Below are 109,651 nucleotides of genomic sequence, written 5' to 3'. Positions count from 1 at the left end.
CCGGCGGAGCGCGCCGAACGGGTGGACCTGCCGGCGCGGCAGTTCCGCGGTGGAGTTCGCCCTCGTGGCACCCGTGCTGTTCCTGCTCTTCGCCGGGATCGCGGTGTTCGGGATCTGCCTCGGCGCCGCCCACAACCTCCGCCAGATCGCCGCCGAGGCGGCCCGCGCCTCCGTGGCCGGCGTCACGGATGCCGAGCGCGCGAATCTCGCCCAGTCCATGGTGAACCGGAGCCTGAGCGCCGGCGCGATGTTCCGGCCGGGCAGCATCGTCGTGCAGGTCGGGCCGGATCCCAGCGACGCGACGGTGTACACGGTCACCGTCACCCTCGACGCCAACACGCTCGGCATCAACGCCTTCGCGCGCCTGCTGCCGATGCTCCCGACCGTGCTGCGCAGCACCGTCAGCGTCCGGAAGGGCGGCCTGTGATCGGCCGGGGCGGGCGCCTGCGCCGCTTCGGGGCCGCGCGCGGCGGCAACGTCGCGATCCTGGTGGCGCTCGGCAGCGCGATGCTGATGGGGGCGGGCGCGGTCGGGATCGATCTCGGCCTGGTCTTCCAGGCGCGGCGCAAGGCGCAGGGGGCGGTGGACATCGCCGCCATGCTGGCGGCCGTCGATCCGAGCCACGCCGACACGGTCGCCCGCCGCTCCCTCGGCGACAACGGCTACGGCGCGGCGACCGCCACGGTCGCGCCCGGCAGCTACGACGCGAGCACCAAGGGCGTCGCCCCGGGCGGCCGGTTCAGCGCCGGCGGCAGCCCGGCGAACGCGGTGCGGGTCGGCCTCGCGACCTCGGTCCCGGTGACCTTCGGCCGGGCGATCGGCCTGCCCGCCGCGGTGCCGCTGCGGGTGACCGGCACCGCCGCGAGCGCGCAATTCGCCGCCTTCACGATCGGGTCCGGCACGCTGAAGCTCGACGGCGGCATCGCCAACGCCCTGCTCGGCGCGCTGCTCGGCGCCAAGCTGTCGCTCAGCGTCAGCGACTACGATGCCCTGGCCAGCGCCCGCGTCGACGGGCTGCGCGTCCTCGACGCCCTCGGGGCGAGCCTCAACATGCAGGCCGCGAACTACACCGACATCGTTCAGGCGAATGCCAGCGTCGGTCAGATGCTGATGGCGCTCCGGGTCGCCGCGGCGGACAACGGCAGCGCGGTGTCGGCCCTGTCGGGGATCCTCAACGCCCTGCCGAATGCCGGAAACCTCGTCGCGATCGGCCAGGTGGACGGGCTCGGCGACGCCGCCGCGCTGGCGCCGCCGCGGGGCTTCGCCGGCCCCTCGCTCAACGTGCTGAACCTGCTGGGCGCGGCCGCCTCCCTGGCGAACGGCCAGAATCAGGTGGCGATCGATCTCGGAGCCACGGTGCCCGGCCTGCTCTCGACCCGCCTGACCCTGGCGATCGGAGAGCGCAAGCGCAGCTCCGGCTGGGTCCGGCCGGGCAGCCGGAACGCCACCGTGCAGACGGCGCAGACCCGGCTGCTGATCGAGACCACCGTCACGGCGCTCGGGCTCGGAACCATCACCCTGCCGGTCTACGCGGAGGTGGCACCGGCGCAGGCGACCCTGCGGTCGCTCAGCTGCGCCGGGTCCGGCGGACGCAAGGTCACCCTCGACGCGCAGACGGGACTGGCGACGCTGGCGATCGCGCAGGTGCCGCGCACCGCCATCAACGGGGGCAGCGCGAGCCCCGACCTGTCGCAGCCCGCGCCCCTGGTCACGGTGCTCGGGATCACCGTCTCCGGGCGCGCCCTGGCGACGCTCGGCAGCGGGTCGCAGACCCTCGTGTTCTCGGACGCGGACATCGCCAACCACACGGTTCGCACGGTCGCCTCGGGCAACCTGACCCAGTCGCTCACCGGCAGCCTGCTGCGCAATCTCGTGCTGAGCGTCGGCGACGTCGGCGTGCCGCCGCTGATCCAGTCGACCCTGACGACCGCCCTGGGCACCGTGACGCCGGGTGTCGACCTCGTGCTCGACACCGTCCTGCGCAGCCTCGGCCTGCGTCTGGGCTACGCCGACCTCGAGGTCGACGGCACCCTCTGCAACCAGGCCGTGCTGGTGCAGTGAGCCGGGCCGGACGGCCCGGCAGAGCCCCGACAGGACGCGGCAGCCCCGCTCAGTGGCCGCCGCGGCGCGCACCGGTCGTGGAGGCCTTGGCGATGCGCCGTCCGAGGTGCAGCAGCAGCATGTCGATCAGGAGTTGAAGCTCGGAATCCGCCACCCCCTCCAGGGCGTCGCGGCATTCGAGAGCGCGGTCGACCGCCTGGGTGAGCGCGTCCGCGGGCTCGGGCATCGCGCGTGTCGCCGACGGCTCGTCGGTCACGTCGATGATGACACCGTGCCCGAGGCGCCGGCTCGACGCGCCCGGCGGGATCCGGCCGCGATCGAGGATCCGGCGGACCTGCCCCGAGGGCGACAGCGTCCGGTACTCGGCCACGAATAGGCCGCCGCGCTCGCGCAGAGCCTTGAACTGCCGCACCACGGCCGGCCGATCCTCGGGATGGACGCAGGCCTTGGCGACCGAGAGCGGGAGGGGGCGCCCGGCGAGCCCGGCATCCCCGGCCAGCACCTCGGCGGCGCCGGCATCGAGGACGCACCGCTCGGCGCGCGGCGACCACGACCACGCGCCGATGATCCCGGAGGCGTCGAGGGCGGCCGAGAGGTCGACCGGCCGAGGGCGGGGGCCCTGGATTGCGTCGGCCATCATGGGCGAACTCCGGTTCCAGCGCGCACCGTGCCCGCCTTCGTCGGAGATATACAACCGCTGATGGAATTAATGAGCAGTTAACTCAACTCGATAGCCCGTGAAGCATCAACGGCATTCCCCTGCGCGGACGGCGGAATCCAGATCGTCGGGCCGCCGGGCCGCGCCGATCGGGGCCGGGATCGACCCGCTCAGGTTGCAATCGCGGTCGCGCCTCAGCCGAGCTGCGTGAGCAGCGTGAAGGCGCCGAAAATCAGGACCGCCCCCACCGAGGCGGCGAGCAGGATGAGCGCCGCGCGCGATTCCCGCATCTCCGGTGACATGGCGCCCTCCCTTCGCGGCCCGCGTTGGCTCGCGGGCGAGTTCCGTCAGGATTCGCACCGGCCGGCCGCGCTGTCGACGGCCGGACGGGCTCGCGCGGCGACATCGCCCGCCATCCGGAAAGTCCCGGAGGGCGGGGACGGCGCCCGGCGTCAGGCCGCGGTGCGGCGCTCGACCATCCGCGCCAGGAAGGCGCTGCCGATCGGGATGATCGAGTCGTCGAAGTTGTAGCCGGCATTGTGCAGGCCGGGCCCCGGATTGGCGCCGAGCCAGACATAGGCGCCGGGGACCGCCATGGTCATGTCGGCGAAGTCCTCGCTGCCCATCTTGGGCACGACGTTCGACTCGACCTTGTCGGCGCCCAGGAGCTCGGTGGCGACCTCCGTGGCGGCGGCCGCCTGCGCGGGGGCGTTCTCCAGGACGGAGAACACGTCCTGCAGGTCGACCGTGACCTCGGCGCCGTAGGCGGCGCCGAAGCCGGCCGCCAGCTCGCGCATGCGGGTTCCGGCGAGCGCCCGGATCTCCTTGTCGAAGGTGCGGATCGTGCCGGCGAGATGGGCCGTCTCGGGGATCACGTTGTAGGCGGAGCCCGCCTCGATCCGGGTGATCGACAGGACGATGGACTTCAGCGGGTCGGCGTTGCGCGACACGATCGACTGGAGCGCCTGGGCGAGGCCGGTGGCGATGATGATCGGGTCGACGCCCCGGTGCGGCTGGGCGGCGTGGATGCCCTTGCCGCGGATGTGGATGTCGAAGAAGTCCGCCGCCGCCATGATCGGCCCCGGCCGCAGCTTGATCATGCCGTGGCCGCCGCCGGGCTGGTTGTGCAGGCCGTAGATCTCGTCGCAGGGGAAGCGCTCGAACAGGCCGTCCTTCAGCATGGCCCGGGCGCCGCCACGGCCCTCCTCGGCCGGCTGGAACACGAACACCGCGGTGCCGTCGAAATCGCGGGTCTCGGCGAGGTAGCGCGCCGCCCCCAGCAGCATCGTGGTGTGCCCGTCATGGCCGCAGGCGTGCATCTTGCCCGCGTAGGTCGAGCGATAGGGGAGGTTGGTCTCCTCCTCGATGGGCAGGGCGTCCATGTCGGCGCGCAGGCCGATGCGCTTTCCGTTGTCGGTGCGGCCCTTGAGCAGCCCGACCACGCCGGTGCCGCCGACGCCGCGATGGACCTCGCAGCCGAGCTTCTCCAGCATGTCGGCCACGATGCCGGCGGTGCGCACCTCCTCGAAGCCGAGCTCCGGATGGGCGTGCAGGTCGCGGCGCAGGGCCGTCAGCTCGTCGGCGTAGGTCTTGATGCGGTCGATCGGGCTCATGACTCGGAACTCTCGGGGGGGGAGGTGTTGGGGGACGAGGCGTCGGGGGGCGTCGCGCAGGCGTCGCCCGCGTCCGCGCGCCGGAACGGCGTCAGCGTGTCGAGAACGTCGACCGCCTCGGCGACGTGGGCGCGCTCCCGCTGCAAGTAATCGGCCACCGCGCGGCGCAGCGCCGGGTCGGCGATGTCGTGGGCCGAGTGCATCAGGACCGGCCGGTAGCCGCGGGCGAGCTTGTGCTCGCCCTGGGCACCCGCCTCGACCCGCTTCAGGCCCCGGGCAATCGCGAAGTCGATCGCCTGATAGTAGCAGATCTCGAAATGCAGGAAGGGGTGGTCCTCGATGCAGCCCCAGTTGCGCCCGTAGAGCGCGGTATCGCCGATGAGGTTGATCGCCCCCGCGATGTAGGCGTCCCCGCGCTTCGCCATCACGAGGAGCACCCGGTCGGCCATGCGCTCGGACAGGAGCGAGAAGAACCGGCGGTTGAGGTAGGGCCGCCCCCACTTCCGCGAGCCCGTGTCCATGTAGAAGGCGTAGAACGCGTCCCAGTGGGCCTCGGTGATGGCCGCGCCGGTCAGGTGCTCCACGGTGATGCCCGGCGCCAGGGCGTCGCGGCGCTCCTTGCGGATGGTCTTGCGCTTGCGCGAGGCGAGGGCGGACAGGAAGTCGTCGAAGGTCGCGTAGCCGTCGTTCTGCCAGTGGAACTGCTGGTCGGTGCGCTGCAGGAAGCCGGCCGCGCCGGCCCGCTCCCACTCCGGCTCGCGCATGAAGGTGACGTGGATCGAGGAGGCCTTGGTCTCGCCCCGCAGGGCCCGCAGGCCCGCGACGAGGCCGGCCGTGGCCTCGTCGGGATCGGCCCCCGGCGCGATCAGGAAGCGCGGCCCGGTCACCGGCGTGAACGGCACGCTGACCTGGAGCTTGGGGTAGTAGGCGCCGCCGGCCCGCTCGTAGGCGTCGGCCCAGCCGTGGTCGAAGACGTACTCGCCCTGGCTGTGCGATTTCAGGTAGCAGGGCGCGACGCCGAGGCGGACGCCGTCGCGCTCGACCGAGACGTGGAGCGGCAGCCAGCCGGTCCTGCGCGAGACGCAGCCCGAATCCTCCAGCGCCGACAGGAAAGCGTGCGAGAGGAAGGGGTTGTGGGTCTCGTCGCCCGCCGCCAGGGTCTCGGGCGAGAAGGCGCAGGCATCCCATTCCGCCGCGCCGATCTCCTTCAATCCGGGAAGCGCCCGCACGGTCAGTGCGGCGGTCTCCGGCGTCGGCCCGGGTGCTTGCTTCATGGGCCGGACTCTAGCTCCTGACCGGCCGGGGGCAAGCGGGCGGATGCGCGCGGCGACCATGGCAGCGTTGTCAGACGGCCGCCGACGTCACCCGCCCCGCGCTTTCGCGCGGCCTCCAGGACGGCGCGCGGCGACGCGCGCGCGCTCCGAACCGGACGGCGCCGTCGCGGCCCGCGCTCACTCGCCGAGGCGGCCGACGCACGACACGTCGTCCGCCTTGCAGTCGAGGTATCCCTTCAGGACCTTGATCCGCGCGTCGGTCAGCCCCTTCAGGCAGCCGTTGTACTCCATCGCGTAGGCCGAGCCCCCGTCGAGGCCCATGGTCTCGAGGAAGCAGGTCGCGTCCCGGTACGACAGCCAGGCCTTCTGGGCGCCCCGCAGGGCGTCCTTCGTCTTCGGGCCGATCTTCTTCATCAGCTGCCCGTAGACGGCGTTCAGCGCCGTGTCGGCGGCCCGGTAATCGGCAGCCGCGCAAGCGTTGAGATCCGCCTGGGTCGTGCCCGCGCACGGGTCGGCCGCCGAAGCGGGCGCCGGGGAGAGCAGGGTCGCGGCGAGGGCGAGGCCCCCGCAGAGCCGCGCGAATCGGGCGCGCGCGTCACTCGAAGCGGTCATGGCGATCTTGGTCGGACAGAATCGGACAGGGCGTAGGAAAATTCACGGGACGAAGCCCTCGAACACCATCTGGTCCGCGTGCGCGGCCGCGCGGGCGCGCTGCTCCGCATTCCGGACCGTCCAGGTCATGACGGGGATCTGACCGAGCAGTCGGCAGAGGTAGGTCGGGGCGCAGGGCAGGTCGTCCACCCGCCAGGACAGGAAGTCGGGCCGCGTCTCGGCGAGGTGCAGCAGGTCGGAGAGGGACCGGCGGAGCGAGGGCGTCAGGGCCGCGTAGACCGGGTCGTCCTGCGTCGTCTCCGCCACGATGCCCCGCGGGATCGCGGCGGGGCAGAGGTCGCGCAGGGCCGCGACCACCTGCGGGTCGAAGGATTTCAGCGCCACCGGCCCGTCATAGGCGGCGGCCACTTCGGCGGTGCGGGTCGCGAGCCGCAGGTCGCCGTCGTAGCGGGACTTCACCTCGATCACCACCGGCACCGCCCCGGCCACCGCCGCCAGGAAGGCCGGCAGCGTCGGGATCGTCTCCGCGGACCCGGCGACGGCGAGCGTCCCGAGTTCGGCGGCCGACCGGTCGGCCAGAGCCGCACTCGCCCCGGTCAGGCGCCCGAGCGCGGCGTCGTGGAAGACCATCGCCTCGCCGTCGGCGCTGAGCTGGACGTCGCACTCGATGGCGAAGCCGCCCGCGACGGCCGCCCGGGCCGCCGCCAGCGTGTTCTCCGGCCGGCCCGCCGCGCGGTCGTGCAGGCCGCGATGGGCGATCGGCCGCGCGGTGAGCCAGTCGGGGGCGGCCACCGTCAGCGGACCTCGAACATCGCCTCGACCTCGACGGCGGCGTCGAGGGGCAGCTCGGCCACGCCGACGGTGGAGCGCGCGTGGCGCCCGCGGTCGGCGAGGAGCTCGACCATCAGGTCGGAGGCGCCGTTCATCACCCCGGCCACGGCCGAGAAGCCCGGCGCCGCGTTGATGAAGCCGCCGAGCCGCACGCACTGGACCACCGCGCGGTCGAGGTCGCCCACCGCGGCCTCGAGCTGGGCGAGCACGTTGAGGGCGCAGAGGCGCGCGGCCGCCTTGCCGGCCTCGGCCGAGACGTTGCCGCCGACCTTGCCCTTGTGCTCGGCCGCGATGGCGCCGTCCGCGCCGAAGCAGACCTGGCCGGAGATCACCACGAGGTTGCCGGCGCGCACGAACGGCACGTAGTTGGCGACCGGCGCCGCCGCCTTCGGCAGCGTCAGGCCCAGCGCCGCCAGGCGTTCCTTGATCGAGCTCATCGGGTTCTCCCTGGTTCCTGCGAATCCGCGGGAGCAGGAGCACGGCCGCCCCCCGCGGCGCAAGGGCCGCCGCCGCGAAGGCCGGGATCGCGGCCCCGCGATTCTCCGGTGATCCGGGACGGGCCCGCCGCAGATTCGCCGTCAGGATCGGCTCTATCGGTGCCGCGCGCAGGGCTGCCCGTCGGGCCCGCCGGGCACTGAAACGTTGACAGGCGCCGGCTCTTTCATAGTAATCGCGCGCGTGCCGCCCAGGACTGAGGCGGCACTTTCATTTGGAGCCGGCTCAACGCTCGCTCCGGGATCCTGCGTGAAACGGAGATGGGACCCGTGACGTCAGCCCTTCTGCCGACCTACGTCCGCGCGCCGCTCGCTTTCGAGCGCGGCGAGGGCGCCTGGCTCGTGACGGAGGGTGGGGAGCGATATCTCGACTTCGGCGCCGGCATCGCGGTGAACGGCCTCGGCCACGCGCACCCGCACCTCGTCGGCGCGCTGACCGAGCAGGCGGGTAAGATCTGGCACACCTCGAACCTGTTCCAGATCCCGGGCGGCGAGCGCCTCGGGCAGCGCCTCGTCGACGCGACCTTCGCGGACGTGGTGTTCTTCTGCAACTCGGGCGCGGAGGCGAACGAGGCGGCGATCAAGATCGCCCGCAAGTACCACGCGGCCGGCGGGCAGCCGGAGCGCTACCGGATCGTCACCTTCGCGGGCGCCTTCCACGGGCGGACGCTGGCGACGCTCGCGGCCGGCGGCCAGCAGAAGTACATCGAGGGTTTCGGTCCGAAGGTCGAGGGCTTCGACCAGGTCCCGGCCGGCGACTGGGCCGCGCTGGAGGCGGTGATCGGGCCGGAGACGGCGGCGCTGATGATCGAGCCGATCCAGGGCGAGGGCGGCGTGCGGGAGATCCCCCACGCGGACCTGCGCCGGCTGCGCGAGATCTGCGACGCCAACGGCCTCCTGCTGATCATGGACGAGGTCCAGACCGGCGTCGGCCGCACCGGGCGGCTGTTCGCGCACGAATGGTCCGGCATCACCCCGGACATAATGAGCGTCGCCAAGGGCATCGGCGGCGGCTTCCCGCTGGGCGCCTGCCTCGCGACCCGCGAGGCCGCGCGCGGCATGACCGCCGGCACGCACGGCACCACCTTCGGCGGCAACCCGCTCGCCATGGCGGTGGGCAACGCCGTGCTGGACGTCGTGCTGGAGGAGGGCTTCCTCGCGCGCGTCGCCCGCTCCGGCCTGCTGCTCAAGCAGAAGCTCGCGGCCCTGCGCGACCGCCACCCGCACGTCATCCAGGAGATCCGCGGCGAGGGGCTGATGCTCGGCCTCAAGCTCGGCGTGCCGAACACCGACTTCGCCGCCGCCGCGCGGGACGCGCATCTGCTGGTGATCCCGGCGGGCGACAACATCGTCCGCCTGCTGCCGCCGCTGACCATCGGCGAGGCCGAGATCGACGAGGCGGTCCGCCGCCTGGACGCGGCGGCGTCCGGCTTCGAGGCCGTGCGCGGCGCGGCCGAGTAGGATCGATCCGCGCGATTGAGAACACCGCCCCCCGGACCCCGGAGGGCGGCCCGAAGCATTTCCGGGCGCGGTCGATCCCGCCGCGCGTGACGGAGATGCCCCTGCCAGGAGGTAGAGTGCGGTTCATGATCAGGTGATCGGTGAGCAGACTCTAGTGATTGTGACGCGATGAAAGCCCAGATTGACGGCCGGGCACAGGCCCCGGCCAGGCACCTGAACGGTGCCGGCCCTCGTCATTTCCTCGACCTCAAGGATTTCTCCGGTGCGGAGCTGCGCCGGGTCCTCGATGCCAGCGCCGCCATCAAGGCGCGCCGCCGCAAGGGCGAGCTGGCGGCCGAGCGCCCGCTCACCGGCAAGACCCTCGCTATGGTGTTCGACCGGCCCTCGACCCGCACCCGTGTCTCCTTCGACGTGGCGATGCGCGAACTCGGCGGCGAGACCCTGATGCTCACCGGCTCCGAGATGCAGCTCGGCCGCGGCGAGACCATCGGCGACACCGCGCAGGTGCTCTCGCGCTTCGTCGACGCGATCATGATCCGTATCCTCGACCACGGTCAGATGCTGGAGCTGGCCGAGTACGCCACCGTCCCGGTGATCAACGCCCTGACCAAGGTCTCCCACCCGTGCCAGATCATGGCCGACGTGCTGACCTTCGAGGAGCATCGCGGGCCGATCCGCGGCCGCAAGGTCGCGTGGTCGGGCGATTCGAACAACGTGCTGGCGAGCTGGGTCCACGCCGCCGCCCGGTTCGACTTCACGCTCAACGTCGCGAGCCCGCCGGAGCTCGCGCCGCCGCCGGCGCTCCTCGCCTGGGCGCAGCAGGAGGGCGCCGACGTCCACGTCACCACCGACGCCTTCGCGGCCGTCGACGGCGTCGATGCCGTGGTCACCGATTGCTGGGTGTCCATGGGCGACGACGACGAGGCGCACCGCCACAACCTGCTCAGCCCCTATCAGGTCAACGACAAGCTGATGGCGGCGGCGAATCCGGGCGCGATCTTCATGCACTGCCTCCCGGCTCATCGCGGCGAGGAGGTGACGGCCGAGGTGATGGACGGCCCGCGCTCCGTGGTGTTCGACGAGGCCGAGAACCGCCTGCACGCGCAGAAGGGCATCCTGGCCTGGTGCCTCGGCGCCAGCGGGCTCTGATCCCGCACTCATACTGTCCGGCCTCGCGCTCGCGGGGTCGGCGCACCATATAGGCGTGAGCGGGCGGCCCGTGCTGCCCGTCTCCCCATCACGGCCGCCGGAAGGCGGCATCCCGGCGACGAACGGAGCGCGCTGCGCCGCCGCTCCCGCTCCGGGCTGGACGGGGTGAGGGATCCGATCGCTCCGCCAAGGTCATCGCCTCACGCCGCCCGGCCCCCGGGAGGACGGATCCCCGCTTTGCCGGCACGCGCCGCCGGACGCATCGATCGGAGAGGGCATGACCTCAGGAACGCAGTCGCACCCCCAGTCGCCATCCCAGCCGCAGGCCCCGAATGCCGGCAACGGCCATGCCGGCGCCGACGACGCCGTGCTGCCCTTCGCCGTCGAGGCGCTGGACGTGCGCGGCCGCGTCGTCCGCCTCGGCCCGGCCGTCGACACAATCCTGCGCCGCCACGGCTACCCGGACCCGGTGGCGCGCCTGCTCGGCGAGGCCGCGGCGCTGACGGTGCTGCTCGGCTCCTCCCTCAAGTTCGAGGGCCGGTTCCAGCTCCAGACCAAGACGGACGGTCCGGTCGCGATGATCGTGGTCGATTTCGAGGCCCCGGACCGGCTGCGCGCCACCGCGCGGTTCGAGCCGGAGCGGGTCGCGGCCCTCGGGACCGGCCCGCTCAAGGATGCCGAGCTGATCGGCACCGGGCATCTCGCCATGACCATCGACCAGGGCACCGCCGCGAGCCGCTACCAGGGCGTCGTCGCCCTCGAGGGCCAGAGCCTGGAGGAGGCCGCGCACCAGTATTTCCGCCAGTCGGAGCAGATCCCGACGCAGGTGCGCCTCGCCGTGGCCGAGGCCGTGGAGGAGGGGGCCGGGCGCTGGCGGGCCGGAGGGCTGCTCGTGCAGTTCCTGCCCCAGTCGGTGGATCGGGCGCGCCTCGCCGACCTGCCCCCGGGCGATATCCCGGAGGGGCACGCGCACCTCTCGGGGGAGGCGCCGGAGGACGATGCCTGGGTCGAGGCCCGCTCGCTGGTCGCGACCATCGAGGATCACGAGCTGGTCGACCCGAACGTGTCGAGCGAGCGGCTGCTCTACCGGCTGTTCCACGAGAGCGGGGTGCGGGTGTTCGACCGCCAGCCGGTTCAGGAGACCTGCCGCTGCTCGCGGGAGCGCGTGATGGGCATGATCCGCTCGTTCACGCCGCAGGAGCGGCACGAGATGGTGGCGGATGACGGGCGCATCGTCATCACCTGCGAGTTCTGCTCCCGGCGCTACGACCTCGATCCCCAGGAGGTCGAGGCCGAGATCGCCGGACAGCCCGGCCAGTAGAGCGCAGGACAGCGGGCCTGCGGACCAGCATGCCCGCGTCTACGGCCAAGCTTTTCCGCGCGAAACGCACGAAGATCGGTATTCGTTGCGTAAATTTTTGATCCCTCCAGGCTGAACCGTTTCGCGACCTTTGACGTTGCGTCGCAGATTCAACATTGGAGGGTACGCCATGCGGAAATTATCGATCGGATTGGCCGCGCTGCTGATCAGCACCTCGGCCTACGCCCAGCAGGGTGGCGCCGATCGCGGCGCCGGGATGGGCGGTCGCGGCGGTCAGGGTAACGCCGAGTCCGGCATGAAGGCCGGCGGCGGCGAGCGCGGCGGCATGCAGGGCGGCGCCCAGGGTGGCATGCAGGGTGACATGAAGGGCGGCCGCCAGGCGGCGTCCGAGCGCTCCGGTGCCGAGGCAGGCCGGTCCGCGCAGGGCCGCGAGGCCGGCGGCGAGGGCCGCACGGGTCAGGATCGCATGGCTCAGGACAAGGACCGGGCCGGCACCGAGCGGGGCGACCGCCGCGGTGATCGCGCCGACCGCGACGAGCGCGGGGATCGCGACGGCGCGCGTGCCGATCGCGGTGACCGTCGCGGTGACCGCCGCGCCGACCGCGCCGATTTCCGGGGCCGGACCGACGTGAGCCGGACGGATGTCCGGTCCGAGCGGGTCGAGGGCGGCTTCCGCCGCGAGGGCCGCTACGTGTTCATCGGCGGCCGCCGGGTCGTGTACGGCTCGCCGGAGTATCGCCGCCTGATCGTCACCGAGAATCGCGGCCCGCGCGCGCGTTACGTCGTGATCCGCGGCCAGCGCGTGCTCTACGGTTCGCCCGAGTACCGCCGCTTGGTCAGCGTCCGCGAGACCGGCCCGCGCGAGCGCTACGTCGTCATCCGCGGCCAGCGCGTGGTGTACGGCTCCCCCGAGTACCGCCGCCTCGTCTCCGTCCAGGAGGACCGCTTCGTGACGATCCGCGGCCAGCGGGTGCGCTACGGCTCCGCCGAGTACCGGCGCCTGAGCGGCGGCGGTGCGGTCAGCGCGAGCTTCCGCTCCGAGCAGCGCGCCGGCGCGCGCTTCGACAACCGCGGCGAGCGCGACGGCATCCGCAACGCGTCGCGGAACGAGGGCCGCAACGAAGGCCGGATGGACCGGAACGACCGCGGCCAGGATCGGGGGATGGACAAGGCCTCCCGTCAGCAGGAAGGCAAGAACGACGGTATGCGCAACAGCGACATGCGCGGCGGTCAGCAGGACGGCATCCGCAACGCGTCCGATCGCGGCGGCCAGCAGGGCGGAATGAAGTCCGGCGCCGAGGGCGGCCGGACGGGCGGCGCGGAGCGCGGCGGCATGAGCGGCGGCAGCGCGGGCGGCAACGGCGCCATGGGCGGCGCCCAAGGTGCCGGCCGGGCCGGCGGCCAGACGGGCGGTGCCGGCCGCAACTGAGCGGCGTGAGCGCGGGGGCGGGGCCGACGGGCTCCGCCCCCGCGTCGTTTCAAGCTCGTCCGTCGCCCGTCGGCGGCGGACGAGACCCGGTTCAGACCTTCAGGACGGGCTCGGCGATGTCGCCGCCTCCGCCGCGGGCCCTCAGGTAGTCCGGCTGGAACAGGCACATCCGCACGGCGTCGCGGTAGCGCCCGTTCACGAAGAACTCGTCCTTCAGCACGCCCTCGGGGTGGAAGCCGCAGCGCTCGTAGATCCGCACGGCCCGGGCGTTGTCCCGGTCGACGTGCAGGTAGAGCTTGTGGATGTTGAGCACGCTGAACGCGTAATCCATGGCGATCCGGGTGGCCTGCCACGCGTAGCCGCGGCCCTGGAAGCTCGGGTGGATCGCGATCTGGAACTCGCAGCGCCGGTGCAGGTGGTTGATCTCGACGAGCTCGATCAGCCCGGCCGGCTCCCCGCTCGGATCGGCCACGATGAAGCGCCGCTCGGTCTGGTTGTGGATGTTGCGCTCGTAGAGCTGCTGCAGTTCGGCGAAGGACTCGTAGGCCTCCTCGAACCAGTAGCGCATGATGCTGTCGTTGTTGTTGAGCTGGTGGACGAAGCGCAGGTCCTCCCGCTCCAGCGGACGCAGCTTGATGGTGATACCGGTCGCCGCATTCATGACGCACTGGCCTCGATCAGCTCGCGCAGGAAGTGCTCACCCTGGCCCAGGGCATCCAGGGTGATGAACTCGTCGGGCTGGTGCGCCTGGGCGATGTCGCCGGGGCCGCAGACCACCGTCGGGAGACCGGCCGCCTGGAAGCGCCCGGCCTCGGTGGCGTAGGGGACCGCGACGGTGTGGTTGCGTCCGGCGAGGCGCAGGCAGAGGCGCTCGGCCGCCGAGCCCGGCTCCGGGGCGAGGCCGGGGATGTCGACCTCCTCCAGCGTCTCGATCCGCCCGAACGCGCCGTAGCGGTTGAGGCGCTCGCGGGTGACCCGCTCGACCTCGGCCGCGAAGAGCCGCGGGATCTCGGCCGGGTCGAGATCCGGCAGGCCGCGATACTCCCAGAGGAAGCGGCACTCCTTGGCGAGGATGTTGCGGGCGGTGCCGCCCTGGATCGTCCCGACATGGACCGTGGTCGAGGCCGGGTCGAACCGCCCGGACGGGTCGCCGCGCTCGATCATCAGGTCGGCGATCCGGTTGAGGCCGGCGACGAGGTCGCAGGCGGCCGATACGGCGTTCGCGCCGAGGGCGGGGCGGGCGGAATGGGCCTCGTGGCCGTGGACCGTGGTGAGGCAGGTGACGATGCTCTTGTGGGCGTCCGCCACCTCCATGCCGGTGGGCTCGCCGACGATCACCGCGGCCGGTCGGGGCAGGCCGTCGCCGAACCGCGCGATCCCATCCATCGAGCCGAGGCAGGTCGTCTCCTCGTCGTAGGAGAGCAGGATGTGGATCGGCCGCTTCAGACCGGCGGCGAGCATGTCGGGCACGAGCGCCAGGGCCAGCGCGTCGAAGCCCTTCATGTCGACCGCGCCCCGTCCGTAGGCCCGGCCGTCGGCGACGCGCAGGGTGAACGGGTCGCCGGTCCAGGCTTGGCCCGCCACCGGCACCACGTCGGTGTGGCCGGACAGGATGGTGCCGCCGTCGACCATCGGGCCGACCGTGGCGAGGATGGCGGCCTTGTCGCCCGCCGCGTTCGGGAGGCGCAGGTACGGGACGTCCCAGCCGTCGAGATAGGCGCAGACGGCGTCGATCAGGGCGAGGTTGGACTTGTCGCTCTCCGTGTCGAAGGACACGAGGCGGGCGAGCATGTCGAGCGGGCTCAGCCGCTCGCCGGTCGCGGACATGGATTCCTCCGGGGCGAGGCCCCGGGCCGGGACCTCAGTGCAGGCTGCGGCGGACGTGCGGGCTGTCGAGGGAGAAGGCGGGGATCTCGGCCTCGAAGCTCTCGCCGGCCACCGTCGCCATGGTGTAGCTGCCGGCCATCAACCCGTCGGGCGTGTTGAGCGGACAGCCGCTGGTGTAGCAGAAGGACTCGCCCGGCTCCAGCACCGGCTGCTTGCCGACCACACCGGTGCCGCGCACTTCCTGGCAGGCCCCGTGGCCGTCGATGATCCGCCAGTGGCGCGAGCGCAGCTGGACCTGCTCGCTGCCGTTGTTCACGATCTCGACCGTGTAGGCGAAGAAGTACCGGCTCTCGGTCGGCGAGGACTCCTCCTCGACGAAACGAGACTGGACCGTCACACTTATTCCCCGCGTCTCGGCCTTGTACATCGCCCTATTTGGCCCTTCTTCGGACGGTACGACTCGCGGAAGCCGAATGGAACGCGCTTCCCGGCCGGTGGTAGTGGGCGGCGGAATCGCCGTCAATTGCGGCGGACTACCTCGCGCGGCGCGGCGGGCCGCCGGTCGCGGCGCCGGCCTCACGAGGCCTCCGGACGCGGTTAAGCCCGCGTTAGCGGGTCCCGGCGGACAACGCTGCTCGGCGTGACGCGGACCGGCCGGGGCGCGCGAGGGAGTCAGGGGCGCGATGAACGCGGGCGCAGCCACGGGAGCCGCCGAGACGAGCGCGGACGGCCGATCCGGCATCCTGCCGGCCCAGGCGATCGCCGCCCTCGCGCGGGCGGGCGGCATCCGGAATGCGAGCCCCTTCGCGGCCGATCAGATCCAGCCCGCGAGCCTCGACCTGCGCCTGGGCGCCAGGGCCTACCGGGTGCGGACGAGCTTCCTGCCCGGCTCGGGACGGACGGTCCAGGCCTGCGTCGACCGGCTGTCGCTGCACGCCGTCGACCTGCGCCCGGGCGCCGTCCTGGAGACGGGCTGCGTCTACATCGCGGAGCTTCAGGAGAGCCTAGCCCTGCCGGCCGATCTCGCGGCGGCCGCGAACCCGAAGAGCTCGACCGGGCGCATCGACGTCTTCACCCGCGTCATCACCGACCGGGGCGAGGCCTTCGACCAGGTCGAGCCCGGCTACGACGGGCCGCTCTACGCGGAGATCTCGCCGCGCACCTTCCCGGTCCTCGTGCGCAGCGGCTCGCGGCTGTCGCAGATCCGCTTCCGCCGCGGGGCGCCGCGGCTGACCGAGGCCGAGCTCGGCCTGCTGCACGCCCGCTCGGCCCTGGTCGACGCCGGCAGCCCGTCCTTCCAGGGCGGCGTGGCGGTCTCGGTCGACCTCGCCGGCTTCGACGGCCTCGTCGGCTACCGGGCGAAGCGCCACACCGGCCTCGTCGACGTCGACGCCCCCGGTCGCCACCGGGCGGCGGATTTCTGGGAACCCCTCGCCGCCGACGGATCGGGCAGCCTGATCCTCGATCCCGGCCAGTTCTACATCCTGGCCTCCAAGGAGGCGGTGCAGGTCCCGCCGGACCACGCCGCCGAGATGGTGCCGTTCGATCCCCTCGTGGGCGAGTTCCGCGTCCACTACGCGGGCTTCTTCGACCCGGGCTTCGGCTATGCCGGGGCCGGCGGGGCGGGCGCGCGGGCCGTGCTGGAGGTCCGCTCCCGCGACGTGCCCTTCCTTCTGGAGGACGGGCAGATCGTCGGCCGCCTCGTCTACGAGCGGATGCTCGACCTGCCGGAGACGCTCTACGGGGCGGGGGCCGGCTCGAACTACCAGGCCCAGGGGCTCAAGCTCTCGAAGCACTTCGCCCTGTAGTCCGGCCCGGACGCGCCGACGGGAGCATCGATCGCATGGACGCCGTGGACCGGAAGATCCTCGATCTCCTCCAGCAGGACGCGACGCTCCCGGTGGCCGAACTCGCCGAGCAGGTCGGCATCAGCGCGGCGCCGTGCTGGCGGCGGGTGAAGAAGCTGGAGGCGTCCGGGGTGATCCGCCGCCGGGTCGCCCTGGTGGACCGCCGCAAGGTCAACGTCCCCACCACGGTGTTCGTGGCCGTGAAGGCACCGCGCCACGCCGCAGACTGGTCGGACGCGTTCCGGCGGGTGGTCGCCGGCTTCCCGGAGATCGTCGAGGCGTGGCGCCTGACCGGCGAGATCGACTACCTGCTGCGGATCGTGGTGCCCGATATCGAGGCCTACGACGCGGTCTACCAGCGCCTCATCGCCAAGCTCGACTTCTCGAACCTGTCCTCCTCCATCGCCATGGAGGAGATGAAGTACACGACTGCCGTCCCGACGATCTACGTGGCGTGACGCGGCCGCGCCGCGGCGGGGCTCAGCCCGCCGCCACCGCGTAGGTCCGGTGGATCGACGAGTCCTGCGCCCGGTGGTCGTAGCCGTAGACGTGGATCGAGACGGCCGCCTCCGGCCCGTCATTGGCGATCCGGTGCAGGTTCGGCCCCGTGGGCATCATGCAGGCGACGAAGCCGGGCATGCGGACGGCGTCCATGGTCGCCACCGCGTGGGTCTCGCTGATCGGACGGTACCACGTCTCCCGCAGGCTGCCGCGCAGCAGGCCGAAGCAGCACGAGCAGTGGTGGTCGTGGACCGGCGTGACCGTGCCGGGCGCCCAGACCATCGCCCAGACGCTGATCGCCTCGGTGCCGAACAGGAGGTTCCGGCTCAGGCCGGGCCCCCGGCCGACCAGCCGCGACGGGTCGAGCAGATCCGGCTGGGCCAGCAGGCGCACCAGGGTCGCCCGGGCCGAGGCCAGATAGGCCTCCGGCGAGCGGCTCGCGGAGCGCGCGAGGTTCGCCAGCATCGCCTCGACGTCGGTCGGGGTGGTGGTCTGCGGCATCGGCAGGTCTCCTTCGGTGCCCTTTCACGAGGCTGCACGAAGGATACCCAGAGGCTGGCGATGACGGGTTGCGTTCTCGAACGTCATCACGTGCGACGTGGCAATGCCATTGCCCGGTGACGCCCGAGTAGGAAATGGTGTTGCGCGCGCCCGATCATTCCCGCGCGGCTGACGCCGGCGCGGCGGGTTCAGCCGGCCGCGGCCTCGTCGAGCAGCCACGCCACGGCGCCCGCGCTGGTTACGCGGCCGGCCGGCAGGGTCTCGCCGGCGGCCAGCCGGGCCAGCGGGACCCGCTTGCCGGCCCCGGTGACGAGGAACAGCACGTGCCGGGAGGACGCGAGCGCCGGCAGCGTCAGGCTGATCCGCGGAACGAACGGCTCCAGGCCGGCCTCGGGCACGGCGACGACGAGCCGCCGGGTCTCGTCGACGGCGGGCTTGCCGGGAAACAGCGAGGCGGTGTGCCCGTCCTCACCGAGGCCGAGGAGCACGAGGTCGAACAGCGGGCGGGCCGGATCGAGGCGCTCGGCCCCGTAGAAGTCGAGGAGCGTCCGCTCGTAGGCGCGGGCGCCCGCCTCCGGACCCTCGTCCGAGGGGATGAAGTGGAGATGCGTCGGCGGGATCTGGGAACCGTGCCCGAAGGCCTCCCGAACCATCCGGACATTGCTGCGCGGATCGTCCCACGGCACGGCGCGGTCATCGCCGAAGAACCAGTGGATCCGCTCCCACGGCACCCGGGCCGCGTAGTCCGGCCCGGCGAGCAGGCCGTACAGCACCTTGGGCGTCGAGCCGCCCGAGAGGCAGAGCGCGATCCGGTCGGACCGGCTCTCGCCGCAGGCCACGATGATCCGCTCGGCCGCCTCGCGGGCAACCGCCTCCGGATCCTTCAGGACGTGGGTTCCGACGGGAAGGCTCATGGGTTCGGGCCCTGCGGCTTCGGGGGTCGGACAGGTCGGCCTGCGGGCGTCCCGCTCAGCCCTTCGGCTCCTGGTGGCCGCCGAAGCCCTTGCGCATCGCCGAGAGCAGCTTGTCGGCGTAGCTCGCGTGCTCGCGGGAGCGGAAGCGGCGGTAGAGCGCGGCGGAGAGCACCGTCGCCGGGACGCCCTCCTCGACGGCGGCGTTGATGGTCCAGCGGCCCTCGCCCGAATCCTCGACGTAGCCGGAGAAGTCGGTGAGCTGCTCGTCGCCCGCGAGTGCCTGGGCGGTCAGGTCGAGCAGCCAGGACGAGACGACGCTGCCGCGGCGCCAGACCTCGGCGATGTCGCCCATGTTGAGATCGAAGCGGCGCTCGGCCGGCAGGTCGGACGCGTTGGCGTGGCGGAGGATGTCGAAGCCCTCCGCGTAGGCCTGCATCAGGCCGTACTCGATGCCGTTATGGACCATCTTGACGAAGTGGCCGGCGCCGGTCGGGCCCGCGTGAATGTAGCCCTGCTCGGCGCGGGGGTCGCGCCCCTCGCGGTTCGGCGTCTTCGGGATGTCGCCGATGCCGGGCGCCAGGGTCTTGAAGATCGGGTCGAGGCGGTCGACGGCTTCCTTGTCCCCGCCGATCATCATGCAGTAGCCGCGCTCCAGGCCCCAGACGCCGCCCGAAGTGCCGACATCCACGTAGTGCAGGCCCTTCTCCTTCAGGGCGGCCCCGCGGCGGACATCGTCGCCGTAGAAGGAGTTGCCGCCGTCGATGATGCAGTCGTCCGCCTGCATCAGCCCCGAGAGCGCCTGGACGGTCTGCTCGGTGATCGCCCCGGCCGGCAGCATCACCCAGGCCGCGCGCGGCACCTCGAGCTTCGAGACCAGGTCCTCCAGGCTCGACGCGCCGACCGCACCGGCCTCGACCAGGGCGGCGACGGCCGCCGGATTCTGGTCGAACACCACGGCTGTGTGCCCGTCGCGCAGGAGACGCCGGACGATGTTGCCGCCCATCCGGCCGAGGCCGATCATGCCGAGTTGCATTGCTGCCCTTCCTTACCGATTGCCCCCGCGCGGCGAGGGTCAGGCCCCTACGGCTTCACCGACGTCACAGGCGATCCGCCGCGGCGGACCGGCGGCGGGCCGGGAAGCCCCCCGCCGGCGGTCCGGGACGGCTAGACGACAGCCATCTTCAGCGCCGCCGCGACCCGCACGAGGCCGGCCTTCGTGTCGCCGCCCTTGAGGTGGACGCGCAGCGCCCGCCGGCCGCGCTCGGCGAGGACGGCGAAGTCGCCCCGCGCCTGCGCCGCGACGACGGTGCTGAACCCGAGCTTCCGGCCCGGGATCGGCAGGTCCTCCGCAGCGTCCGCGGTGATCTGCAGGAACACGCCGGTGTCCGGGCCGCCCTTGTAGGCCTGGCCGGTCGAGTGGAGGAACCGCGGCCCGAACTCCAGGCAGGTCGCGACCTTGCGGGCGTCGCGCACGGCGATCCGCGGCTCCTGCAGGATCGCGGCGGCCTCGGCGTCGCGCGGGACGTAGGCCAGGAGCCCCAGGTAATCGCCGTCCTTCAGGCGGCCGATCTGCGCCTTCATCGCGGCCTCGAGCCCCTCGGCGGCCGGCTTGAGGGCGTCGGCGTTCCGCGGATCGGCGTAGAGCGCGACCCAGTCGTCCTCGTAGAGCGGCGTCTCGGCGGGGAGGGCGCCCTTCGCCTCGGCCTCGGCGAACAGCTTCTTCGTCTCGACCTTGCTGGCCTCGACGTCGGGCTGGTCGAACGGGTTGATCCCGATCACCGCGCCGGCCACCGCGGTCGCCATCTCCAGACGGTAGAATTCCTGCGGCAGCTGCTCGATCGAGTCGAGGGTGATGCGGGCGATCGGGTGGCCGTCCCGCTCCAGGGCGCGCAGGGCCTCGTCCTGCGCGGCCTCGGCGTTGCCGTCGAGGCGCAGGTAGACGAAGAACCGGTCGTGGCCGTAGACGGCGGGAACGCCGACCGGCTCGCCGTCCACCGGCACGAGGCCCTTGCCCTGCTTGCCGGTCGATTCCGCGATCAGCTGCTCGGCCCAGGCGCCGAAGCTCGCGATCGCCGGGGAGGCGACGATCGTTACCTTGTCGCGGCCGGCGAGCGCCGCGGCGCCGATGGCCGTGCCCAGCAGGACGCCCGGGTTCACGGCCGGCGGCACGGCCGGGCCGCAGGAGCGGACCATGATGCGGGCGGTCTCGAGGAGCGCCTTCACGTCGAGGCCCATGGCGGCGGCCGGCACGAGGCCGAAGGCCGAGAGCACCGAGTAGCGCCCGCCGATCTGCTTCACGCCGTAGAAGATCTTTTTGAACCCATCCGCCTTCGCGGCGCGCTCCATGTCGGAGCCCGGATCGGTCACGGCCACGAAGTGGTCGCCGGCCTTCTCGCCGAGCACGTCCTTGGCGCGGGCCAGGAAGTAGTCGCGGAAGACGTTCGGCTCCAGGGTCGAGCCGGACTTGGACGCGACGATGAACAGCGTCTTGGCCAGGTCGATGCTCGCCTCCAGGGCGCGCACCTGATCCGGGTGGGTCGAGTCGAGGATCTGGAGCTTCGGGAACCCCTCGCGCTGGCCGTAGGTCAGGCTCAGGACCTCCGGGCCGAGGCTCGACCCGCCCATGCCGAGCACGACCGCGTCGGTGAAGCCCTGCGCCTTCACCCAGTCGGAGAAGGCGGCGTAGTCGGCGGCCTTCTCGAGCTCTTCCTCGACGATGTGCAGCCAGCCGAGCCAGTTCGCCTCGTCGTGGCCGGACCAGACCGAGGCGTCGCCCGCCCAGAGCCGGCGGATCGACCCGCTGGCGCGCCAGGATTCGACGGCCTTCTTGGCCTCGGCCGCCAGGGTGTCGTCCATGGCGAGGCTCTGCCCGTCCAGACGGTGCCCCAGCAGCGCGACGCGCTTGCCGGCGACGGCGCCCAGCAGGTTGTCGGCGGCGTCGATGAAGAGCTGCACGCCCTCCTTCACCAGCTGCTCGGCCACCGCCTCGATGTCGATCCCGGCCCGGGCGAGGCGGTTCATCACCGCCTCGGCGCCGGGCACGTCCTCCTCGATCGTGGCCCGCACCACGCCGTGGTCGCGGAACGCGTCCATGGTGGCCGGCGGCATCGTGTTGACGGTGTTCGGTCCGATCAGCTCCTCGACGTAGAGGACGTCGGAATAGGCCTTGTTCTTCACGCCCGTGGAGGCCCAGAGCAGCCGCTGCGCCTTGGCGCCCTTCTCGGCCAGGGCGGTCCACTTGGATTCGGCGAAGATCGTCTTGTAGCGCTGGTAGGCGAGCTTGGCGTTGGCGATCGCCACCTTGCCCTTCAGCTGCTCGAGGGCGAACTTCTCGTCCGGATCGTTGGCCTGCGCGATCTTCTCGTCGAGGAGCTTGTCGACCAGGACGTCGATGCGGCTGATGAAGAAGCTCGCCACGCTGGCGATCCGCGAGACGTCGTGGCCGGCCTTCGCGCGCGCGTCGAGACCGTCGATGAAGGCGCGCGCCACGGCCTCGTAGGCCTCCTGCGAGAACAGCAGGGTGACGTTGATCGAGATGCCCTCGCTCGTCAGCTGCCGGATCGCCGGGATCCCCTCCGGGGTGGCCGGCACCTTGACCATCAGGTTGTCGCGGGAGACCGCCTTGTGCAGGCGGCGCGCCTCGGCCAGCGTCGCCTCGGTGTCGAGGGCGAGGTAGGGCGAGACCTCCAGGCTGACGTAGCCGTCGGCGCCGTCGCTCGCCTCGTAGACCGGGCGGAGCACGTCGGCGGCCGCCTGGATGTCGGCGATGGCGAGCCCCTCGTAGAGGTCGATGACGCGGCTGTCGCCGGTCGCCTGCACGGCCTTCAGGCTGTCGTCGTACTCGTCCGAGTGGCCGATCGCCTTCTCGAAGATCGACGGGTTGGAGGTGACGCCCCGCAGGCCGTCGCGCTCCACGAGCTGCTTCAGCTCGCCCTTCTCGATGAATCCGCGGGCCACGAAGTCGAGCCAGACCGCTTGATCCTGTTCGTCGTGCAGGGCCTTGAGCGCGTTCATGTCGGTTCCTCGCCTCGCGTACCGCGTACTCTCGCCCGAACGCACCCTCCCGCCCGGACCGGGCGGGAGAGCAGGCCCCCGGGCTACTTCTTGTGCTTGGCCACCTGCGCCTTCGCGGCGTCCAGGACCTTCTCGGGGGTAAAACCGAACTTGGTCTGGAGATCCTTGATCGGCGCCGAGGCGCCGAAGGTGTGCATGCCGATGATCGCGCCCTCGGAACCGGCGTAGCGGTCCCAGCCGATGACGCTGCCCTGCTCGACGGCCACCCGGGCCTTGACGGCGGGGGGCAGCACCGAGTCGCGGTAGGCCTCGTCCTGGCGCTCGAACAGGTCCCAGGACGGCATCGACACGACCCGGGCCTTCACCCCCTCGGCCTTCAGGGCCTCGTAGGCACCGACGCAGAGCTGCACCTCGGAGCCCGAGGCGAGCAGGATCACGTCGGGCGTGCCCTCGCTGTCGGCCAGCACGTAGCCGCCCTTGGCGGTGCCGGAGGCGGCCCCGTACTTCGCGCGGTCGAGGGTCGGCAGCGGCTGGCGCGAGAGGGCGAGAACCGCCGGCTGGTTCTTCAGCGTGAAGATCACCCGGTAGGCCTCGGCGACCTCGTTGGCGTCGGCCGGGCGCAGGGTCACGAGGCCCGGGATGCAGCGCAGCGACAGGAGCTGCTCCACCGGCTGGTGGGTCGGCCCGTCCTCGCCCACGCCGATCGAGTCGTGGGTGAAGATGTGGAAGACCGGCAGCTCCATGAGCGAGGCGAGCCGGATCGGCGGGCGCATGTAGTCGGCGAAGACCAGGAAGGTCGCGCCGTAGGCCCGCAGCCCGGAGAGGCCGAGCCCGTTCACGATCGAGCCCATGGCGTGCTCGCGGACGCCGAAATGCAGGTTGCGGCCGCCCGGCGAGAACGGGCCGAACGAGCCCGCGCCCTCGAAGGTCAGGTTCGACTTGTTGGACGGCGCCAGATCGGCCGAGCCGCCGAGCAGGAACGGCACGTGCTGGGCGATGGCGTTCAGCACCTTGCCGGAGGATTCGCGGGTGGCGAGGCCCTTGGCGTCCGGCTCGAAGACGGGGATGTCCTTGTCCCAGCCCTCCGGCAGGCGGCCTTCCAGGAAGGCGTTCAGGTCCTCGGCGTGGGCGGCGTCCGCCTCCTTCGCCTTGGCGAGCAGGCCCTGCCACGAATCGTAGAGGCCGGCGCCGCGCTTGCCGATGCCGTTGCGGAAGTTCTCCTGCACGCCGTCCGGCACGAGGAACTGCGCGTCCTCCGGCCATCCGTAGGCGCGCTTGGCGCCCTTCACCTCGTCCTCGCCGAGCGCGTCCGAGTGGGCCTTGGAGGTGCCCTGCTTCTTCGGGGCGCCGTAGCCGATCACCGACTTGACGATGATGAGCGTCGGGCGGTCGTTGGTGGCCAGGAAGGTCTCGATCGAGCCCGCCAGCGCGTGCACGTCGTTGGCGTCGGCGACGCGCAGCACCTGCCAGCCGTAGGCCAGGAAGCGGGTCGCGACCTCCTCGCCGAAGGCCAGCTCCGTGTGGCCCTCGATGGTGACGGTGTTGTCGTCGTAGATCCAGCAGAGGTTGGCGAGCCGCAGGTGGCCGGCGAGCGAGGCGGCCTCGGAGGCGACGCCCTCCATCAGGTCGCCGTCCGAGCAGACGGCGTAGACGTTGTAGTCGAACAGCGGCAGGTTCGGCCGGTTCAGGTGCTGGCCGAGGAAGCGGCTGCCCATGGCCATGCCGACCGAGTTGGCGACGCCCTGGCCGAGCGGGCCCGTGGTGGTCTCGACGCCGGTGGTGAAGTGGTATTCCGGGTGGCCCGGGGTCCGGCTGTCGAGCTGCCGGAACTTCTTGATGTCCTCCAGCGACACCGCCGGGGCATTGCCGCCGTCGCTCTCGGCGACGCCCGCGAGGTGCAGCAGCCCGTAGAGCAGCATCGAGGCGTGGCCGCAGGACAGCACGAACCGGTCGCGGTTCGGCCAGTGCGGGTGCGCCGGGTCGTAGCGCAGGTAGCGGTTCCACAGCGTGTAGGCGACCGGCGCCAGCGCCATGGGCGCGCCGGCATGGCCCGAATTGGCCTTCTGCACCGCGTCGATCGCGAGCGTCCGGATCGTGTTGATGCTGAGCGTATCGATCTCAGCGAGGGCCGCCTTGGCGGGAGTGTCAGCACCGCTCATGATGTCGCGTCTTCCAGTTCGCCTCGCGCGGTCCGCTTCGCGGCTTCGCGCTGCCGTAGGACGGCGGGAGGAGCTCCGTTGGCCTTACCACCCTGCCGATCCGCCGGCCCTTCGCCGCGCGTATAGCTGAGGAGCGTGTTGACGAGGGCGACGTGGGTGAACGCCTGAGGGAAGTTACCCACAAGACGCTTGGCTTGCACGTCGTATTCCTCGCTGACGAGGCCGAGATCGGTGCAGATGCCGATCAGGCGCTCGATCAGTGCCCCGGCCTCGTCGCGCCGCCCCAGGCCGATGAGGTTGTCCACGTACCAGAAGGTGCAGGGCAGGAAAGCCCCCTCGGAGCCGGTCAGCCCGTCGGTGGTCTGGCCCTCGGTCTCGTAGCGGAGGATGAAGCCGTCCCGCATCAGCCCCTTGCCGATCGCCTCCACGGTGCCGACCACCCGGGGATCGTCCTGCGGGAGGAAGCCCGTATGGGCGATGAGCAGGAGGCTCGCGTCCAGGGCCTTCGCGCCGTAGGACTGGACGAAGCTGTTGAGAGCGGGATCGAAGCCCTTCTCGCAGACTTCGGCGTGGATCTCGTCCTTGACGGCGCGCCAGCGCTCGGCCTGCTCCTGCGTGGCGCCGTTCTCGTGCATCTCGTGCATGCGCAGCGCCCGGTCGAACGCCACCCAGGCCATGACCTTCGAGTGCGTGAAGTGGCGACGCCCGCCGCGCACCTCCCAGATCCCCTCGTCGGGCTCGCGCCACGCGGTCTCCAGGTGGTTCAGGATCGCGAGGCCGACCCGCAGGCCGTCCTTGCTCACCGGCAGGCCGCGGGCATGGGCCTGGTAGAGCGCGTCGAACAGCTCGCCGTAGACGTCGAGCTGGAACTGGCTGGCGGCGGCGTTGCCGATGCGGACGGGCCGCGAGTTCTCGTAGCCCGGCAGCCAGTCCAGCTCGATCTCGGGCAGCAGCCGCTCGCCGGCGATGCCGTAGAGGATGTGCGCCTGCTCGGGATTGCCCGCCACGGCCCGCAGCAGCCAGCCCAGCCAGTCGCGCGCCTCGTCGATGTAGCCGCCGTCCATCAGGGCGATCAGCGTCAGGGTCGAGTCGCGCAGCCAGCAGAACCGGTAATCCCAGTTCCGGATCCCGCCGAGCCCCTCCGGCAGGGAGGCCGTGGGCGCCGCCACGATGCCGCCGGTGGGCTCGTAGATCAGCGCCTTGAGGGTCAGGAGGGAGCGCTGGAGCATCCGGTCCCAGCCCGTGCCGCCGGCGCAGCGCGACGACCATTCGCGCCAGTGCTGGTCGGTGGCCTCGAGGACCTTGCGCGGCTCGATCGGGGGCGGGTCCTCCTCGTGGGAGGGACCGTAGCTCAGGACGAACCGGTGCTTGTCACCGGCATGGACGGTGAACTCGGACACCGTCGTCTGCGCGTCCGATCCCTTGAGATGGACGTCGGTGCGCAGCACGACCTTGTGAGGGCCCGAGACGGCGCGCAGGTCGCCCAGCTCCGAGCGGGAGACCCAGGGCACGGCCGAGCCGTAATCGAACCGGACCGCCATCTCCATCCGCATGGCGACGCGCCCGTGCACGCCCTCGACGAGCCGCACCAGATGGGACCCGTCGCCGACCGGCATGAAATCCGTGACCAGGACCTCGCCCTGCCGCGTGGTGTGGCGGGTTTCCAGCACGAGGCTGCCCGGCCGGTAGGACCAGCGCGTCTCGACGTGCTCGGCCTCGGGGAAGATCTTCCAGAAGCCGTGCGCCTCGGTTCCCAGGAGGCTGGTGAACAGGGCGGCCGCGTCGAAGCGCGGCCAGCACAACCAGTCGACGCTGCCCTGACGGCTGATCAGCGCCGCGCTCCGGCAATCCCCGACGAGCGCGTAATCCTCGATGCGTGCAGCCATCCGGCCCCGGCCCCGGTCCGCGGCCGGCAGTCCGGGCCGTCCGCTGCGACGCACCTAGGACGTCCGGTCACGAGATCCAGAGGTCGGGGTGCCCGCTGCCCGACGCGGTCAGCGCAGGCAGTCGGCCACCGCCAGGGCCACCGTGCCCTGGACCGCCCTCGCGCTGCTGCGCACGAGATTCGCCGCGTCGCCGACGGCCCGCGCGGCCGGAACCAGGGTCTCCACCACCGAGGCCGCGAAGGGCATGGCCTGCGACGGGAGCAGGGCGTCCTCGGCCTCATCGGCCGCCCCGCGGGCGGGCGCCATGGGATCGGTGTTGCTGCGGGGCGTCTCGGGGCAGCGCCGGCCGGGGCAGGCGCGCCGGCCCGCGGCCGCGACGTGGGCGTTCGCCCGTGCGGCCACGGCCGGACGGGCGGGCAGGGACCCCGTCCGCGCGATCACGGCGTCGAGCGGGTACTGCTCGGCGAACGCGATCACGGCGGGCGGGCGGCCCGGCGCCGCGACGGCGGCGATCGGCGCGAAATCCGTGGGTCCGGGAGCGGCGGACACGCCCGCTTCGACCCGGGCGCCGGGCTGTCCGGGCTTCGAGGTCGGGCAGTAGAGCGAGGCCACGCCCAGGATTGCCACGACGGCCAGCGTCGGCAGGAAGGGCATGGACACGCGGCCGTGGGCGGCGGCCGTCAGGGCGGGCTGATCTGGCCTGCGCATCCGAATCACCGATCTCCTTGACCGCCGCGAGGCCTGTACAGTGCGGCCAGCATTGCGGCGGAAGCTGGACCGTTTCTTTGCGCAGCGGTTACTGGTGCCGCAAGGTGGGATTCCGCGGAAACGGGCGCCGCGGGCCCAGCACGGGCACGGGCCTTGCTTAGCTCGCGGCGGCCCGCGCCGGGCCGGCCTCGAGAAGAAGACCCGCCCCGTACCGGGCCACGATGACTGAAACCAATCTCACCGTCGCCGTGATCGACCCGAGCCGCGCCCGCGCGGCCATCCTGGAAGAGGGCCTGCGCGCCGCCGGGATCGGGCGCGTGGTCGTGATTCCCGACACCGCCGACCTCATGGAGCGCGTCGCCGCGCTCAAGCCCGACGTGGTGGTGATCCATCTGGAGAGCCCGAGCCGGGACATCCTGGAGCAGATGTCGGGTGTCTCCCGGCAGGTCGAGCGGCCCGTGGCGATGTTCGTCGACCGCTCGGACTCGACCATGATGCAGGCCGCCGTCGATGCCGGGATCTCCGCCTACGTGGTGGACGGGCTGCGGGCGGAACGGATCAAGTCGATCCTCGACATCGCGATCCTGCGCTTCAACGCCTTCGCGCGCCTCCAGCGCGAGCTGACGGAGGCGCGGGGCGAACTCGCCGACCGCAAGCTGATCGAGCGGGCGAAGGGCATCCTGATGACCATGAAGGGCCTCTCCGAGGACGAGGCGTACAAGCAGCTGCGCCGCAAGGCCATGAACGAGAAGCGCAAGATCGCCGACATCGCCCGGGCGATCGTCACCACCGCGGACCTGCTCGGATGAGGCTCCAGCTCGGCTACGTTCCGCTCTGCGACGCGGCGCCCCTGATCGCGGCCCACGAACTCGGCTTCGCCCGGGCCGAGGGGCTCGACCTCGACCTCACCGCCGAGCCCTCGTGGGCGACGCTGCGCGACCGGCTGGCGCTGGGCCATCTCGACGGCGCGCACATGCTGGCGCCGCTGGCGCTGGCGAGCCGGCTCGCCCTGTCGGGGCCGCCCTCAGACCTGATCGTGCCGCTCCAGCTCAGCACCGACGGCAACGCCGTCACGCTGTCCAACACCCTCTGGGCCGCGATGGACCCGGCCAGCGAGGCCCTGGCGGATGTCGCCCGCGCCTTCGCGGGCGTGGCGGAGGCCCGGCACCGCGCCGGCAGCCCGCTGACCCTCGGCACGGTGCATCCCTTCTCGTGCCACAGCTACCAAGTGCGGCTGTTCGCCGAGGCCGGCGGCCTCGACGCGGCGGCGTTCCGCACCGTCGTGGTCCCGCCGCAGCACTGCGTGGAGGCGCTGGCGCGCGGCCTGGTCGACGGGTTCTGCGCGGGCGCGCCCTGGAACGACGTGGCGGTCGCGGCCGGCCACGGGCGTGTGGCGGTCCACGGCAGCGCCCTCGCGCCGAACGCGCCCGAGAAGGTGCTGGCCGTCTCCGCGCGGCTCGACGGCGCGATCCTGCCGCTGGTGCGGGCGGTCGCCCGGGCCGGACGCTGGTGCGCGGATCCGGAGAACCGGACCGAACTGATCCATCGCCTCGCCCGCCGGACCTATCTCGACCTCGATCCCGCCCTGGTCGGCCGGGCCTTCGGCGATCCGGACCCGTCCGCCGGGCCCGGCACGCGCATCCGCTTCGGCGCGGCGGTCGAGGAGCCGCGCGCCGCGCAGGCCCGGTGGCTGCTGGAGCAGATGCGGGCGTCGCAGCAGGTGCCCGCGCAGTTCGACATCGCGGCGGCGATCGCGACCATCTACAGGGCGGATCTGTACCGGGCGGCGATCGCGAATCTCTGACGATGGCGACACTTCGCGCGGTTCGTCATCGGCGCGCGGAATCGCGGCGAACAGCGGCGGAACGCGGGGCACGCTCGCCCGTTGTGCTTGAGCCATGCCCGGATGCCGCAAACTCGAAACTGGATCGTTGATCTCGCATCCGCGCGGGCGGGTCGAGCTTCGACGCTACGTCACGCGGGGCGGCCGCGTGCCCCGCGCCTGCAACGACAACCGTCGGGCGGGATCGCACCACGCCTGGTACTGGGTCCTGGCCGCCGGCGCGATGCCGACGCTGGGGCTCCTGGCGATGCTGTCGACACTCCTGTAACGGACCGCGACGTCGAGATGGGCGCGTTCCAGGCGCCGGCATTGCGCGCCTGCGATTCTACAACTCGAGAATCGGTGCGACTCGCGGCGATATCGTCGCGAGAACTTACGTAATACGTTCATCATAATCCGAAGCTGCGCGTTGCCGGTCAGCTCATCGGGGCCGACGCGGCGATCGCGTGCGCGCGGTAGCCCCCCGTCGACGCGCCTCCGGAAATTTCCCGACCTTTCTGTCGTTGCCGGAAAGCCCGGTCCGCCCGTGATCGCTTTTGCGACGGGTCGCACAGTTTTTGTGCAGTGCCGAAGCCGCCGCTCAGACGGCCGAAACGTCCCGGCCGCCCCACCGATCCTGCGGGTCCGCGCGGCGCCCGCGGGCCGCGCGGCGTCTGGCACGGAACCTGCAAACCTCCCCCCGTCCGTCAACGGCGACGGACAGCGCCGTCAGCGAGGCCGCTGATCCGGTTCTCCCTGGGGCTGAAGCCTGCCGGGAGACGACCGGCAGCGGCTTTTTCGTGGGCGGTCCGCCAACGACCCTGCACTCGAGGTTCCAGACGCGATCGAGCGATGGCGACATCCCCCATGGACACACGCGGACACGACGCGGGCGCCGGGAACGGCCCGCCGCGCGAGAGGCTGGTCGTCGTCGGCAACGGCATGGCCTCGCTGCGCTTCCTGGAGCGGCTGACCGAGGCCGCGCCCGGCCGCTACGACATCACCTGCATCGGGGCCGAGCCCACGGCCGCCTACAACCGGGTCCTGCTCTCTTCGCTGCTCGGCGGCGAGGTCGACGAGGCGGCCTGCGCCTTCCGGGGCCTCGACTGGTACGCGGATCACGGCATCCGCCTGATCACCGGCGCGCCGGCGACGCGGATCGACCGGGAGAACGGGCTCGTCATCGTGGGCGCGACCCACGTCCTGCCCTTCGACAGGCTGGTCCTCGCGGTCGGCTCCCTGCCGATCCGCCTGCCGAAGCCCGGCATGGACCTTCCGGGCGTCATCACCTTCCGCGACCTCGCCGACGTGGCGGCGATCCGCCGTGCAGCCGTGCAGCACGCGAAGGCGATCGTCATCGGCGGCGGCCTCCTGGGCCTCGAGGCGGCGGTCGGGCTCGCGCGCCTCGGCGTCGAGACCACGCTGCTCCACGTCATGGACCGGCTGATGGAGCGCCAGCTCGATCACCACGCCGCTGGGCTGGTGAAGCGCGCCATGGAGGCGCGGGGCGTGCGCGTCATCCTCAAGGCCGACACCGCCCGGATCGAGGGCGCGTCCCGGGTCGAGCGCCTCGTGCTGGCGGACGGCACCGCGCTCCCGGCCGACCTCATCGTGATGTCGGTGGGCGTGCGCCCCTCGGTGGCGCTGGCGCAGGAAGCGGGGCTGGCGATCGGCCGGGGCATCACGGTCGACGACCGGATGACCACCTCGGACCCGCGGATCTTCGCGCTGGGCGAGTGCGCCGAGCACCGCGGCCAGATCTACGGTTTGGTCGAGCCCGCCTACGAGCACGCCGACACGCTCGCCCGCCACCTCTCGGGCGAGCCGGCCGAGTACCGGGGCACGGCCCTGTCCACGAGCCTGAAGGTTTCGGGCCTGCCGGTCTTCTCGGCCGGGATCGTGGACACGCCCGACGACGCGGAGGCGATCGTGCTCTCCGACCCCGGCGCCGGCCTCTACCGCAAGCTGCTGGTGCGCGGCGGCCGGCTGATCGGCGCGGTGTTCGTCGGCGACATCGCCGAGCAGGGCGCCTGCAAGGGGCTGATCCGCTCCGGCGACCCGATCGAGAACGTGGACGACTTGATGTTCGGGCGCCCCGCGCCCGAGCCCCTGGCTGCTTGAGGAGGCGCGGATGTCCGAGACCACCACCCAGACCGCCGCGGGCGCGTTCGAGGCCGAGCAGAAGCGCTACCTCGAGGGCTTCGCCTCCGGCATCGCCGCCGTCCGCCTGACCGGCGGCCTCGCCGCGGGCGGGGCGGGGGCGGCCGCGCCGCCGGCCGAGCCGACGGGCCCGGACGCGATCCACATCAAGGCGCAGGACCGGACCGTCAAGGACGGCGGCAAGCTCTGCGACCAGGAGAAATGGAAGCGCGCCGAGAACCCGTTCGACGGCCACAACCGCCTCATCCAGGAGGCCGCCTCCGGCAAGCAGCCGAAGCCCGAGGACAATTTCCGCTGGCGCTACCACGGGATGTTCTGGGTGGCGCCGAACCAGGTCTCGTATATGTGCCGGCTGCGGATCCCGAACGGGATCCTGCACCACTGGCAGTTCGCCGGCATCGCCGACCTCGCCGACCAGCACGGCGGCGGCTACGTCCACGTGACCACCCGGGCGAACCTGCAGGTGCGGGAGATCGATCCCGAGCACGCCCAGCCCTTCCTCGACGGGCTCACCGATATCGGCCTCACGGCCCGGGGGGCGGGCGCCGACAACATCCGCAACGTCACCGGCTCCTCGACCGCCGGCATCGACGCCCAGGAGCTTCTGGACACGCGCCCGCTCGCCAAGTCCTGGCACAACTGGATCCTGAACGACCGCTCGCTCTACGGCCTGCCGCGCAAGTTCAACGTCGCCTTCGACGGCAGCGGCGTGATGCCGACCCTGGAGGAGACCAACGACATCGGCTTCCAGGCCGTGGAAGTGCTGGACGGCGCCGCCGTGCCGCCCGGCATCTACATGCGCCTCGTGCTCGGCGGCATCTCGGGCCACCGGGACCTCGCCCGCGATACCGGCATCGTGCTGAAGCCCGAGGACTGCAACGCCGTCGCCGACGCGATCATCCGGGTGTTCATCGAGAACGGCGACCGGACGAACCGCAACAAGAGCCGGATGAAGTACGTCCTCGACGCCTGGGGATTCGACAAGTACCTCGCGGCCGTCGAGGACAAGCTCGGCCGCAAGCTCGACCGGGTCGCGCCGGAGCAGGTCGCGCCGCGGAAGGCCACCGACCGGTTCGCCCATGTCGGCGTCCACGCCCAGAAACAGCCCGGCCTCAACTGGATCGGCGTGGTCCTGCCGGTCGGCAAGATGACCAGCGATCAGGTCCGGGCACTGGCCAAGATCGCCGCCGAGTGCGGCGACGGCCAGATCCGCCTCACCGTCTGGCAGAACTTCATCTTCTCCGGGGTTCCGGACGCGAAGGTCGCCGAGGTTGAGCAGCGGGTGCTCGATCTCGGCCTCACCACCAAGGCGGCGGGCATCCGCTCCGGTCTCGTGGCCTGCACGGGGGCGAAGGGCTGCAAGTTCGCGGCCTCCGACACCAAGGGCCACGCGCTGATCATCGCCGACCACGTCGAGACGGCCCTGCCGAACCTCGACGTGCCGGTGAACGTCCATCTCACCGGCTGCCACCACAGCTGCGCCCAGCACTACATCGGCGATATCGGGCTGATCGGCGCCAAGGTCGTCGTCTCGGAGGAGGGCGACACCGTCGAGGGCTACGACGTCGTGGTCGGCGGCGGTTTCGCCGAGAACCCGAAGATCGGCACCGAGATCTGGAAGGCCGTGAAGGCCGAGGATGCGCCCGCCCGTGTCGAGGCGCTGCTGCGCGCCTACCTCGCCCTCCGCCAGGGCCCCGAGGAGAGCTTCCAGGCCTTCACCAGCCGCACCGGCGCGGAGGCGCTCCGCGACGCCGCCGAGGACCAGCCCGCCCTGAAGGCCGCCGCATGACCCAGCACGTCTCGCCCCCCCTCGTCCTGATCCCCGAGACCGCGCCCTTCAACGAGGACCAGCGCGCCTGGCTCTCGGGCTACTTCGCGGCCCTGCTCGGCCCCGCCGTCGCGGGCGCGACGGCGCTCGCGCCCGGCGAGGGCCCCGCCACGGGGCCGAAACTCGCCGACAACGACGATGCCCCCTGGCACGACCCGTCCGTGCCGATCGCCGACCGGATGGCGATGGCCAAGGACCGGCCCGAACCGCAGAAGCTGATGGCCGCCATGGCCCAGCAGGATTGCGGCCAGTGCGGCTACAACTGCGCCGACTACGCCAACGCCATCTTCCTCAAGAACGAGGCGCGCCTGAACCTTTGCCAGCCCGGCGGCAAAGAGACCCTGCGCATGCTCAAGAAGCTGGACGAGGAGTTCGGCGCCGCCGGCGGCGCCCCGGCGGCGCCGAAGGCGGAGGACGACGTCCCGAAGGCGGCGGCCGATCTCGGCCCGCTCGGCTACTGCCGCGAGAACCCGGTCGAGGCGCTGTTCCTGTCCCGTCGACGCCTCAACGATCCGGGCGGCGAGAAGGAGACGTGGCACATCGAGATCGGGCTCGACGGCACGCCGATCCAGTACGAGGTCGGCGACTCGCTGGGCCTGTTCCCCGCCAACGCCCCCGCACTGGTGGATGCCGTGATCGCGGAACTCGGCGCCCGGCCCGAGCGGGTGATCGGGGAAAGGACCCTGCGCGAGCACCTGCTGATCAACTACGCGCTCGGCGCGGCGCCCGACAATCTGTACCAGCTCCTGTCGCTGCTCACCTCCGGGGCGGCGCGCAAGAAGGCGCAGGCGCTCGCCTCCGGCGAGGATCCGGACGGCGACGCCGCCTATCTCGACGTGCTCGGCGCGCTCCACAAGTTCCCGGGCGCGCGGCCCGACGCCGAGGTCTTCCTGGAGGCCTTGGACGAGTTGCAGCCGCGGCTCTACTCGATCTCGTCCTCGCCCAAGATGGATGTCGGCCGCGTGTCGCTGACCGTGGACGCGGTGCGCTACAACCACCGCTCGCGGCTGCGGCTGGGCGTGGCCTCGACGCACCTCGGTGAGCGCCTTCCGGAGCAGACCCGGGTGAAGGTCTACCTCCAGAAGGCGCACGGCTTCGGCCTGCCGGCCGACCTGTCGAAGGACGTGATCATGTGCGGCCCAGGCACCGGCATCGCGCCGTTCCGGGCCTTCCTGCGCGAGCGCGCCGCCACGCGGGCGCCGGGCCGCAACTGGCTGTTCTACGGCCACCAGCGGCAGGCCTCGGACTTCTTCTACAAGGACGAGCTGAACAGCCTGAAGGACGACAAGGTGCTCACCCGCCTGTCCCTGGCTTGGTCGCGGGACGGGACGGAGAAGACCTACGTCCAGGACCGGATGCGCGAGAACGGCGCCGAGCTGTGGAAGTGGCTCGAGGGCGGCGCGCATTTCTACGTCTGCGGCGACGCCAAGCGCATGGCCAAGGACGTCGAGCGGGCGATCATCGACGTGGCGGCGCAGTTCGGCGGCAAGAGCCCCGAGGACGCGGTGGCCTATCTCGCCGCGCTCAAGAAGGCCGGGCGGTATCAGGCCGACGTGTACTGAACCGCAACTTGCTCTCCTCCCCTGGCGACCCCGGGCTTGCCCGGGATCGCTCGAGCTTGTGGGGAGGAGCCGGAGGTGGGGGTGGCGCAGGACGGGGCTCGGGCGGTGCCTTCTGCACCACCCCCACCCCTAACCCCTCCCCACAGGGGGGAGGGGAACGGCGGCGCGAAGCTTGCTCCCGCTCAGGACGACCCTGCGAGGATTCAGCCATGACCCAGCCAGTGGCGGCGCCGACGGTGCGGACCACCTGCCCCTATTGCGGGGTCGGGTGCGGCGTGCTCGCGACCCCGGACGGGCAGGGCGGCGCCACCATCGCGGGCGATTCCGAGCACCCGGCCAATTTCGGCCGCCTGTGCTCGAAGGGCTCGGCGCTGGGCGAGACCCTGTCGCTCGAGAACCGCCTGCTCCACCCGCAGGTCGACGGCGCCCAGGTCTCGTGGGATGCCGCGCTCGACACGGTCGCGGGCAAGCTCCGCGCGGTGGCGGACGAGCACGGGCCGGACGCGATCGCCTTCTACCTCTCGGGCCAGCTCCTCACCGAGGATTACTACGTCGCCAACAAGCTCGCGAAGGGCTTCATCGGCACGCCGCACGTGGACACCAACTCGCGCCTCTGCATGTCGAGCGCGGTCGCGGCCCACCGCCGGGCCTTCGGCTCCGACACGGTCCCGGGCTGCTACGAGGATCTCGACGAGGCCGACCTGATCGTGCTGGTCGGCTCCAACACCGCGTGGTGCCACCCGGTCCTGTTCCGCCGCATGGCCGACGCCAAGGAGCGCCGCGGCACCAAGTTCGTGGTCATCGACCCGCGCCGGACCCAGACCGCGCAGGAATGCGACCTGTTCCTCGGCATCCGGCCGGGCACCGACACCGCCCTGTTCTCGGGCCTGCTGGTCTACCTGTCGGACAACGGTTTCCGCGACCGCGCCTTCATCGATTCCCACACGGCAGGCCTCGACGGCGCCCTCGACCGCGCCCGCCAGATCGCGCCGGACCTCGCGGCTGTCGCCGCCGTCACCGGCGTGACCGAGGCCGACATCGCGGCCTTCTACGCCCTGTTCGCCGGCACCCGCCGGGTGGTCACGGCCTTCTCGCAGGGGGTGAACCAGTCGGCGCAGGGGACCGACAAGGGCAACAGCATCATCAACTGCCACCTCGTCACCGGCCGGATCGGCGAGACCGGGATGGGGCCGTTCTCGCTGACCGGCCAGCCGAACGCCATGGGCGGGCGCGAGGTCGGGGGGCTCGCCAACATGCTGGCCGCCCACATGCACTTCACCCCCGAGGAGGTGGACCGGGTGCGCCGCTACTGGGGCGCCCCGCGGATCATCACCGGCGAGGGCATGAAGGCGGTGGCGCTGTTCGAGGCCATCGGCCGGGGCAAGATCAAGGCGCTGTGGGTGATGGGCACCAACCCGCTGGTCTCGATGCCGCGGGCCGACGCGATCCGGGACTCGCTCGCCGGCCTCGACCTCTACGTGGTGTCCGAGGCGGTGGCGGATTCCGACACCGCGCGGGGGCGGGCCAAGACCACCGTGCTTCTCCCCGCCCAGGCCTGGGGCGAGAAGGACGGCACGGTCACCAATTCCGAGCGCCGGATCTCGCGCCAGCGCCGCTTCCTCGCGAGCCCCGGCGAGGCCCGGCCGGACTGGGCGGCGCTGGCGGATGTCGGGCGCCGCCTCGGCCACGGGCGGGCCTTCGCGTTCGATTCCGCCGCCGCGATCTTCCGCGAGCATGCCGGGCTCTCGGCCTACGAGAACAACGGCACCCGCGATTTCGACCTCGGCGCGCTCGCGGACATCGGCGACGCCGCCTACGAGGCGGCCCTGCCGGTGCAGTGGCCGATCCCGAAGCGCTCCGGCTTCCGGGGCGCCCCCCAGGGGAAGGCGAGGCTGTTCGGCGACGGCCGGTTCTACACCTTCGACCGGCGCGCCCGCTTCGTCGCGGTGCAGCCGCCGGCCCTCGCGCTCGCGGCCTCTACGGCGTTCCCGCTCATGCTCAACACCGGCCGGGTCCGCGACCACTGGCACACGATGACGCGCACCGGGAAGAGCCAGCGGCTCTCCGCGCACCGGGCCGTGCCGTTCGTCGAGGTCCATCCGGACGACGCGGCGGCCCACGGCCTCGCGGAGGGCGACATCGCCCGGCTCACGACCGCGCACGGCGCGGCCGAGCTGGAGGTGACGGTCACCGACACGGTGGTGCCGGGCAGCCTGTTCATGCCGATGCACTGGGGCGGCGCCTTCGCGTCGCGGGCCCGGGTCGGCGCGCTGGTGCGGGGCATGACCGACCCGGTCTCGGGTCAGCCCGAGCTCAAGGCGACCCCCGCGGCGGTCGAGTCCGTCGGCTACCGCGCCCGCGGCTTCCTGCTGACGCGCCGACAGGTGGCGCTGCCCGAGGGCTGGTGGTGGGCGCGCGCCGCGATCACCGGCGGCTGGGGCGCGCAGTTCGCCACCGCCGACAGCTCCCGCGCCGTGGCGCTGATGGTGCGCGGGCTGATCCAGAGCGAGGCGCTGCCGGGCGGCGAGCTGGCGGAATATGCCGACCACGCCCGCGATCGCTACCGCTGCGCGGTCTACGACGGCGACCGCCTCGTCGCCTGCCTCGCCTACGCCCCCGCCGCCGAGCGGCCGGACTGGGAGGCCGCCAAGGTCCTGTTCGCCGCCGAGGCGCCCGACGCCGCCGAGCGGCGGGCGCTGCTCTCGGGCCGCGCGGCGACCGCCTCGGCGGGTCCGGTGGTCTGCGCCTGTCACGGCGTCGGCGCGGACATTATCGCCGCGACCATCGCCGGAGGCGCCGGCTCCGCGGAGGCGGTGGGCGCCGCCTGCAAGGCCGGGACGAATTGCGGCTCGTGCATACCGGAGATCCGCAAGATGCTGGCCGGGCAGACCGCATGCGCCGCGTGATTTTCTGATACACTCGCCGGCGAGGATGGATCGGCTTCTCCTGTCAGATCACCTCATCCTGAGGTGCCCGCGTCAGCGGTCCTCGAAGAAGAGCTCCAGGGATCGCGGCCGACTGGAGCCTCCTTCGAGGCCTCCGCTCCGGTACCCGAGGATGAGGGGGCAGTCGGGACCGGCCGGATCAGGACGATTCAGGACAGGCCCGTGACCGAGACCCCCCTGCGCGCAGCCCGCGCCCCCCGCGAGACCAAGGCTGCCGGCCTGGAGCCGCTGGCGGTGCTGCCCGTCTTCGTCCCCCTGCGCGGCAAGCGGGTGGTGCTCGCCGGCTCGTCCGGCGGCGCTCCCTGGAAGGTGAAGGTGCTGGCCGCCGCCGGCGCCCATGTCGACGTCTACGCGCCCGAGCCCGGCGAGGAGCTGCGCGCCGTGCCGGGCGAGATCGTCGACGGGCAGGTGGTCCTGCACGAACGCCCCTGGAGCCCGGACGATCTCTGGGGCGCGGCCTTCTGCATCGGCGCGATGGAGGACGAGGCCGAGTGCGTCGCCTTCGTGGCGGCCGCCCGCGGCGCCGGCGCCATCGTCAACGCGGTGGACCGGCCACACCTCTGCGACGTGAAGTTCGGCGCCATCGTCAACCGCTCGCCGCTCGTGGTCGGCATCTCGACCGAGGGCGCGGCCCCGGTCTTCGGGCAGACCGTGCGCGCCCGGATCGAGGCGATGCTGCCCCGCGGGTTCAGTCGCTGGGTCGCGGCCGCCCGCGACTGGCGCGACGGCGTCACGGCCCGCTTCCACGGCTTCGCCGACCGGCGGTTCTTCTGGGAGCGCTTCACCGACCGGGCCTTCGCGGAGCCCGACCGGGCGCCGTCGGACCGGGATCTCGCCGAGCTGCTCGGCGAGACCGAGACCGCTCCGAAGGGCGGCGCCGTGACGCTGGTCGGGGCCGGCCCCGGCGACGCGGAGCTGCTCACGCTCAAGGCGCTGCGGGCGCTGCGCAACGCCGACGTCATCCTCTACGACGACCTCGTCGCACCCGAGATCCTGGACTACGCCCGCCGCGAGGCCCGCACCATGCTGGTGGGCAAGACCGGCCACGGCCCGTCCTGCCGCCAGGACGACATCAACGCGCTGATGGTGCAGCTCGCCCGCTCCGGCAAGCAGGTGGTGCGGTTGAAATCCGGCGACCCGCTGGTCTTCGGCCGGGCCGGCGAGGAGATCGAGGCCTGCCGGGCCGCCGGCATCCCGGTGACCGTGGTGCCGGGCGTCTCGGCCGCGCAGGGTGCGGCGGCGTCCCTCGGCCTGTCCCTGACCCATCGCGACGCCGCGCGCCGGCTCCAGTTCGTCACCGGCCACGACCGCCGCGGGGCGCTGCCGGACGACCTGAACTGGGGCGCTCTCGCCGATCCGAGCGTCACCACGATCGTCTACATGCCGAAGCGGACCCTGCGGGCCTTGCTGGCGCGCGCCGTGGAGGAGGGGCTGGCGCCCACGACGCCGGCGCTGCTGGTGTTCAACGCCACCCGCCCGAACCAGCAGGCCCTGCGCGGCACGGCCGCCGACCTCGCCGACCGGGTCGAGGCGGCGGGCCTCGACGGGCCGGCGCTGCTGATGGTGGGCGAGGCCTTCTCGGAGATGCGTGGCGCGCTGCCGGCCCAGGCGGAGCAGGCCCGCGTCGCGGTCTGAGGCCGATGACGCGGGCGCGGCGGGGGAGCTGCAGATCAGCGGCTCCGGCGCGTCCGGCTGATCCGGATCAGGTCTCGCCGGCCACGAAGGCGCGCATCAGGTAGTTGGCAATCGCCATGGGCGGCGGCGCCAGGATCCCCTCGGGATGCGTTCCCGCCAGCAAGGCCGCGACGTCGGCCCGGCTGAACCAGCGCGCATCCTCCAGCTCGCTGGGATCGGTCACGATAACCTCGTCGAGCGCCTCGGCGGCGCAGCCCATCATCAGCGACGACGGGAACGGCCAGGGCTGCGACGTCCGGTAGGTGACGGCGCCGACGCGGATCTGCGTCTCCTCGAACACCTCGCGGCGCACCGCGTCCTCGATCGTCTCGCCGGGCTCCAGGAAGCCCGCGAGGCAGGAATACATGTGCGGGCGGAAATGCGGACCCCGGCCGAGCAGGCAGGTGTCGCCCCGGCGCACCAGCATGATCACCACCGGATCGACCCGGGGGAAATGGTGGGCGCTGCAACTCGGGCATTCCCGGCGGAAGCCGCCGGCCTTCGAGACGGTGGCGGTGCCGCAATTGGCGCAGAAACCGTGGCGGGCGTGCCAGTCGAGCATGGACTTGGCCACGGCGAGCAGGCCGAGCTCCTCGGCCTCCACGGCGGAGTCGGTGGCGATCGACCTCAGGTCGAGGGTACGGGTCGGCCCCTCGGAGAAGCGCTCCGCGGCCTCGGCCGGCGCGGCGGCGGCGAAGACGGGCTGCCCGTCCCGGTGCCCGAGGAAGATGCGCGTCCCGCCCGCGAGGTCCGCCGCCTCCGCGACCGCGATCAGCGCGGTCTCCCCGCGTAGCACGATCCGGTCGCCGCAGATCAGCACGAGGCGGGCCTCGGGCGTGTCGAAGGCGGGCACCGCCTCCTCGGGCTGCTCGGCCGAGTGCCGGTCGAGGCGGTTTCGGACGAAGCCGAGGGTGTCGCGGGGATCGGTCATGCGAGGGTCAGGCCGCGGAGAAGAGGGCGCCGGCGCGCTCGAGGAGCTGGGCGCGGGCGTGGGGCGGGTAGGGCTTGCGGGTCTCGAACCCCCAGACCGGCCCCGGCCAGGCGGGATCCGACCGGAAGCGGCCGACCACGTGGACGTGGAGCTGCGACACCACGTTGCCCAGGGCGCCGACATTCACCTTGTCGGGCTTGGATAGGGCCTGCATCACCCCCGTGGTGAGGCGGATCTCCTTCCAGAGCGCCGCGGCATCGGTCTCGGAGAGGTCGGTGATCTCGGTGAGGTTCGGGCGGCGCGGCACTAGGATCAGCCACGGGAACCGGGCATCGTCCATCAGCAGCACGCGGCACAGGGCGAGGTCGCCCACTTCGGCGGTGTCAGCCGACAGGCGCGGGTCGAGGGTGAAGGCGGGCTCGGTCATCGCCGACCGGTGTAGCGCAGCTTCCGCGTCGGCGCGCGGGTTTGCTGCGCCGTCGGTGACGCAGCGGCCCGATCGGCTCAGAGACCCGGCACGACGCCCTGGCGGCCCACCGCGATCGTCCCCGCCATCAGCCCGCCGTCCTCGTCCGGGCGCGCGAAGATCGTCACGGCGGCGCCCCGCTGGAGCATCGCCTTCTCACCAGGCGAGAACTGCGTCACCGGCGTGTCGTCGGGGATCGCGAAGGACGATTGGCCGCCGTTATAGGCGAGGGTCAGACGCATCGGCGCGCCCCGCTGCACGTCGGCCACCCAGCCGGCGGTGAGGCGCGCGCCCTGCGCGGTGTCCCAGGTCTGGCTGCCGGCCTCGAACCCGCGCTCGGACGGAGAGTACAGGGTCACGGCGGTCGCCTGCCGCGGCTCGGAATCGGACGCACCGAGGACGCTGACGTAGCTCTCCGGCTTGATCGCCCGCAGGCTGGCGCCGTTCACCGCGTAGATGCGGGTCCGGGGGCCCATCCGCACGGCCAGGGTGCTGCCGCTGGTGCGGCGGATCTCCACGCGCTCCGAATCGGCCTGGACCACGGTGCCGCGGAACCGGACGGTCGCCGGCTCAGCGCGTGCGGCGGGGATGGTCGCGATCGCCAGAAGGCCGGCGAGGAAGAGACGTCTGACGGGGCTCTTCACGGGGCTCCTTTCCGAGCGTGTGGACAATGGGCGTGCCGTCCGGCCGCGGGACCCGAACGCTGGTCACCGGGCAGGGTTCCCGGCGCCGAAGGACATGCGGTGCCGCAATCCGTCGGCCGGGCTCGCGGAGCGCTCAATGCGCCATCAGCACCGGCATGTCGGCGTGGGCGAGAACGTGGCTGGTGACGCCGCCGAAGATCATCTGGCGCAGGCGGCTCTGGGTGTAGGCGCCCTTGATGAGAAGATCGCAGCCGAACGCCTTCGCCTCCGCCAGAAAGGTCTCGCCGGGCACGCGCCGGCCGGCCGGCAGGGCCCGGTGCGACGCGTCCACACCCTCGCAGGCCAGGGCCTGGGCGAGATCCTGCGCGGTCGGGCCCGGCACCATGCCGCCCTCGACGCTGAGCACGAGCACCCGCTCGGCCCGCCGCAGGAACGGCATCGCGAAAGCCACCGCCCGGGCGGTCTCGGTCGACCCGTTCCAGGCGATGACCACGGCGTCACCGAGGCTGGCCGGTGCCGTAGGCGGCGCCAGCAGGATCGGGCGGCCGCTCTCGAACAGGGCCGTCTCGAACGTGGTCATGCGCGGGGCGTTGTCGGTGGTGCCGGGACGCCCGACCACCGTTGCCGAGAACAGCCGCGCGTACTGCCCGAGGAACGCGTCGCCGGTGGGGACGTCCTGTCGCCAGCGGTAGCGCGGTCCGGCATCCGGCACCCGGTCCGGTATGCAGAGCCCGTCGCGGGCGTGCCGCGGGATGCCGGCGCCGTCCATGAAGGCCACGAAGCGGCCGCCCGCCTCCTCGGCCTCGGCCCGGTCGGCCTCCTCGTCGCGCAGCCACGTCATGCCGCCGACCATGTCGACCGGCACGTACTCGGCCAGCGCCGGGCGCAGAGACACGCCCTCGATCAGACTGCCGAAGCGCGTGGCCGCCAGCCGGGTCGTCTCGAAGACGGAGGGCAGGGCGTCGTGCATCGCGACGGGAACGAGCAGGGTCTTCATGCTGGCCTTCTCCTCGGGCAGGCGAGGCTAATCCTCCCGGCCGCGCGGTGGAACCGGGGCCGGCACGGCGCGCACACGGTTTTGCGGCGCGCCCGGATCGAGCCGCCTCCGGAGGGCCCGGGTCAGGGGCCGCTCGACGAGGCGGTGGACCACGAGCGCGGCCGCGGCGCTGCCCGCGAGCATCAGCGCCATGCCGGCCCAGGGATGCAGGGCGGGGGCAAGGCCGAGCCGGAGCAGCGCCTCGCGCACGAGGCGCAGCGCGAACGGGTGCACGAGGTAGAGGGCGTAGGACGCGTCGCCGAGCGCGACGAGCCCGCGCACGGGGGACGGCAGCCGCGCGACCGCGGCCGCGTCGCGGGGTGGCCCGAGGGCGGCCGCCACCAGCAGGACGGCCGGCCCGCCGACGAGGAGCGGGCGCAGGAACCCGTCGGCCTCGCCGAGACCCGCGAGCACCCGCGCGGCCAGGATCAGCCCCAGCACGCCCAGCACCGCGAGCCCGACCCGCAGGGGGAGGGCCGGCCGGAACCCCGCGCCCCAGGCGAGGGCGAGACCGGCGCCGGCGGCGAATTCGAGTACGATCGGATCCGACCAGAAGCGCAGCGGCACCGGCAGGCCCGGCACGAGGGCGCCGACCGCCACGAGGACGGCCAAGCTCCCGCACAGCCACGCGACGGCGCCGCGCCGCCCGAAGCCGAGACCCGCGGCGAAGAGTGCGTAGAAGGCCGCCTCGTAGTTCAGGGTCCAGCCGAGGCCGTAGAGCGGCTGGACGGTGCCGTCGGGGCGGGCCGCCGGCCAGAACAGGAAGCTCGCCGCGAGGGCGACCGGGTCGCGCACCAGCGCGGCGGCCTCGCCCAGAAGGTCCGGCCGCGCGAGCGCCAGGACGAGGTAGAGCAGGCTCACCAGCCAGTAGAGGGGCACCACCCGGGCGACCCGGTGGGCGAGGAAGCGGGCGCGGCCGCCCGACCGGCCCGCGAGCCGGCCGCCGGCATGGACGATGACGAAGCCGGAGATCACGAAGAACAGGTCGACTCCGCCCCACCAGGGCAGCAGCGTCGCGGGATCGAGCGCCGGGCCGGCGCCCCGGTCAGCGAGGAGGCCCGCCTCGTGCCGCGCGTGATGCCATGCCACCATGAGGGCGGCGGCGGCGCGGAGGATCTGGACGGCGACGACGATCACGGGCTGCCCGCGCGCGTCGCGCTTCGAGCCCTGCCCGGAGGTGCGGCCGGAAGGACCCACCCGCCGAGGCCACCGTCCCGGACGAGCGCGATCGGCATCCTGCGGGATCCACCGAGAGGGCACGCGCGCCGGATTAGATCCGCTCGGGAACCGTATTGTCCGATGCGAAAACGGCAGGAACCATAAGCCGATAGCCTCGTTGACGGACCAATTCGCGAACCCGCCGGCTCCGAGTTGCCTGCGACGTCGTCTGCCGAGGCGTCCGTGCTGCACATGCGGCGTCCTTCCGCGGTTCGCGTGCCCATCTCGAACAGAGGTCCCGATGCTGAAGAACTACGCTGCCGCGTCCGCGCTCGTCCTGGCGCTGTCGACCCCGGCCATGGCCCAGAGCGCCAACGACTTCCGCATGCAGTCGATGCAGGCGAACGCCTTCGAGATCCAGTCCTCGCAGATCGCCCTGTCCAAGTCGCGCAACCCGCGCATCCGCTCCTACGCCCAGGAGGTGCTCCGTGACCACCGCGCCGCCAACGTCGCCCTGGCCGGCGGCCAGATGAACGGCGTCGCCGGCGATCCGGGCCTCGGTGGCCTGGTCACCGCCCCGATCGCGGTGGCGGGCAGCGCCGTGGGCGCCGGCGTCGGCGCGGCGACCGGCGTGGTCGGCGGCACCCTGGCGGGCGGCCCGGTCGGCGGCCTCGAGGGCGCGGGTGCCGGCGCGGCGCGCGGCGCCGCCGCGGGTGGCCAGATCGGCCGCGGCGACGTGATGGCGACCGGCGCCTCGACGATCGTTCCGCCGAACCCGGAGCAGCAGGCGATGCTGGCCCAGCTCTCGGCCGCCCCGGCCGGCGCCCGCTTCGACCGCCTGTACGCGTCGCAGCAGATCCAGGCCCATCAGATGACCATCGCGATGACCCAGGCCTACGCTCAGGGCGGCCCGAACCCGGCCCTGCGCAACTACGCCCAGCAGGCCCTGCCGGCCCTGCAGATGCACCTGCAGCAGGCCGAGCGTCTCCCGGGCGCCATGTAAGCGGCACGGACTTCGACGGCCCGGCCTCGGCCGGGCCGAACGAGAAGGCGGCGGGCGCGAGCCCGCCGCCTTTCTCATGTCGATGGCTGTTCGAGCCAGGATGATCGCCGGCCGACCGCGGCGAACGACCTTCGCGGACGCGCCGCGCCGGCGCGTCCCAGCATCATCGGATCCGGGACCGGCCGACCGGTCCCGAATCTCAGCGCCCGCGCCGTGCGCTCACTCGCACGCGATGGCGGCGACGGAACGGACCGACTGGCCGGTCGTGTCGATCGGCGGCTTGAACTCGCCGGACTGCGGATCGCGCACCAGCAGGGAGCCGCTGGCCACGCCGAAATGCGCGCCGTGGATCTCGAGGCGGCCGTCGTCGACCCGCTCCTTCACGAACGGGAAGGTCAGCAGGTTCTCCATGCTCTGGACGACCACGGCATGTTCCAGCTTGGTCAGGTAGTTCGGCGCGGCGGGATCGCCGGCCTTGTCCTCGGCCTGACCCACGAGCGAGACCCACTTGCCGATGAAGTCGCCGGGCGAGAGCGGCTTCGCCTTGTTGGCCCAGGCCTTGATGCCGCCGCAGGTGGCATGCCCGAGGACGACGATGTGCTTCACCTCCAGGGCCTGGACGGCGAATTCCAGGGCCGCCGAGGTGCCGTGATACTGGCCGTCCGGCTGGTAGACCGGCACGAGGTTGGCGACGTTGCGGATCGTGAACAGCTCGCCCGGGCCGGCATTGAAGATCGCGCTGGGCGAGACCCGGCTGTCGCAGCAGCTGATGACAAGGATCTCCGGATTCTGCGTCGAGGCGAGCTGCGCGAAGCGCCGACGCTCGGTCGGGAAGCGGTCGAGGAGGAAGGACCGGTAGCCTTCGGTCAGGTAGACGGGGAACATAAAGTCGTCTCCAGTTAGACAAATCCGCGACAGCGGGAGTGAAATCAAAGTCCTCGCCAAGCAAGAACGCGCGGCTGGGCCGGAATAGTCCCGCGCGCGAGGTCCGACGCCAGATCCGCGAGACCGGCCGGCTCGACGTGCTCACCGCTAGCGCGCAACTCGTCGAGCGGCCACCAGCGCGTCCCGATCAGCGGGTTGTCCTCGGTCTCGGCGAGCCGGCTCGTGTCGACCCGGTCGTCGGGCAGGCGGACGAGGAAGTAGCGCTCCCGGGCGTCCCGTGCCTGACGGAACAGGTGGAACGGGCCGTCGCAGGCCGCGACCTGCGGGCCGATCGCGGCGTCGCCCCGGCCGATCTCCTCCTCGAGTTCCCGCCGGCAGGCGGTGACGTGGTCCTCGCCGGGCTCAAGGCCGCCGCCGGGCATGAACCAGAACCGGAGCGGCGCCCCGTCCGGCCCCCTCGCGTGGACCGACGTGTAGGCGATGAGCAGGATCCGGTCCCGCGGATCGAGGACGATCGCGCGGGCGATGTGTCGGACGGGCAGGGGGTTCGCGGCGCTCATGCAGCCAGAGCTAGAGCGCGCGTCGGGGACGGACACCGGCCGCGCGCGCGCCTGCGTGCAAAACAGCACGTTGCGGTCGCCGACGCGCCCGGCGGAGGTGCGGGGCGCCGGTTCAGGACGGCGGGCGGGGCGCCGGTGCCCAGATCACGACGGGGAGCCGGAAGGCGTCGCGCTCGGGCGGATCCGGCAGCGGCACGGCCTGTCCGAGGCTTATGTCGCGGGCCACCACGAGGGCGGCCAGCGCGTCGAGATGGTCGTCCTCCGGAACGCCCTTGACCCGGGACCCGATCAGCGCGTCCGGCAGGCCCGCCGCTGCGAGGAGCGCCCGCCGGAGGTCCAGCCCCTCGCGGGCGCGCCTGCCCTTCTTGGGCAAGCCGAGCGGCCGGCCGCCGTTGAGGGCGTGGAAGGCCACCTCGGGATGGACCTCGTGGACCCGCGCGCGCGCCTCCGGGCGCTCCCGCAGGAGCGTGTCGACCGCGCGGACGTAGCGGAAGATGTTGTAGCCCTGGATCGACGGCGCGAAGGGCGGGTCGCTCGCGGCCCGCGAGGCGGCCTTCGCGGCGGCGTAGTCGGGGGCGTAGACCGCGCTCCGCGGCGGCATCGGGAACACCGAGGCCCGCGCCGGCCCGAGCCGGGCGCGCGCGGCCCGGTCGGCGCCGCGGCCGCCGCCGGTGATCCGGTCGGGCAGCCCGATCGGCACGTCGATCCCGACGATGCCGGGCCGCTCCGGCGCGTCGAGGAGCGCGGCGACGTCGGGGAACAGGGCGCAGCGGTGCCGGTCGGGGTCGTCGAGGTCGAGGAGCGCGCCCGCCCAGGCGCCGCGGCAGCCGTCCAGTCCCGCGATCCAGCGCGCCATGCCATTCCCCCGCCGCGGTGCGTGCGGCCGCCGTTCCGGCCCGCGTTCTTGCCGGGATGCGCGCGGAAAGCTATCCGCGTCGCCGAGGGCGCCGCCGGCCCGGGAGAAGCGTGATGAGCGAGATCCGTCCCCGTCGCAGCGTGCTGGCGATGCCGGGCTCCAACGCCCGGGCGCTGGAGAAGGCGCGGTCGCTCCCCGCCGACGTGATCCTGATCGACCTCGAGGACGGCACCGCCCCCGCCGCGAAGGCGGCGGCCCGCGCCCAGGTCGCCACCGCGGTCGCCGCGCGGGGCTTCGGCCCGCGCGAGGTCGTGGTCCGCATCAACCCGCCGGAGACCGAGGACGGCGAGGCCGACCTCGTGGCGCTCGCGCCGGCCGCCCCGGACGCGATCCTAGTGCCGAAGGTCCGGACCTCCGACGCGCTGATCGCCGTGGGCTCCCGCCTGCGCCGCCTCGGCGCGCCCCTGGCGACGCGGGTCTGGGCGATGATCGAGACGCCGATGGCGGTGGTGAACGCCGCCGAGATCGCGGGCGCGGCCCGGGACGTGGACGGCCGGCTCGGCGCCCTGGTGATCGGCCCGAACGACCTGCTGAAGGCGTCGCGGATCCGGCCGCCGGGGCGGGCCGCCCTGCTGCCCTGGCTGATGAACGTCCTGGCTGCCGCCCGGGCCTACGAGATCGAGGCGATCGACGGCGTGTTCACCGACCTCGAGGACGCGACCGGGTTCGAGGCCGAGTGCGCGCAGGGCCGCGACCTCGGCTTCGACGGCAAGATGCTGATCCACCCGAGCCAGATCGGCCCGGCCAACGCCGCCTTCGGGCCGGATGCCGAGGAGATCGCGCAGGCCCGCCGGCTGATGGACGTGTTCGACGCGCCGGAGAACCGCGAGCGCGGGGTCATCGCGGTGGACGGCAAGATGGTCGAGCGCCTCCACATCGAGGCCGCCCGGCGGACGCTCGCCATGGCCGAGGCGATCGCGCGGATGACCGCGTGAGCGACCTGCCGGAGGTCGGGCTGCGGCTGCTCGACCCGCGCCTGCCGGGCTGGGGCTTCCCGCGCTGGGGTTCGTCGGCCGCGGCCGGCCTCGACCTGCACGCCTGCCTCGACGCGCCCCTGGAGTTGCAGCCTCAGGGGAAGGCGGTCCTGATCCCGGCGGGGGTCAGCGTGCTGATCCGCGATCCCGCCTGGTGCGGGCTGATCTTCCCGCGCTCGGGCCGCGGACACCGGGACGGACTGGTGCTCGGCAACGGCACCGGTGTGATCGACGCGGATTACGAGGGTCCGCTGCTGGTCTCCGCCTGGAATCGCGACGCATCCGAGCCCGTGCGGATCGAGCCGGGCGAGCGGATCGCGCAGCTCGTCTTCACGCGGATCACGCGGCCGGCGCTGACTGTGCTGGAGGGCGCGCCCGGCCCCGGCTCGGAGCGGGGCGCGGGCGGGTTCGGGTCGAGCGGGCGCTAGCGCGCCCTCTGTCATCACGAGCGGAGCGAAGCGACCCAGGGCAGCGCGACATTGCCAGGCGTGGCGCTGCCTGGATTGCTTCGCTCCGCTCGCAAAGACGGCGCGGCCGACGCCATCAACCATTACGCGGATCACGGCAACGATCCGGCGCCGCCCCTCAGTCCAGCGTCTTGCCGAGCCGCCCGGCCAGGTCCTGGATGAACTGGAACGCGGTCCGGCCCGAGCGCGAGCCGCGGGTGGTGGCCCATTCCAGGGATTCGGCGCGCAGCTGCTCCGGCGCCACGGCGAGGCCGTAGCGGTCGGCGTAGGCGCGGATCATCGCCAGGTACTCGTCCTGGCTGCACTTGTGGAAGCCGAGCCAGAGGCCGAACCGGTCCGAGAGCGAGACCTTCTCCTCCACCGCCTCGCCGGGGTTGATCGCGGTCGAGCGCTCGTTCTCCACCATGTCGCGGGCGAGCAGGTGGCGGCGGTTCGATGTGGCGTAGAACAGCACGTTCCCCGGCCGCCCCTCGATGCCGCCGTCGAGCGCCGTCTTGAGCGACTTGTACGAGGTATCGTCGGCGTCGAAGGAGAGGTCGTCGCAGTAGACGAGCCAGCGGTGCGGGTCCGGCCGCAGCAGGGCCATCAGGTCGGGCAGCGCCTCGATGTCCTCCCGGTGGATCTCGACGAGCTTCATCGGCAGGCTGCCGGAAGGCCGGCGGGCGTTGATCTCGGCGTGGGCCGCCTTGACCAGCGAGGACTTGCCCATGCCGCGGGCGCCCCACAGCAAGGCGTTGTTGGCCGGCAGGCCGCGGGCGAAGCGCTCGGTGTTCTCCACCAGGGTGTCGCGCGCCCGGTCGATGCCGGTGAGGAGCCCCATCTCTACCCGCGCCACCTGCGGCACCGGGGTCAGCCGGCGCTCGGGCCCCCATAGGAACGCGTCGGCGGCGCTCGGGTCGAAGGCCGGCGGGATTGCGGGCGCGGCCCGCTCCAGCGCGGTGGCGATGCGCTCCAGGAGCGGCATCAGGGTGTCGAGGGTCGCGGGGCTCGTCATCGGATCGGGGGGTTCGCGTGCGGGTCGGTCAGGCGGCCGGTTCTACGGGGAAGAACCGGGGAAATCATCCGTGTCCGGACGCATGGCGCGGTCCTCCCGAACGCGAACCGGGATCGGGCGTTGGTATACCCGGCTGGTCGCGCCGAAACGTCCTCCGGGGAGCATCGATGGAAGCGGAACCGACGATCCGGATCACCCAGGTCGCGGATTACGTCTTCACGGTCGATTTCAGCGCGGCCCTGCCGGCGCTGCGCACCGACGAGGCGCCCCCGATCGGCGGCGGGACCGGGCCGTTCCCCGAGCAACTCCTGATCTCCGGGGTCGCGAACTGCCTCTGCGCCAGCCTCGTCTTCGCCCTGGGCAAGTTCCGCCAGGACGCGCGCGGCGTCGCGGCCGAGGCGTCGTGCCGGGTGGAGCGCAACGCCGAGGGGCGGCTGCGCGTCACCGGGATCGGCGTCCACATCCAGCTCGGGGCCGCCGCCGCCGACATGCCGCGGATCGACCGGGTGCTGGAGCAGTTCGAGCGGTTCTGCACCGTCTCGGAGAGCGTGAAGGCCGGGATCCCGGTCGCCGTGTCGGTGGCCGACCGCCACGGCACGCGCCTGAAATGACGCGCGTCGGGGAAAGATCGGCCGCCCGGCGCATTTCCGCAGCACCGAACGGCCGCGATGGCCGCGATGGCCGCAATGCCCGGAGTGAGGAGACGCCATGACGGACCAGACGCGAGAGCCCGCCCGCGCGCCCGAGGCGCTCGCCGCCCTGTTCAATCAGCGCGCCAATGCCGGCGACGTCGAGGGCCTCGTCGCCCTCTACGAGCCTGACGCGGTGCTGGCGGCGGGCCGCGTCGTCGCCACGGGCCACGCGGAGATCCGGACCTTCTACGCCGACCTGCTGGCGCGCAAATCCGATTTCCCGGCGCCGGAAACGCCGCCGCCGCTGCGCAACGGCGCGCTGGCCATGACCTTCGCGCGGCTGCCCAACGGCGCGTTCTCGGTGGAGGTCGCCCGCGAGCAGGCGGACGGCACGTGGCTCTGGGCGATCGACCAGCTGAAGCTCGCGCCGCCGAAGGGCTGACGGCCGGCTCGGACACTCCCGCGCGCTTGTCCCACCGGACGCGATGCGGCAAAGCGGGACCCGCGCGCTCGACGCCGCGCAGAAGACCCGAGCCGACTCGATGCACGACATCCGCGCCATCCGGGAGAACCCGGACGCCTTCGACCGCGACCTCCAGCGCCGGGGCCTCGCGCCGCTCTCGGCCGAACTGATCGCCCTCGACGAGGCGCGGAAATCGTCCGTCTCGGCCGCGCAGGCCAACCAGGAGCGGCGCAACGCGCTGGCCAAGGAGATCGGCGGCGCCAAGAAGGCCAAGGACGAGGACCGTGCCGCCGCCCTGATGGCCGAGGTCGCGGCGCTGAAGGGGGCCGAGCCGGAACTGAAGGCGGCGCAGGACGCGGCCGACAAGACCCTGGCAGACCGCCTCGCCGCGATCCCGAACCGGCCGAAGCCCGACGTCCCCGAGGGCGCGGACGAGCACGGCAACGTCCTCTACCGCAGCCACGCCGCGACCCGCGAGCGGCTGACCGAGGGCAAGGAGCATTTCGAGCTCGGCGAGGCCTCGGGCCTGATGGATTTCGAGGCGGCGGCCAAGCTGTCCGGCTCGCGCTTCGTGGTGCTGAAGGGCCAGCTCGCGCGGCTTGAGCGGGCGCTGGGCCAGTTCATGCTCGACCTGCACACGCAGGAGCACGGCTATCTGGAGGTGGCGCCGCCGGTGCTGGTGCGCGACGCCGCCATGTTCGGCACCGCGCAGCTGCCGAAGTTCGAGGACGACCAGTTCTCGGTCTTCAAAGGCCTCGATTACGTCAGGTCGCTGCAGGGGCAGGCGGGCGCGGATTCCGCGCCGGTCAGCGACGAGCATTTCTGGCTCGTGCCCACCGCCGAGGTGCCGCTGACCAACCTCGTTCGCGAGGCGATCCTCCGCGAGGAGGAGCTGCCCCTGCGCTTCACCGCGCTGACGCCCTGCTTCCGGGCCGAGGCCGGGGCGGCGGGGCGGGACACGCGCGGCATGCTGCGCCAGCACCAGTTCAGCAAGGTCGAGCTGGTCTCGATCACGACGCCGGAGGAATCCGCCAACGAGCACGAGCGGATGCTGACGAGCGCCGAGGCGGTGCTGAAGAAGCTCGACCTGCCCTACCGGGTGATGACCCTCTGCACCGGCGACATGGGCTTCGCCAGCCAGAAAACCTACGACATCGAGGTCTGGGTGCCGGGCCAGCGCACCCACCGCGAGATCTCGTCCTGCTCGGTCTGCGGCGACTTCCAGGCGCGGCGGATGAACGCCCGCTACCGGGGCAAGGACGGCAAGCCGGCCTATGTCCACACGCTCAACGGCTCGGGCGTCGCGGTCGGCCGCGCGCTCATCGCCGTGATGGAGAACTACCAGAACCCGGACGGCAGCATCACGATCCCGTCGGTGCTCCACCCCTACATGGGCGGGCTCAACCGGATCGAGGGCACCCGCTGATGCGCATCCTGGTCACCAACGACGACGGCATCCACGCGCCGGGGCTCAGCACCCTGGAGGAGATTGCCCGGGAGCTCTCGGACGACGTCTGGGTCGTGGCGCCGGAGAGCGACCAGTCCGGCGTGTCGCACTCGCTCTCGCTCAACGACCCGCTGCGGCTGCGGCAGGTCTCGGAGCAGCGCTTCGCCGTGAAGGGCACGCCGTCGGACTGCGTGATCCTGGGCGTGCGCCACATCCTGGGCGATCACGGGCCGGACCTCGTCCTGTCGGGGGTCAATCGCGGCCAGAACGTCGCCGAGGACGTGACCTACTCGGGCACAATCGCGGCCGCCATGGAGGGGACGATCCTCGGCATCCGCTCCATCGCCATGAGCCAGGCCTACGGCGCCGGCGGCCGCGGCGCGCTCAAGTGGGACTGCGCCCGGACGCACGGCGCGAAGGTCGTCCGCAAGATCCTGGAGACTGGGATCGAGCCCGGCATCCTGATCAACGTGAACTTCCCGGACTGCGAGCCGGCCGACGTGCAGGGCGTCGCGGTGGCGGCGCAGGGCTTCCGCAACCAGGCGCTGCTGTCGATCGACGCGCGTGTCGACGGGCGCGGCAACCCGTATTTCTGGCTGGCCTTCGCCAAGGCCCGGTTCGAGCCGGGCCATGGCTCCGATCTCAAGGCCATCGCCGAGAAGCGGATCTCGGTGACGCCCCTGCGCCTCGACCTCACCGACGAGCCGACGCTGACGCGCTTCGCGCAGGCCTTCGCCGAGTGATCGAAAGGACGTCGATCGATCTGGGCAGCCTGGAGGAGGCTGCCGGCAACGCGGCCTTCGTGATGGCGCTCCGGGGCCGCGGCCTGCGGGACACCGCGGTGCTGCGGGCCATGGAGCAGGTCCCGCGGGACACCTTCGCGTCGCCGCCGCATCGGGAGCACGCGCGGCGCGACATCGCGCTGCCGCTGTCGTGCGGCGCCTCGATGACGGCGCCGTCGACGGTGGCGCTGATGCTGGCGCAGCTGCGGCTCGAGCCCGGCCAGCGCGTCCTGGAGATCGGCACCGGCTCGGGCTACGTGACCGCGCTGCTCGCCCAGCTGGGCGCCGGGGCGGTGCTCAGCCTGGAGCGCTACACCTCGCTGGCCGGGGCGGCGACGCGGCGGCTCGCGGCCCTGTCCGAGGTGCATGTCGTCCGGGCGGACGGGCTGGCCCCGGACCTGCCGGACGGCGGCTTCGACCGGATCCTCGTCCACGGCAGCGTCCCCGCGATCCCATCGCACTGGCGCGCGGCCCTGGAACCGGGCGGACGGCTGGTGACGGGCCTGCGCGGCGACGGCGGCTGCCGGGTGGCGGTGCTGGCGACGCCGGAGGCCGAACTGGAACTCGGCGCGCTGGTGCGCCTGGCGGCCCTGGTGCCGGGCCTGGCGCAGGTGCTCTGACGACCCTGCGTCATCGCGAGCGCAGCGAAGCGACCCAGGGCCGCGCGCCCTCCGTGAGCGTGGCGCCGCTGGATTGCCTCGCTCCGCTCGCAAGGACGCCGCGGCTACCCCACCCGCCGCGCCGCCCACCACAGCCGCCACAACCGGCGCCAGCGCGGCAACTCGACGGGCGTGTTGAGCGGGTCGTAGGAGGCCCGCTCCATGGCGGCGAGGTAGGGCTCCACCAGGGCCGTGGGCAGGAAGGCGGCGCCCGCCGAGGGCGCGATGGTCGGGCGCGCCGCCTCGAAGGCCTTGAGGTGCTGCCGGGCGAGGGCGCGCAGGTCGGCGCAGGCCCGGCGCAGGCCCGGACCGCCGCGGCCCGTCACGATATCCTCGCGGGTGACGCCGTAGCGGCCGAGGATGTCGGCCGGCAGGTAGACCTGCCCCGCGCGGGCGTGCCAGGGCAGCGCCCGCAGGAGCCCGGTGATGCCGTAGGCCACGCCGGCATGCCCGGCCGCGCCCGCGCCGCCCGGTTCGGTGCCGTTGCCGATCACGAGGCTCGCCAGCCGGAACAGCGCCGAGGCGGTCTCGCCGCAATAGCCCTCCAGGTCGTTCACCCGGGGCATCGGGTCCTCGTAGAGGTCGAAGACGCGGGCGTCGATCAGGTCGACGAAGGGCTGGCGCCCGAGGCGGTTGGCCCGGATCGCCTCCTCCAGGGCCGCCGCCACCGGGTTGGCGCGCACGTCGCCCCGCGCCTCGCCCTGCAGGGCGTCGCGCCACCATTGCAGGCGGATCTCGCCGGCCATCGGGTTCGAGACGGCCTCGCGCACCCGCGCGATGGTCAACGAGAAGGCGTAGAGGGCGAAGAGGTGCGGGCGGGCGGCGGCCGGGGCGAACACGGTCGCGTAGTAGCGGTCCGGGTCGCCGGCCCGCACGAGGCCCTCGCAGTGGGACTGCGCGAAGGCGAGCCCGGTCTCGGCGGTCTGGCCGTCGACCTCCGGCATCAGGCCACCGCGATCAGCGCGGCGGCGACCTTGCGGTTCTCGGCCACCAGGATGTTGTAGGTCCGGGCGGCGGCGCCGGTCTGCATCACGTCGAGGCCGACGCCGAGATCCTTCAGCCAGCCTCGGAGCGCGGGATCGATCGCCGCGATGTCGAGGCCGGTCCCGACGAGCAGCAGCTCGATGCCGCCGGCCTCGGCCTGGACCGGGCGCAGGGCCGTGCGGTCGATGGCCCGCGGCTCCGTCACGTCCCAGGCGCGGACCCCGGAGGGCAGCAGCAGGATCGAGCCGCGATGCGACATCCCGGCGAAGCGGAAGCCACCGTTGCCGTAGGTGTCGATGATGTGCCGCCCCGGCACGAAGCCGGAGTCGAAGCTCTTCGGACTTGGCTGATCGGCCATCTGGGAAAAGGGACTACTCCGCCGGTTGCGGGACGCCGGACCGCTCCGAGGCCGCGCGGGCGCCCGAGAGCATCAGGCCCAGATAGATCAACACCGGCGTCGAGACGAAGATCGCCGAGTAGGTGCAGATCAGAACGCCGCAGAGCATCACCACGGCGAAGCCCTTGATCGCCTCGCCGCCGAACAGCACCAGCGCCAGCAGCGACAGCGCCGACGAGATCGACGTCATCACCGTGCGCGACATGGTCGAGTTGATCGACAGGTTGAGCAGGTCGACGGTCGGGATGGTCTTGTAGCGGCGCATCAGCTCGCGGGTCCGGTCGAACACCACCACGGTCTCGTTCAGCGAGTAGCCGACGATCGTCAGGATCGCGGCGATCGAGGTCATGTTGAACTCGATCCGGCTGATGATGAAGACGCCGACAGTCAGCACGATGTCGTGGAGGGTGCCCACGATGGCGCCGAGCGCCAGCTCCCGCTCGAACCGGAACCAGAGGTAGAGCAGCACCGCCACGACGGAGAGCACGACGCCGAGCGTGCCGGACTGGACGAGCTCGCCGGAGACGCGCGGACCGACGGTCTCGGTGCGGCGGAAATCGTAATCCTTGTCAAAGGCGGCGTGCGCCTTGTTCATCACCGCGGTCTGGCCCTGCTCGCCGGGCTGGAGCGGCAGGCGGACCAGCACGGTGCCCTGGTTGCCGAGTTCCTGAACCTCCGGCTCGCCGAAGCCGAAGCCCGCGGCCGTGTGCCGGATCGACGCCACGTCCGCGGTGCCGGACTTCGCCTGCAGCTCCACCAGGGTGCCGCCCTTGAAGTCGATGCCGAAATTCAGGCCGATCGTCAGGAACAGCGCCACGGTCGCGAGCGACAGCACCGCCGAGAGCGGGAAGGTGAAGCGCCGGAATCGCATGAAGTCAAAATGCGATTCATCGGGCCAGAGGCGGAGCAGGCGCATGGTCGGTACTCTATTCGCGGACATCGCGATGGAGGACGGTCGAGGCGCGGGTCCCCTCTCCCGTGCGGGACAGGGGGGTCACGTCGCGCCGCCCGCGCTCCCTCGATGGCCTCCCAGACTAATCAGAACGGCAGGGTCTTCGGCCGGAACGTATTGTACCACACCGCGATCATCATCCGGGTCAGCGTCACCGCGGTGATGACCGTGGTGAGGATGCCGAGGATGAAGACCACGGCGAAGCCCTTCACCGGGCCCGAGCCGAGGAAGAACAGGATCAGGGCGGCGATCGCCATGGTCGAGTTCGAGTCGATGATGGTGGCGAAGGCCCGGTCGAAGCCCGCCTGCAGCGCCGAGATCAGCGAGCGGCCGGCCCGCTGCTCCTCGCGCATGCGCTCGTAGATCAGCACGTTCGAATCCACCGCGGTGCCGATGGTGAGCACGATGCCGGCGATGCCCGGGAGCGTCATGGTCGCCTCCAGCACCGACATCAGGCCGAGGATCAGCCCGACGTGGACGATGAGGGCGATGTTGGCGATGAAACCGAAGGTCCCGTAGGTCGCGAACATGAAGGTCACGACGAGGGCCGCCGCCACCAGGGTCGCGAGCTTGCCGGCCTCGATGGAGTCGCGGCCGAGGCCCGGGCCGACGACGCGGCGCTCGACCACGGTGAATTTCGCGGGCAGCGCGCCGGCGCGCAGCAGGACCGCCAGATCGTTGGCCTGCTGCACGGTGAAATTGCCGGTGATCTGGCCCGAGCCGCCGGTGATCGCCGAGCGGATCACCGGGGCCGACACGACCTCGTTGTCGAGCACGATCGCCATGCGCCGGCCGATATTCTCCGAGGTCGCCTGTCCGAAGCGCTGCGCGCCGCGCAGGTTGAACTTGAAGCTCACCATCGGCTCGTGGGACTGCTGGTCGAAGGACGGCTGCGCGTCGGTCAGCTCGCCGCCGTCGGCCATGACCCGGCGCTCCACCGGGACCTTGGCGCCCTTCTCGTCCTTGGAGGGCAGCATGTCGACGTCGCCCGAGGGGCTGTCGGCGAGCATGCGGAACTCGAGCTTGGCGGTGGAGCCGAGCAGCTTCTCGAGCCGCTCCGGGTTCTGCTCGCCGGGCACCTGGATCAGGATCCGGTCCGCGCCCTGCTGCTGGATCGAAGGCTCGGTGGTTCCGGTCGAGTCGAGGCGGCGCCGGATGACCTCGATGCCCTGGCTCACGGCCCGGCGGGTGCGGTCGGTGATGCCGGCATCGGTGAGGGTCAAGCGGATCACCCCGCCCGGCTGCTCGGCGATGTCCAGGGTGCGGGCCGCCGTCTGGCCGATCGAGGTGGTGATCGGCTGCGACAGCTCCTGGAGCTTCGGCAGGACCTTGGCCCGGGCGGCGGCGTCGTCGATCTTCACCTGCACGCCGCGCGGCAGCAGGCCGATGCCGCCGTCGGCGCGGACGTTCTCCTGCTGGAGCACGCGGCGCACGTCGTCGCGCAGGGCCTTCGCCTGCGAGGCGATCAGTTCGTTCTGGTCCACCTCGAGCAGCAGCTGCGAGCCGCCCTGCAGGTCGAGGCCGAGCACGATCGCGCGCGTCGGCACCACCCAGCTGGGGAACCAGGGGGGCAGGCTGGCGACGAAGCTCTTGCGCTGCTCGGGCGAGAAGAAGCTCGGCACGGCGAGCATCAGCCCCACCAGGATCAGGCCCAGTGTCGCGATGATCTTCGCACGGGAGAAGCGCAGCATCGGCCGTCTTTTTCTCTTTTGGGCCGGCGCGCGGCGCCGGCCGGTTCAACCGGGAATCAGGCGGCCTTCACCGTGCCCTTGGCGCGGACCTCGGAGATCATCGACCGGACCACCCGCACGCGCACGTTCGGGGCGATCTCGACCTCGATCTCGGCCTGGTCGTCCGAAGCCTTGGTCACGCGGCCGACGAGGCCGCCGTTGGTGACGACCGTGTCGTCCCGGCGCACGGACTTGAGCAGCGCCTGGTGGTCCTTGACCCGCTTCTGCTGCGGTCGCAGGATCAGGAAGTACATGATCACGAAAATCAGGACGAACGGGACCACCTGAAAGGCGATCTCCGCTCCGCCAGCGGCCGCACCGGCCCCTTGCGCGAAGGCGGGGGTGATCAACGAGCGTCTCCTGCGAATGGCGCGCAGGCCTGCCGCCGGATGTGGCGCCCGCAGACCTGTCGAAAAGCGCGCGGACTATAGCCAGGGGCTTCCCGAAAGCAACGCCGAACCGCCGGGCATCGGCGGCGCGCTCATAGCAGGGCGCGTATCGCCGCCGCGAAGGCGTCCGGCGCCTCCTGGGGAAAGTTGTGGCCGACCCCCGCGACGATCTCACGCCGGTACGGCCCGGTGAAATGGCGGGCGTCGGTATCCGTGGCGGGCGGCGGCCCGACGCCGTCATCGGCGCCGAGCAGCACGATCGACGGCACGGCGATCGCCGGCTGGGCCGCCAGCCGCCCCTCGATCGCCACCAGCGCCGGATCGCTCGAAACGAGGCCGAAGCGGTGGCGGTAGGAATGCACCACCACGTCGACGAAGTCGGGATTGTCGAAGGCGCGGGCGGTCCGCGCGAAAGTCTCCGCGTCGAAGGCCCAGGTCGGCGACCACAGCTGCCACAGCAGGCGGCAGAAGGCGTCCCGGTTCTCCGCGAGGCCAACGCGGCCGCGCTCGCCGTGGAGATAGTACTGGTACCAGAGGCGGTACTCGGTTTCCGGCGCGGCCGGCCGCCCGGCGGCCGGGATGTTCTGGATGTTGTAGCCGACGCCGCAGCTGACGAGGCCCCGGGCCCGGCCCGGCCAGAGCGCCGCCACCACGCAGGCGGCCCGGCCGCCCCAATCGTAGCCGGCGAGCACGGCGCTCCCGACGCCGAGGGCGTCGAGGAAGGCGAGCAGGTCGGCCCCGAGCGCCGCCTGCTCGCCGGAGCGCGGCGTGGCGGCATCCAGGAAGCGCGTCGGCCCGTAGCCGCGCAGGTACGGCACGAGACAGCGCACGCCGTCGGCGGCGAGCTGCGCGGCCGCGGCCGCGCAGGCGTGGACGTCGTAGGGGAAGCCGTGGAGCAGCACCGCCGTCGGCCCGCCGGCCGGACCGGACTCGAGATAGGCGACCTCCAGGACGCCGGCCCGCACGCGCTTCATCGATGGCTCCCGGGTTCGTGACGCCGGGATCCTAGCCGGTTCGCCGCGCAATTGCCGCACGCGCTTGCCGTCGCCGGTTCGCGCCCGACTTCACCCTGCGACGAAGAAGCGCGACGGTGGAGAACCATGGGCCTGCTCGACGGTGCGAAGACCCTGATCGGCGATGTGGTTGCGGCGGCCGACCGGGCCCTCGAGGAGACCGGCAGCGGCAAGCTCGCCCTGTCGCTGGCGAAGTTCTATCCCGGCGGCCTCCCGTCCTTCCTCGACCGCCTGCGGGAGACCGGGCACGGGGAGGCGGTGGCATCCTGGCTCGGCTCGGGCGCGCGGCAGACGGTGCCGGAGAGCGCCATCGCGGCCTGCCTGCCGCAGGGCGTGACCGAGCGCCTCGCGTACGATCTCGGCGTTCCGGAGGCGCGGGTCCCCACAGTGCTGGCGGAGTTCCTGCCCGCGGCGGTCGCCGACCAGAGCGAGAACGGCACGCTGAAGCCGCAGCCGAATTTCAGCACCCAGGTCCGCTGATCGCCCACCTCACGGGGCGGCGCACTTCATCTGCGGCGGCGCGGTCGCGCAGCTCAGGTGGCAGCTCTGCCTGGCGAAGCAGAACCACGACAGTTCGCCGCTCTTCAGGCAGGAGCCGCCACAATGGCGGTACGTGCCATAGAGCGGCCGAACGAAGACGGCATCCGCTAGAGGGCGCTCTTGAGCAAAGCGCTCCTGCACCGGACGCGTCGCTTCCGCGTCCGGCAGGGCCGCGGAGACGGACGCGACCGCGAGCACGCATGACAGCGCCAGGGATCTCATGAGAGCCGACCGCGGACCGATGTCCCGGCCGGCATTCCGGACCAAAGGCCGATCGCTGTCGACTAAATTGCGGTTCACACCGGCGCGTCGCGGACCACCGGCCTCTCCCGCTTCGCGGAGATTGCTCTAGACTCGCGCCACTGACCATTCGACGGGGGTCCACATGAGTCTGCTCAACACTCTCGGCGGCTCGCTGGGGCAGATCGCGCTGAAGGCACTGCCGGGCGTGATCCAGCAGGTGCTGCCCGGCGGACTGAACGCGCTGCTCGATCAGCTCCGGCGCTCCGGCTACGAGAGCCAGGTCAATTCCTGGCTCGGCCGCGGCCCGAACGAGCCGATCACAGCCGAGGATCTGCGCAAGGTCCTCGACAACGAGCAGGTGCGCCAGATGGCGGAGAAGCTCGGCGTTCCGATGGACCAGCTGTTCCCGACCCTGGCGCAGGCCCTGCCCGAGACCGTCGACCGTCACAGCCCCGAGGGGACGCTGCAGGCGCCGAAGGCTTAGGACAGCCGGCGCGGGTCGCGAGCCGGGGCGGCCGGACGGCGGACGACGCGAAACGGCGGCCCCGTCCGGGACCGCCGCCGCATCTTGCCTCTCGTTCGGTGCCGCGCGGGCCGGCCTCGGCCCCGCGCGGTCCGTCTCAGTTGCTGGCGAGCTGGGACATCGGATCCACGGGCGCGCCGCCCTTGCGGATCTCGAAGTGCAGCTGCGGCGAGGTCACGTTTCCGGAGGCGCCGGACTTCGCGATGGTCTGGCCGCGCTTGACCTTCTCGCCGGGCTTCACGTCGATCTCGCCGTTATGGGCGTAGGCCGAGACGTAGCCGTTGGCGTGGCGCACGAGGACCAGCTTGCCGTAGCCCTTCACGTCGGAGCCGGCATAGGCGACCGTGCCCTCCTCGGCGGCCTTGACCGGAGTACCCTCCGGCACGGCGATGTTGATGCCCTCGTTGCCGGAGGTGCCGTAGCCGGAGATCACCCGGCCCTTGGCGGGCCAGCGGAAGTTCTCCGTCGCCTCGGCCACGGAGCCGGTGGCGGCGGGCTCGGGCTTGGCCGGCGCGGCAGCGACCGGGGCCGCCTTCGGCGCCTCCTTGGCGGCGACCTTCTCGACCTTCTCGGCGGCGGCAGCCTCCTTGGCAGCCTCCTTGGCGGCCTTCTGGGCGGCTTCCTTGGCGGCCTTCGCCTCGGCCAGCTTCTGGGCGGCCTCCGCCTTCGCGGCGGCCTTCGCCTCGGCCTTGGCCTCCTGAGCCTTCGCCTCGGCCTTCGCCTTGGCCTCGGCCTTCGGATCCGCCTTCTTCTCGTCGGCCTTCTTCTCGTCCGCCTTGGCGACCTGTCCCGGGCGCACGTGCTTCGGCTTCTCGCCCTCCTTCAGGGCGACGTCCTTGCGGGTCTTGGCGTCGGCGACCTTGCGGGCGGCGGCGTCGCGGGCGAGCGCCTCCTTGCGCTCCGCCTCCTTCTCGGCGGCGGCGGCCTTCTGCGCGGCCTCCTTGGCGGCCTTCGCCTCGGCCAGCTTCTGGGCGGCCTCCTTGGCGGCTTCCTTGGCCTCCTCTCGCTTGGTCGCGATCTTGTTCTCGACCTGCTTGGCGTCCTCGCGCTTCTCCTCGGCGGCCCGGGCCGGCCGGGCGGTCATCGGGGACGCGGCGGGGTTCAGCCCGGAGGCGTTGTAGACCGGGATCACGATCTGGCGGCCGGGCGTGATCTGGTTCGCGTTGCTCAGGCCGTTGGCGGCCAGGATCGCCGAAGCGGGCACGCCGAAGCGGGTCGACATCTGGTTCAGGCTGTCGTTGCGCGACACGGTGATCTGCGTGCCACCCTCGGCGCTCCAGCCGACCTTGCCGGTCGAGGCGACGCGGGTCGCGGGGGCGGCGGCGTTGGTCTGAACCGGCGTCGCGGCGGCGGACGGCCGCGCGGCGGCGGGGGCGCCGAGCGCCTCCGACTGGATGCGGCCCGTCCGGACCGGCGGGACGGACTTGAGGCTCCCGTCCGGCAGGCTGCCGGTCGCGGAGGGTTCCGAGTCGAACGGGTTCGAGAACGGGTTCGTCAGACGCGACGCGTCCGACGAACAGGCGGCAGCCGCACCGCCGATGATGCCGATGAGCGCGACGCGCGACAGCGTCCGCAACATCTGACCCGTACCGCGCACCCGCATCGACGCACCCGTTTGCCTGACGCAACCTGATGCGCCAATGAAGACGGATTCAGGTTAAGCAACCGTTCCCGTTCCGGCGGTCTGCGACCCTGGAGCGAAGGTAGGTGCAAGGTTTTCGCGCGGCCCAGAGGATGATTCCCGCTCGCGGGATCGTCCCTTTTCGTAACCGGCCGGCACCCCACATCGCATCCATGTTTACCATCCGCGGCGCGCGCGACACCCTGGCCGACCTGCCGGCGCTCGAGACGGCGCGCCTCGCGATCGCCGCCCTCCGGCCTGCCGACGCGCCGGCCGTCCGCGCGCTCACCGACGATCCGGCCATCACCGCGGCGGTGGATTTCCTGCCGACGCCGTTCACCCTGCAAGATGCCGAGGACCTGATTCGCAGCTGCGCCCGGGGCCGGGACTGCTTCCTCGGCGCCTGGACGCGGGACGGCGCGCCCGATCCGCCCGGGCGCGCGCTCGTCGGCGTCTTCGGCACGCATCTGCGCGGCGCCGGCACGATCGAGATCGGGTACTGGGTCGGCGGCGCCGCCCGCGGGCGCGGCTACGCCTACGAGGCCGTCTCGGCGATCCTCGATCTCCTCGGGGGGCGCTTCCCGGCGCGCGTCGTCGTGGCGGAGTGCCGCCCCGCCAACGTCGCCTCCTGGGGCCTGCTGGAGAAGCTCGGCTTCCGCGACACCGGCGAGGAAGGCCACCGGCCGGGCCGGCGCCTGCTCAGGCGAGCCTAACTCGGGGAAGGCGTGCCGGGCCGGGACCGGTGTCGCGCGGCCACGAAAAAGCCCCCGGCCTGAGGCCGGGGGCTCGCTGACAGGCGTCCTGAGCCGGACCGGGCGGTCCGATCAGAAGGTGATGCCGGTCTCGACCATGTAGCGGTCCTGCGAGGTGCGGTTGCCGGTGCGGCCGAAGCCGGTGCCGAGCGTGCCTTCCGCGAGGTTGCCGCGGGTGATCCCGCCGAGCTCGACGTGGGCGTACTCCACCCGGAAGAAGTAGCGGTCGAAGGTGAAGGTCGGCGTGACGGTCACCGAGAAGGCGTTGCTGCCGGCGCCGAAGCCCAGCAGGTTGGTGCCGCCCGACCCGCGGACGCCCGTCTGCTCGGTGTACTCGACGCGGCCGGCCAGGGCGAAGTTGTCGGTGAAGGAGTAGGCCGCCAGCAGCGCCCCGCCGTAGGTCGAGGCCGAGTTGGCGATGCCGACGCGCAGGTCACGCTCGACGTTGGTGAACTGGAAGTACGGCGAGATGATCCACGGGCCGTTCGCGTAGGTGTAGTTGATGTTGAAGATGCCGCTGTTCTGCTGGAGGTTCGGCGTCGCGAACTGGTAGCGCGGGCTGCGGTCGAGGGCGTTGGTGCGGCCGAGGTTCAGGCCGCCGTTGACGCCGATCGTGTTGTAGTCGTCGAGCTTGTAGGCGACGTTGCCGGTGAACCACGAGATCTCGTTGGAGAAGAACCCGTCCGTGCCGGCGACCGACACCGAGAGCGGCCCGCTGCTGTAGTTGACCTGCACGCCCTGGTTGATGAAGTTCTCCTGCACGAACAGGAGTCCGCGGTTGATGTTCAGGTTCTGGTAGGTGAACAGCAGCTCGGTGCCGATCATGGTGAACATCCGGCCGCCCTGGACCGACCATTCATCGTTGATCTGGATCTTGCCGTAGGCGACCGGGACCGGGCCGAACAGAAGGTCGGTCTGGGTGAAGGTGCTGAGGGTGGGGAAGCCAAGCTGCGGGATCGAGTAGCCGCCGGCCTGGATGTAGAACTGGAACGCGCCCTCGGGCTTCTGGATGATGCCCTGCACGTTCGAGAAGTCGAACCGGGCCGCGCGGTCGCGGTCGTTGGGCGCCGCCGGGGTCGAGAACGACGCGAACGGGTTCGACTGGGTGTAGCCGTAGCCGGTGATGGCGCCGCCCACGTAGAGGTCGCCGAGCGGTCCGGCCGAGAAGCAGCTCGGATTCGGGTTGGCCTTGATCACGCCGCCGTAGGCCGGGCCGAGGAGCGTGGCCTTGCAGGGCTCGGCGGGAGGCGCGACCGGAACCGGCGCCGGGGCCGACAGGTCGGCCGCGAGGATGCTGGTCGAGGACAGCAGCACGGTGGCCAGGCCGGCCAGGGTGGATCGCTTCAGCATGGTGTCGCAGCTCGTTCGGGTTCGTCGACGGCCAAGCTGACATCGCGGTGCGATTGACACAAAATCAAACATGAAGCAGTTGCATAATTTTTAGGCAGTTCCGTATCGCTGACTACGTTCGTTGCGGAAATGTGACTTTGCCGCCACAATTGTATCGGAACCCCGTCCTTTTCCTTCCGCGAGGGTCCGGAGGTCTTCGGCGCGGCGCCCCAATTCTACCGAGTCAGGCGGCCGGGCCGATCGGATCGCAGCGAAACCCTCCGAAGTCCTGCCGGGCCAGACGTTCGGCGAGCGCCGGCAGGAACAGCATCGCCTCCTCGGCGAGGCGCCAGGGCGGGTTGACGACGATCAGGCCGCTGCCGGTCAGCCGCGTCGGGTCGTCCGGCCGGTCGATCAGCAGGTCGAGCCGCAGGGCGGGGCGGGGCAGGGCGGCCCCGAGGTCGCGGACCATCTGGTCGAGGGCCGCGGCGTCCTTGATCGGGTACCAGGCCAGGAACAGGCCGGTCGGCCACTTCGCCACCGCGCGGGCGAGATGGGCGCCGAGGCGCTCGATCTCGCCGGGCACCTCGTAGGGCGGGTCGATCAGCACGAGGCCGCGCCGCTCCGGCGGCGGGATCTGCGCGTTGATCGCGGTCCAGCCGTCGAGGTTCATCACCTTGGTGCGGGGATCGCGGGCGTAGCGGTCCTGCAGGGTCGCGGCGTCCGCCGGGTGCAGCTCGACGAACACGCCCTTGTCGCCAGGGCGGAGCGCCTCGCGGATCACGGCCGGCGAGCCCGGATAGGCGGTGGTGCCGTGTCGAGCGCGCACCGCCGCCACCGCGGCCCGGTAGGGCTCCAGCAGCGCTTCCACCTCCGGCGCGAAGGGCGCCCCCATCCGGCCCCAGCCGTCCCGCCACTCTCCGGTCCGGGCCGCCTCGTCGGCCTCGAGATCGTAGACGCCGAGGCCCGCGAAGGCGTCCAGCGCCCGGAACGGCTTGTCCTTGCGGCGCAGGTGGTCGAGCACCCGCGCCAGGACGAGGTGCTTGAGGACGTCGGCGTGGTTGCCGGCGTGGAAGGCGTGCCGATAGTTCATGGCAGCGCGCTGAAGCCGATCCCGGGCGCCGGGTCCAGGGGCCGGCGTGCGAAAGGCGGAAAAAACTCAGCGCGCGGCGTCGAGGCTCACCTCGGGCGCCCGGCAATTGCCGCGGGCGACCTCGGGACAGGGGGTGAAGCCGCGCAGGTCCTTGCCGAAGCAGATCCGGACCTCCTGCAGCTGCCCGCGGGTGCAGGTGACCGCCATCATGTCGGGGCGCAGGCCGCGATTGGCCGCCACGAACTGCCGGGCGATCTCGATCGGCGCGAGGGTCTGCGGCGGGGCGCCGCCCTTGAGCCCGTCGGGGATCGTCACCGCGAGCCGCGCCGTGCGGGCGGCCGCGAAATAGGCGGCGGGATCGAGACCCGAGCAGGTGCCGTGCTTGCGCCACTCGTACCGCGCGAGGCCCTCGCTCGGGTAGACCTGTCCGGCGACCTCCATGGCCTGCCGGGTCGGGGCGCGGTTCACCGCCGAGCAGTTCTGCGGATACCCGCTCGCGTATTGCGGCCACAGGCCGTGGACGACGAAGCCCAGGCCGCGTCCGGGGGCGCACTGGACGTCGTCCCGGCGGGCGCCCGGCCCCGCGCAGTAGGTCGGCGACCACGACAGGGCGAGGACGTAGAAGTCGAAGTCGCCGGGCGCGCCGCGCCGGGCGAAGCCGCCGTAATCCTGGGCGGCGGCCGGGGCGGCGGCCGACCCGGCGAGGAGCAGGCCCGCGAGGCCGGCGGCGCGCCCGCGCATGGTCAGGGACGCGCCATCCGGCAGGCGGTGGCGTAGGCGTAGGAGAGGTCCCGGTCGAGGCCGTGGATGCAGAACTCGACGCCCCAGGTCGCGCCGATGATGCCGAGGCTCTCGCGCACCGAGTAGTCGACCTTGCGGCGGACCCCGTCGGAGGTGGTCACGGTCGCGGTGCAGAACCGGCGCGGATAGGTGTCGAGGCCCCAGGGCCGCCACGCGGTGCGCTCGATCGTGTCGAAGGACAGGATCGTCATCGACGAGTTCCAGAACTTCGCCTCCTTCTCGGCGAAGTTGGTCGAGACCCGCTCCAGCACCGACGGGTCCTGGCAGCCCGGGATCTGCGCGTCGAACGGGAAGATCCGCTCCTCGGCGGGCTCGATGTCCTCCCGGGCCGACCGGGCGAGCGCCGGCTGGGCCAGGGCGAGAAGGGCCAGCCCGAGGGCGAAGCCGTGAAGAACCGGGCGCATGGCGCGTGCCTCGACGGATGTGCGATCCTGCATCCGCGAACGATGGCTTCGCCGCGCCGCCAGTCAAGCTCCGGCAGTCCCGCGCCGGCGCTTTGCCGGCCTGTGCGGCGCGGCCGCTACAGTCACCGGTCGGGGCGCGGCGCGGGATCGGCGCCCGGCCGGATCCGGCGCCCGGCGCGAGCCCCGCGGGTCGCGCCCGCCTCTCAGTAGATCGGCTCCGCGCTCGGCGGCGCGCCGAGCTGCAGCGGCTCGTCGTACTCCTGCGCGGGCTCGTCGTGGGCGGCGGCGACCCGCGGTGCCGGCCGCACGGGCGCCGTCGCGGTGTAGGCCGAGGCCGCGGCCGGACGGTCGAGGGGCCGGGCGGGCGCACGGGCGACCTGGGTCGCGCTCCCGGCCTTCGACATCGGCGACACGCCGTAGGGATCGTCCTCCTCGACGTCCACCGGCGCCTGAGGGCCGGCGGGCTGGCGCTGCGGCGGGATCGGGCGGCTCAGCGGCCGCTCGGCCCCGGTGCCGAGCTGCGGCGTGAACTTGATCAGCGGCTTGCAGATCCGGCGCAGACCGCGCGGGTCGTGCCGTGCGAGATCGACGTGGATGTGATCGTAGTGGAACACGTTCGAGCCGGGCGCCAGCACGGTGGTGAAGCGCTGGCAGGCGCCCAGGAAGATCTCGCGCAGGAAGCCCTGCTCGGCCTCCGTGCCGCGCCAGCCGCCCTTGACGGTGATCACGTGGCCGTCGGCGAGCTTGATCGACATGACGTCGATCGCGTTCCCGAAACCGTGCTCGGAGAGCTTGGCGCCGGGCTGGTTGTTGCGGCCGCGGCAGGAATAGGAGCCGGCGTTGATCTCGGCCACCGGCACGCCGAAGTAGAGGTTGGCGGCCGGCTGGATCGTGTCGGCGAGCCACGCCTCGGCCTCGGCCAGCGCCGGGCAGCCCAGCGTCATCCGCTGCTTCAGCAGGACGGAGCCGCTGCCGAGCCGCGTCACCCGGAAGGGCTGCTGCATGCCGCAGGGCCCCGGGCCATCCATCGCCGCGATGGGCGTGATGTACTCCGAGGGCTCGACGAGCTTCTTGGCCAGGCAGACCTGCTCCGCCTGATCGCGCCACGGTTCACGTCGCTCGAAATGATTGATCGAGCACGCGGTGAGGCCCGCACCGAACAGCGCAAGGGCCGAGAACAGGGATACGCCACGCCACATGACCCGGACGATGCGCACGGTCGCGTAAAGCGTTCGTCAACGGCGTTTCGGGAATGCCGTCGGCTGTGGCGTCTCGGTTGACAGCGCCGCGGACCGCGGACTGAATGCATTATGCTCTCGCTTCTCGACCTCCGCGCCCGCATCGAAGCCGGCACCCTGACGCCCGCGGGCGCGATCGACCTGTGCCGCGCCGCGATCGCCGCGCGGGAGCCGGACCTGCGCGCGCTGGTCACCCTCGACGCGGCGCCGGCGATCCCCGAGACCGGGCCGCTCGCCGGCATCGCGGTCGGCGTGAAGGACATCATCGACAGCGCGGGCCTGCCGACCCAGATGGGCTCGCCGATCTACGCGGGCTGGAAGCCCCGGGGCGACGCCGCGGTCGTGAGCCGGCTGAAGCAGCTCGGTGCCGTCGCCCTCGCCAAGACCACCACCACGGCCTTCGCCAGCAGCGATCCGACCGAGACGGTCAACCCGCACGATCCCGGCCACACGCCGGGGGGCTCCTCGGCGGGCTCGGCCGCCGCCGTCGGCGCCGGGATGCTGCCGCTGGCCCTGGGCACGCAGACGGCAGGCTCGGTGATCCGGCCAGCGAGCTTCTGCGGCTGCGCGGCGGTGAAGCCGTCGTTCCGGCTGATCCCCACGGTCGGCGTGAAGACCTACTCGTGGGCCCTCGACACGGTCGGGCTGTTCGCCGCCGGGGTCGCGGACGTCGCCCACGCCCTCGCGCTCGTCACCGGGCGGCCGGAGATCGAGCGGGCGGAGGGGGGCTCGGCGCCGCGCATCGCCGTGGTGCGGCAGGATTTCGCCGGCACCCCCGAGCCGGAGGCCGAGGCGGCGCTCACCCGCGCCCGGCAGGCGGCCGAGCGGTCCGGGGCGCGGGTGAGCGACCTCGCCCTGCCGACCGAGCTGGCGCAGGCCTGGGAACGCCACCGCCTCATCCAGAACTACGAGGGTCGGCTGGCGCTGGCCTGGGAGTACGACACGCAGGTCGACGCGCTGCCGCCGCGCACCCGCGCCCATCTCGATGACGGGGCGACGATCAGCCCGGCCCAGTACGATGACGGGCGCCGCCACGGCCATCACGCCCGCCGGGTGCTGAAGGGCCTCTTCGCCGATTACGACGCGATCCTGACCTTCTCGGCGCCGGGCCCGGCGCCCGCGACCCTGGCCTCGACGGGCGACCCGCGCTTCAACCAGCTGTGGACGCTGATGGGCGTGCCCTGCGTGAACGTGCCGGTGCCCGGCCACCGCCTGCCGGTGGGCGTCCAGGTGATCGGCCGCTTCGGCGACGACGGCCGGGCCCTGGCGGTCGCCCGGATGATCGAGGCCGCGCTGCGCGGCTGACCGGCCGCCCGCGCCCGTCGACGGCGCGGGCGCCCGGGGCGCTCAGCTGCTCGGCTGCTCGTGGAGCGTGTCCTCCACGTAGAGCTGCTCCAGCAGGACCTTGATCACCGCCATCAGCGGCAGGGCGAGGGCGATGCCCCAGAGCCCGAAGATCACGCCCAGGATCAGCTGGCCGGCGAAGATCGTGGCCGGCGGGATGTCGAGCGCCCGCTTCTGGATGAACGGCGTCAGGCCGTAGCTCTCCAGGCACTGGACCGCGAGATAGACGCCGATCGCGCCGATCACCGCCTTCGTGCCCGAGGCCAGGGCGGCCAGGACGATGACGAGGCCCGCCACCAGCGGCCCGACCGTGGGCACGAAGGCGAGCAGGCCAGCCTGCAGGCCGAGGATCAGCGCGCCGCCGATACCCAGGAAGGCGAGGCCGGCCCAGGTGCACAGGAAGATCACCGCCATGATAATCAGCTGGCCGAACAGCCAGTGGCGGAGGGTCTCGCCGGCCCCGTCGAGGACCTGGCTGGCCCGCCAGCGCTTCGCCGGCGGCACGAACCGGACGACCCCGTCCCGGTAGGCCTTCGGGTCGGCCGCGAAGGCGAGCCCCAGGAAGGCGATCACCAGCACGTTGCCGAGGGCGTCGAACAGGCCCAGGATCACCGCCGCGGCCGGCCCCAGGACGCTGCCGGCATCCGACACCATCGAGCTGCCGCCCTTCAGCAGGCCGTTGGCGAGGCCGCCGAGCCCCCCCTCTCTCTGGCCCGCATCCGTCGAGCCGTCCTTGCCACCGCCCTGCGGCGCGAGGCTCGGCACGTCGATGCCCCGCTCCGACAGCCAGCCCGTGACGGTTCCGGCCTGATCCTTGATCGTCGTCCCGAGGTCGCGGCCCTGCTGGACGATGGTGGCGCCGCCGTAGCTCCCGAAGCCGATCACCGCGGCGGCGACCGCGAGGCTGGCGATGGACAGCCGCAATCCTCGCCGGAGGGGCAGGACGCGGCCGAGCCCGCGGGTCAGGCCGTCGAGGAACACGCCGAGGAGCACCCCGGCGAAGATCAAGAGGAGCGTGCCGGCCGACATCCAGGCCAGGGCCAGCGCCACCACGAAGCACACCACGGCGATCCCCGAGGCCGCCAGCGGTGCGGCCCCGCGCCAGGGCCCGACGGGGCCGTCCAGTTCCTGAAGGCTGCTGTCCGACATCGTCGCTCCTAAACCGCGGGCTCACGAACGCCGTGGGCTCTCAGGGGTCAAGTCCGGCGGCCGGCTTCTGTGCAATCCGGGGTGGGGATGCGCGTCCGCGCGTCGTCCGCGCGTCGTCCGCGCAAGTCGCCGGACCGCAGGCTCCGGCCGCCGGGAGCCGCACCGTCGGCACGGACGGCGACCGACAGGGTCCGCCCCTCGGCCCGGGCCGGCCCATCGACACCGGCCATCGGCCCGGCGGCGTGGTCCGTCCCGGACTCGCGCGTCGGTGCCGCGGGCGCGGCCCCGATCATCGCGCCGATCGTCGAGCGCCCTGGGGCAGCCTGAGCGCGACCCCGGGCACGGCCATCAGGCCCAGCGGCCGGCCGCGGCCTCGTCGTGGGCCGCCGCCTCGACCCAGCCGCCGGTCGTGCCGTCGGCGAGGTGCTCCCGCTTCCAGAACGGGGCGCGGGTCTTGAGGTAGTCCATCAGGAAGTCCGCGGCCTCGAACGCCGCGACCCGGTGGCTGGCGGCGGTGACCACCAGCACGATGCCGTCGCCCGGACGGACCAGGCCGTGCCGGTGGATCACCCGCAGGGCCTGGAGCGGCCAGCGCGCCATCGCCTCGTCGGCGACGCGCCGGATCTCGGCCTCGGCCATGCCGGGGTAGTGCTCCAGCTCGAGGGCGGTCAGCCGCCCGCCCTCGTCGCGGCACAGGCCGGTGAAGGTCACGATGGCGCCGGCCCGGCCGCCCAGCGCGGCGCTCAGGCCGGCGATCTCGGCCGCGGTGTCGAAGGGCTCGGCCTGGATGCCGACGCTCGGGACGGGGGCGCTCATGGCCCGATCCATAGGAGGCCCCGGCTTCGCGGACCAGCCCCGTCCCTGTCACACCCGGTCCCGCCGCTATATGACACGGTCCGTCGCGCCCTGCCGGCCCGGCGCGCGGCCCGCCATCGTCCGGATGTCCCCGCGCGCTCCGGACGGCGCTGGAGAAGGATACCCGCGTGACCCCCGACCTGATCCTGCCCTACGACGGCGAGCAGCCGGACTTCGCCAGTCGCCCCGTCTGGTGCGGCCGCGGCAGCACGGTGATCGGCGCCGCCCGGATCGGCGCGCAGGCCTGGATCGGCGACGAGGCGGTGATTCGCGCGGACGGCCAGACCGTCACCCTCGGCGACCGCTTCTGGCTCGGCCACCGCTCGACGGTGCACATCGCCACCGCGACGCACGGCACCCGGTGCGGCGACCGGGTCACGGTCGGGCGCAACAGCGTGGTCCACGCCTGCACGCTCGGCTCCGACGTCGTCGTCGAGGACGACGTGGTGATCCTCGACGGCGCCGAGGTCGGCGACGGCGCGGTCCTCGAGGCCGGCGCGACGGTCTTCCCCCGGGCGACGCTGCCCGGCGGCTTCGCCTACGCGGGCAGCCCGGCCCGCCCCAGCCGCGCGATCGGATCCGACGAGGTCGCCGAGCGGGCCGAGCGGTTGCGCGAGCGGATGGGCGACGGGCCCGCGCTCCCGGCCGGGGAGGCGCTGGAGGTCGAGGACAGCGTCTTCGTGGCGCGCACCGCCCGCCTGCGCGGACGGGTGAGCCTCGGCGCCGGCGTGAGCGTGCTGTTCTGCTGCGACCTCAACGCGGAAGTCGGACCGATCGTGGTCGGCGCGGACACCAACATCCAGGACAACACGGTCATCCGCACCCGGGCGGACGGGGTGGTGATCGGTCGGGACACGACCATCGCCCACAATGTCCGGATCGCCGATTGCCGGATCGGGGCGCGGGCGCTGATCGGCATCGGCGCGACGATCGCGGCCGGCACCCTCATCGCCGACGACGTCATGCTGGCGGCCGGGGCCACCACCGATCCCGGGCAGATCCTGGAGGCCGGCTACCTCTGGGGCGGCCGCCCCGCCCGCATCCTGGGGCCCCTCGACGCCGAGAAGCGGGCGATGATGATCCGCATCGTCGAGGGCTACTGCCGGCACGGCCGGGAATACCGGGCCGCGCAGGAGGCGCTGGCCTGACGGCCCGCCGTCAGTGCTGCAGGATCTTCGACAGGAAGGTCTGCGCGCGCTCGGAGCGGGGGCTGCCGAAGAACTCGTCCTTCCGGGCGTCCTCGACGATCTCGCCGCGATCCATGAAGATCACCCGGTCGGCGACCTTGCGGGCGAAGCCCATCTCGTGGGTCACGACCATCATGGTCATGCCCTCCTTGGCGAGCTCCACCATCACGTCGAGCACCTCGCCGACCATCTCGGGGTCCAGCGCCGAGGTCGGCTCGTCGAACAGCATCACCACCGGGTTCATGGCGAGGGCCCGGGCGATGGCGACGCGCTGCTGCTGCCCGCCCGAGAGCTGCCCCGGGAACTTGTTCGCGTGGGCGCCCAGGCCGACGCGGGCGAGCAGGTCGAGGCCGCGCTTCTTCGCGTCCTCGGCGCCGCGGCCGAGCACCTTGCGCTGGGCGATGGTGAGGTTCTCGGTGATCGACAGGTGCGGGAACAGCTCGAAGTGCTGGAACACCATGCCGACCCGCGAGCGGAGCTTCGGCAGGTTGGTGGCCTTGTCGGCGACCTTCGTGCCGGCCACCGTGATCTGGCCCTTCTGGAAGGGCTCCAGGGCGTTGACGCACTTGATCAGGGTCGACTTGCCCGAGCCCGAGGGACCGCAGACGACCACGACCTCGCCCTTGGCGACCTGGGTGCTGCAGTTCGTCAGCACCTGGAAGTCGCCGTACCATTTGCTGATGTTGTCGATGGCGATCATCGTCTCGCCGGGGGCCACCGCCTGGGCGCCGGAGATCAGGCTGCCCGGCTGCAGGCCCGCATCCTTCGGCGCGTGGCTGGCATCGGCGACGGGTTCGGCGGCGGTGGGGGCCGGCATCGGGGACGAGGTCATGACACGGTCTCCAGTGTCGGTCAGCGGATGATGGCCACGCGGCGCTGCAGGCGGCGCACGAGGTACGAGGCCGAGAAGCAGATCGCAAAATAGACCACGGCGGCGAAGACATACATCTCGACGAGACGGCCGTCGCGCTGGGCGACCTTCGAGGCGGCGCCCATGAAGTCGGTGAGCGAGAGCACGTAGACCAGCGACGTGTCCTGGAACAGGATGATGGTCTGGGTCAGCAGCAGCGGCAGCATGTTGCGGAAGGCCTGGGGCAGGATCACGTTGCCCATGGTCTGCCAGTAGTTCATCCCGAGGGCCTGGGCGGCGGCCGTCTGACCCTTCGGGATCGACTGGATGCCGGCGCGCATGATCTCCGAGAAGTAGGCCGCCTCGAAGGCCATGAACGTGATCAGGGCCGACGGGAAGGCGCCGACCTGGATCGGCGTCGAGGATCCGGTCAGGTAGGCGCCGATATACGGCACTAGGAAGTAGAACCAGAAGATCACCAGAACCAGCGGCAGCGAGCGGCAGAGCTCGACGTAGGCCTTGGCGAGGTGCCACAGGCCGGGAATGCCCGACAGGCGCGCCATCGCCAGCAGCGTGCCGATGATGACGCCGCCCACGGCGGCCATGGCGGTGAGCGTCACGGTGAAGACCATGCCCTGACCGAACAGGTAGGGCAGGGAGGAGACGATGACGGAGAAGTCGAAATTCGAGAGCATCGGGGCCTGTTACCGGTGGCCGTCGGGCGGGGTGGCGGAGCGGAAGCGGGCGGCCCTCAGCGCTGGCCGGGGATGGCGACCGCCTTCTCCAGGAAGGTCGCCGCCGTGACGACCACGAGGTTGATGATCACGTAGAGGATCGTCGCGGCCGTGAACGCCTCGAACACCTGGAACGAGAATTCCTGCATCGAGCGGGCCCGGGCGGTCAGCTCCAGCAGACCTATGGTCAGCGCCACCGACGTGTTCTTGAGATTGTTGAGGAATTCCGAGGTCATCGGCGGCAGGATGATCCGGTAGGCGTTGGGCAGCAGCACGTAGCGGTAGGTCTGATAGGTGGTGAAGCCCATGGCGGTGCCGGCCATGCGCTGGCCCCGCGGCAGCGACTGGATGCCGGCGCGGACCTGCTCGGCCACGCGGGACGCGGTGAAGAAGCCGAGGCAGACCACCGCCGTGTAGAACGGCGCGTCCGGCAATTGCTTGATCGCGTCGCCGATCCGGGTCGGGACCACTTCGGGCAGCACGAAGTACCAGAGGAACATCTGCACCAGCAGCGGCACGTTGCGGAACAGCTCGACATAGGCCGTGCCGATCGCGTTCGCGGGCTTCGACGGCAGGGTGCGCATCACGCCGACCAGGGAGCCCAGGAAGAAGGCGATCACCCAGGAGCAGAGCGCGGTCGTGACCGTCCACATGAGCCCCGAGAGCAGCATGTCGAGATACGTGCCGTTGCCCTCAGGCGAGGCGTCGAAGAAGATCCGCCAGTTCCAGTTGTAGTTCATCGCGCCGCTTCTACTGTGAACTTACAGAGACGCACCGCGGGCCGGAGCCCGCGGTGCGCATCATGGCATGAAACCGGACCGAACGGGTCTCAGTAGGCCGCCGGATCGGGGCTCGAGATCGGGGTCGTGAACTGCTTCTTCATCTCCGCGCTCATCGGCAGGTTGAGGTTGATGTTGCGCGGCGGGATCGGCTGGGTGAACCACTTGTCGTAGAGGGCCTTGCCCTCGGGGCTCGTGTAGAGCTTGGCGGTGGCGTCGTCCGCGACCTTCTTGAACTCCGTGTCGTCCTTGCGGAGCATGATGCCGTAGGGCTCGGGCTTCGACAGGGCCTCGGTGGAGATCTCGTAGGCGGAGGGGTCCTTCGACGAGGCGGCGAGCGAGGCGAGCAGCACGTCATCCATCACGAAGGCGGCGGCTCGGCCGGTCTCGACCATCAGGAACGCCTCGGCGTGGTCCTTGGCCGGCAGGATCGTCAGGCCGAGCTTGCGCTCCGTGTTGGCCTCGTTGATCTGCTTGATGTTCGTGGTGCCCGAGGTCGACACGACGGTCTTGCCCTTCAGGTCCTCGATCGTGTGCAGGTTGGCCGACTTCTTCGAGACGTAGCGGGTCGCGGTCAGGAAGTGCGAGTTGGTGAACCACACCTGCTTCTCGCGCTCGGCGTTGTTGGTGGTCGAGCCGCACTCGAGATCGATCGTGCCGTTCGCCATCAGCGGGATGCGGGTGGCGGAGGTGACCGGGTTGAGCTTCACCTCGAGGTTCGGGAGGTTGAGCTTGGCCTTCACCGCGTCGGCGATCTTGTAGCAGATGTCCATCGCGTAACCGATCGGCTTCTGATCGGCGCCGAGATACGAGAACGGCACGGAGGCGTCGCGGTAGCCGATGACGATGGCGTTGGCGTCCTTCACCTTCTTGAGGGTGCCGGTCAGCTCCTGCGCCCCGACGCTCATCGGAGCGAGGGCGAGGGTCAGGCCCAGCGCCGCGGCGGCGCCGCGGCGAGCGATATCAGACTGCATCGGTACGGAACTCCTGGATCGGGCCGAACGACATCGGCCGGCGGCGGGGTACGCGGGCCCGCCCGCTCGGGCGACGCCTTTGCAATGATGGTGCCGGGAGAAAGCGCGATGCGCCGCGCGAGCCTGCGGCTGAGTACGGACAAGTTGCGGCCAAGCCTCTGCGCACGTCCGCAGATGCGGTCCCTGCCGTCCTCATGGCCTCCTCCCAAGCGCTGAGCCGGCCTCACGCTCGCGCCGGCGGCATCATGCACACTTCTTAGGCGTACGCACGCGGTGCGGAGGACGGATCCGCCCGGAAAGCTGACGAATCCACGGTATAGAAAACGACGACGCCGCCCCCCGCGGTATCGGGAGGCGGCGTCGGACTGAAATCCCGGTTCGTGACCGCGGCTTACTTCGTCAGCTCATTGCCGCTGTAGTCGATCTTGCCGTCGGGTCCCTTCTTCCACTCGTACATGACGTAGTCGGGCCGGGTGATGTCGCCCTTCTTGTCGTAGGCGATCGGGCCGACCACCGTGTCCACCGGCTTGCCCTGGTGCAGCCATTCGGCGAGCTTCTTGCCGTCGCTGGAGCCGGTCTCGGCCATCGCCTTGGCCAGGACCTGCACGGCCGCGTAGGAGTAGAGCGTGTAGCCCTCGGGATCGATGTTCTTGGCCTTGAAGGCGGCGAGCGCCGCCTTGGCGTTCGGGTTCTTGCGGGCGTCCGGCGGGAAGGTGGTCAGCGTGCCCTCGGCCGCGGGACCGGCGATCGCCACCAGCTCGCGGTCGACCATGCCGTCGCCGCCCATCATCGGCGCCTTCAGACCCTGATCGCGCATCTGGCGCAGGATCAGCCCGGCCTCGGTGTAGTAGCCGCCGAAATAGACGACGTCGACGTTGGCGGACTTCAGCTTGGAGACGAGCGCCGAGTAGTCCTTCTCGCCCGGATTGATACCCTCGGACATGACCTCCTTGCCGCCCTTGGCCTTGAAGGCCTTCAGCGTCTCGTCGGCCAGCCCCTTGCCGTAGGGGGTCTTGTCGTGGACGAAGGCGACCTTCTTGCCCTTGAAGTGATCGGCCAGGTAGTTGCCGGCGACGGCACCCTGCTGGTCGTCGCGGCCGCAGGTGCGGAACGTGTTCCACATCCCGCGCTCGGTGAACTTCACGTTCGTGGAGGCCGGCGTGACCTGGATGATGCCGGCGTCGAGGTAGACGTCGGAGGCCGGGATCGACACGCCGGAATTGTAGTCGCCGACGACCATCTTCACGCCGTCGCTGGCGAACTTGTTGGCCACCGAGACGCCCTGCTTCGGGTCGGAGGCGTCGTCGCCGACCGTCACGGTCAGCGTCGTGCCCTTCAGCGTCCCGGCCTTGTTGAGGTCCTCGACCGCCTGGCTCGCGCCGTTCTTGAGCTGCGCGCCGATGGCGGCGCTGTTGCCCGTGATCGGCGCGGCGACGCCGAGCTTGACCTCGGCGGCCTGCGCGGCCGCCGCCATGGCGCCGAGGGCGAGCCCGGCCAGCAGAATCGATCTCATCGCGTACTTCCCCTAAGTGTCAGGACCGCACGTGCGGATCCGGCCGCACTCATCGGACCTCGCCGGCCGCGGGCGCCCGTGCGCGCCATGTCAGCGGTGAGGTCTTCTCGTAGAGCCAGCGGTACTGGCTCGTCATCTGGCGCGTCCGCGTGTAGCGGAAGCCCGCAGCGCCGATGATCATGACGATGACCGCGTCGACCGCATAGTAGTGCAGCGACAGCAGGGTGCCCGAAAACAGGGCGTAGTGAATGAAGCGCACGGCGGCTGCCACCAGAAGCAGCGCCAGGGCGCATTGCCAGAACGGCCGCCAGCCCCGGGCGATGCCGCGGGCGGCCATCCATCCGGCCCACCCGCCCATCACGACGGTCACCAGCAGGAACAGCCAAGCCGACGGCTCCTCGTACAGGATCCCCTGCAGCATGCTCATGTGATGTCCGGTCGATTGCTTCGGTTAACGCGCCCCTCGCCGTCATCGCGAGCGCAGCGAGGTGACCTGGGGCAGCGCAACCTCGAAAGGTGGGGCGCCGCCCTGGATTGCTTCGCTCCGCTCGCAAAGACGGGGATGCCAATGGCATCAACCGAAAACGGCATCATGCCCCGACCGGGCCGGAATGGCCCCCCTCCAGGTAGGCGGCCTGGACGTTCGGGTCGTCGAGCAGCGCCCGACCCGTCCCGCTCATCGTGACCCGACCGTTGACCAGCACGTAGCCGCGATGGGCGAGCTTGAGGGCGTGGTAGGCGTTCTGCTCGACGAGGAAGATCGTCATGCCGTCGGTCCGGTTCAGCTCCCGGATCGCGTCGAAGATGCCCTTCACCACGAGCGGCGCGAGGCCGAGCGACGGCTCGTCGAGCAGCAGCAGCCGCGGACGGCTCATCAGCGCCCGGGCGATGGCCAGCATCTGCTGCTCGCCGCCCGACATGGTGCCGGCGCGCTGGTTGAGGCGCTCCTTCACCCGCGGGAACAGGGTGCAGACCTTCTCCAGATCCTCGGCGAAGAAGCGCCCGTCATGGAGCGCGGCGCCCATCTGGAGGTTCTCGTAGACGGTCATGCGCGGGAAGACCCGGCGCCCCTCCGGCGACTGGGCGATGCCGAGCCGGGCGATGGCGTGGGTCGGCAGCCGGGTGATGTCGCGCCCGTCATAGGTGATCGTCCCCGAGCGCGCCTGGGGGCTGCCGAAGATCGTCATCATCAGGGTCGACTTGCCGGCGCCGTTGGCGCCGATCAGCGTGACGATCTCGCCCTCGGCCACGTCGAGATCGACCCCGCGCAGGGCCGCGACGCTGCCGTAATAGGTCGAGACGTCGCGCACCGCGAGGAGCGGCGGCTTCCGTCCCGCCTGGATCGCCCGCGTCTCCTCGACGAGGACGTTGATGCCGGCGACGCTCATGCCGACGCTCCCGTGTGCGCCGCGTCCCCGTGCGGCACGGTGATCCCGACCTCGGCCTCCACGGCCTCGACCTCCTCGTCCTCGACGCCGAGATAGGCGGCGATCACCTTCGGGTCGGCCCGCACATCGGCGGGGGACCCGTCGGCGATCTTCACGCCGTAATCGAGCACGACCACGTGGTCGGAGATCTCCATCACCACCGACATGTCGTGCTCGATCAGCAGCACCGAGGTGTCGTGCGCGTCGCGGATGTGGCGCAGGAGGCCGTTCAGCTCAGCCGATTCCCGCGGGTTGAGGCCGGCCGCCGGCTCGTCGAGGCAGAGCAGGACCGGGTCGGTGCACATCGCCCGGGCGATCTCCAGGCGCCGCTGCGCGCCGTAGGGCAGGGCGCCCGCCGGATCATCCGCCCGCTTCATCAGGTCGATGCGCTCGAGCCAGGCCTTGGCCCGCTCGATCGCCGCGGCCTGCGCGTCCCGGTAGGTCTTGAGGCCGAGCAGCCCGAGGATCGTGTAGCCCGAGGCCCGCATCAGCGGCGCGTGCTGGGCGACGAGCAGGTTCTCCAGGACGGTCATGCCCTGGAACAGGCGGATGTTCTGGAAGGTGCGGGCGACCCGCGCGGTGCGGTTCACCTTGTGGTTCGGAAGCCGCTCCAGCAGGTGCGCCGTGCCGTCGGCGTGCGCCAGCGTCAGCATGCCCTCGGTGGGCTTGTAGAAGCCGGTGATGCAGTTGAACACCGTGGTCTTGCCGGCCCCGTTCGGGCCGATCAGCGCGGTGATGTCGCCGCGGCGCGCCTCGAAGGACAGGTCGGAGACGGCGGTGAGCCCGCCGAACCGCATGGTCAGGTGCTCGACCGTGAGCACCGGCGGGGGGAGGGGGGACGTCGCCATCAGCCGTGCCCCTCGCTGACATGGGCGCCCGAGACCGCGCGCCGCTGGCCGAGCGACACGGACGGCATCCGCTCCGAGATCAGGCCGCGCGGCCGCCAGACCATCATGGCGACCATGGCGAGCCCGAACAGCAGCAGCCGGTACTCGCTGGGGTCGAAGCCCTCGCCGAACACGGCCTTCAGGAACCCGAGATTGCGCAGCATCTCCGGCCCGCCGACCATCGCCACCGCGGCGATCGCGACGCCGACCTGGCTGCCCATGCCGCCGAGGACGACGATCGCCAGGATGATGGCGCTCTCCAAGAAGTTGAAGCTCTCCGGGCTGATGAAGCCCTGGCGCACGGCGAAGAACGAGCCGGCGAAGCCCCCGAAGGCCGCGCCCAGCGCGAAGGCCGTGAGCTTCGTGGCGGTGGTGTCGATGCCGAGCGAGCGGCAGGCGATCTCGTCCTCGCGCAGGGCCTCCCAGGCCCGCCCGATCGGCAGGCGGCGCAGGCGCAGGGTGACGAAGTTGGTGATCAGGGCCAGCCCGAGGATCAGGTAGTACAGGAAGATCAGCCGGTGCATCGAGTCGTACGGGATGCCGAAGGTGGCGGCGAACCCGCCCTCGCCCGCCGTGAACGGGATGCCGAAGAAGGTCGCCCGCGGGATCGACGAGATGCCGGCCCCGCCGCCGGTGACGTCGGTCCAGTTGATCAGGACCAGGCGGATGATCTCGCCGAAGGCCAGGGTGACGATGGCGAGGTAGTCGCCGCGCAGCCGCAGCACCGGGAAGCCGAGGATCATGCCCCACAGGCCGGCGAACAGGCCCGCCAGCGGCAGGCAGACCCAGAACGACAGGCCGAAGGTCGTCGACAGCAGCGCGTAGGAATAGGCCCCGACCGCGTAGAAGGCGACGTAGCCGAGGTCGAGCAGGCCCGCGAGGCCGACCACGATGTTCAGGCCCCAGCCGAGCATGACGTAGGTCAGGATCAGGATGCCGAGGTCGATCCAGTAGCGGGCCGAGGACAGGCCGCCGGTCGCCAGCGCGGAGATCATCGGCAGGGTCAGCGCGACGAAGATGAACAGCCAGAGACCGACCTTCGAGGTCTTCTGCCCGGCGTCGGGCTCGCCGTGCACCGCCTCGGTGGCCTGGGCCGGGGAGGGGGTCAGCGCCCGCCGCGCGTCGCGGCGCAGCAGCACGAGGCGCTGGACGAGGCGTAGCACGAAGATCGCCGCGCAGAGCGCCGCCACCAGCCCCCAGCGCGGCACGAGCACCAGCTCGCTCCCGGGCCCGGGATCGGTCCGGTAGGCGATGATCGGGACGCAGAGGCCGAAGGTGACGAGGGCGTAGAGGGCGGCGTCGCGCAGGATGCCGGCCATCGCGGAGCCGGGGAGAGCGTTCTGCGAGGCGGCCATCAGACTTTCTCGACCTCGGGCCGGCCCAGGATGCCCGACGGCATGAAGATCAGCACGATCGCCAGGATCGAGAAGGCGGCGACGTCCTTGTACTCGATGGAGAAATAGGCCGACCAGAAGGTCTCGATCAGGCCGATGATCAGGCCGCCGAGCACGGCGCCGGGCAGCGAGCCGATGCCGCCGAGCACCGCCGCCGTGAACGCCTTCACGCCGGGCACGAACCCGTCCGAGAAGGACACGACGCCGTAGTACATGAGGTAGAGGACTCCCGCGACGGCCGCGAGCGCGGCGCCGAGCACGAAGGTCAGCGAGATCGTGCGGTCCACGTCGATGCCGAGCAAAGCCGCCATCTTGCGGTCCTGCTCGCAGGCGCGCTGCGCCCGGCCGAAGGGCGTGCGCTGCACGAGGTACCAGAAGCCGGTGAGCAGCACGGCGGTCACCGCCATGATCAGCACCTGCTTCCAGGCCAGGAACACCGCGTAGCCGTCGCGCTCGAACAGCGTGATGCCGCCCGACAGCATCGGCGGGGTCGGCTTGTTGCGCGCGCCCTGCACGACCTGCACGAAGTTCGACAGGAAGATCGAGACGCCGATCGCCGAGATCAGCGGCGCGAGGCGGAACGAGCCGCGCAGCGGCCGGTAGGCCACCCGCTCGATCGCCCAGCCCCACAGGGCGGTCAGCACCATGGCGACCACCAGCACCACCAGGAAGGCCAGCGCGATGGAGCTGACCCCGAGCCAGACCGTCAGCAGCAGGAAGGTGATGAGCGCGATGAAGCAGGAGACCATGAAGACGTCGCCGTGGGCGAAGTTCACCATGCCGATGATGCCGAACACCATCGTGTAGCCGATCGCGATCAGGCCGTAGATCGAGCCGAGCGTCAGCCCGTTGATGAGCTGCTGTACGAAGACGTCCATGAACTCTCGCGCGCAGGTTGCTTGGGCCGCCTACGGAGAGCGCAGGCAGCTTGGCGGGGCAAGTCTCGTACCGCAGCCGTAGCACACCGGCCACCGGTTTCATCGCCGCCCGAGCGTCGCGTGAAAACAGTCGACCACGCCAGTAACGCCCCCTGGCCGGGCTTGCGTGTGGCGCAGTTCCTGCGACACGTTAACGAATTGCAATGCTCGATCATCCCGGGCCCAGGCGAGGAGCAGTACCGATGGCAGGGTCGCGACTCACGACGATGATCTTCATCGGCATGCTCCTCGGCATCGCCGTCGGCTACGCCTGCAGCATCACCTGGCCCGATCCGCAGACCGCCAAGGAGATCGCCGGCTACATCGCGCTGGTCTCCGACGTGTTCCTCCGCTTGATCAAGATGATCATCGCGCCGCTGGTCTTCTCCACGCTGGTCGTCGGCATCGCCCATCTCGGGGATACCGCCTCCGTCGGCCGGGTCGGCGGCAAGGCGCTGCTCTGGTTCGTCGGCGCCTCGTTCTGCTCTCTGATGCTCGGCCTCATCATGGTCAACCTGATGCAGCCCGGCCACAACCTGAACCTGCCGCTGCCCGATGCCGGGGCCGGCACCGGGCTCAAGGCGGCCTCGCTCTCGCTCAAGGAGTTCGTCACGCACCTCGTCCCGAAGAGCGCTGTCGAGGCGATGGCCAACAACGAGATCCTGCAGATCGTGGTCTTCTCGATCTTCTTCGGCGTGGGCCTCGCCGCCCTCGGCGAGAAGGGCCGCCTGCTCGCGCAGGGCATCGAGGGCATCGCCGACGTCATGCTCAAGGTGACGGGCTACGTGATGATGTTCGCCCCCGTTGCGGTGTTCGCCGCCATCGCGGCGACGATCACCACGCAGGGCATCGGCGTGCTCGTGACCTACGGCAAGTTCCTCGTGGAGTTCTACATCAGCCTCGGCGTGCTCTGGACGCTGCTGATGGGCGTCGGCTTCCTGCTGCTCGGGGGCGGCGGCATCATGCGCCTGTTCAACCTGATCAAGGAGCCCTTCGTGCTGGCCTTCTCGACGGCGTCGAGCGAGGCCGCCTACCCCAAGATGCTCTCGAACCTGGAGAAGTTCGGGGTGCCGAACCGGATCACCTCGTTCGTGCTTCCGATGGGCTACTCGTTCAATCTCGACGGCTCGATGATGTACTGCACCTTCGCGGTGATGTTCATCGCGCAGGCCTACAACATCCCGCTGAGCTGGGGCCAGCAGCTCACGATGCTGCTCCTGCTGATGGTGACCTCGAAGGGCATGGCCGGCGTGCCGCGCGCCTCGCTGGTGGTGATCTCGGCGACGCTGTCGCACTTTAACATCCCGGAGGCCGGGCTGCTGCTGATCATCGGGATCGACCAGTTCCTCGACATGGGCCGGTCGGCCACCAACGTGCTCGGCAACAGCGTCGCCACCGTGGCGGTCGCCAAGTGGGAGGGCCAGCTCAGCACCACCGACCAGCGCCTCGACCATGTCGGCACGGTGGCCTCGCCCGCGGAATAGGGGCCGGTCCGGCGAAATCTGCGCGCGCCGCGATGGCGGGCGCAGGACGGCCGCTCTCATGAGCGCTCTCACGGGTGCCCTGAATCGCGGCGTGGCTTGTTCGGTGCCCTTCGGAGGCGGAGTGATGACGATGCGGCTCGTCGCGGTTCTGGCGCTGGCGCTGGCGGCGACGCCCGCCTCCGCCGTCGAGGTGCTCACCGGGACGCTCAGGAGCGTCGCCGAGCGCGGGGAGATCGTCCTCGGCTACCGGGAGAGCTCGGTGCCGTTCTCCTTCGTGGAGGGCAAGCAGTCGGACGGGAGCCCCCGACCGATCGGCTACGCCATCGACCTCTGCGGCGAGATCGCGGACGACATCCAGGCGGCGATCGGCCGGCCGGTGAAGATCCGCTACGCACCGGTCACGGCCGAGAGCCGCATCGAGGCGGTGACCTCCGGCAAGATCGACCTCGAGTGCGGCTCGACCACCGCCAATGCCGAGCGCCGCAAGCAGGTCGCGTTCTCGCCCGTGGACTACATCAGCGCGACGCAGCTGCTGGTGAAGCGCGGATCGGGCATCGCCTCCTACCGGGATCTCGGCGGGAAGACCGTGGTGGTCACGGCCGGCACCACCAACGAGAAGGCCGTGCGCGACCAGTTCGCCCGCCTGAAGATCGACGCGCAGGTGGTGACGGCGCCCGACCACGCCGCCTCCTACGCGATGGTCAAGGCCGGCAAGGCCGACGCCTTCGCCACCGACGACGTGCTGCTCTACGGGCTGATCGCCACGGACGCGAAGGACGGGGCGAACTACACGGTGCTGCCCGACAAGCTCTCCTACGAGCCCTACGGCATCATGTTCCGCAAGGACGATCCGGAACTCGCCGGCCTCGTGCAGCAGACCTTCACGCGGCTCGCCGAGTCGCGGGCGCTGCGCTGGACCTACGAGCGCTGGTTCCTCAAGCGCCTGCCCAACGGCGAACGCCTGGACATCCCGATGTCGAACGACCTGCGGGTCAGCTTCCAGCTGATGGGCCTCGACGGGGGCGAGTGACCGGCGCGGGGACAGGCGCGACGACCGGACGGCGCCTCGCTTTCGCCCAACCGGCACGCGAGGAAGACGCGACCTGATCGCTTCCCTCCCGCCGCGAGCGTGCCACCGTCCATGCTGATCGCCGCGCCCTGTCCGAAACCGCTCGCCCTGGCGCTGGCCGCCGCCCTCGGCTGCGCCGCCTCGGCGGCCACCGCCCACCCGCACGTCTGGGTGACCGCCAAGGCGCAGCTCGTCTACGCGGACGGCAAGCTCGTCGGCGTCCGCGACACGTGGAGCTTCGATCCCGAGTACACGGCCTTCGTCACGCAGGGCCTCGACACCAACAAGGACGGCAAGCTCAGCCCGGAGGAACTCGCCGGGCTCGCCGCCGAGAACACCGCCAACCTCGCCGAGTTCGGCTACTTCACGAAGCTGAAGGTCGGCGGCAAGGAGCAGGCCTTCGGCGATCCGAAGGAGCCGGCGGCGCACATGGACGACCGGGCGCTGGTCATGACCTTCCTGCTGCCCCTGAAGACCCCGGTCCAGCAGGGGCGGGGGGTCGCCGCGCTGGAGGTCTACGACCCGACCTACTTCGTCGCCTTCTCGTTCGCCGAGGGCGCGGACGCCGCCACCCTCGCGGGTGCGCCCCAGGGCTGCGCCGCCACGGTCACCCGGCCGAAGACCGAGCAGCCGAAGACGGCCGATGCCGGGTCGCCGGGCATGACCGAGGCCTTCTTCGAGGCGCTCACCGCCGCCTCGACCTACGGGGTGCAGTTCGCCAGCCGGGTTCTCGTGGCATGTCCGTAGGCATCGGGATCGTCGCCCCCGCCGGGGCGGGACGGCTGGGGCTGAGGCTCGGCCTCATGGCCGCGGCCATCGCGCTGGCCGCGCTTCTCGCGGCCGCGATCGCGTGGCTGGTCGCGCCCGGCCTCGCCGCGCCGCCGCCGCGCTCGCCCTTCGGGATCGGCTTCCGCGAGGCCGCGCCGGCCGCCACGGGTCTCGGCGGCGTCATCCTGGCGCTGCAGGCGAGCTTCTCCCGCAGCCTCAACGCCGCGGTGAGCGCGCTGCGGGGCGGCGGCAGCTGGACCCCTCTGATCGGCCTCGCCTTCGCGTACGGCGTGTTCCACGCCGCCGGCCCGGGCCACGGCAAGGCGGTGATCGCCGGCTACATCCTGGCGGGGGAGCGGGCGCTCCGGCGCGGCGCCGCGCTGAGCGTGTGCGCCGCGCTGCTCCAGGCCTGCGTGGCCGGGGCGATCGTCGGCCTCGGCACGCTGGTCCTCAACGCCACGGCGGCGGGCATCACCCGGGCCGGCACCCTGATCGAGACCGTGAGCTTCGCCCTCGTCGCCCTGATCGGGCTGGTCCTGACGTGGCGCAAAGCCGGTCGCCTCGCCAATCTCGGCGCGGGCTGCGGCCCGGGCTGCAGCCACCTGCCGGAACCGCAGGCCCTCGACACCCTCGACACGTGGCGCGAGCGGGCCGGGGTGGTGCTGGCGGCCGGGACACGACCCTGCGCCGGCGCCGTGCTGGTCCTCGTCTTCGCGGTGTCGCAGGGCGTGCCCGGCGCGGGCGTGCTGGCGGTTCTGGCGATGGCGCTCGGCACCGCGCTGACCACGACGGCCCTGGCCTGCCTCGCGGTCTTCGCCAAGCGGATGGCGCTGCGCCTCGCGGGCGGACGGGGACAGGCCGGCCTCCTGGCGCTCGGTGGCCTCGAACTCGTCGCTGCCGCCTTCGTGCTGGTCCTGGGCGCCGCGATGCTCTCGGGCCTCGCCCCGGGCCTCGGCGGCTGAAGGGCCTCGCCTTCCGGGGCGCGGCGTGCCACGCTGCGCGACCGAGACGGAGCGCGCGCCGATGCATCCCGACTTCGCGACGATCCTGAACTGGCGTCTGCTCGCCGGATCGCATCCCTTCCCCGGGCCAGACGGCGGGACCTGCATCAACGAGGCCGCGATGGTGGCCGCGGGCCTGCCCTACCGGGCGATCCGCTCCAGCGCGGACTGCCCACCCTGCTTCTCGCGGCCGGCCGCCGCCTACGCCCTCGGGCTCAACGACGCCATGCCGGACGAGGCGCGGCCGCAGCTGATGGCCTTCGTCCTGCGCCTGTCGGGCAGCGCCGACACGGCGGAGATCGAGGCCGCCCGCACCCGGCAGCTGGCGCTGGAGAGCGTCCGCCGCATCCTGGCGCCGCTCTGCGCGGTCGCCGGGATGGTCGAGGACGCGGAAGCCTGCTCCGGCGCGCCGGACTGGCCCGCGGCCCTGGCGGCGGCCCGCGCGGCCGCGTGGCGGGGCGGGGCACGCGCGCAGGCGGCGGCCCAGGCGCGGCGCTGGCGGGAAGGCGCGCTGACCGCGGCGGTGTCCCGCACCGCGACGGCGGCGGAACGCGCCGGCGAGGACGCGCGCTGCGCCGCCGAGGTGGCCGAGGGGGCGGCGCCGTTCCTGACCGGAACCTGGGCCGAGGCCTGCACGATCCTCGCGGAGACCCTCGCCATCGGCCGGCAGGCGCCGGAGATCGCCGTCGCCGGCGCCCGACAGCGCATGGACGCGGCGCGCGCCCGGGTGCCGGCCTGATCAGGCCGCCGCGGGCGCGGCGTCGAGATCGAAGTCGATGGTGCCGCAATTCTCCAGGAACGTGCCGGTGAGGTGGTAGAAGAACGTCCCGTGGCCGACCACCGCGATGGTGGTCTCCGGCCGGGCCCGCAGCCAGTCGCGGAACGCCGCGACCCGGGCGTCGAACAGGGGGCGGGGCTCCACAGGGTAGCCGCCGACCTCGCAGCCCGGCTCCGCGTGCCACCAGACCTCGGGCAGGTGCCCGACATCGAGGTGGGGGAAGTCCGCGGCGATCTCCGAGGCGGCACGGCCGACATCGCAGCTGCTCTCCTGGCACTCGCGGTGCAGCACCTCGACCAGCACCCGCGGCCGGCTCGGATGCTCGCCGAACAGGATCGCCGCGGTCTCGATGGCGCGGGTCAGGGGCGAGACCACCACGAGATCGAAAGGGATCGGCCGGAGCCGCTCCCGCGCCGCCCGGGCCTGGGCTTGGCCCAGCTCGGTCAGGCGGGCGTCGGGCAGGCCAGGATCGCCGCCCCCGTGCCGGTGGGCGGCGTTGAAGGTCGACTGCCCGTGGCGGATGCAGACGATGCGGGTCTTGTCCTGCATGGATCTCGAAGACGTTCCGGAGAGGGAATGGCGGACCGGACCGGTCACGCGAAGCGGCCGCCGCGCTGGATGACCTCGATCTTGTAGCCGTCCGGGTCGGTGGCGAAGAAGAACCGCGCGAGCACGTCGTCCCCGTGCTTGAGGGTCTTGACGTCGGTGGCCGTGAAGCCCTCGCGCCGGTGCCGGGCGTGCTCGGCCTCCACGTCGTCGACCACGAAGGCGATGTGCCCGTAGCCGTCGCCGAGATCGTAGGGCTTGTCGCGGCCCTTGTTCACCGTGAGCTCCAGCTCGAACGGCGAGTCCGGATCCCGCATGTAGACGAGGGTGAAGTCCGGGAAGTCGAACCGGCCGGACACCGCGAGACCGAAGGCACGGGCATAGTAGTCGCGCGCGCGCTCTTCCTCGAGGACGCGGATCATGGCGTGGACGGGCTTGGACATGCGCGCGGATTTCCGTGGGCACGCCGGCGGCGTGCAGCGCCCCCTATGTGGCGCGATCCGCAGCCGCGAAAAGGCCGGTGGCGCGGCGCCGGGGTCGCGCCCCGGGACGTCGGCCACGAGCTGTCGAAGAACCCGGCCCTTATAGACCGATCCCATATTGCATATCCTAGATCAATATCTGTTCTTTAAATCGTTCCAAGCAGTGTATTGGAGTCAATATATGAGGAGCCATGCTGATATAAGATATCGCAAAAGGCTCGGAGACACAAAATCAAACCGCAAAATGATATTTCTCATTGACACAATCGCGCTTCCAACGCTTTATCGCCCTCGACGACCAAAGTGAATCCCATGAGATCATGAGGCCGATCATCGATCAAGTGAAGGGATTTCAAGACAGTGATACGCTTATCAAATATCAATATACTTCCAAAAATTGCTGCCGTCATCGCGCTGATAAGCGTGATTGTCGGCGGATGTATCTGGTGCGCTCAGGCGCGGATGACGGTTATCGACGACCGCTACAGCGAGTTCCTCGCCCGCGAGGCGACGGCGGTGGCGGAGGCACGCAGGCTGAACCGCCTGGTGATCGAGTTGAATTACTGGGTCTACCGGATCATCGCGGAGACCGATCAGGGCCAGATGCAGGCCGCCAACAGGGGCTTCGAGGCCGCGCTGCCCGCGGTGAGGGCGCTCCTTCCGAGCCTCCGATCGCACGCGCCGACCTTCGCCGCGCGCATCGATGAGCAGGCCGCGCGGATCGAGCGCTATCTCAGGGACGTGAGCGAGGTCCGCCGGCTGGGCACTGCCAATCAGAACGAGCAAGCCATCGCGCTGATCCACACGGCGATCGATCCGACGTTCTCCGGCTTGCTGACCGACGGCAACCGGATGGCCGAGGACATCGATGCGTACATGCAGAGGGGCTCGGGCGACCTGACCGATCAGACCAACGAGACCCGCCGGACGCTGATGATCGTCAGCGGTCTCGGCATGCTGGCGGGGCTGCTGGCGGCGGTGTTCATCGCCACGGTCGGGATCACGCGGCCGCTCGACCGGCTGGTCAAGGTCCTGCAGCGGATGGCGCAGGGCGAGGTCGAGGCCGAGATCACCGAGGCCGCCCGAAGGGACGAGGTGGGCGCCGTCGGCAAGGCCGTCGAGGGCATCAAGGTCATGGTCGCCCGAAAGGCCGCCGAGGAAGCCGAGATGAAGCGCCGCGCCGACGAGGCGGCAGCGGCCGCGCGCAGGCGGACCATGGTGGAACTCGCGGACGGGTTCGAGCGGGCCGTGGGGAACATCGTCGGGATGGTCTCGTCCTCGGCCACCGAGTTGCAGGCCACGGCGCAGACCATGACGTCGAGCGCGACCGAGACGGCCAGCCAGTCCACCACGGTGGCGGCCGCCGCCGAGCAGGCCTCCGCCAACGTCCAGACCGTGGCGGCCGCCGCCGAGGAGCTGGGCACCTCCGTGCAGGAGATCGGCCGGCAGGTCCTCGGCTCGGCCAACCTCGCGCAGGCGGCGGTCGGCGAGGCGGACGAGACCCAGCACCTCGTTCAGGCGCTCAGCCAGGCGGCGACGCGCATCGGCGACATGGTCGGGCTCATCGCGAACATCGCCGGCCAGACCAACCTGCTGGCGCTGAACGCCACGATCGAGGCGGCGCGGGCCGGCGAGGCCGGCCGCGGATTCGCGGTCGTCGCCGCCGAGGTCAAGGAACTCGCCGGCCAGACCGCCCGGGCCACCGAGGAGATCAGCCAGCAGATCGGCCAGATCCAGGGTGTGACCGGCCAGGCGGTATCGGCCATCGACACGATCGCCGCCCGGATCCGCGAGATCGACGCGGTCGCCGCCACCATCGCGGCGGCGGTCGAGGAGCAGGGCGCGGCCACGCAGGAGATCGTCCGCAACGTCTCGCAGGCGGCGGCCGGCACCGACGAGGTGACGAGCAACATCGCCGGCGTGGCGCGGGCCTCGGAAGAGACCGGCGCCGCGGCAGCCCAGGTTCTGGGAGCGGCCGGCGAGCTGTCGCGCCAGTCCGAGCATCTGGGCGTCGAGGTCTCCCGCTTCCTCGGGTCGGTCCGGGCGGCCTGAGGCCGATCAGCCACCGATCCGCAGGACCTGCGTCCGGGTGCCGGCCTGCGCGAAGGCGTCCGGGTCGGCGCCGGTCATCCAGACCTGCCCCGGCAGGGCCTCGAGGGCCTCGAACAGGCCGGCCCGGCGGCGGGGATCGAGGTGGGCCGCCACCTCGTCCAGGAGGATCAGCGGGGCGATGCCGCTCATGGCCCGCACCAGCCGCGCGTGGGCGAGGACGAGGCCGATGAGCAGCGCCTTCTGCTCGCCCGTGGACGCCGTCCCGGCCGGCACGTCCTTCGGGCCGTGGCGGACCACGAGGTCGCTGCTCTGCGGCCCGATCAGCGTGCGGCCGGCGGCCCGGTCCCGGTTGCGGCCGTTGCGGAGCGCCATGCGGTAGCGGTCCTCGGCCTCGAGGGCCGGCCAGACCGCGACCAGATCGTCGAGGTCGCCCTCGAGGCGGATGGCCGCCCAGGGGAAGGGCTGCGCGTCGTCCCGGGTCTCGGCGATCAGCCGGTCGAGGCGCTCGGCGGTCTCGCGCCGGGCGAGCGCCACGGCGACGCCCAGCTCCGCGACCTCCCGCTCCACCGCGTCGAGCCAGCGGTCGTCGTCGGGCCGATCCTCCAGCAGGCGGTTGCGCGAGCGCAGGGCCCGCTCCAGCGCGGAGACCCGGGCGCCGTGGGCGGCGTCGACCGCCAGCACGAGACGGTCGAGGAACCGTCGCCGGTCTCCGGCCGCCCCGCGGAACAGGCCGTCGAGGTCGGGGGTCAGCCAGACGACCCGCAGGAACTCGCTGAACGCCACCGGCGAGGCCGCGGTGGCGCCGTCGATCCGGCACAGCCGGCTCGCGCGCCCGTCGGGACCCGGCGGCTCGAGCCCGGTGCCGAGCCGGTGCTCGGCGCCGTCGCGGTCGAGGGTGAGCGAGACCGCGAATCCGCCCGGGCCGCCGCTGCGCGCCATGGCGGCGAACTCCGCCCGGCGCAGGCCCCGGCCCGGTACGAACAGCGAGAGCGCCTCGAGCAGGTTGGTCTTGCCCGCGCCGTTCTCCCCGACCAGCGCGACGAAGCGGGCCTCGGGCGTCAGTTCGAGGTCCGCGTGGTTGCGGAAATCGCGGGCGATCAGGCGGGTGACGCGCAGGCTCGACCCGTCGGGCTCGTCCCGCGGATCGCGGATGTCGCTCATCGGTGAACCGAGGGGTGAACCGAGGGGCCGAGACGCGCCGCGTTCAACCGTCCCTTGCTGTCTGACATCCCATCCAACCACCTCGCCCCGAGGCGCCCGCGTCAGCGGGCCGCGCGGGCGGGCTCCAGAAACCACATCGCCGTCCGGGGACCTCCCGCGCGGCCCCCGCTGCGATCCGGCACCTCGGGACGAGGGCGGGACCGGGATCCGCGCGGCCGCCTCACACCCGCATCGGCATCAGCACGTACAGCGCCGGCGCGCCCTCGCGGTCCTGGATCAGGGTCGGCGAGCCGGGATCCGCGAGCTTGAACAGGGCGGTGTCGCCCTCGAGCTGCGCGGTGATGTCGAGGAGGTAGCGGGCGTTGAAGCCGATATCGAGGCCGGCCGCCTCGTAGTCGACGTCGAGTTCCTCGGTGGCACTACCGGAATCCGGGTTGTTCACCGAGAGCGCGAGGCGCCCTTCGGCGAGCCCGAGCTTCACCGCGCGCCCGCGCTCCGACGAGATCGTCGAGACCCGGTCCACGGCCTTCGCGAAGGCGTCGCGCTCGACGGTCAGCCGCTTGTCGTTGTTGGCCGGGATCACCCGCTGGTAATCCGGGAAGGTGCCGTCGATCAGCTTGGAGATCAGCGTCAGGCCGCCGGCGAAGCGCAGGCGGATCTTCGCGGGCGACAGGTCGACCGCGACGGTCTCGCCGCCGTCGTCGAGGAGCTTCTGGATCTCGGCGACCGCCTTGCGGGGCACGATCACGCCCGGCATGCCGACGCTGCCCTGCGGGGCCGGGATCTCGACGCGGGCGAGCCGGTGGCCGTCCGTTGCCACCGCCCGCATCGCCGGGCCGTTCTCGGTCTCCAGCGTGTGCAGGTAGATGCCGTTCAGGTAGTAGCGGGTCTCCTCGGTGGAGATCGCGAACTGGGTCTTCTCGATCAGCCGCTTCAGGTCGGCGGCGGCGATCTCGAAGCCGTGCGGCATCTCGCCGGCGGCGAGGTCCGGGAAGTCGCCCTCCGGCAGGGCGCCCAGGGCGAAGCGCGAGCGTCCGGACCGGATCGTCATCTGGCCGGACTCGCCGCCGGTCTCCAGGGAGACCTGCGCGCCGTCGGGGAGCTTGCGCACGATGTCGTAGATCACGTGCGCCGGCACGGTCGTGGCGCCCGCATCCGCCACGTCCGCCGGCACGCTCTCGGTCACCTCGATGTCGAGATCCGTCGCCCGGAGCTGGAGACCCGACCCTTCCGCGCGCAGGAGCACGTTCGACAGGATCGGGATCGTGTTGCGGCGCTCGACGACCCGGTGCACGTGGCCGAGCGACCTGAGCAGGGCCGCGCGCTCGACAGTGACTCTCATCGCAATACTCAAGTGATAGGGACGGCGCCGCGGCCGGCGACCGTCGCGGAATATGGCCGTTCAGCTTGGCGAAGGGGACAGGGGAACGCAAGGCCGCCGTCGGTGCACCGCACAGCGACCTCCGCGTCCAGGGCGGATGCCCATGTCCGGAGCGGGGTATCGGCCCCCGGCGGCCCGTGCGAAAGCGCCGCGACCGACCCGGATCCCCCCATCCCGATCATGCTGCAGACCATCGACCCCGCAGGCAACACCGCAGACCCCTCGCAGGCCACCCCGAGCGCCCCCCCGAGTGCTCGGCGGATCCTCGCCGCGAGCTTCGTCGGGACGGCGATCGAGTTCTTCGACTTCTACATCTACGCCACCGCCACCGCCCTGGTGATCGGCCCGGTCTTCTTCCCCGCCAGCGCGCCCGGCGTGCAGCAGCTCAGCGCCTTCGCGACCTTCGCCATCGCGTTCATCGCGCGGCCCGTCGGCGCGGCCCTGTTCGGGCATTTCGGCGACCGGGTCGGCCGCAAGGCGACGCTGGTGGCGTCGCTGCTGATCATGGGCATCTCCACGGTGCTGATCGGCTGCCTGCCGACCTACGCGTCGGTCGGCTGGTGGGCGCCGGCGGCGCTGTGCATCCTGCGCTGCGGGCAGGGGATCGGGTTCGGCGGCGAGTGGGGCGGCGCGGCGCTGCTGGCGGTCGAGAACGCGCCGCCGGGCCGGCGCGCGTGGTACGGCATCTTCCCGCAACTCGGGGCGCCGGTCGGCTTCGTCCTGGCCAATCTCGGCTTCCTCGCCCTCAGCTTCGGCCTGACGCCCGAGAGCTTCCAGGCCTGGGGCTGGCGCCTGCCGTTCCTGGCCTCGGCGGCGCTCGTCGGCGTCGGGCTCTACGTGCGCCTGAAGCTCACCGAGACGCCGGCCTTCAAGGCGGCGCTCAGCCAGGCCCGGCCGGAGCGCGTGCCCTTCGCCACCATGCTGACCCAGCACGGACACGCCGTCCTGGTCGGCACCTTCGCGATGGTGGCGGTCTACGCGGTCTTCTATCTCTCCACCGTCTTCGCCCTGGGCTACGGCACCGGCACCCTCGGCTACAGCCGGCCGACCTTCCTGCTGTTCGAGTGCATCGCGGTCTGCTTCATGGCGCTCGGCACCGTCGTGTCGGGGGCCGCAGCCGACCGCTTCGGCCGCCGGCCTGTGCTGCTCTCCGGCATGGCTGTGACGTTCCTGCTGGGCTTCCTCATGGGGCCGATGCTGGGCCACGCCGCCGGCACCGGCACCTGGCCGCCGGTTCTCGGCTTCCTGTGCCTCAGCCTCCTGACAATGGGGTGGGTGTTCGGACCGATGGGCGCCGTCCTGCCCGAGCTGTTCCCGACGCGGGTGCGCTACACGGGCGCCTCGGTGACCTACAACCTCGCGGGGATCCTGGGGGCCTCGGGGGCGCCCTACATCGCGCAGCAGCTCGCGGCCTACGGCGGCATCGGCTTCGTCGGGTTCTACCTAGCGGGGGCCGCGATCCTCAGCTTCCTCGCCGTGCTGGCCATGCCGGAGACTGCCGGCCGCTGACGGGACGGGCGGGCGCCGCCGGCCTCAGCGGCCGGCGCGATCCTGAGCCGCCGCCACGGTGGGCTCGAAGCGCCCGAGGAAGCGCGTCCGCTCCCACAGCTCGATCGCGTCGCGCCCGACCATCGCCCGGGCGCGGCGGCGCGCCTGCGTGTCGTCCTCGGCCGACAGGATCTCGGCCGCGCGGACGCGGCCCGCCCGGTCGAGCCGGAAGGCCCTGTAAGCGCGGCTCCGGTGAGCCGTTCCAGCATCCAGCGCGAGCATAGCGACATCCTCCGGGCCGGAACGTCCCGGAAGATGGTTAACCGTCGGTAAATCGCGGTTCTCGCGATCGAGGACGCGGTCCCGACGCGCCCGCTCGGCGGGGGCGGAGCTCCTCAGCTCCGCTTGTCGAGCGGGCGACCGAGGAGGCGGGCGAACTCGGCCTCGATCTCCTCCACCGAGAACGGGTTGCCGGATCCCTTCGCGTCGGGCGTGGGCGCGGACGGCGGCGGCGGCGGGGGGGCCGGCACGGGCGGAGGGGGTTCGACCTTGGGCATCGCCGGCGGCGGCACGGGTTTGGCCGGAGGCGGAGGCGGAGGCGGCGGGGCCTCCGGCTCTTCGACCGGGGCGGGGGCGGGCACCGGCTCGACCGGGACGCTCGCCATCGCGGCGGCCAGCGGATCGACGCCCTCGGGCGCCGGCGGGGCGGGCGCGGACTGCGGCGGCGGCGTCACGGCCGAGGACGAGCGCGACAGGGCGGCCTGGAGCTGCCGGGCCATGTCGGACAGGACCACCGGATCGACCGACTTGCGCTCGGAGGGCACCGCGAGGCTCGGGGCCAGACGGGCGGGCTCCGGCTCCGCCGGTGCCGGCTCGGGCTTGCGCTCGGAGGCCGGGTTGGGCCGCGGCTCGATCAGCGGCGGCGCGGTCCGGCTCAGGATCCGCCGCGGGGCGACCGGCTCGCGCGGCGGGGGCGCGGGCGGCTCCACTGCCGGCGGCGCGACCGGCGGCGACACCATCGGCGGCGGCACCACCGGCTCGGGCGCGGGCGGCGCCGGGGGTTGAGGCGCGGGCGGCTGGGGCGGCGCTGCACTCAGAGGTGCGGTGACGTCCTGGCCGGGCTCGTCGCCGCCGAACAGCCCGGGATCGAGGGGCAGAGTCACGGGCGGAGCGGAGGCCGAGCGCGGCACCGGCGACGGCACCACCACCGGCATCGCGAAGCCCGGATCGAACAGCGGTTCCGCGCGCCGGCCGCCAGATTCCGGCAGACCGCGGGGCGGCTCGGGCAGGCGGCCGCCCTGGACGAGGGGGTCCGGGAGCGGCTCGTCCAGCGGCTCCGGCGCCAGCTCCGGCCGGATCGCCGCCTCCGGCAGGGGCCGCTGGCCGCGCTGGATATTGCGCTCGACCACCACATCGTTGGGGCCGCCTACGAGGAGCAGGTGCTCGACATTGTCCCGGCGCAGAAGGATGAGCTGCCGGGCCCGGTCGAGCTCGTACACGTCGACGATCCCGAGCCGCGGCTGGCGCCCGCGGCTCCCGGACCGCCCCGGCAGGGCGAGGCTCCGGCCGGTGAGCCGGCGCACCGTGAACACGATCGCCGCGAGCGCCGTGAAGATGACGGCGAAGATCACGATATACTGGACGATGGGGGAGCCGTCAGAGCCGAACACGGATTGCAGCCATCGCAAGATTACGCACTCGCACGTTCCGACCGCCGCGGGTGCGCGCCGGCACGGACTTGATCCATACCACGCCGGAGGGGCGGCAAGGCAAACGACGTTAAGAGTTCGTTAACAGACCTTTTAATTGAGCGCGCGCAAGACAATAGGTCGGGACTGCGCCGCCGGCCCGGCCGAACCGGGGGTTCACTCCCCCCGTGGCGCGAGCTGATGCGGGCACCGGCCGGCCCGGAGATCGGGCTTAACGCGCCGTTAACCATGCAGGCGGCAGATTTTGCCGAGCCCGCTCGTCCCGGCGCGGCCACGCCATCCCGGAGGCGACCATGGCCCTCACCGATCTGCCCGTGCTGAGCATGCTGCGCACGCGGATGCAATGGGCGCAGGCGCGCCAGGGCGTGATCGCCGAGAACGTCGCCAACGCCGACATGCCGGGGTTCAAGCCCCGCGACCTCGTGGAGCCGCGCTTCGACCGGGCGACCGGCGCCCTCGCCACCAGCGGCTCCGGCCTGACGCTCACGAGCGCGGGCCACATGGCGCCGCCCGGTCAGACGGTCGGAGCCGACTCCAAGCGCGCCAAGGGCTTCGAGGTCCGGCCCAGCGGCAACGGCGTCAACCTCGAAGACGAGATGATGAAGGCCGGCGAGAACCAGGCGGACTACCAGCTCGCCGCCTCGCTGTACCAGCACAGCCTGACCACCCTGAAGATCGCGATCGGCAAGAGCTGACGCGCGACGGCCGAATGTGGAGCGCCGACGGCCGCGGGGTCGCGGCAGCGGGAGGGTCCTGAGCCATGGAATTCACGAAGTCGCTGGCGGTGGCGGCCGCGGGCCTCAAGGCCCAGTCGGGCCGGATGCGCATCATCGCCGAGAACATCGCCAACGCCGATTCCGCGCCGGCCTCCGCCGGGGCGCAGCCCTACCGCCGCAAGATCCCGACCTTCACCAGCCACCTCGACGACGAGACCGGTGCCAAGCTCGTCGAGGCGGGGCGCGTCAGGCGCGACCCGTCGGCCTTCCGGACCAAGTACGAGCCCGGCAACCCCGCGGCCGACGCCCAGGGCGTGGTGCAGATGCCCAACGTCAACGCGCTGATCGAGAACATGGACCTGCGGGAGGCCCAGCGCTCCTACGAGGCGAACCTCAACATGATCAGTGCCACCCGCAAGATGCTGGCGCAGACCCTCGGCATCCTGAAGTGACCCCCGAAGCCCGCGGCAGGACCGCTTAGCAAGGACGCATGGCGATGGCTTCGAGCAACTTCGCGGCGGGTGCCTACGCGGCCGTCCAGGGCCTCGCCGGCGGCCGGCCCGCCCCCCGGGTGCAGCCGACGACCGGCACCGGCACCGATTTCATGCAGATGCTCGGGCAGACCCTGGACAGCGTCGGCGATGCCGGCCGTCGGGCCGATTCCCAGGCCGTCTCCGCGGCCGCCGGCAAGGCCAACGTCGTGGACGTGGTCACCGCGGTCGCCGAGAGCGAGACGGCCCTTCAGACCATGGTGGCGGTGCGCGACCGCATGATCTCCGCCTACGAGGAGATCATGCGGATGCAGATCTGACCGGCCGACCGTTTCCCCGCCCGCTCCCCCCGCACTGAGCGCATCCCCATGACCGGCCTCGCCATCCTCGACATCGCCCGCGACGGCATCTTCGTGTTCCTCAAGGTGGCCGGGCCCCTGATGCTGGTCGCGCTCGCGGTCGGCCTCGCCGTCTCCCTGGTCCAGGCCCTGACGCAGATCCAGGAACAGACGCTGATCTACGTGCCCAAGGTCGTGGCGGTGTTCGCCGCGCTCCTGCTGATGCTGCCCTTCATGGGCGACGCCATGGCCGGCTACATGACCCGCATCGCCGCCCGCATCGCGGCCGGCGGCTGATGCGCCCGCCGGCCGGGACAGGCGCGGCCCCCGCGTGCCATAGGGGCCGCGATGAACCTGCTCCTGCCCGGCATCGCCTCGGCCTACCTGATCACCTTCGCGCGCATCGGCACGCTGATCATGCTGATGCCGGGGATCGGCGAGCAGACGGTGTCGCCGCGCCTGCGCCTCGCCTTCGCGCTGCTCACGTCCCTGGTGTTGTTCCCGACCGTGCGCCCGCTGCTCGGCGGCACGGAGGGCGTGGCCGGCCCGCGGCTGATCGGGCTCCTGTTCGGCGAGACGATCATCGGGCTGGTGCTCGGCCTCACGGTGCGGATGATCCTCGCCGCCCTTCAGACCGCCGGGGTGATCATCTCGGCGCAGGTCGGGCTGTCCTACGCGATGACGGTGGATCCGAGCCAGGGCGGCCAGCAGGTGGCGATCGGCAACTTCCTGTCGTTGCTCGGGATCACGCTGATCTTCGCCGCGGACCTGCACCATCTCGCCATCGAGGGCGTGGCCCGCAGCTACGTGGTGCTGCCCCCCGACGGCGTGCCGTCCTTCTCGGACGCGCTGATGCTGGCCACGAAGGCGCTGGCCCGGGGCTTCACCCTGGCGGTGCAGATCGCCGGCCCGTTCATCGCCTTCGGGATCCTGTTCAACCTGGGTCTCGGCGTGCTGTCGCGGCTGATGCCTCAGATGCAGGTGTTCTTCCTGGCGGTCCCGGCCTCGGTGCTGATCGGCATGCTGCTGCTGATGGGCTGCCTCGGCGTCATGATGGGCGTCTTCCTGGACGACCTGGGCCGGTATCTCGGGGATTACGTCGGCCGCTGAGCGGCCGGACCGCCCGTGCCCCGACGATGCCCACGCTCTGAGCCCGACGCGCGATGGCCGACGATACCGACGACGAGGACAAGACCGAGGAGCCGTCCCAACGACGGCTCGATCAGGCGATCGAGCGCGGCGACGTCGCGACCAGCACCGAGATCAACACCTTCGCGATACTGGCCGCGTTCACCCTGGCGCTGCTGGTCGCGGCCCCGACCATCGCCACGAACCTGCTGCACGGGCTCAAGGCCTACCTCGCCAACGCCCATACCCTGCCGGACGACGCCACGGCCATGAAGGCGGCCATGACGCGCGGCCTGTGGCTGTGGCTCCAGGCGGTGGCGGTGCCGGTCGGGCTGGCGGTCGTGGCCGGGCTGGCCGCGGGGCTCCTGCAGCACCCGCTGGTCTTCTCCGCCGAGACGCTGATGCCGAAATTCTCGCGCCTCTCGCCGATGGCGGGCGTGAAGCGCCTCCTCGGCGTCGAGGCCCTGTTCCAGTTCGGCAAGGGGCTGGCGAAGATCGCCGCCGTGGGCGTGGTCGGCGCGGTGATGCTGTGGAACGACCGCGACCGGCTGGAAGTGTTCGCCCAGCTGGACCCGGCCGCCTCCATGCCGGCGATCCTGTCCCTCAGCCTGAAGCTGCTCGCCGGCATGCTGTGCATGCACCTCGCGATCACCCTCGGCGACGCGCTCTACGCGCGGTTCCGCTGGCGCAAGCGCCACCGGATGTCGAAGGAGGAGCTGAAGCAGGAGATGAAGGAGTCGGAGGGCAATCCCGAGGTGAAGGGTCGCCTGAAGCAGCTCCGGATGGCCCGGGTGAAGAAGCGCATGATGGCCGCGGTCCCCACCGCCACCGTCGTGGTGACGAACCCCACCCACTACGCGGTGGCACTGCGCTACGAGACCGGCATGGCCGCGCCGGTCTGCGTGGCCAAGGGCGTCGACGCGCTCGCCCTGCGCATCCGCGCGGTGGCGGCCGAGCACGGGGTCGCGGTGATCGAGAACCCGCCGCTCGCCCGGGCGCTCCACGCCACCGTGGAGATCGACCGGGAGATCCCGGCCGAGCACTACCGCGCGGTGGCGGAGGTCATCGGGTTCGTGCTGCGCCTGCGGAGACGGGCGGCGTAGCCCCGCGCGATCCGCGCGCCGCGCCGTCTCGCCGAACGCCCGGTGGGGCGAAAGCCACGCTTCCTCCACCTTTTTTCGCGAGGCTGTGTCAAGGCTTGGCGCGACGAGACTGATGCCGCGCCCCGCATGTCCTGATATGGCCGGCGGACTAACCGGGTGACTGTTCTGGAATGAAGCCGATGGCCGACGTCACTGGACCTCCGGCGCCCGCCGCGGGCCCGCAGAATTCGGGTCCCCCGGTCGCGCAGGCCTCGTCCCTGCTGGGAACGGGCTCGATCGACCGCTCGGAACAGCCGGGCCGGGTCGGCCTGCTCCTCGTGCTCGCCGGCCTGCTGGTCGGCGCGGCCATCGGCCTGTCCTTCGTGGCCAACGAGCAGGCCCAGTCGCTGATCGTCTGGCTGCTGGCCCTGCTGGCCATGGCGGGCGTGTTCTTCCTGTTCGCCCTCGCCATCGGGGCGCTCCAGCTCAGCGGCAGCGCCGCCCGGGACGACATCACCAAGGGCATCGTCGACGCCTCGCCGGACGGCCAGCTGGTCGTCGAGGACGGCGGCCGGCTGATCTACGCCAACGAGGCCTATCTCCGGATCGCCAGCGGCGACACCTTCTCCAACCTCGTGCCGGTGGAGCGCATCCTCGTCGGCTCGCCGGAGGTCTCCGAGGCGGTCTACCGCCTGTCGCAGGCCTCACGCGACGCCCGGGCCCACACCGAGGAGGTGCGGATGTCGCCGCCCCTCGGCCCCACGGCCGGCGAGCGCGGCTTCGGCTGGTACCGGGTCTCGGTGCGGCCCCTCGCGCGCCCGCGCCGGTCGGCCTCCCTCTGGACGGTGGCCGACATCACTGCCGAGCGGGAGCGGCAGGAGAACGTCTTCCAGGAGCTCCAGCACGCCATCGACTACCTCGACCACGCCCCGGCGGGCTTCCTGTCGATCGATCCGGCGGGCGCCATCGTCTACATGAACGCGACCCTGGCGGCCTGGCTCGGCTACGACCTCGCCAGCGTCGGCCCCGGCGGCCCGCACCTCACCGAGATCGCCCCGGAGGCGGACGTGCTGGTGCGCACGGCCGGCCTGCCGGGCGAGGTCCGCACCGACCGCTTCGACCTCGACCTGCGCCGCCGCAACGGTCACACCCTGCCGGTCCGGCTCTACCACCGGGTCGCCTTCGGCAAGGACGGCAAGCCCGGCTCGTCGCGGACCTTCGTGATCAACCGCTCCGCCGGGGCCGAGACCGACGAGCCGCAGCGCGCCGCCGAGGTCCGGCTCGCCCGCTTCCTCAACAACTCGCCGATCGCCATCGCGACCCTCGACAGCGGCGGCCGGATCGCCCGCGCCAACGCCTCGTTCACGCGCCTGTTCGGCACGGTCCCGCGGCAGGCCGACGACGGCGCCCCGGACGGGGAGGGTGTCCCGCGGGTCGAGCCCAACGTCGCCGACTCGGTGGCCGACCGGACCGCCCTGGAGGCCGGGCTCGCCCGCGCCGCGAGCGGGCGGACGGATCCGGAGCCCATCGAGGTCCAGCTCAACGGGCCCGGCGGCCGCTCGGCCCGGGTCTGGCTCAGCCCGGCCGACGGCGGCGATGCCGGCCAGCAGACCGACGAGGCCGAGCGGGTGATCCTCTACGCCCTCGACACGACGGCGCAGCGCCAGCTGGAGCAGCAGGTCGCCCAGGCCCAGAAAATGAACGCGGTCGGCCAGCTCGCCGGCGGCATCGCGCACGACTTCAACAACGTCCTGCAGGCGATCATCGGCTACTCGGACCTGCTGCTCGCGAGCCACCGGCCGACCGACCCGGCCTTCCAGGACATCATGCAGATCAAGCAGAACGCCAACCGGGCGGCGGGCCTCGTCCGCCAGCTCCTGGCGTTCTCCCGCCGGCAGACGCTGCGCCCGGAGGTGATGAATGTCGGGGAGGCGCTCTCCGAGCTGACCCTCCTCCTCAAGCGGCTGCTCGGCGAGCGCGTCGCGCTGGAGCTGAAGCACGGCCGCGAGGTCTGGCCCGTGAAGGCCGACGTCAACCAGTTCGAGCAGGTGATCGTCAATCTGGCGGTCAACGCCCGCGACGCCATGCCGGAGGGCGGCAAGCTGATGATCCGCACCGAGAACGTCTCCGATCCGGGGGCGGCCGCCGGGGCGGAGGGGCGCGGTGGGGCGCCGGCGGGCGACCACGTGCTGATCGAGGTGCGCGACACCGGCCAGGGCATCCCGCCCGAGCTGATGGAGAAGATCTTCGAGCCGTTTTTCACCACCAAGGAGATCGGCAAGGGCACCGGCCTCGGGCTCTCGACGGTGTTCGGCATCGTCAAGCAGTCCGGCGGCACCATCGACGTGCAGTCGAAGGTCGGGGAGGGCACGGCCTTCCGCATCTACCTGCCGCGTCACGTGCCCGTGGCGGAGCCCGAGGAGGTGCCGGTCGCGGCCGCCGAGCCGGCACTTCCGCGCGCGGAGCCGCTCGCGCCGGCTTCCACCACCGCCCATCCCGATTCCGGGTCGGACGCCAAGCCGGTCACCGCGCCGGCCGCGGGCGGCGACGCCGCTGTGCCGAACGGGAAGACGCCGCCCGCCAAGGTCGACAAGCCGGCGCCGCGCAAGCCCGCCGCCGATCATACGGGGCAGGGGACCATCCTGCTCGTCGAGGACGAGGACCCGGTGCGGGCGGTCAACAGCCGGGCGCTCTCGGCCCGCGGCTACACGGTGCTGGAGGCGGCCTCGGGCCTCGAGGCCCTGGCGATCGTCCGCGAGGGCGCGCAGACCATCGATCTCGTCGTCTCCGACGTGGTCATGCCCGAGATGGACGGCCCGACGCTCCTGCGGGAGGTGCGCAAGCATCAGCCCGACCTGAAGGTGATCTTCGTGTCCGGCTACGCCGAGGACGCGTTCCGCAAGAACCTGCCCGAGGGCGAGACCTTCAACTTCCTGCCCAAGCCCTTCAGCCTGAAGCAGCTCGTCGAGACCGTGAAGAAGACGATGGCGGACTGACCGGCCCCTCGCTTCCGCTCACCGTCGCTCAACGAAGAGCGGCCCCGGAGAGACTCCGGGGCCGCGCATCTTCGAACGTCGCCAAGTCCGCCGCGCGCCGTCGCCGGCCCGCGGCGGCGCGGCCTAGGCCTCGCCCTCGTCGAGATCGTCCGCCGTCGGCGCGGCGTTCTCAAGGATCTTCTCGGCGACCAGACCGGAATTCTGCCGGATCGAGCCCTCGATCTCGGCGGCGATCTTCGGGTTGTCGCGCAGGAAGCCCTTCGAGTTCTCGCGACCCTGGCCGAGGCGCTGGCTGTTGTACGAGAACCAGGCGCCGGACTTCTCGACGATGCCGGCCTTCACGCCGAGGTCGATCAGCTCGCCGACCTTCGACACGCCCTCGCCGAACATGATGTCGAACTCGACCTGCTTGAAGGGCGGCGCGACCTTGTTCTTCACCACCTTGACGCGGACCTGGTTGCCGATCGCCTCGTCGCGGTCCTTCAGGGTCGAGATGCGGCGGATGTCGAGGCGCACCGAGGCGTAGAACTTGAGGGCGTTGCCGCCCGTGGTCGTCTCGGGGCTGCCGTACATGACGCCGATCTTCATCCGGATCTGGTTGATGAAGATGACCATGCAGTTCGAGCGCGAGATCGAGCCGGTCAGCTTGCGCAGGGCCTGGCTCATCAGGCGGGCCTGGAGGCCCGGCTGGCTCTCGCCCATCTCGCCCTCGATCTCGGCCCGCGGGGTCAGCGCGGCCACCGAATCGACCACCAGCACGTCGATGGCGCCCGAGCGCACCAGCGTGTCGGTGATCTCGAGCGCCTGCTCACCCGTGTCGGGCTGGGAGATCAGCAGGTCGTCGAGGTTCACGCCGAGCTTGCGGGCGTAGACCGGATCGAGGGCGTGCTCGGCATCCACGAAGGCGCAGACGCCGCCCTTCTTCTGGGCCTCCGCGATCGTGTGGAGCGCCAGCGTCGTCTTGCCGGACGATTCCGGACCGTAGATCTCGATCACCCGGCCGCGCGGCAGGCCGCCGACGCCGAGCGCGATGTCGAGGCCCAGCGAGCCGGTCGAGACGGTCTCGACCTCCTGGACCTTGTCGTTCTTGCCGAGCCGCATGATCGAGCCCTTGCCGAAGGCGCGCTCGATCTGAGCCAGGGCAGCGTCAATGGCCTTGGACTTGTCCTTGTCCACCGGGGGCATGTCGACCACTTTCAATGCGGGCTGGGCCATCTGGCGGGCTCCTTATGAAGGGGTTGGACGCAGTTCACAACGCGCGTCGCCACCGCCTTTATGTACCCGTTTTGTTCTCAGCCAGCAAGGCCGGAACGCCGTTTTGCTGGACGCAAGTCACGAAATCCCGGCTCGAGCCCCGGATGCCCCGCGACAGCAATCCAATCCGGTAATCGCCCGCGAGGACCCGTACGAACGCCGACACAACGCGCCGGGACGGGACGACCGCCAGCCGCAATGGCGACGCCTCCCGCGGTCCCGCAGCAGGCTCGGCCCGCCGGCGACCAGGACCCAACCGCCAGACATGCCGCCGAAAACGACGACGCCCGGCACGAATCCGGCTCTCGCGAGTCGAATTGCGTCCGGGCGTTCGTCGTACCGGTCGCCGGGCATCCCCGGGATGGTCACCCCAAAGGAGGCACCATCCCGCGACGCCGCGGGCCGGGATCTGGCGGACGCGGAGACCGCAGCCGCCGGGATCCCGGGATCAGGCGGCCTCGCCGGCCTCGGCCTGGGCGGCCTCGCCCTCGACCAGCTTCCAGGTCTTGGTCTTGGAGAACGGACGGCACTCCTCGATGAACACCGTCTGCCCGACCTTGGCGACGTTGCCCTCGTCGTGCGCGTGGTAGTTCTTCGACCGCCGCACGGTCTTCTTCATCACCGGGTGCGTGAAGCGGCGCTCCACCTTCACCACGATGGTCTTCTCACCCTTGTCGCTGACGACGGTGCCCTGCAGGATGCGCTTCGGCATGGTTGTCTCCTAAAACCCGCCTCAGCCCTTGGCCTGCTGCAGCGTCTTGGAACGCTGCAGAGTCCGGACACGGGCGATGTCGCGACGGACCTCGCGGACGCGGGCGACGTTCTCGAGCTGGCCGGTGGCCCCCTGGAAGCGCAGGTTGAACTGCTCCTTCTTGAGGTTGATCAGCTCGTCATTCAGCTGATCCGGCGACAGCGCCTTCAGATCAGACAGTCTCTGGGTCGACTTCACGATATCCTCCGTTCAGTCGGCGATGCGCTGGACGACCCGCGTGCGGATCGGGAGCTTCGCGGCGCCGAGGCGGAGCGCCTCCTTGGCGATGTTCTCGGCAACGCCGTCGACCTCGAACATGATCCGGCCGGGATGGACCCGGGCCGCCCAGTAATCCGGGGCGCCCTTACCGGAGCCCATACGGACCTCGGTCGGCTTCGACGAGACCGGGACGTCCGGGAACACCCGGATCCAGACGCGGCCCTGGCGCTTCATCTCGCGGGTGATCGCGCGGCGGGCCGCCTCGATCTGGCGGGCGGTGACGCGCTCGGGCTCCACCGCCTTCAGGCCGAACTGGCCGAAGTTCAGCTCGAAGCCGCCCTTGGCCGCACCGTGGATGCGGCCCTTGAACTGCTTGCGGAAGCGGGTCTTTTTCGGTTGCAGCATGGCTTCCTACCTTACGCGTGCTCGCGCTCGCGGCGTCCGCGCTCGCGGCCGCCCTCGCCATCGCGCTCACGGCGTCCGCCGGAGCGGCCGCCCTCTTCCTGGGCCTTCTTGTCCTGGGCCATCGGGTCGTGCTCGAGGATCTCGCCCTTGAACACCCACACCTTGATGCCGCAGGTGCCGTAGGTCGTGAACGCCGTAGCGGTCCCGTAGTCGACATCGGCGCGCAGCGTGTGCAGCGGGACGCGGCCCTCGCGGTACCATTCCTGGCGGGCGATCTCGGCGCCGCCGAGACGGCCCGAGCAGTTGATCCGGATGCCCTCGGCGCCCAGACGCATGGCCGACTGCACGGCCCGCTTCATGGCACGCCGGAAGGCGACGCGGCGCTCGAGCTGCTGGGCGATCGAGTCGGCCACCAGGGTGGCGTCGATCTCGGGCTTGCGCACCTCGACGATGTTGATGGTCACGTCGGCCTTCGTCATCGTGCCGACGAGCTTGCGCAGCTTCTCGATGTCCGCGCCCTTCTTGCCGATCACCACGCCCGGACGACCCGAGTGGATGGTGACCCGGCACTTCCGGTGCGGGCGCTCGATGACGATCTTGGAGACCGCCGCCTGCTTGAGCTGCTTCATGAGGGCGGCGCGGATCGCGACGTCCTCGTGCATGAGCTTCGCGTAGTCGCCCTTGTTGGCGAACCAGCGGGAATCCCAGGTCCGGTTGATGCCGAGCCGGAGACCGATCGGGTTGACTTTCTGACCCATCAGATCCTCCTCAAGCCGCTTCGGCTTGGCGGACTTCGCGAACCACGATGGTGAGGTTCGAGAAGGGCTTCAGGATGCGCGCGCCGCGGCCGCGGGCGCGAGCGTGGAAACGCTTGAGAACCAGCGCCTTGCCCACGAAGGCCTGGGACACGACGAGGTCGTCGACGTCCAGGTCGTGGTTGTTCTCGGCGTTGGCGATGGCGCTCTCGAGGCACTTCTTGACCTCGGTCGAGATCCGCTTGCGCGAGAACTGCAACTCGGCGAGCGCCGTGTCGACCTTCTTGCCGCGGATCATCTGCGCCACGAGGTTGAGCTTCTGCGGGCTGACGCGCAGCATGCGCGCGACGGCCTTCGCCTCGTTCTCGGGGAGCGCGCGGGGGGTGGCTTGCTTGCCCATCTCAGCGCCTCTTCGCCTTCTTGTCGGCCGCGTGGCCCGGGAAGGTGCGGGTCGGCGAGAACTCGCCGAACTTGTGCCCGACCATCTCCTCGGTGACGTAGACCGGGATGTGCTTCTGCCCGTTGTGCACACCGAAGGTGAGCCCGACGAACTGCGGGAGGATCGTGGAGCGGCGGCTCCAGATCTTGATGACCTCGGAGCGCGAGGAGCCCCGCGCCGCCTCGGCCTTCTTGAAGAGGTAGCCGTCGACGAACGGCCCCTTCCAGAGAGAGCGTGCCATAGCGATTACTTCTTGCGGTTGTGGCGGCTGGACAGGATGAACACGTCGGTCCGCTTGTTGGACCGGGTCTTCTTCCCCTTGGTGGGCACACCCCAGGGCGTGACCGGGTTGCGGCCGCCCGAGGTGCGACCCTCGCCGCCGCCGTGCGGATGGTCGACCGGGTTCATCGCCACACCGCGGTTGTGCGGGCGCTTGCCGAGCCAACGGTTGCGCCCGGCCTTGCCGAGCGAAATGTTCATGTGGTCCGGGTTCGAGACCGCGCCGACGCTGGCGAAGCACTGGCCGTGGACCAGGCGCTGCTCGCCCGAGTTCAGGCGGAGCGTCACGTAGCCCTGGTCGCGGCCGACGATCTGCGCGTAGTTGCCGGCCGAGCGGGCGATCGCGCCGCCCTTGCCGATCTTCAGCTCGACATTGTGGACGATCGTGCCTACCGGCATCGAGCCGACCGGAGCGGCGTTGCCCGGCTTGATGTCGACGCTCTCGCCGGCCACCACCTTGTCGCCCGGCTGCAGGCGCTGCGGGGCCAGGATGTAGCTCTGCTTCCCGTCGGGGAAGTTGATCAGCGCGATGAACGCCGTGCGGTTCGGATCGTACTCGATCCGCTCCACCGTGGCGGCGACGCCGAGCTGCTCGCGACGCTTGAAATCGACGTTGCGCAGCACGCGCTTGTGGCCGCCGCCGCGGAAGCGGACGGTGATGCGGCCGAGATTGTTGCGGCCGCCGGAGGACGACTTGCCCTCCGTCAGCGCCTTCACCGGCTTGCCCTTGTAGAGCTCACGGCGGTCGACGAGCACGAGCTGGCGCAGGCTCGGCGTGACCGGTTTGAATGTCTTCAAGGCCATCGGCTTGGATCCCTAAATCCCGTCCTCAGAGCCCGGTCGTGACGTCGATCGAGTGGCCCTCGGCCAGGGTCACGATCGCCTTCTTCACGTCGGAGCGCTGTCCGCGGAGACCGCGGAAAATCTTCTTCTTACCCTTGGTGACAAGGGTGTTCACGGCCGTGACCTTCACGTCGAACAGCTTCTCGACGGCCTCCTTGATCTGAGGCTTCGTCGCCTTGGGGGCGACGCGGAAGACGACCTTGTTCTGCTCGGTCAGGTTGGTCGCCTTCTCGGTGATGACCGGGGAGACGACGATGTCGTAGTGGCGCGGATCGGCACTCATTTGAAACGCTCCTCCAGCGCGTCGACGGCAGCCTTCGTCAGGACGAGCGTGTCGCGGCGCAGGATGTCGTAGACGTTGATGCCCTGCACGGGCAGCACGTCGATCTGCGGGATGGCGCGGGCGGCCCGGCCGAAATTCACGTCGACCTCGGCACCGCCGATGATCAGCGCGTTCGAGAGGCCCATCTTGCCGAAGCGCTCGATGAGACCCTTGGTCTTGTGATCCTCGATCTTGATGTCGTCGACGACGATCAGGGTCGAGGCCTTGGCCTTGGCCGACAGGGCGTGGCGCAACGCCAGCGCGCGGACCTTCTTGGGCAGGTCGTGGCTGTGGTCGCGCGGCACGGGGCCGAAGGCGCGCCCGCCGCCGCGGAACTGCGGCGCCGAGGCCGCGCCGTGGCGGGCGTTACCGGTGCCCTTCTGCTTGTAGAGCTTCTTGCGGGTCCGGTTCACGTCCGAGCGGTTCTGCACGGCGTGGGTACCGGCGCGCCGCTTGGCGAGCTGCCAGCGGACCATGCGTTGCAGCAGGTCGGCGCGCGGCTCCAGGCCGAAGATCTCTTCGTTCAGCTCGACCGAGCCGGCGCCGGCACCGTCGAGGGTTTTGATATCGAGCTTCATCACGCGGTCTCCTCAGCCGCAGGGGCCTCGGTCGCCGGGGCGGAGGCGCCGTTCTCGCGGAACTTGCCCGGCAGCGGAACGTCGGCGGGGAGCTTGCGCTTCACCGCGTCGCGGATCTGGATCCAGCCGCCGGCGACGCCCGGGACCGCGCCCTCGACCAAGATCAGGCCGCGCTCGGGATCGGTGCGCACGACGCGCAGGTTCTGGGTGGTGACCCGCTCGACGCCGAGGTGACCCGGCATCTTCTTGTTCTTGAAGGTCTTGCCCGGGTCCTGGCGGCCGCCGGTCGAACCGATCGAGCGGTGCGAGATCGACACGCCGTGGGTGGCGCGCAGGCCGCCGAAGTTCCAGCGCTTGATACCGCCGGCGAAGCCCTTACCGGTCGTGGTGCCGGTGACATCCACGAACTGGCCGGGGATGAAGTGGTCCGCGGTGATCTCGGCGCCGACCGGGATCAGCGCGTCCTCGGACACGCGGAACTCGGCGAGCTTCTTCTTCGGCTCGACCTTGGCGACCGCGAAGCGACCCCGCTCGGCGGCCGAGACGTTCTTGACCTTGGCCTTGCCAACGCCGACCTGCAGCGCAACGTAGCCGTTCTTCTCGACGGTGCGGTGGGCAACCACCTGGCACTGATCGATCTTGAGCACGGTGACGGGGACATGCTCCCCCGCGTCCGTGAAGACGCGGGTCATGCCGACCTTCTGTGCGATGACGCCTGAGCGCATAGGTTCTCTCCCTCGCGCGATGAAACGGTAAGCTCTAAGTCCTCAGCGGACTCAGAGCTTGATCTCCACGTCCACGCCAGCGGCGAGGTCGAGCTTCATCAGCGCGTCCACGGTCTGAGGCGTCGGATCGACGATATCGAGCACCCGCTTGTGCGTGCGCATCTCGAACTGCTCGCGCGACTTCTTGTCGATGTGGGGCGAGCGGTTCACGGTGAACTTGGCGATGTGCGTCGGGAGCGGGATCGGGCCGCGGATGGTCGCGCCCGTACGCTTGGCCGTGGAGACAATCTCCTTGGTCGACGCATCGAGGATGCGGTGATCGAACGCCTTGAGGCGAATGCGGATGTTCTGACCGTTCATGATCCTGGAACCTTGAGAGGGACGGCGGGGTACGCGAGGCCTTCACCCCGCCGCGCCCTGCTAAGGATGCTTGCTCGAGCTCAGTCGTTGATGGCGGCGACGACGCCGGCGCCGACGGTGCGGCCGCCCTCGCGGATGGCGAAGCGCAGCTTCTCCTCCATGGCCACCGGCACGATCAGCGCCACGTCCATGGTCACGTTGTCGCCCGGCATCACCATCTCGGTGCCCTCCGGCAGCGTGCAGATCCCGGTCACGTCCGTGGTCCGGAAGTAGAACTGCGGCCGGTAGTTGGTGAAGAACGGCGTGTGGCGGCCGCCCTCCTCCTTGGTCAGGATGTACGCCTCGGCCTTGAACTTCGAGTGCGGCTTCACCGAACCCGGCTTGCACACGACCTGGCCGCGCTCCACGTCCTCGCGCTTCGTGCCGCGCAGCAGCACGCCGACGTTGTCGCCCGCCTGCCCCTGGTCGAGCAGCTTGCGGAACATCTCCACGCCCGTCACCGTCGTCTTGGTGGTCGCCGGGATGCCGACGATCTCGACTTCCTCGCCCACCTTCACGATGCCGCGCTCGACGCGACCCGTCACCACCGTGCCGCGGCCCGAGATCGAGAACACGTCCTCGATCGGCATCAGGAACGGCATGTCGATCGGACGCTCCGGCTGCGGGATGTAGCTGTCCACGGTCGCCATCAGCGCCAGGACCGCCTCCTTGCCGATCTTCGGCTCCTTGTCCTCGAGCGCCATCAGCGCCGAGCCCTTGGTGAT

General features: G+C 71.6%; 112 protein-coding genes (1 of these 112 cut by a window edge). 43 read left to right on the top strand and 69 right to left on the bottom strand.

The genetic code is table 11. The features are described from left to right. Together C4T42_RS18730 and C4T42_RS18725 are read left to right on the top strand one after the other, a co-directional pair. On the top strand, nt 1-427 hold the 3' portion of the coding sequence (locus C4T42_RS18730; RefSeq protein ID WP_234082799.1) for a TadE/TadG family type IV pilus assembly protein. 14 nt of this gene lie to the left of the window's left edge; the window shows 427 of its 441 coding nt (coding positions 15-441); the start codon falls outside the window, past its left edge; the stop codon is at nt 425-427. After that, a complete protein-coding gene (locus tag C4T42_RS18725) occupies nt 424-2,061 on the top strand; it encodes a TadG family pilus assembly protein (protein ID WP_103985605.1) in 1,638 nt (545 codons plus the stop codon). Before C4T42_RS18730 ends, C4T42_RS18725 begins: the two co-directional genes overlap by 4 nt. A 49-nt stretch (nt 2,062-2,110) precedes the next feature. On the opposite strand, the gene C4T42_RS18720 is transcribed toward C4T42_RS18725, so the two are convergent. The 6 genes from C4T42_RS18720 to C4T42_RS18695 all read right to left on the bottom strand — a co-directional run bounded on the left by C4T42_RS18720 (nt 2,111) and on the right by C4T42_RS18695 (nt 7,486). Further along, nucleotides 2,111-2,701: a PAS domain-containing protein gene (locus C4T42_RS18720; RefSeq protein ID WP_020094157.1), complete on the bottom strand. Its 591-nt coding sequence runs from the start codon at nt 2,699-2,701 to the stop codon at nt 2,111-2,113. 470 nt (nt 2,702-3,171) lie between these two features. Further along, nucleotides 3,172-4,332 (bottom strand): M20 aminoacylase family protein, encoded by a 1,161-nt coding sequence (locus C4T42_RS18715; protein ID WP_103985604.1) that lies wholly within the window; start codon nt 4,330-4,332, stop codon nt 3,172-3,174. Continuing rightward, entirely contained in the window at nt 4,329-5,606 is a 1,278-nt protein-coding gene (locus tag C4T42_RS18710; protein ID WP_020094159.1) for a GNAT family N-acetyltransferase, read from the bottom strand. The genes C4T42_RS18715 and C4T42_RS18710 overlap by 4 nt, the downstream gene beginning before the upstream one ends. Nucleotides 5,607-5,783: 177 nt before the next feature. Continuing rightward, nucleotides 5,784-6,218: a lysozyme inhibitor LprI family protein gene (locus C4T42_RS18705; RefSeq protein ID WP_020094160.1), complete on the bottom strand. Its 435-nt coding sequence runs from the start codon at nt 6,216-6,218 to the stop codon at nt 5,784-5,786. Nucleotides 6,219-6,260: 42 nt separating this feature from the next. Further along, the gene (locus C4T42_RS18700) at nt 6,261-7,010 is read right to left on the bottom strand and encodes a glycerophosphodiester phosphodiesterase family protein (protein WP_020094161.1); all 750 of its coding nucleotides are present in this window, start codon (nt 7,008-7,010) and stop codon (nt 6,261-6,263) included. Between the two features lie 2 nt (nt 7,011-7,012). Then, nucleotides 7,013-7,486 carry a RidA family protein gene (locus C4T42_RS18695; RefSeq protein WP_020094162.1) on the bottom strand — a complete coding sequence of 158 codons (474 nt, stop codon included), beginning with the start codon at nt 7,484-7,486 and terminating at the stop codon, nt 7,013-7,015. 327 nt (nt 7,487-7,813) lie between these two features. Here C4T42_RS18695 and C4T42_RS18690 point away from each other — a divergent pair, with 327 nt between their 5' ends. The 4 genes from C4T42_RS18690 (at nt 7,814) to C4T42_RS18675 (ending at nt 12,903) form a co-directional block, all read left to right on the top strand. Next, nucleotides 7,814-9,004 carry an aspartate aminotransferase family protein gene (locus tag C4T42_RS18690; protein ID WP_026605084.1) on the top strand — a complete coding sequence of 397 codons (1,191 nt, stop codon included), beginning with the start codon at nt 7,814-7,816 and terminating at the stop codon, nt 9,002-9,004. A 168-nt stretch (nt 9,005-9,172) separates the two neighbouring features. Beyond that, nucleotides 9,173-10,153, top strand: a complete 981-nt coding sequence (gene argF / locus C4T42_RS18685; RefSeq protein WP_020094164.1) for an ornithine carbamoyltransferase — start codon at nt 9,173-9,175, stop codon at nt 10,151-10,153. 277 nt (nt 10,154-10,430) lie between these two features. After that, a complete protein-coding gene (locus C4T42_RS18680) occupies nt 10,431-11,474 on the top strand; it encodes an Hsp33 family molecular chaperone (protein ID WP_020094165.1) in 1,044 nt (347 codons plus the stop codon). 169 nt (nt 11,475-11,643) lie between these two features. Beyond that, nucleotides 11,644-12,903 (top strand): hypothetical protein, encoded by a 1,260-nt coding sequence (locus tag C4T42_RS18675; protein ID WP_103985603.1) that lies wholly within the window; start codon nt 11,644-11,646, stop codon nt 12,901-12,903. Nucleotides 12,904-12,994: 91 nt separating this feature from the next. Here C4T42_RS18675 and speG read toward each other — a convergent pair whose 3' ends face one another. Genes speG through apaG form a run of 3 tightly spaced genes read right to left on the bottom strand, consistent with a single transcriptional unit; the run spans nt 12,995 to nt 15,157 of the window. After that, on the bottom strand, nt 12,995-13,546 hold the full coding sequence (gene speG / locus C4T42_RS18670) for a spermidine N1-acetyltransferase (RefSeq protein ID WP_026605087.1): 552 nt from the start codon (nt 13,544-13,546) through the stop codon (nt 12,995-12,997). A 14-nt stretch (nt 13,547-13,560) separates the two neighbouring features. Next, entirely contained in the window at nt 13,561-14,730 is a 1,170-nt protein-coding gene (gene argE, locus C4T42_RS18665) for an acetylornithine deacetylase (protein WP_020094168.1), read from the bottom strand. 34 nt (nt 14,731-14,764) lie between these two features. Then, complete coding sequence (gene apaG / locus C4T42_RS18660; RefSeq protein WP_012319280.1) at nt 14,765-15,157, bottom strand: Co2+/Mg2+ efflux protein ApaG; 393 nt, start codon at nt 15,155-15,157, stop codon at nt 14,765-14,767. A gap of 256 nt (nt 15,158-15,413) precedes the next feature. On the opposite strand from apaG, the gene C4T42_RS18655 reads away from it, so the two are divergent. Beyond that, nucleotides 15,414-16,538 (top strand): 2'-deoxycytidine 5'-triphosphate deaminase, encoded by a 1,125-nt coding sequence (locus C4T42_RS18655; protein WP_020094170.1) that lies wholly within the window; start codon nt 15,414-15,416, stop codon nt 16,536-16,538. Nucleotides 16,539-16,573: 35 nt separating this feature from the next. After that, entirely contained in the window at nt 16,574-17,035 is a 462-nt protein-coding gene (locus C4T42_RS18650) for an Lrp/AsnC family transcriptional regulator (RefSeq protein WP_012319278.1), read from the top strand. 22 nt (nt 17,036-17,057) lie between these two features. Here C4T42_RS18650 and C4T42_RS18645 read toward each other — a convergent pair whose 3' ends face one another. The 7 genes from C4T42_RS18645 to C4T42_RS18615 form a co-directional block, all read right to left on the bottom strand. Continuing rightward, nucleotides 17,058-17,579 (bottom strand): cysteine dioxygenase family protein, encoded by a 522-nt coding sequence (locus C4T42_RS18645; RefSeq protein WP_020094171.1) that lies wholly within the window; start codon nt 17,577-17,579, stop codon nt 17,058-17,060. A 188-nt stretch (nt 17,580-17,767) separates the two neighbouring features. Continuing rightward, a complete protein-coding gene (pgl, locus tag C4T42_RS18640) occupies nt 17,768-18,493 on the bottom strand; it encodes a 6-phosphogluconolactonase (protein WP_020094172.1) in 726 nt (241 codons plus the stop codon). Between the two features lie 55 nt (nt 18,494-18,548). Beyond that, nucleotides 18,549-19,526, bottom strand: a complete 978-nt coding sequence (gnd, locus tag C4T42_RS18635) for a phosphogluconate dehydrogenase (NAD(+)-dependent, decarboxylating) (RefSeq protein ID WP_020094173.1) — start codon at nt 19,524-19,526, stop codon at nt 18,549-18,551. 131 nt (nt 19,527-19,657) lie between these two features. Continuing rightward, the gene (locus C4T42_RS18630; RefSeq protein WP_020094174.1) at nt 19,658-22,507 is read right to left on the bottom strand and encodes a bifunctional transaldolase/phosoglucose isomerase; all 2,850 of its coding nucleotides are present in this window, start codon (nt 22,505-22,507) and stop codon (nt 19,658-19,660) included. Between the two features lie 83 nt (nt 22,508-22,590). Next, nucleotides 22,591-24,666 carry a transketolase gene (gene tkt, locus C4T42_RS18625; RefSeq protein WP_020094175.1) on the bottom strand — a complete coding sequence of 692 codons (2,076 nt, stop codon included), beginning with the start codon at nt 24,664-24,666 and terminating at the stop codon, nt 22,591-22,593. Next, the gene (locus C4T42_RS18620) at nt 24,663-26,552 is read right to left on the bottom strand and encodes a glycoside hydrolase family 15 protein (protein WP_020094176.1); all 1,890 of its coding nucleotides are present in this window, start codon (nt 26,550-26,552) and stop codon (nt 24,663-24,665) included. Before C4T42_RS18620 ends, tkt begins: the two co-directional genes overlap by 4 nt. Before the next feature lie 108 nt (nt 26,553-26,660). Then, nucleotides 26,661-27,260: a hypothetical protein gene (locus C4T42_RS18615; protein WP_020094177.1), complete on the bottom strand. Its 600-nt coding sequence runs from the start codon at nt 27,258-27,260 to the stop codon at nt 26,661-26,663. Between the two features lie 221 nt (nt 27,261-27,481). Here C4T42_RS18615 and C4T42_RS18610 point away from each other — a divergent pair, with 221 nt between their 5' ends. From C4T42_RS18610 to cysG, 8 genes are all read left to right on the top strand, one after another. Continuing rightward, nucleotides 27,482-28,069: an ANTAR domain-containing protein gene (locus C4T42_RS18610; RefSeq protein WP_026605088.1), complete on the top strand. Its 588-nt coding sequence runs from the start codon at nt 27,482-27,484 to the stop codon at nt 28,067-28,069. Next, nucleotides 28,066-29,064, top strand: a complete 999-nt coding sequence (locus tag C4T42_RS18605; protein ID WP_103985602.1) for a CmpA/NrtA family ABC transporter substrate-binding protein — start codon at nt 28,066-28,068, stop codon at nt 29,062-29,064. The genes C4T42_RS18610 and C4T42_RS18605 overlap by 4 nt, the downstream gene beginning before the upstream one ends. Nucleotides 29,065-29,191: 127 nt before the next feature. Then, a complete protein-coding gene (locus C4T42_RS18600; RefSeq protein WP_020094181.1) occupies nt 29,192-29,371 on the top strand; it encodes a hypothetical protein in 180 nt (59 codons plus the stop codon). A gap of 578 nt (nt 29,372-29,949) precedes the next feature. Continuing rightward, nucleotides 29,950-31,203 carry an FAD-dependent oxidoreductase gene (locus C4T42_RS18595; protein WP_244603225.1) on the top strand — a complete coding sequence of 418 codons (1,254 nt, stop codon included), beginning with the start codon at nt 29,950-29,952 and terminating at the stop codon, nt 31,201-31,203. A 10-nt stretch (nt 31,204-31,213) separates the two neighbouring features. Beyond that, nucleotides 31,214-33,031, top strand: coding sequence for a NirA family protein (locus C4T42_RS18590; protein WP_103985600.1), 1,818 nt, complete (start codon nt 31,214-31,216; stop codon nt 33,029-33,031). Further along, complete coding sequence (locus tag C4T42_RS18585) at nt 33,028-34,632, top strand: sulfite reductase subunit alpha (protein WP_091979137.1); 1,605 nt, start codon at nt 33,028-33,030, stop codon at nt 34,630-34,632. The genes C4T42_RS18590 and C4T42_RS18585 overlap by 4 nt, the downstream gene beginning before the upstream one ends. A gap of 209 nt (nt 34,633-34,841) precedes the next feature. Continuing rightward, nucleotides 34,842-37,538 carry a nitrate reductase gene (locus tag C4T42_RS18580; protein WP_103985599.1) on the top strand — a complete coding sequence of 899 codons (2,697 nt, stop codon included), beginning with the start codon at nt 34,842-34,844 and terminating at the stop codon, nt 37,536-37,538. Between the two features lie 201 nt (nt 37,539-37,739). Further along, on the top strand, nt 37,740-39,212 hold the full coding sequence (gene cysG / locus C4T42_RS18575) for a siroheme synthase CysG (protein WP_020094186.1): 1,473 nt from the start codon (nt 37,740-37,742) through the stop codon (nt 39,210-39,212). A gap of 67 nt (nt 39,213-39,279) precedes the next feature. Here the strand turns inward: cysG and nudC are convergent, their stop codons facing one another. From nudC to C4T42_RS18550, 5 genes are all read right to left on the bottom strand, one after another. Continuing rightward, entirely contained in the window at nt 39,280-40,182 is a 903-nt protein-coding gene (gene nudC, locus C4T42_RS18570; RefSeq protein WP_103985598.1) for an NAD(+) diphosphatase, read from the bottom strand. A 7-nt stretch (nt 40,183-40,189) separates the two neighbouring features. Further along, nucleotides 40,190-40,609, bottom strand: a complete 420-nt coding sequence (locus tag C4T42_RS18565; protein WP_020094188.1) for an HIT family protein — start codon at nt 40,607-40,609, stop codon at nt 40,190-40,192. A gap of 77 nt (nt 40,610-40,686) precedes the next feature. Then, a complete protein-coding gene (locus tag C4T42_RS18560; protein ID WP_020094189.1) occupies nt 40,687-41,292 on the bottom strand; it encodes a hypothetical protein in 606 nt (201 codons plus the stop codon). A gap of 133 nt (nt 41,293-41,425) precedes the next feature. Beyond that, on the bottom strand, nt 41,426-42,289 hold the full coding sequence (locus C4T42_RS18555) for a universal stress protein (RefSeq protein WP_020094190.1): 864 nt from the start codon (nt 42,287-42,289) through the stop codon (nt 41,426-41,428). A gap of 27 nt (nt 42,290-42,316) precedes the next feature. Next, nucleotides 42,317-43,525, bottom strand: a complete 1,209-nt coding sequence (locus C4T42_RS18550) for an acyltransferase (RefSeq protein ID WP_020094191.1) — start codon at nt 43,523-43,525, stop codon at nt 42,317-42,319. A gap of 262 nt (nt 43,526-43,787) precedes the next feature. Here C4T42_RS18550 and C4T42_RS18545 point away from each other — a divergent pair, with 262 nt between their 5' ends. After that, nucleotides 43,788-44,489 (top strand): DUF4142 domain-containing protein, encoded by a 702-nt coding sequence (locus tag C4T42_RS18545; protein WP_020094192.1) that lies wholly within the window; start codon nt 43,788-43,790, stop codon nt 44,487-44,489. A gap of 219 nt (nt 44,490-44,708) precedes the next feature. On the opposite strand, the gene C4T42_RS18540 is transcribed toward C4T42_RS18545, so the two are convergent. From C4T42_RS18540 to C4T42_RS18530, 3 genes are all read right to left on the bottom strand, one after another. Next, nucleotides 44,709-45,374 (bottom strand): carbonic anhydrase, encoded by a 666-nt coding sequence (locus C4T42_RS18540; RefSeq protein ID WP_020094193.1) that lies wholly within the window; start codon nt 45,372-45,374, stop codon nt 44,709-44,711. A 44-nt stretch (nt 45,375-45,418) separates the two neighbouring features. Beyond that, the gene (locus C4T42_RS18535) at nt 45,419-45,934 is read right to left on the bottom strand and encodes an NUDIX domain-containing protein (RefSeq protein WP_020094194.1); all 516 of its coding nucleotides are present in this window, start codon (nt 45,932-45,934) and stop codon (nt 45,419-45,421) included. 112 nt (nt 45,935-46,046) lie between these two features. Beyond that, nucleotides 46,047-46,790, bottom strand: a complete 744-nt coding sequence (locus tag C4T42_RS18530; RefSeq protein WP_020094195.1) for a DUF429 domain-containing protein — start codon at nt 46,788-46,790, stop codon at nt 46,047-46,049. Nucleotides 46,791-46,903: 113 nt separating this feature from the next. Here C4T42_RS18530 and C4T42_RS18525 point away from each other — a divergent pair, with 113 nt between their 5' ends. Next, on the top strand, nt 46,904-47,785 hold the full coding sequence (locus tag C4T42_RS18525; RefSeq protein ID WP_020094196.1) for a CoA ester lyase: 882 nt from the start codon (nt 46,904-46,906) through the stop codon (nt 47,783-47,785). Continuing rightward, nucleotides 47,782-48,252, top strand: coding sequence for a dUTP diphosphatase (gene dut, locus C4T42_RS18520; RefSeq protein WP_020094197.1), 471 nt, complete (start codon nt 47,782-47,784; stop codon nt 48,250-48,252). The genes C4T42_RS18525 and dut overlap by 4 nt, the downstream gene beginning before the upstream one ends. Before the next feature lie 157 nt (nt 48,253-48,409). Here dut and C4T42_RS18515 read toward each other — a convergent pair whose 3' ends face one another. Continuing rightward, the gene (locus C4T42_RS18515) at nt 48,410-49,285 is read right to left on the bottom strand and encodes an ATP-binding protein (RefSeq protein ID WP_103985597.1); all 876 of its coding nucleotides are present in this window, start codon (nt 49,283-49,285) and stop codon (nt 48,410-48,412) included. Between the two features lie 167 nt (nt 49,286-49,452). Here C4T42_RS18515 and C4T42_RS18510 point away from each other — a divergent pair, with 167 nt between their 5' ends. From C4T42_RS18510 to C4T42_RS18490, 5 genes are all read left to right on the top strand, one after another. Continuing rightward, the gene (locus tag C4T42_RS18510; RefSeq protein WP_056533937.1) at nt 49,453-49,896 is read left to right on the top strand and encodes an OsmC family protein; all 444 of its coding nucleotides are present in this window, start codon (nt 49,453-49,455) and stop codon (nt 49,894-49,896) included. Between the two features lie 97 nt (nt 49,897-49,993). After that, nucleotides 49,994-50,359 (top strand): nuclear transport factor 2 family protein, encoded by a 366-nt coding sequence (locus tag C4T42_RS18505; RefSeq protein ID WP_056533936.1) that lies wholly within the window; start codon nt 49,994-49,996, stop codon nt 50,357-50,359. Between the two features lie 100 nt (nt 50,360-50,459). Beyond that, nucleotides 50,460-51,806 (top strand): serine--tRNA ligase, encoded by a 1,347-nt coding sequence (gene serS / locus C4T42_RS18500; RefSeq protein ID WP_103985619.1) that lies wholly within the window; start codon nt 50,460-50,462, stop codon nt 51,804-51,806. After that, nucleotides 51,806-52,570 (top strand): 5'/3'-nucleotidase SurE, encoded by a 765-nt coding sequence (gene surE / locus C4T42_RS18495; protein WP_103985596.1) that lies wholly within the window; start codon nt 51,806-51,808, stop codon nt 52,568-52,570. Before serS ends, surE begins: the two co-directional genes overlap by 1 nt. 62 nt (nt 52,571-52,632) lie before the next feature. Beyond that, entirely contained in the window at nt 52,633-53,229 is a 597-nt protein-coding gene (locus C4T42_RS18490) for a methyltransferase domain-containing protein (protein ID WP_103985618.1), read from the top strand. Between the two features lie 104 nt (nt 53,230-53,333). Here the strand turns inward: C4T42_RS18490 and C4T42_RS18485 are convergent, their stop codons facing one another. From C4T42_RS18485 to C4T42_RS18460, 6 genes are all read right to left on the bottom strand, one after another. Beyond that, nucleotides 53,334-54,212, bottom strand: coding sequence for a phytoene/squalene synthase family protein (locus tag C4T42_RS18485; protein WP_103985595.1), 879 nt, complete (start codon nt 54,210-54,212; stop codon nt 53,334-53,336). Next, nucleotides 54,212-54,610 (bottom strand): MTH938/NDUFAF3 family protein, encoded by a 399-nt coding sequence (locus C4T42_RS18480; RefSeq protein WP_103985594.1) that lies wholly within the window; start codon nt 54,608-54,610, stop codon nt 54,212-54,214. Before C4T42_RS18480 ends, C4T42_RS18485 begins: the two co-directional genes overlap by 1 nt. 13 nt (nt 54,611-54,623) lie before the next feature. Further along, the gene (secF, locus tag C4T42_RS18475) at nt 54,624-55,565 is read right to left on the bottom strand and encodes a protein translocase subunit SecF (RefSeq protein ID WP_012319245.1); all 942 of its coding nucleotides are present in this window, start codon (nt 55,563-55,565) and stop codon (nt 54,624-54,626) included. A gap of 122 nt (nt 55,566-55,687) precedes the next feature. Next, nucleotides 55,688-57,292 carry a protein translocase subunit SecD gene (gene secD / locus C4T42_RS18470; RefSeq protein WP_020094207.1) on the bottom strand — a complete coding sequence of 535 codons (1,605 nt, stop codon included), beginning with the start codon at nt 57,290-57,292 and terminating at the stop codon, nt 55,688-55,690. Nucleotides 57,293-57,348: 56 nt separating this feature from the next. Beyond that, a complete protein-coding gene (gene yajC / locus C4T42_RS18465; protein ID WP_020094208.1) occupies nt 57,349-57,681 on the bottom strand; it encodes a preprotein translocase subunit YajC in 333 nt (110 codons plus the stop codon). Nucleotides 57,682-57,812: 131 nt separating this feature from the next. Next, nucleotides 57,813-58,694, bottom strand: a complete 882-nt coding sequence (locus C4T42_RS18460) for an alpha/beta hydrolase (RefSeq protein ID WP_020094209.1) — start codon at nt 58,692-58,694, stop codon at nt 57,813-57,815. Between the two features lie 126 nt (nt 58,695-58,820). Here C4T42_RS18460 and C4T42_RS18455 point away from each other — a divergent pair, with 126 nt between their 5' ends. After that, nucleotides 58,821-59,213, top strand: a complete 393-nt coding sequence (locus tag C4T42_RS18455; RefSeq protein ID WP_020094210.1) for a YidB family protein — start codon at nt 58,821-58,823, stop codon at nt 59,211-59,213. A 9-nt stretch (nt 59,214-59,222) separates the two neighbouring features. On the opposite strand, the gene C4T42_RS18450 is transcribed toward C4T42_RS18455, so the two are convergent. Then, a complete protein-coding gene (locus tag C4T42_RS18450; RefSeq protein WP_020094211.1) occupies nt 59,223-59,495 on the bottom strand; it encodes a hypothetical protein in 273 nt (90 codons plus the stop codon). Nucleotides 59,496-59,658: 163 nt separating this feature from the next. Here C4T42_RS18450 and C4T42_RS18445 point away from each other — a divergent pair, with 163 nt between their 5' ends. After that, nucleotides 59,659-60,000, top strand: a complete 342-nt coding sequence (locus tag C4T42_RS18445) for a YidB family protein (RefSeq protein WP_020094212.1) — start codon at nt 59,659-59,661, stop codon at nt 59,998-60,000. A gap of 136 nt (nt 60,001-60,136) precedes the next feature. On the opposite strand, the gene C4T42_RS18440 is transcribed toward C4T42_RS18445, so the two are convergent. Further along, nucleotides 60,137-61,642, bottom strand: coding sequence for a peptidoglycan DD-metalloendopeptidase family protein (locus C4T42_RS18440; RefSeq protein WP_103985593.1), 1,506 nt, complete (start codon nt 61,640-61,642; stop codon nt 60,137-60,139). A 191-nt stretch (nt 61,643-61,833) separates the two neighbouring features. Between C4T42_RS18440 and C4T42_RS18435 the strand changes: the two genes are divergently transcribed. After that, nucleotides 61,834-62,373, top strand: coding sequence for a GNAT family N-acetyltransferase (locus tag C4T42_RS18435; protein WP_020094214.1), 540 nt, complete (start codon nt 61,834-61,836; stop codon nt 62,371-62,373). A gap of 111 nt (nt 62,374-62,484) precedes the next feature. Here the strand turns inward: C4T42_RS18435 and C4T42_RS18430 are convergent, their stop codons facing one another. The 5 genes from C4T42_RS18430 to C4T42_RS18410 all read right to left on the bottom strand — a co-directional run bounded on the left by C4T42_RS18430 (nt 62,485) and on the right by C4T42_RS18410 (nt 67,238). Further along, the gene (locus C4T42_RS18430) at nt 62,485-63,762 is read right to left on the bottom strand and encodes a porin (protein WP_020094215.1); all 1,278 of its coding nucleotides are present in this window, start codon (nt 63,760-63,762) and stop codon (nt 62,485-62,487) included. Between the two features lie 223 nt (nt 63,763-63,985). Further along, nucleotides 63,986-64,834: a 23S rRNA (adenine(2030)-N(6))-methyltransferase RlmJ gene (rlmJ, locus tag C4T42_RS18425; protein WP_103985592.1), complete on the bottom strand. Its 849-nt coding sequence runs from the start codon at nt 64,832-64,834 to the stop codon at nt 63,986-63,988. Nucleotides 64,835-64,900: 66 nt separating this feature from the next. Beyond that, nucleotides 64,901-65,575 carry a ribonuclease T2 gene (locus C4T42_RS18420; RefSeq protein ID WP_020094217.1) on the bottom strand — a complete coding sequence of 225 codons (675 nt, stop codon included), beginning with the start codon at nt 65,573-65,575 and terminating at the stop codon, nt 64,901-64,903. A gap of 2 nt (nt 65,576-65,577) precedes the next feature. Beyond that, the gene (locus C4T42_RS18415) at nt 65,578-66,039 is read right to left on the bottom strand and encodes a hypothetical protein (protein WP_020094218.1); all 462 of its coding nucleotides are present in this window, start codon (nt 66,037-66,039) and stop codon (nt 65,578-65,580) included. 203 nt (nt 66,040-66,242) lie between these two features. Next, entirely contained in the window at nt 66,243-67,238 is a 996-nt protein-coding gene (locus C4T42_RS18410; protein WP_026605092.1) for an extensin family protein, read from the bottom strand. A 111-nt stretch (nt 67,239-67,349) separates the two neighbouring features. Here C4T42_RS18410 and C4T42_RS18405 point away from each other — a divergent pair, with 111 nt between their 5' ends. Further along, nucleotides 67,350-68,582 (top strand): amidase, encoded by a 1,233-nt coding sequence (locus C4T42_RS18405; protein WP_020094220.1) that lies wholly within the window; start codon nt 67,350-67,352, stop codon nt 68,580-68,582. 42 nt (nt 68,583-68,624) lie between these two features. Here C4T42_RS18405 and C4T42_RS18400 read toward each other — a convergent pair whose 3' ends face one another. Together C4T42_RS18400 and C4T42_RS18390 are read right to left on the bottom strand one after the other, a co-directional pair. Beyond that, nucleotides 68,625-69,770 (bottom strand): AI-2E family transporter, encoded by a 1,146-nt coding sequence (locus tag C4T42_RS18400; RefSeq protein ID WP_020094221.1) that lies wholly within the window; start codon nt 69,768-69,770, stop codon nt 68,625-68,627. Nucleotides 69,771-70,118: 348 nt separating this feature from the next. Next, nucleotides 70,119-70,586 carry a molybdenum cofactor biosynthesis protein MoaE gene (locus C4T42_RS18390; RefSeq protein WP_244603224.1) on the bottom strand — a complete coding sequence of 156 codons (468 nt, stop codon included), beginning with the start codon at nt 70,584-70,586 and terminating at the stop codon, nt 70,119-70,121. Nucleotides 70,587-70,753: 167 nt separating this feature from the next. On the opposite strand from C4T42_RS18390, the gene C4T42_RS18385 reads away from it, so the two are divergent. Beyond that, a complete protein-coding gene (locus C4T42_RS18385) occupies nt 70,754-71,773 on the top strand; it encodes a DapH/DapD/GlmU-related protein (RefSeq protein ID WP_103985590.1) in 1,020 nt (339 codons plus the stop codon). Nucleotides 71,774-71,783: 10 nt separating this feature from the next. Here C4T42_RS18385 and C4T42_RS18380 read toward each other — a convergent pair whose 3' ends face one another. The 10 genes from C4T42_RS18380 to C4T42_RS18335 all read right to left on the bottom strand — a co-directional run bounded on the left by C4T42_RS18380 (nt 71,784) and on the right by C4T42_RS18335 (nt 81,248). Then, complete coding sequence (locus tag C4T42_RS18380) at nt 71,784-72,512, bottom strand: amino acid ABC transporter ATP-binding protein (RefSeq protein WP_026605094.1); 729 nt, start codon at nt 72,510-72,512, stop codon at nt 71,784-71,786. A 152-nt stretch (nt 72,513-72,664) separates the two neighbouring features. Further along, nucleotides 72,665-73,357: an ABC transporter permease subunit gene (locus C4T42_RS18375; RefSeq protein ID WP_020094226.1), complete on the bottom strand. Its 693-nt coding sequence runs from the start codon at nt 73,355-73,357 to the stop codon at nt 72,665-72,667. Nucleotides 73,358-73,413: 56 nt separating this feature from the next. Beyond that, nucleotides 73,414-74,136 carry an amino acid ABC transporter permease gene (locus C4T42_RS18370; protein WP_020094227.1) on the bottom strand — a complete coding sequence of 241 codons (723 nt, stop codon included), beginning with the start codon at nt 74,134-74,136 and terminating at the stop codon, nt 73,414-73,416. Nucleotides 74,137-74,225: 89 nt separating this feature from the next. Next, nucleotides 74,226-75,149 (bottom strand): amino acid ABC transporter substrate-binding protein, encoded by a 924-nt coding sequence (locus C4T42_RS18365; protein ID WP_020094228.1) that lies wholly within the window; start codon nt 75,147-75,149, stop codon nt 74,226-74,228. A gap of 391 nt (nt 75,150-75,540) precedes the next feature. Then, entirely contained in the window at nt 75,541-76,662 is a 1,122-nt protein-coding gene (locus C4T42_RS18360; protein ID WP_020094229.1) for a branched-chain amino acid ABC transporter substrate-binding protein, read from the bottom strand. A gap of 49 nt (nt 76,663-76,711) precedes the next feature. Next, nucleotides 76,712-77,080: a DUF6867 family protein gene (locus C4T42_RS18355; RefSeq protein ID WP_026605095.1), complete on the bottom strand. Its 369-nt coding sequence runs from the start codon at nt 77,078-77,080 to the stop codon at nt 76,712-76,714. A 172-nt stretch (nt 77,081-77,252) separates the two neighbouring features. Beyond that, nucleotides 77,253-78,050, bottom strand: coding sequence for an ABC transporter ATP-binding protein (locus C4T42_RS18350; protein ID WP_020094231.1), 798 nt, complete (start codon nt 78,048-78,050; stop codon nt 77,253-77,255). Next, entirely contained in the window at nt 78,047-78,937 is an 891-nt protein-coding gene (locus C4T42_RS18345; RefSeq protein WP_020094232.1) for an ABC transporter ATP-binding protein, read from the bottom strand. The genes C4T42_RS18350 and C4T42_RS18345 overlap by 4 nt, the downstream gene beginning before the upstream one ends. Further along, nucleotides 78,937-80,331 carry a high-affinity branched-chain amino acid ABC transporter permease LivM gene (gene livM / locus C4T42_RS18340; protein WP_020094233.1) on the bottom strand — a complete coding sequence of 465 codons (1,395 nt, stop codon included), beginning with the start codon at nt 80,329-80,331 and terminating at the stop codon, nt 78,937-78,939. Before livM ends, C4T42_RS18345 begins: the two co-directional genes overlap by 1 nt. Continuing rightward, nucleotides 80,331-81,248 (bottom strand): branched-chain amino acid ABC transporter permease, encoded by a 918-nt coding sequence (locus tag C4T42_RS18335; protein WP_020094234.1) that lies wholly within the window; start codon nt 81,246-81,248, stop codon nt 80,331-80,333. Before C4T42_RS18335 ends, livM begins: the two co-directional genes overlap by 1 nt. 242 nt (nt 81,249-81,490) lie before the next feature. On the opposite strand from C4T42_RS18335, the gene C4T42_RS18330 reads away from it, so the two are divergent. The 5 genes from C4T42_RS18330 (at nt 81,491) to C4T42_RS18310 (ending at nt 86,348) form a co-directional block, all read left to right on the top strand. Then, complete coding sequence (locus C4T42_RS18330; RefSeq protein WP_026605096.1) at nt 81,491-82,771, top strand: dicarboxylate/amino acid:cation symporter; 1,281 nt, start codon at nt 81,491-81,493, stop codon at nt 82,769-82,771. A 124-nt stretch (nt 82,772-82,895) separates the two neighbouring features. Next, nucleotides 82,896-83,801: an amino acid ABC transporter substrate-binding protein gene (locus tag C4T42_RS18325; RefSeq protein ID WP_020094236.1), complete on the top strand. Its 906-nt coding sequence runs from the start codon at nt 82,896-82,898 to the stop codon at nt 83,799-83,801. 111 nt (nt 83,802-83,912) lie between these two features. Then, entirely contained in the window at nt 83,913-84,587 is a 675-nt protein-coding gene (locus C4T42_RS18320; protein WP_020094237.1) for a DUF1007 family protein, read from the top strand. Then, nucleotides 84,578-85,570, top strand: a complete 993-nt coding sequence (locus C4T42_RS18315; RefSeq protein WP_026605097.1) for a nickel/cobalt transporter — start codon at nt 84,578-84,580, stop codon at nt 85,568-85,570. The genes C4T42_RS18320 and C4T42_RS18315 overlap by 10 nt, the downstream gene beginning before the upstream one ends. A gap of 61 nt (nt 85,571-85,631) precedes the next feature. Beyond that, on the top strand, nt 85,632-86,348 hold the full coding sequence (locus C4T42_RS18310; RefSeq protein WP_020094239.1) for a hypothetical protein: 717 nt from the start codon (nt 85,632-85,634) through the stop codon (nt 86,346-86,348). Here the strand turns inward: C4T42_RS18310 and C4T42_RS18305 are convergent, their stop codons facing one another. Next, on the bottom strand, nt 86,349-86,936 hold the full coding sequence (locus C4T42_RS18305) for a histidine phosphatase family protein (protein WP_020094240.1): 588 nt from the start codon (nt 86,934-86,936) through the stop codon (nt 86,349-86,351). It lies immediately after the preceding gene. 44 nt (nt 86,937-86,980) lie between these two features. Then, nucleotides 86,981-87,376 (bottom strand): VOC family protein, encoded by a 396-nt coding sequence (locus C4T42_RS18300; RefSeq protein ID WP_020094241.1) that lies wholly within the window; start codon nt 87,374-87,376, stop codon nt 86,981-86,983. A 399-nt stretch (nt 87,377-87,775) separates the two neighbouring features. Here C4T42_RS18300 and C4T42_RS18295 point away from each other — a divergent pair, with 399 nt between their 5' ends. Then, the gene (locus C4T42_RS18295) at nt 87,776-89,467 is read left to right on the top strand and encodes a methyl-accepting chemotaxis protein (RefSeq protein WP_026605098.1); all 1,692 of its coding nucleotides are present in this window, start codon (nt 87,776-87,778) and stop codon (nt 89,465-89,467) included. Nucleotides 89,468-89,473: 6 nt separating this feature from the next. Here the strand turns inward: C4T42_RS18295 and recF are convergent, their stop codons facing one another. After that, nucleotides 89,474-90,628: a DNA replication/repair protein RecF gene (recF, locus tag C4T42_RS18290; RefSeq protein WP_103985589.1), complete on the bottom strand. Its 1,155-nt coding sequence runs from the start codon at nt 90,626-90,628 to the stop codon at nt 89,474-89,476. Nucleotides 90,629-90,848: 220 nt separating this feature from the next. Continuing rightward, nucleotides 90,849-91,970: a DNA polymerase III subunit beta gene (gene dnaN, locus C4T42_RS18285; protein ID WP_012319207.1), complete on the bottom strand. Its 1,122-nt coding sequence runs from the start codon at nt 91,968-91,970 to the stop codon at nt 90,849-90,851. A gap of 219 nt (nt 91,971-92,189) precedes the next feature. On the opposite strand from dnaN, the gene C4T42_RS18280 reads away from it, so the two are divergent. Further along, nucleotides 92,190-93,518, top strand: a complete 1,329-nt coding sequence (locus C4T42_RS18280; protein ID WP_103985588.1) for an MFS transporter — start codon at nt 92,190-92,192, stop codon at nt 93,516-93,518. A gap of 24 nt (nt 93,519-93,542) precedes the next feature. On the opposite strand, the gene C4T42_RS18275 is transcribed toward C4T42_RS18280, so the two are convergent. Beyond that, complete coding sequence (locus C4T42_RS18275) at nt 93,543-93,779, bottom strand: hypothetical protein (protein ID WP_020094245.1); 237 nt, start codon at nt 93,777-93,779, stop codon at nt 93,543-93,545. A 113-nt stretch (nt 93,780-93,892) separates the two neighbouring features. Beyond that, nucleotides 93,893-95,167 (bottom strand): hypothetical protein, encoded by a 1,275-nt coding sequence (locus C4T42_RS18270; RefSeq protein WP_020094246.1) that lies wholly within the window; start codon nt 95,165-95,167, stop codon nt 93,893-93,895. 332 nt (nt 95,168-95,499) lie between these two features. Between C4T42_RS18270 and flgB the strand changes: the two genes are divergently transcribed. The 7 genes from flgB to C4T42_RS18235 all read left to right on the top strand — a co-directional run bounded on the left by flgB (nt 95,500) and on the right by C4T42_RS18235 (nt 101,957). Beyond that, nucleotides 95,500-95,901, top strand: coding sequence for a flagellar basal body rod protein FlgB (gene flgB, locus C4T42_RS18265; protein ID WP_056533882.1), 402 nt, complete (start codon nt 95,500-95,502; stop codon nt 95,899-95,901). Between the two features lie 65 nt (nt 95,902-95,966). Then, on the top strand, nt 95,967-96,374 hold the full coding sequence (gene flgC, locus C4T42_RS18260; RefSeq protein ID WP_020094248.1) for a flagellar basal body rod protein FlgC: 408 nt from the start codon (nt 95,967-95,969) through the stop codon (nt 96,372-96,374). Nucleotides 96,375-96,418: 44 nt separating this feature from the next. Continuing rightward, nucleotides 96,419-96,733, top strand: a complete 315-nt coding sequence (gene fliE / locus C4T42_RS18255) for a flagellar hook-basal body complex protein FliE (RefSeq protein ID WP_012319201.1) — start codon at nt 96,419-96,421, stop codon at nt 96,731-96,733. Nucleotides 96,734-96,781: 48 nt separating this feature from the next. Beyond that, the gene (gene fliQ / locus C4T42_RS18250) at nt 96,782-97,048 is read left to right on the top strand and encodes a flagellar biosynthesis protein FliQ (protein WP_012319200.1); all 267 of its coding nucleotides are present in this window, start codon (nt 96,782-96,784) and stop codon (nt 97,046-97,048) included. Between the two features lie 51 nt (nt 97,049-97,099). Further along, a complete protein-coding gene (gene fliR, locus C4T42_RS18245; RefSeq protein WP_042675345.1) occupies nt 97,100-97,861 on the top strand; it encodes a flagellar biosynthetic protein FliR in 762 nt (253 codons plus the stop codon). A 53-nt stretch (nt 97,862-97,914) separates the two neighbouring features. Further along, entirely contained in the window at nt 97,915-98,982 is a 1,068-nt protein-coding gene (gene flhB / locus C4T42_RS18240) for a flagellar biosynthesis protein FlhB (RefSeq protein ID WP_020094251.1), read from the top strand. Nucleotides 98,983-99,161: 179 nt separating this feature from the next. Beyond that, entirely contained in the window at nt 99,162-101,957 is a 2,796-nt protein-coding gene (locus C4T42_RS18235; RefSeq protein ID WP_081636496.1) for a PAS domain-containing sensor histidine kinase, read from the top strand. Between the two features lie 123 nt (nt 101,958-102,080). Here C4T42_RS18235 and recA read toward each other — a convergent pair whose 3' ends face one another. From recA to C4T42_RS18170, 13 genes are all read right to left on the bottom strand, one after another. Further along, complete coding sequence (gene recA, locus C4T42_RS18230) at nt 102,081-103,172, bottom strand: recombinase RecA (protein ID WP_026605101.1); 1,092 nt, start codon at nt 103,170-103,172, stop codon at nt 102,081-102,083. A 487-nt stretch (nt 103,173-103,659) separates the two neighbouring features. Continuing rightward, nucleotides 103,660-103,923: a 30S ribosomal protein S17 gene (rpsQ, locus tag C4T42_RS18225; RefSeq protein ID WP_020094254.1), complete on the bottom strand. Its 264-nt coding sequence runs from the start codon at nt 103,921-103,923 to the stop codon at nt 103,660-103,662. 21 nt (nt 103,924-103,944) lie between these two features. After that, nucleotides 103,945-104,160 carry a 50S ribosomal protein L29 gene (rpmC, locus tag C4T42_RS18220; RefSeq protein ID WP_020094255.1) on the bottom strand — a complete coding sequence of 72 codons (216 nt, stop codon included), beginning with the start codon at nt 104,158-104,160 and terminating at the stop codon, nt 103,945-103,947. 12 nt (nt 104,161-104,172) lie between these two features. Then, entirely contained in the window at nt 104,173-104,586 is a 414-nt protein-coding gene (gene rplP, locus C4T42_RS18215; protein ID WP_012319193.1) for a 50S ribosomal protein L16, read from the bottom strand. A gap of 11 nt (nt 104,587-104,597) precedes the next feature. Continuing rightward, nucleotides 104,598-105,344 carry a 30S ribosomal protein S3 gene (rpsC, locus tag C4T42_RS18210; RefSeq protein ID WP_012319192.1) on the bottom strand — a complete coding sequence of 249 codons (747 nt, stop codon included), beginning with the start codon at nt 105,342-105,344 and terminating at the stop codon, nt 104,598-104,600. A gap of 10 nt (nt 105,345-105,354) precedes the next feature. After that, a complete protein-coding gene (gene rplV, locus C4T42_RS18205; RefSeq protein ID WP_012319191.1) occupies nt 105,355-105,741 on the bottom strand; it encodes a 50S ribosomal protein L22 in 387 nt (128 codons plus the stop codon). A gap of 1 nt (nt 105,742) precedes the next feature. Continuing rightward, complete coding sequence (gene rpsS / locus C4T42_RS18200; protein ID WP_012319190.1) at nt 105,743-106,021, bottom strand: 30S ribosomal protein S19; 279 nt, start codon at nt 106,019-106,021, stop codon at nt 105,743-105,745. 5 nt (nt 106,022-106,026) lie between these two features. After that, nucleotides 106,027-106,863, bottom strand: coding sequence for a 50S ribosomal protein L2 (gene rplB, locus C4T42_RS18195; protein ID WP_020094256.1), 837 nt, complete (start codon nt 106,861-106,863; stop codon nt 106,027-106,029). Nucleotides 106,864-106,888: 25 nt separating this feature from the next. After that, entirely contained in the window at nt 106,889-107,185 is a 297-nt protein-coding gene (locus tag C4T42_RS18190; protein WP_020094257.1) for a 50S ribosomal protein L23, read from the bottom strand. Then, nucleotides 107,182-107,802 carry a 50S ribosomal protein L4 gene (rplD, locus tag C4T42_RS18185; protein ID WP_020094258.1) on the bottom strand — a complete coding sequence of 207 codons (621 nt, stop codon included), beginning with the start codon at nt 107,800-107,802 and terminating at the stop codon, nt 107,182-107,184. Before rplD ends, C4T42_RS18190 begins: the two co-directional genes overlap by 4 nt. Then, a complete protein-coding gene (gene rplC, locus C4T42_RS18180; protein ID WP_020094259.1) occupies nt 107,802-108,527 on the bottom strand; it encodes a 50S ribosomal protein L3 in 726 nt (241 codons plus the stop codon). The genes rplD and rplC overlap by 1 nt, the downstream gene beginning before the upstream one ends. 51 nt (nt 108,528-108,578) lie before the next feature. Continuing rightward, nucleotides 108,579-108,887 (bottom strand): 30S ribosomal protein S10, encoded by a 309-nt coding sequence (rpsJ, locus tag C4T42_RS18175; protein WP_007569268.1) that lies wholly within the window; start codon nt 108,885-108,887, stop codon nt 108,579-108,581. An 80-nt stretch (nt 108,888-108,967) separates the two neighbouring features. Beyond that, a partial coding sequence (locus C4T42_RS18170) for an EF-Tu/IF-2/RF-3 family GTPase (protein WP_244603223.1) occupies nt 108,968-109,651 on the bottom strand: 684 nt, incomplete at its 5' end.

Source organism: Methylobacterium sp. 190mf (genome assembly GCF_900107945.1).
In the GTDB taxonomy this organism is placed as follows: Bacteria; Pseudomonadota; Alphaproteobacteria; order Rhizobiales; family Beijerinckiaceae; genus Methylobacterium.
The sequence above is the reverse complement of the archived record's forward strand: the minus strand, read 5'-3'. Positions and strand labels throughout refer to the sequence as shown.

Bases quoted from the DNA above. Each gene is read 5' to 3' on its own strand.
- C4T42_RS18720 (WP_020094157.1), bottom strand. From the start codon at position 2,701: ATGATGGCCGACGCAATCCAGGGCCCCCGCCCTCGGCCGGTCGACCTC.
- C4T42_RS18715 (WP_103985604.1), bottom strand. From the start codon at position 4,332: ATGAGCCCGATCGACCGCATCAAGACCTACGCCGACGAGCTGACGGCC.
- C4T42_RS18710 (WP_020094159.1), bottom strand. From the start codon at position 5,606: ATGAAGCAAGCACCCGGGCCGACGCCGGAGACCGCCGCACTGACCGTG.
- C4T42_RS18705 (WP_020094160.1), bottom strand. From the start codon at position 6,218: ATGACCGCTTCGAGTGACGCGCGCGCCCGATTCGCGCGGCTCTGCGGG.
- C4T42_RS18695 (WP_020094162.1), bottom strand. From the start codon at position 7,486: ATGAGCTCGATCAAGGAACGCCTGGCGGCGCTGGGCCTGACGCTGCCG.
- argF (WP_020094164.1), top strand. From the start codon at position 9,173: ATGAAAGCCCAGATTGACGGCCGGGCACAGGCCCCGGCCAGGCACCTG.
- C4T42_RS18680 (WP_020094165.1), top strand. From the start codon at position 10,431: ATGACCTCAGGAACGCAGTCGCACCCCCAGTCGCCATCCCAGCCGCAG.
- C4T42_RS18675 (WP_103985603.1), top strand. From the start codon at position 11,644: ATGCGGAAATTATCGATCGGATTGGCCGCGCTGCTGATCAGCACCTCG.
- argE (WP_020094168.1), bottom strand. From the start codon at position 14,730: ATGTCCGCGACCGGCGAGCGGCTGAGCCCGCTCGACATGCTCGCCCGC.
- apaG (WP_012319280.1), bottom strand. From the start codon at position 15,157: ATGTACAAGGCCGAGACGCGGGGAATAAGTGTGACGGTCCAGTCTCGT.
- C4T42_RS18655 (WP_020094170.1), top strand. From the start codon at position 15,414: ATGAACGCGGGCGCAGCCACGGGAGCCGCCGAGACGAGCGCGGACGGC.
- C4T42_RS18650 (WP_012319278.1), top strand. From the start codon at position 16,574: ATGGACGCCGTGGACCGGAAGATCCTCGATCTCCTCCAGCAGGACGCG.
- C4T42_RS18645 (WP_020094171.1), bottom strand. From the start codon at position 17,579: ATGCCGCAGACCACCACCCCGACCGACGTCGAGGCGATGCTGGCGAAC.
- pgl (WP_020094172.1), bottom strand. From the start codon at position 18,493: ATGAGCCTTCCCGTCGGAACCCACGTCCTGAAGGATCCGGAGGCGGTT.
- gnd (WP_020094173.1), bottom strand. From the start codon at position 19,526: ATGCAACTCGGCATGATCGGCCTCGGCCGGATGGGCGGCAACATCGTC.
- C4T42_RS18630 (WP_020094174.1), bottom strand. From the start codon at position 22,507: ATGAACGCGCTCAAGGCCCTGCACGACGAACAGGATCAAGCGGTCTGG.
- tkt (WP_020094175.1), bottom strand. From the start codon at position 24,666: ATGAGCGGTGCTGACACTCCCGCCAAGGCGGCCCTCGCTGAGATCGAT.
- C4T42_RS18620 (WP_020094176.1), bottom strand. From the start codon at position 26,552: ATGGCTGCACGCATCGAGGATTACGCGCTCGTCGGGGATTGCCGGAGC.
- C4T42_RS18615 (WP_020094177.1), bottom strand. From the start codon at position 27,260: ATGCGCAGGCCAGATCAGCCCGCCCTGACGGCCGCCGCCCACGGCCGC.
- C4T42_RS18610 (WP_026605088.1), top strand. From the start codon at position 27,482: ATGACTGAAACCAATCTCACCGTCGCCGTGATCGACCCGAGCCGCGCC.
- C4T42_RS18605 (WP_103985602.1), top strand. From the start codon at position 28,066: ATGAGGCTCCAGCTCGGCTACGTTCCGCTCTGCGACGCGGCGCCCCTG.
- C4T42_RS18595 (WP_244603225.1), top strand. From the start codon at position 29,950: ATGGACACACGCGGACACGACGCGGGCGCCGGGAACGGCCCGCCGCGC.
- C4T42_RS18590 (WP_103985600.1), top strand. From the start codon at position 31,214: ATGTCCGAGACCACCACCCAGACCGCCGCGGGCGCGTTCGAGGCCGAG.
- C4T42_RS18585 (WP_091979137.1), top strand. From the start codon at position 33,028: ATGACCCAGCACGTCTCGCCCCCCCTCGTCCTGATCCCCGAGACCGCG.
- C4T42_RS18580 (WP_103985599.1), top strand. From the start codon at position 34,842: ATGACCCAGCCAGTGGCGGCGCCGACGGTGCGGACCACCTGCCCCTAT.
- nudC (WP_103985598.1), bottom strand. From the start codon at position 40,182: ATGACCGATCCCCGCGACACCCTCGGCTTCGTCCGAAACCGCCTCGAC.
- C4T42_RS18565 (WP_020094188.1), bottom strand. From the start codon at position 40,609: ATGACCGAGCCCGCCTTCACCCTCGACCCGCGCCTGTCGGCTGACACC.
- C4T42_RS18555 (WP_020094190.1), bottom strand. From the start codon at position 42,289: ATGAAGACCCTGCTCGTTCCCGTCGCGATGCACGACGCCCTGCCCTCC.
- C4T42_RS18545 (WP_020094192.1), top strand. From the start codon at position 43,788: ATGCTGAAGAACTACGCTGCCGCGTCCGCGCTCGTCCTGGCGCTGTCG.
- C4T42_RS18540 (WP_020094193.1), bottom strand. From the start codon at position 45,374: ATGTTCCCCGTCTACCTGACCGAAGGCTACCGGTCCTTCCTCCTCGAC.
- C4T42_RS18535 (WP_020094194.1), bottom strand. From the start codon at position 45,934: ATGAGCGCCGCGAACCCCCTGCCCGTCCGACACATCGCCCGCGCGATC.
- C4T42_RS18530 (WP_020094195.1), bottom strand. From the start codon at position 46,790: ATGGCGCGCTGGATCGCGGGACTGGACGGCTGCCGCGGCGCCTGGGCG.
- C4T42_RS18525 (WP_020094196.1), top strand. From the start codon at position 46,904: ATGAGCGAGATCCGTCCCCGTCGCAGCGTGCTGGCGATGCCGGGCTCC.
- C4T42_RS18515 (WP_103985597.1), bottom strand. From the start codon at position 49,285: ATGACGAGCCCCGCGACCCTCGACACCCTGATGCCGCTCCTGGAGCGC.
- C4T42_RS18510 (WP_056533937.1), top strand. From the start codon at position 49,453: ATGGAAGCGGAACCGACGATCCGGATCACCCAGGTCGCGGATTACGTC.
- C4T42_RS18505 (WP_056533936.1), top strand. From the start codon at position 49,994: ATGACGGACCAGACGCGAGAGCCCGCCCGCGCGCCCGAGGCGCTCGCC.
- serS (WP_103985619.1), top strand. From the start codon at position 50,460: ATGCACGACATCCGCGCCATCCGGGAGAACCCGGACGCCTTCGACCGC.
- surE (WP_103985596.1), top strand. From the start codon at position 51,806: ATGCGCATCCTGGTCACCAACGACGACGGCATCCACGCGCCGGGGCTC.
- C4T42_RS18490 (WP_103985618.1), top strand. From the start codon at position 52,633: ATGGCGCTCCGGGGCCGCGGCCTGCGGGACACCGCGGTGCTGCGGGCC.
- C4T42_RS18485 (WP_103985595.1), bottom strand. From the start codon at position 54,212: ATGCCGGAGGTCGACGGCCAGACCGCCGAGACCGGGCTCGCCTTCGCG.
- C4T42_RS18480 (WP_103985594.1), bottom strand. From the start codon at position 54,610: ATGGCCGATCAGCCAAGTCCGAAGAGCTTCGACTCCGGCTTCGTGCCG.
- secF (WP_012319245.1), bottom strand. From the start codon at position 55,565: ATGCGCCTGCTCCGCCTCTGGCCCGATGAATCGCATTTTGACTTCATG.
- secD (WP_020094207.1), bottom strand. From the start codon at position 57,292: ATGCTGCGCTTCTCCCGTGCGAAGATCATCGCGACACTGGGCCTGATC.
- C4T42_RS18460 (WP_020094209.1), bottom strand. From the start codon at position 58,694: ATGAAGCGCGTGCGGGCCGGCGTCCTGGAGGTCGCCTATCTCGAGTCC.
- C4T42_RS18455 (WP_020094210.1), top strand. From the start codon at position 58,821: ATGGGCCTGCTCGACGGTGCGAAGACCCTGATCGGCGATGTGGTTGCG.
- C4T42_RS18450 (WP_020094211.1), bottom strand. From the start codon at position 59,495: ATGAGATCCCTGGCGCTGTCATGCGTGCTCGCGGTCGCGTCCGTCTCC.
- C4T42_RS18445 (WP_020094212.1), top strand. From the start codon at position 59,659: ATGAGTCTGCTCAACACTCTCGGCGGCTCGCTGGGGCAGATCGCGCTG.
- C4T42_RS18440 (WP_103985593.1), bottom strand. From the start codon at position 61,642: ATGCGGGTGCGCGGTACGGGTCAGATGTTGCGGACGCTGTCGCGCGTC.
- C4T42_RS18435 (WP_020094214.1), top strand. From the start codon at position 61,834: ATGTTTACCATCCGCGGCGCGCGCGACACCCTGGCCGACCTGCCGGCG.
- C4T42_RS18430 (WP_020094215.1), bottom strand. From the start codon at position 63,762: ATGCTGAAGCGATCCACCCTGGCCGGCCTGGCCACCGTGCTGCTGTCC.
- rlmJ (WP_103985592.1), bottom strand. From the start codon at position 64,834: ATGAACTATCGGCACGCCTTCCACGCCGGCAACCACGCCGACGTCCTC.
- C4T42_RS18420 (WP_020094217.1), bottom strand. From the start codon at position 65,575: ATGCGCGGGCGCGCCGCCGGCCTCGCGGGCCTGCTCCTCGCCGGGTCG.
- C4T42_RS18415 (WP_020094218.1), bottom strand. From the start codon at position 66,039: ATGCGCCCGGTTCTTCACGGCTTCGCCCTCGGGCTGGCCCTTCTCGCC.
- C4T42_RS18410 (WP_026605092.1), bottom strand. From the start codon at position 67,238: ATGTGGCGTGGCGTATCCCTGTTCTCGGCCCTTGCGCTGTTCGGTGCG.
- C4T42_RS18405 (WP_020094220.1), top strand. From the start codon at position 67,350: ATGCTCTCGCTTCTCGACCTCCGCGCCCGCATCGAAGCCGGCACCCTG.
- C4T42_RS18400 (WP_020094221.1), bottom strand. From the start codon at position 69,770: ATGTCGGACAGCAGCCTTCAGGAACTGGACGGCCCCGTCGGGCCCTGG.
- C4T42_RS18390 (WP_244603224.1), bottom strand. From the start codon at position 70,586: ATGAGCGCCCCCGTCCCGAGCGTCGGCATCCAGGCCGAGCCCTTCGAC.
- C4T42_RS18380 (WP_026605094.1), bottom strand. From the start codon at position 72,512: ATGATCGCCATCGACAACATCAGCAAATGGTACGGCGACTTCCAGGTG.
- C4T42_RS18375 (WP_020094226.1), bottom strand. From the start codon at position 73,357: ATGCTCTCGAATTTCGACTTCTCCGTCATCGTCTCCTCCCTGCCCTAC.
- C4T42_RS18370 (WP_020094227.1), bottom strand. From the start codon at position 74,136: ATGAACTACAACTGGAACTGGCGGATCTTCTTCGACGCCTCGCCTGAG.
- C4T42_RS18365 (WP_020094228.1), bottom strand. From the start codon at position 75,149: ATGCAGTCTGATATCGCTCGCCGCGGCGCCGCCGCGGCGCTGGGCCTG.
- C4T42_RS18360 (WP_020094229.1), bottom strand. From the start codon at position 76,662: ATGAGATCGATTCTGCTGGCCGGGCTCGCCCTCGGCGCCATGGCGGCG.
- C4T42_RS18350 (WP_020094231.1), bottom strand. From the start codon at position 78,050: ATGAGCGTCGCCGGCATCAACGTCCTCGTCGAGGAGACGCGGGCGATC.
- C4T42_RS18345 (WP_020094232.1), bottom strand. From the start codon at position 78,937: ATGGCGACGTCCCCCCTCCCCCCGCCGGTGCTCACGGTCGAGCACCTG.
- livM (WP_020094233.1), bottom strand. From the start codon at position 80,331: ATGGCCGCCTCGCAGAACGCTCTCCCCGGCTCCGCGATGGCCGGCATC.
- C4T42_RS18335 (WP_020094234.1), bottom strand. From the start codon at position 81,248: ATGGACGTCTTCGTACAGCAGCTCATCAACGGGCTGACGCTCGGCTCG.
- C4T42_RS18330 (WP_026605096.1), top strand. From the start codon at position 81,491: ATGGCAGGGTCGCGACTCACGACGATGATCTTCATCGGCATGCTCCTC.
- C4T42_RS18325 (WP_020094236.1), top strand. From the start codon at position 82,896: ATGACGATGCGGCTCGTCGCGGTTCTGGCGCTGGCGCTGGCGGCGACG.
- C4T42_RS18320 (WP_020094237.1), top strand. From the start codon at position 83,913: ATGCTGATCGCCGCGCCCTGTCCGAAACCGCTCGCCCTGGCGCTGGCC.
- C4T42_RS18315 (WP_026605097.1), top strand. From the start codon at position 84,578: ATGTCCGTAGGCATCGGGATCGTCGCCCCCGCCGGGGCGGGACGGCTG.
- C4T42_RS18310 (WP_020094239.1), top strand. From the start codon at position 85,632: ATGCATCCCGACTTCGCGACGATCCTGAACTGGCGTCTGCTCGCCGGA.
- C4T42_RS18305 (WP_020094240.1), bottom strand. From the start codon at position 86,936: ATGCAGGACAAGACCCGCATCGTCTGCATCCGCCACGGGCAGTCGACC.
- C4T42_RS18300 (WP_020094241.1), bottom strand. From the start codon at position 87,376: ATGTCCAAGCCCGTCCACGCCATGATCCGCGTCCTCGAGGAAGAGCGC.
- recF (WP_103985589.1), bottom strand. From the start codon at position 90,628: ATGAGCGACATCCGCGATCCGCGGGACGAGCCCGACGGGTCGAGCCTG.
- dnaN (WP_012319207.1), bottom strand. From the start codon at position 91,970: ATGAGAGTCACTGTCGAGCGCGCGGCCCTGCTCAGGTCGCTCGGCCAC.
- C4T42_RS18280 (WP_103985588.1), top strand. From the start codon at position 92,190: ATGCTGCAGACCATCGACCCCGCAGGCAACACCGCAGACCCCTCGCAG.
- C4T42_RS18275 (WP_020094245.1), bottom strand. From the start codon at position 93,779: ATGCTCGCGCTGGATGCTGGAACGGCTCACCGGAGCCGCGCTTACAGG.
- flgB (WP_056533882.1), top strand. From the start codon at position 95,500: ATGGCCCTCACCGATCTGCCCGTGCTGAGCATGCTGCGCACGCGGATG.
- flgC (WP_020094248.1), top strand. From the start codon at position 95,967: ATGGAATTCACGAAGTCGCTGGCGGTGGCGGCCGCGGGCCTCAAGGCC.
- fliE (WP_012319201.1), top strand. From the start codon at position 96,419: ATGGCTTCGAGCAACTTCGCGGCGGGTGCCTACGCGGCCGTCCAGGGC.
- fliQ (WP_012319200.1), top strand. From the start codon at position 96,782: ATGACCGGCCTCGCCATCCTCGACATCGCCCGCGACGGCATCTTCGTG.
- fliR (WP_042675345.1), top strand. From the start codon at position 97,100: ATGAACCTGCTCCTGCCCGGCATCGCCTCGGCCTACCTGATCACCTTC.
- flhB (WP_020094251.1), top strand. From the start codon at position 97,915: ATGGCCGACGATACCGACGACGAGGACAAGACCGAGGAGCCGTCCCAA.
- C4T42_RS18235 (WP_081636496.1), top strand. From the start codon at position 99,162: ATGGCCGACGTCACTGGACCTCCGGCGCCCGCCGCGGGCCCGCAGAAT.
- recA (WP_026605101.1), bottom strand. From the start codon at position 103,172: ATGGCCCAGCCCGCATTGAAAGTGGTCGACATGCCCCCGGTGGACAAG.
- rpsQ (WP_020094254.1), bottom strand. From the start codon at position 103,923: ATGCCGAAGCGCATCCTGCAGGGCACCGTCGTCAGCGACAAGGGTGAG.
- rplP (WP_012319193.1), bottom strand. From the start codon at position 104,586: ATGCTGCAACCGAAAAAGACCCGCTTCCGCAAGCAGTTCAAGGGCCGC.
- rpsC (WP_012319192.1), bottom strand. From the start codon at position 105,344: ATGGGTCAGAAAGTCAACCCGATCGGTCTCCGGCTCGGCATCAACCGG.
- rplV (WP_012319191.1), bottom strand. From the start codon at position 105,741: ATGGGCAAGCAAGCCACCCCCCGCGCGCTCCCCGAGAACGAGGCGAAG.
- rpsS (WP_012319190.1), bottom strand. From the start codon at position 106,021: ATGGCACGCTCTCTCTGGAAGGGGCCGTTCGTCGACGGCTACCTCTTC.
- rplB (WP_020094256.1), bottom strand. From the start codon at position 106,863: ATGGCCTTGAAGACATTCAAACCGGTCACGCCGAGCCTGCGCCAGCTC.
- C4T42_RS18190 (WP_020094257.1), bottom strand. From the start codon at position 107,185: ATGAGTGCCGATCCGCGCCACTACGACATCGTCGTCTCCCCGGTCATC.
- rplD (WP_020094258.1), bottom strand. From the start codon at position 107,802: ATGAAGCTCGATATCAAAACCCTCGACGGTGCCGGCGCCGGCTCGGTC.
- rplC (WP_020094259.1), bottom strand. From the start codon at position 108,527: ATGCGCTCAGGCGTCATCGCACAGAAGGTCGGCATGACCCGCGTCTTC.
- rpsJ (WP_007569268.1), bottom strand. From the start codon at position 108,887: ATGAACGGTCAGAACATCCGCATTCGCCTCAAGGCGTTCGATCACCGC.